A 112,576-nucleotide genomic window follows, 5' to 3' on the forward strand; every position below is an offset into this window, starting at 1 on the left:
GGTTCCGACCTCAGGTGGACACGATGACAAATCGGCAGATGGTGGGCCGCGGAAGTAAGCTGACGATCCGCGATGTCGCGACCGCGGCCGGCGTTTCGACGGGCACTGTTTCGCGTGTCCTGAATGCCAATGCCACGGTTCGTCCCGATGTCCGCCGAAAGGTCCAGCGCGCGATCGACGAACTCGGCTATGCGCCGAATGCGGTGGCGCGCAGCATGCGGATACGCTCGACGCACACGATCGGCTGCATCCTGCGTGAGATCAATATCCCGCAGCTCGCCGGCTTCGTGAAGGCCGCGCACGACGTGCTCGACGACGAGGGGTTCTCCTTGGTGATCTCCAACTCGGAAGGCCGGGAGGAGCGCGAGCGCGAACTGCTCAGCCGCCTGTCAAGCCGACAGGCCGACGGCGTCATGATGGGCCCTTACACGCCGATCGAAGGCGAGTTTGAAGCATTCCTGCGCGGGCTCGATATCCCCATCGTGCTGATCGATCGTGCCCAACAGCCGTGGGCCGACGCGGTCATGGCGGATCACGCAGGCGGCATGCGTGCCGCTGTCGGTCATTTGCTCGATCTGGGCCATCGCCGCGTGGCACTGATTACAGGTGAGCGCGGGCTGTATCCGGCAAGTGAACGCATCCGCGGTTATCAAGAGGCTTATTCGGCGCGCGGCCTGCAACCAGATCTGTCTCTGATCCAGGCAGGCAGCTTCTTGCCCGGTGCAGGATTCCGTATCACCTCGGCGCTGCTCGGCCAACGCAATCCGCCGACCGCGGTGATCTCCGGCGGCATCGACATGCTCTCGGGCGTGCTGCGCGCGGTGCGGGGAAGGGGCTTAAGGATTCCCGAGGATGTCTCGGTCATCGCGTCCGGCCATTCCGAACTCGCGGAGCTCGTCACGCCGCCGATTGCCGTCATCGGATGGGATCAAGGAGAAATCGGCCGGATTGCCGCCGGCATGCTTCTCGATCGAATCCGGAACCGCGACGTGCAGGAGGCCCATCAGGTGCTGGTGCCAAGCGAATTCATTCCCCGCGCATCGGTCGGTCCGCCGAGACGGGCGCCGTAGTGTCCTGAACCAGAAGTTCAAGGCATTTTGGCCTTGGCTGGCACATTGTAAGCGCAGAAGCGTTCGTCCTCCTCAAACAATAAGGACAGTCCGCCGTCTTCGCGTTGATTTGGAGGCCGTAGAACTTCAGATTCGGGACACTATAGCCCGGCCGTACGGCCGACCGAGCTTCATCGGCGGCGATCAAGTCACTGGGCTGGTGGCCCAACTCTTGCTTCTGACAGGTGACAACAAAGGCTATAGAGAGAGTTGGATTTGAAGAAAGTCCTGCTTCAGAATGTCAGCAATTGGTGCGCGAAGATCTGGCGCGGGATCAAGGATTCCGTCAAGCACGCCCCAATGCACTAGCCGAAAGCGAACCAAAGCTGGCAGCTCGAGGCTACGAGCGCCGTCAATTGGTCGTCTCGTGCTGCGCCGCGGCAGTATTGGTGTTTGGTGACGGCTTCGCCGTCAGCTGGTCGCTGCAAAGAAGATCAATCCTGGTGCCATACTGAAATCCGTCGAAGCGCATAGTTTCTTTTGATTTCTGCTGCGAGTAAAGGCTCTCTAAGCTTTTGCTCGCGCGCGGGGGCCGGCGTCATGTTTGTCCTGAGCGATACCGATTTCCCTGCGACAGATGAGAAAGCGCGGTTATGACCTCTGCCACCGTTTATTTCCTGAATGGTCCCAATGCGAATCTTTATGGGCTTGATAAGAATGGAACCTATGGCCGGGAGAGTTTCGTCTCCATCAAGAAGCGCTGTGAAGATCACGCGGCATCACTTGGCTTGACCGTCGATTTCCGTCAGTCAAATCACGAGGGCGTTTTGGTGGACTGGATCCAGGAGGCGAGGGAGAAGGCCGAGGGCATCGTCATCAATGCCGCCGGGCTGACTTATTCCTCCGTCCCGATCCTCGATGCCTTGCTCGCTTTCGAGGGCCCGATCATCGAGGCGCATATGAGCAATATCTGGAAGCGCGAGCCGTTTCGTCACCACTCCTACGTTTCGCGAGCGGCGACGGGCGTGATCGCGGGGCTCGGCGCGCTTGGCTATGAACTGGCATTGACGGCGGTGTCGCGCCTGATCGCCGAAAAGGCCGCCCAATGACATCGGAAGTCATGGCGTTCTACAGCGCCTTCGATGACTTCGAGACGTGGCGTGATGCGCTTGCCGCAGAGGGTATCGATCTGCGCCAGGCAGACGACATCGCAGATCCCCTCAAGGTCAGGCAGGCGCTGGTGTGGAAGCCGCCGCATGGCTTTTTCGCCCGCTACCCAAATCTCGGGCTCGTGGTCAATCTCGGCGCCGGCGTGGATGCGCTGGTCGGGCGCGATGATCTGCCGGATGTGCCGATCACCCGCCTGTCCGATCCGAAAATGGCGCGGATGATGGCCGGCTATGTGCTATTTGCCGTGACGCGTCATGCGCGCGATATCCCGGCCTTCGAGCGCGCTCAACGCGAGCATCGTTGGCGCTACATTCATCCACGCGATCCTGAGACCATCACGGTCGGCGTGCTTGGCCTCGGTGAGCTCGGGCTGACGGCGGCGTTGGAATGCGCGCGGCAGGGTTATCGGGTGCGCGGCTGGTCCAACACGCTGAAGTCGGTGGATGGCATCGAGACCTCTGCCGGCCTGCCCGCATTGCCGGACATTCTGGGCGACAGCGACATCCTGGTCTGCATGCTGCCCCAGACGCCGCAGACCCGCGGCCTTCTCGATGCCGAACGGCTGGCGCAGATGAAGCCGGGCGCCGTCTTCATCAATGTCTCGCGCGGCAGCATCGTCGATGAGCCGGCTTTGATCGAAGCGCTTCGTTCGGCTCATATCGCGGAAGCGACGCTGGACGTCTTTGCTTCCGAACCATTGTCACCGGAGAGTCCTTTGTGGGCAATGGACAATGTTCTGGTGACGCCGCATCTTGCATCGGTGGCGCTGCCGCGGTCGGCTGCACGGCAGATCGGCGAGAATGTGCGCCGGCTTCGGGCCGGGCAGGAACTGCTAAGCCGTGTCGATCCCCGACGGGGCTATTGAGCCCGGCGCGAACTGGCCGCCAACGGCAAAGGCCTCGCGCGCGTAGTCGGCAAATGTCTGCACCGCCGGCCGCAGCGCGTGACGCTTCAGGCGGAGTGCCATGACATGCGTCGGCGGCAGTTTCTCGGTGATGGGCACCACCGCGACGCGGCTGCCATCATAGCCGATAGTGGTGCGCGGAACGGCGTTATGGATCGAATATCCTTGGCCATGCCCGATCAGTCCGCGGATCAATTCGAATGACCGGGTCCGGAACGAGATCCGCGGTTCGATCCCCGATGCCGTGAACAGGCTGGAGAAGTAATCGCGGGAATGCGGCAGATCCAGCAGGATGAACGGTTCGTCGCACATCTCGGTCAGGCTGATCGAAGACCGGGTCGCCAGAGGATGACTGGCCGACAGGACGATATAAGGCGGCAATTCGCAGAACTTTTCGCCGACGATTTCATCGGGGACGGCAAACGAATAGGACAGCGCCAATTCCGTCCGCCCAGAGATCAGACCGTCGATGATCTCCTGCTGGTCGCCTTCCTCCAGTTTCACCGAGATGCCTGGCTGGCGCGTGCGAAAGCCGGCCAGCAGCCCAGGCATGAAGCGCGTCGCAAGCGTCAGGAAGCTGCCGACCACGATCTCGCCATGCAGCGTACTGCCAAGCGATTGGGCACTTTTGGCAAAATCGCGAGCATGGTTGAGCAGCAGCCTCGCGTCATTCACCAGCCGCTGGCCGGCCGGTGAGAGCGTCACACCCTTCGCGAGGTGACGGATGAATATCTGGATACCGAGTTCCGCCTCCATCTGGCTCAGTGCAGCGGAGATCGAGGGCTGAGAGACGTTCAGGCGCTTGGCCGCCTCCGTCACGCTGCCCGCGTCGGCTGTCTCAACAACGTAACTCAGCGCCCGGAGCGAGAACCTCATCGCATTTTCCTATGTATCTCCAAACATAAAAATATTTTTCTTATGATAGGGCCTCCGGCACCTTGTCGTCCAGTCGAACAGGAGCCGATTAATGATCCGCACGGGTGAAGAGTACAAACAGGGCATTCGCGATGGTCGCGAGGTCTGGGTCGATGGCGAGCGCGTCAACGATGTGACCACTCATCCCGCGCTGAAGCCGATCATCGATATCAAAGCCCGCATGTACGACATGGCGCGGGAAGAGCGCTACAGCGGCGATCTGACCTATGTCGAAGGCAATGAGAAGTATTCGATCTTCTACCGGCCGCCGACGGAACAGAAGGACTGGCACGACAAGATCAAGGCTGTCGACCATGTGATGAAGGATATCGGTGGCGTCGTCACCCGCGTGGGCGACGAGACGATCGGCGAGATGTGGTCGCTCACCGACGGGCGCGACGTGCTGGCCGAGATTGATTCGCGCTTCGCCCCCAATATCGACCGGCATATCCGCGCCGTGATCGAGAAGGACATCTTCCACGTCTCGGCCAATACCGACCCGAAGGGCGATCGCTCGCTGCCGCCGCAGCAGCAGGATCCCGACCTGATGGTTCACGTGACCCGCGAGACCGATGCGGGCATCATCATTCGCGGCGCGAAATATGAAACCGCGGCCCCCTATGCCGATCAGGCCTATCTGAAGCCGACCGTCGGCGCCTGGGCGAATGAAAAGTTGTCCGACTACGCGGTGGGCTGCATCGTCAAGATGGGCGCGCCGGGCGTCAAGCATATTTGCCGCTCTGGCTTCGCCAATCGCAGCAGCGCCAAGGATTATCCGCTCTCCAACCGCTTCGACGAAGTCGAGGCGCTGGTTGTGTTCGACGACGTTCTGATCCCGTGGGAGGACGTATTCTTCTATCGTCATACCCGTGCGGCGCAGTTCGTGCGCTCGACACTGCACCGTTATTCGGCATTCCCCTATGTGCTGCGGCTGCTCTACACGGCTGACATGATGATCGGCGCGGCGATGTGGAATGCCAAGCAGACCGGTCTGGACAAACTGCAATCGGTGCGTGAGAAGCTCGCCGATCTCGTTTGCTATCGCGAAGGCATCAACGCGCATCTCACCGCCTCGATCGCTATGGCGGAGAAGAGCCCCGGCGGTCTTCTGATGCCGCAGCAATCGATGCTCTATGCTGGCCGCGTGTTTGCCTGTTCGCAGCTTCCGGCGATGATGCACGTCGCCCGCGAGCTGTGCGGCGGGCAGATCTGCATCACGCCGAATGCCGATGCGTTTGAGGCCGAGGGTAGCGGTAAGTGGCTGAACAAGTTCTATTCACTCAATGAGCAGTGGCAGGCCGACGATCGCCGCAAGCTGCTCGCTTTCGCGCGCGATCTGCTGAACTCCGACTACGCCGGACACCGCCTGACCTTCGTGCAGTTCGCGCAGGCGCCGCACTTCAATCACCTGGCGGCCGTCTACAACAGCTTCGACTTCGCCGGACCGCTCGACTTCGTGAAGAAGTCGGCGGGTCTGTCGGACCGTATCGACGGGGGACAATCGTGAGCTGCGTGTCTCACGACATCGTCGCCGTCGATGAATTTCGCGACGCGATGCGGACGACCGCGTCGGGCGTCGCGGTGGTGACCACGGACGGTGAGGCCGGCCGGGCCGGTGTCACGGTCTCGTCGTTGTGCTCGCTATCGATGGAGCCGCCGTCGGTGGTGTTCAGCGTTCACCGCGACAATCGCGGCCTCGCTCTGCTGCTCGCCAACGGCGTGTTCGTCGCCAATGTTTTGTCCGATGCGCAGGAGCGTGTCGCCAACAGCTTCGCCGGGCTGATCCCCGAATTGCGTGACAACCGCTTTCTCGCCGGCGAATGGTCAGAACTGCTCACCGGAGCGCCAGCGCTTGATGGCGCGTTGTGCAATTTCGATTGCCGCGTGGCCAGCCTGTTCGATTTCGGCTCGCATCGCATCGTCACCGGCGAGGTGCTGAGTGTCCGCAAACAAGCTGCGCGTCCTTTGCTCTTCTGCGATCGCACATTCCGTCGTCTCGCTGCCGCCTGAGGATTTGGTTCATGACCCATCAGCGTTTCCGCAAGTTCAACACCAAAGATGCCTATCCCGAGCAGAGCCTCGATAACGATGTCTGCATGGTGGTGCGTGCCAACAACACCGTCTATGTGCGTGGCCAGACGGCGATGGATCTCGACGGCAAGATCGTCGGCATCGGCGATGCCGCTGCGCAGACTGAAAATGCCATGTTTTGCGCCAAGGTGCTGCTTGAAGAGGCAGGCTCGGGTCTGCAGAACGTGGTGAAGATCGTCATCTACATCACCGATCGCGCCTATCGCGAGCCGGTCTACCGGGTTGTCGGCAAGTGGTTGAAGGGCGTCTATCCGGTTTCGACCGGAATTATCGTTCAGGGGCTCGCCAAGCCCGAATACCTGATGGAAATCGACATCATTGCGGAAATTCCGACGTAGCACTGTGTCGATCTTCGACGCCGAAGTATAGCTACGATCATTCTGAAATCAGATCTTTCGAATGAAAGGTCAACGGAGTTTCTTGCGCTGGAAATACTTGAAAATATTGTCGAATTCGTTCGCTTGGCATGGTGTTTGCTTTTCTCTCGGGGTCATAATTCTTGTGAGGTTCCGAGATGAAGCGCGCCTTGAAGCTTACTGCATTGATGTTGCTGTCGACGCTCGCGATCGGCGCGCAGGCATCCGCCCAGGAGAAGCTGGTCGTCAGCACCTGGGGCGGAAGTTTCCGCGATTTGATCGATGAGGCGATCGCGCAGAAGTTTACCGCCGAGACCGGCGTCAAGGTCGAATACATCACCGGCGGCACGATCGACCGGCTGAATCAGGCCAAGCTCGCCGCGGCCAAGCCCGAGAGCGACGTCACCTTCACGACGGCCCATGTCGGCTGGCTCTATGCCAACGACAATCTGTTCGAGAAGCTCGACACGGCGAAGATTCCGAATGCCAGCCATCTGGTCGAGCAGGCCAGGATCAGTCCGTACCACATCGGCGCCTGGGCCTATGTCTACACCATCGGCTATTTGCCTGACCGGCTACCCAAGGGCGTCAGCTTCGATAGCTGGGAAGGCCTGTGGAATCCTGCACTCAAGGGCATGATCTCGTCGCCGGATTTCGACCCGAGTCATGTGATGGTCGTCGCGGCCAAGCTGTCGGGCGGTGATGCTGCGAATTGGGAAGTCGGCGAAGCCAAGATGAAGGCGCTGAAGCCGAACTACAAGGCATTCTACACCAATGACGCCAACAGCCAGCAGCTATTCGCCACCGGTGAGACGCCAGTCCAGGTCGTGCTGTCGATGAATGCCTATTACATGCAGAACCAGGGCGTACCGATCAAGCTCGTGATCCCGAAGGAAGGCGCGGTGCTCGGTGTCGACACCATGGCCATCACCAAAGGTTCGACCAAGGCGGAGCTGGCCTACAAGTTCATGAACATCGCCCTCGATCCGGAAGTGCAGGCCAAGATCGCCGAACTGAAAAAGGGCAGCCCGGTGGTCGACAATGCCAAGCTCAAGCCGGAGATAGCCTCTTTGACCGGCGTCTTCTCCACGCCGGATCAGTGGGCAAAACAGAGCCTTGTGATCGACGCCAAGCTGCGCGCCGAAAAGACCGGTACCTGGCGCAAGTGGTTCACCGAGAACATCATGGCTCCATAACATGGTCCTGGTCGCGATCCGGCTGATACTGCCGGATCGCGCTCCATCGCTTTGAGTTTGCCCACGTCGAGTTTGTCCATGAACACACGTCCGTTTCTGGGTTGGTTCGTTTCGCCGGCCGGCCTCGTCGCCGTGGGCCTGATCGCGGCGATGCTGGCCGTCTTTCAGTATAGCGTCCGGGCCTATATTCCCGGCTCGCTCGAAGTCGGTGGGTTCACGTTGCAGAATTTCGCGGCCATGCTGCGGCCGCTCTATGCTTTGGCATTCTGGAATACAGTGTTGTTGTGTTTCGAGACTGCGGTGTTCACGCTGATCCTGGCCTATCCGTTGGCTTATGCGCTGGTGCGCACCAATAGTCCGGCGCTGCGCTCCTTCATTCTGGTCGTATCGGTCACGCCGCTGTTTCTCGGCGAGGTGGTGCGGACCTATTCGTGGATGATCGTGCTCGGTAACAAGGGCTTTCTGAATACGCTGCTGCTCCAGCTTGGCCTGCTGGATCGTCCGCTGCAGATGATGTTCACCGCTGGCGGCGTGGTCGCTGCGCTGGTCCATGTGACCATGCCGATCATGGTGATCATGCTGGCCGCAGCGCTCTCGCACATCGACCGCAACTACGAGAAGGCCGCCGAAAGTCTCGGCGCCGGTCCGGTCCGCGTTTTCCTCACCATTACCCTGCCGCTGTCGATGCCCGGAATCGTCGCTGGTTTCTCCACGGCCTTCGCGTGGACGTTCAGTGCTTTCGCGACTCCGCAACTGATCGGCGGCGGGCGTGTCAGTACGGTGTCGACGCTGATCTATCAGCTCGGCTTCTCGTCCTTCAATTTTCCCTTTGCTGCCAGTCTCTCCATCATTGGCCTCGCATTATCGCTGGCCGTGATCGCCTTGCTGAAGAAGGCCGCGAGCCCACTCGAACGTATGGCAGGCACGACATGAAGCGCTCTCCCGGCACCCTGCTGCTTCGATGGTCGGGACGCATCCTCATCGCCGCCATTCTCCTGTTCGTGATGCTGCCAGGCATCGTAGTGGCGATTTCGGCCTTCAACGATCGTGCGATCTTGTTGTTTCCCCCGCAATCATGGTCGCTGCGTTGGTTCTGGCGCGCGTTCTCTTATCCCGATTTCGCTAAGGGCTTCTGGAATGGCTTGACGGTGACGGTGTGGGCGTCCAGCATCGCGCTGGTGGTCGGCTCGGCCTTCGCCTTCGCCATTCACCGCTACAAATTCAGACTCAGAAATCTTCTCGAAGGCATTTTGCTGTCGCCGCTGATCATCCCGCACTACACAATCGGCCTCGGCGTTCTCATCCTCGCCTCGCAGACCAATCTCGGGCGCGGCTTTCCACTCGTCATCTTCGCCCATGTGGTCATGGTGCTGCCGTTCGTGATGCGCAGCACTTACATCTCGCTGCAGAATCTCGACATCCGGCTTGAACTGGCGGCATCCAGCCTTGGCGCCACGCCGCTGCGGATCCTGTTCACCGTGACGATCCCGCTTTTGATTCCGGGCTTGCTCAGCGGCTGGCTATTCGCAGCAATTCTATCGTTCAACGAATTCACGGCGACTCTGTTCGTCAGCAGCCAGGCCACGCAGACGCTGCCGGTCGCCATGTACAATTACGTCCGCGAATTCGCGGATCCCACACTGGCCGCCCTGTCGGTCATCTACATCGTCGTGACCGCGACCTTGCTCACGATCGCCAATTCCTTTCTGGGCCTCGGAAGAATCCTGAATGTTGATGCGCACTAATCAGATGGCTGCCAATACGTCAGTCGCCGGAAACGACAAAATCCGTCCGGCCGTGCAGCTCGACGGCGTCACCAAGCGCTTCGGCGATTTCATCGCGTTGCATGAGGCCTGGCTGAAGATCGGGTCGAGCGAGTTCATGACCTTGCTGGGACCGTCGGGTTGCGGAAAGACCACGCTGCTCAATCTTGTTGCGGGCTTCCTCGAAGCGGACAGCGGCGAGATCTTTATTGAAGACGCCCTGGTCACCGAAACGCCGGCGCACATGCGCGAGATCGGCATCGTGTTTCAGAATTATGCGCTGTTTCCGCATATGAGCGTCGCGAAGAACGTCGCTTATGGACTGAAGACCCGCGGCGTCGACAAGAAGGAGATGGCGCGCCGTGTCGACGAAGCGCTGGCGCTGGTCAAGCTCTCCGGTTTCTCAGACCGCAAGCCCCGGCAATTGTCGGGTGGTCAGCAGCAGCGCGTTGCGCTCGCGCGTGCGCTCGTGATCAGGCCGAAGGTGTTGCTGCTGGATGAGCCGTTCTCGGCGCTCGACAAGAATCTGCGTGGTTCCATGCAGGTCGAGCTCAAGCAGATTCAGCGTGAGCTCGGCGTCACCACGATCTTTGTTACCCATGACCAGGGCGAGGCACTGTCGATGTCGGACCGCATCGCGGTGATGTCGGCCGGACGCATCCGCCAGATCGCCGCGCCTGACGATATCTATCGTCGTCCGGCCGACCGCTTCGTCGCGTCCTTCGTGGGTGATGCCAACGTACTCAACGGTCGGCTCGTCGAGCGGAACGGCGATGCCGCGGTGGTCTCGATTGGTGATGTGCGCGCGAGCGTTCCTGCAGCATCACTTGCGGAAGTATCGATTGGCGGTTCCGTAGATGTCTTCGTACGGCCGGAACATCTTTCCGTGACGTCGCGAGGGGCATCGGGATCGCTGCCTGGCACTGTGACGACGCAGGTGTTCCAGGGCGGCCATGTCGATCTCTATGTCGACGCGCCAGGTAGCGCGCGCGATCATATTTTGCTGCGGTCGCCGGGTATTGCGGCGCTGTCGTCCTGTCCGGTCGGAGCCGAGGTCGGATTGTCGATCGGCTCCGACGACATCGTGGCGTTTCCGCCGGGCGAGGCGCCGTGAGGCGCCTGCGTCTAGAACGACGGCGCCGCGCCCGGATTCTTCGCGCGTGCGACATAGTCTTTCTGCTGCGGCCGATAGCGCTCCCACAACGCACGCAACTCGCCGATCGGCGCGTCGTGCCAGTCGATACGCAGGTCGACGACCGGCCAGTCGAAGATGTGAGCGACATGCAGACCCGCCGCATGCTCGTCGTCAGTCTCACCGCCGGCGCCGAGGCCGGCTTCCAGCGCCGACATCAACCGCTCCGCCAGTGGCTGGCCAGCGGTCGCCTCGAACCGCGCAATCATCGTGCTGGGCACCTTGTCGTCGGCGAGCAGATTGCCGAGCGCGAGGCAGCCATCGCCTTCGGCAACTGCCGCCGTGGCCAATGCTTGAGCGCCGGAATGCCAGGCCACCTGACCGTAACGATCGATCACGCCGACCTGTCGCCATGCTGGCTGCGGTGTGCCGAGCGTGAGGCTGTTGAGGACGGCAGCGGCACCGAGGCCCTGACGCAGCAGCGCAAGACCGGTCGGGCCGAGCGCCGGGTCGGTCACATTCTGCGACACCACGAGGCCCAGAGGCCCGACCCACGCGCAGCGCGCCGGCACCGCGATACTGGACGACGTGATGGCGATGCCGAATGCGCCGGTCTCCGGACAACGCGCCGAGATAGAATAGGTCATCGTGATGCTCCCGTATTCGTAAAAGTAATGGTAGTATAGATGATCGAAAAGATAGCTCAAATACTTTGCGAGCTAATCAGTATTGAAAGTATAAGCTCGAATTCCAATCTCGATATCGTCAATTATATCGAGCGGATACTTACGTCATCGGACGTGCCGGCGTGTCGCGTGCCGTCGCCTGACGGACGCAAGGCGTCGCTGCTCGCGACCATTGGTCCGGCGGACCGAGCCGGTGTCGTTCTGTCGGCACATACGGACGTTGTGCCGGTGGAGGGGCAGGCCTGGACCGTGCCGCCATTTGCCGGGGTCATCCGTGATCAGCGCGTCTATGGTCGCGGCGCGACTGACATGAAGGGCTTTCTGGCTGTCGTTCTCTCCGCCGTGCCGCGTCTCAAGGCGGCGGCTCAGGCCGTTCCGGTGCATCTGGCGTTTTCCTATGACGAGGAAGTCGGATGCCGTGGCGCGCCGGATCTGGTACGTGCGCTGATGCAGTCCGTCGCGCCGCCGGTGCTCGCCATCGTCGGAGAGCCGACCGCGATGCGCGTCGTTCGCGCGCACAAGGGCAAGGTGGCGCGTCGCTTGACGGTGATCGGGCGCACCGGCCACTCGGCGATGCCGCATCGCGCGGCCAATGCCGTCGATTCCGCGGTGGCGATCGCTCATGCGTTGCGCGGTTTCGCCGATCAGGAGATCGCACGCGGCGGCGATGCGGCCTTCGACCCGCCATTCACCACCATTCATGTCGGATCGCTGCATGGCGGCAGCATGGTCAATCTCGTGCCGGAACGTGCCACGCTGGAATATGAGATCCGTACCATGCCGGGCAGTGACACTGGCGAAATCCTTGCACGGATCGATGAGTTGGTGGCGCGCGAGCGTGACCGACTTCGTGACAGCGCGCCAGAGGCCGACATTATCTCCGAAGAACTGTCGGCCTATCCCGGCCTGGATACCAGCGCCGATGCGCCTGCGGCACGTCTGGTTGCGCGACTTGCAAGCGATACGCGTCCCGCAACGACAGTGGCATTCGGCACCGAGGCTGGCCTCTACGCGGAAGCGGGCATCCCGACGCTGGTTTGCGGACCCGGCGATATGGCGCGCGGGCACAAGGCCGACGAATGGATCGGTTTTGATGAACTCGCAGCGGCGGGCGCGATGATCGACAGGCTGGCCGTTCTGCTAGGCCGGCCGCGTGCAGACTGGATGCGGGAATGAACAACGGAGTTTTGACAATGACGTCCACCATGCAGGCCATCATCGCAACGCAGGCCGGTGGTCCCGACGTGCTGATCCAGGTCGCGCGACCCGTGCCCGTGCCCGGTGCCGGCGAAATCCTGATCGAGGTTGCCGCAGCCGGCGTCAATCGCCCCGATCTGATGCAGCGAAGCGGCGCCGTCCCGTTGCCGGCAGGTGTCACCGATGTGCTCGGGCTCGAAGTTGCAGGGCGCGTTGTCGATGGCGATGCCGGCTTGCGCGGTCAGGCGGTTATGGCACTGGTCAAGGGCGGCGGTTATGCGCGCTATTGCCTTGCCAAGGCATCGCATTGTCTCGCTGTGCCCGAGGGCCTGACGATGGAAGAGGCGGCAGCCCTGCCCGAGGCGCTCTTCACCGTCTGGCACAATCTGTTCGAGCGCGGCCGGCTGTCGAAGGGGGAGGCCGTACTGGTGCACGGCGGCGCCAGCGGCGTCGGTACGATTGCGATACGCATGGCCATCGCGCGCGGCGCCACGGCCATCGCGACGGTCGGCAGCGACGCCAAGAAGAAGGCAGTCGAAGCGCTGGGCGCCACCGCGATCAATTATCGCACCGACGATTTCGTTGCCGCAGCGCGCGGTGTCACCGGCGAGCGCGGCGTCGATGTCGTGCTCGATATCGCGGGCGGTTCTTACGTTGCACGTAATCTCGACGTGCTGGCGCCGGGCGGACGCCATGTCAGCCTGTCCTTCATGCAGGGTGGCGTTGTTCCGATTGATCTTGGGCTGGTGATGCGGAAGGGGTTGTATCTGACATCGTCGACGCTGCGACCGAAGTCGGACGAGGAGAAGACGGCGATCGCCGCCGTGCTCCGCGCCGAGGTGCTGCCGATGGTCGCGTCTGGCTTGGTGAGGCCGCTGATCTGGCGGCAATTGCCGCTCAGTGAGGCCGCACAAGCCCATCGCATTCTCGAAGCCAACGAGAACATCGGCAAGGTGTTGCTTTTGCCGACGGGAGACGGTCATGAGTGATGCCATCGAACTGCTTTATGCGCCGACATCGCCCTATGTCCGCAAGGTCATGGCCTGCGCGATCGAACTCGGCATTGCTGATCGCATCGTGCGGTTGCCAAGCGCCGCGCATCCGTTGAAGCGCGATGAGCGGATCGCCATTTTCAATCCGCTCGCCAAGGTCCCGGCCGCAAAACTGGCGGACGGAACGCTGCTATTCGACAGCCGGGTGATCTGCGAGTATCTCGATGACCTCGGAAATGGCTCGTTGTTTCCGCGCGGGCCGCAACGTTGGCAGGTCCTCACCGAACAGGCCCTCGGTGACGGCCTCCTCGATGCCGCTCTGCTGACCCGCTACGAGAACACCTGCAGAAGTGATGAGCATCGATCGGCTGACTGGATAGACGGCCAGATGACCAAGATCGCCGCAGCACTCGACCAGATGGAAAACACGGTCGCTGAATTCGGCGCACGCATCAGCATCGGCAGCCTCACCATCGCCTGCGCGCTTGGCTATCTGGATTTCCGGTTCGCGTCATTCGACTGGCGCACAACGCGGCCGGCGCTGGCCGTTTGGTTCGAAACCATGTCGCTGCGTCCGTCTTTGCGAGACACGTTTCCAGCGGATGGATGATTGAGACCTTCGTCGGGAGCATGCCTCCGCATGCTTCATCGAGCCGTACAAGGCATGATACCGGAGCTATAGAAAATGGCGATGACCAAACCCTCTCTCAAATTGACACATGACGGCGCGCTCAAGGCGTTGGCTGGTGCCATAGCCAAAGCGGAAGAGCTTAACGCACCGCAGAACATTTCGATCGTCGATGACGGCGGCAACCTGCTGGCATTTGTCCGGATGGATGGCGCCAAACTGCTGTCCCGGGAGACCTCGATGTCCAAGGCCATCACCGCGGCTTCGCATCGTCAACCGACGTCGCGACTCGATCCGGCCAATGAGATCAAGCTTGCCATTGCAGGTAGGGGCCGACTCACCAACCTCGAAGGTGGACTGCCAATCATTATAGGAGGCCAATGTGTCGGTGCGGTCGGCGTGGGGTCTGGCACCGGTGCACAAGACGTCGAAGTAGCCCGCGCCGCATTGGCGGCGATCGGAGCGGAGGATCAAAAGCCATGAAACCGTGCGAGGCGAACCAGGTTCTGCCTCGCTCAAGGTAATAACAAAACCTAGTCACCTGAATGTTTTCGATACGGTCAGGCCGGACGCCTTGATCCTGTTGCTGCGCTGATCGGCAAAGGCAGCGACGGGATATCGACCATATTCGCTGATTATGGTCCGTTTTCATTCGCGCTCGTTGCGTTTTGGCGTCGTTGTTTCTTGTACGAAACTGGTGCGACCCGTGGACATTCGTCACAAAGGTCGTGGATGAGCGTTGAAGGGTTTCCGCCATTGCAGGAGAAGCGGAAGTGACCTGTTCAAGCTGTTTTTGCTCTATAGCGAATGACGAATCCTGCTAGAGCCCAAAGGGAGGTCACGCCGGCAGGCCTGCCAGCCGCAGGCCGGTTTCGAACTGGACGAGATGCTCCGGCCGCCGGATCGGAAGCCAGTCTGTGAGGCGGGTGGCACGAAACGTGGGATCCAGCTTCCGCAAATGTTCAACCGCGATGTGCGCCTGCTCGGTCCGACCAGCGAGCGCGTGACTTGCAGCGATGATGGCCGCGGCCATCAAAAAGCTGGGCAATTGCCTGAAGGATTGTTCGGCCCAGGATGCGGCCATGTCAAACCGCCCTGCAAATAAATGAGATAGGGCCATGCCTGCCTGCATGCGGAACATCTCCGGATCCAGCGGGCTGAAACGCATCGCGCGCGTAAAGAACTCGATTGCAGCATCGGGGTCACCGCGCTCCGCTCTGAGAAAGCCTCCCAGGAACCAGGCCGACGCTAGGTTCGGATTGAGCACCAGCGCCTTGTCGACCAGCGTGATCGCGCCCTCCACGTCGCCAGCGAGATGGGCAAGGGCATGTCCGCCCCTGGTGAGCGCGACAGCGTCGTCCTTGCCCAATTCCACCGCAAGGCGGGCCAGTCGAACGCCTTCCGCGATTTCCTGTGCCCGGTCGGTCATCCAGCCATTTACCTTTCGCCAGAAATGACACCAGGCCGCCATTGCGTGGGCAGAGGCAAACTCCGGATCGAGCTGCATGGCCTTGTAGAACAGCGGCAGCGCCTCGTTCATTGCCTCCCGCGTGCCCCGATGCAAATGAGGCATGGCACGCAAATAGTTGTCGTAGGCACTGAGGCTGCCGGTCGGCTTCCGCCTCGCACGATCGATCTCCGCCCGCTCGAGCTGCGAGGCGATCGCTCCGACGATGCTGGTTGCGATCTGATCCTGAAGTTCAAAGATGTCGTCAAGCGTCCCTTCGAATCTCTCGGCCCAAAGATGGGTGCCTGTCGCCGCATCCACGAGCTGGCCCGTGATACGAATCCGGTTTTCGGACTGGCGCACGCTGCCTTCGACGACGTAACGCACGCCAAGCTCGCGTCCCACCTGCTTCTCGTCTACCGTCTTGTCTTTGTAGGTGAAGCTCGAGTTACGGGCGATCACGAACAGCCAGCGAATGCGCGACAAGGCGGTGATGATGTCCTCGACGATGCCATCGGCAAAATAGTCCTGCTCGACGTCGCCACTGAGGTTCCGAAATGGCAGGACCGCGATCGATGGGGAATCCGGCAGGGTCAGAATGGGTCCGAGCCTTTCGCCTGCGTTACTTGAGTCCATGACCAAAGCGTTCGCGGGCAATTTTTCTTCGGCAATCTTGCCGACGAAGCGGATGCCCCTGCGTGCAACCGTCCGGATCAGGCGCTGCTCCTTGCCGGTGTCGCCGATCGCCTTGCGCACCGCATTGATGTGGCTCGTCAGCGTCGACTCGGAGACGATCCGTCCTTCCCACACGGCCTGCAGCAGATCGTCTCTTGTTACGACCTGATCCCGGTTCTGGACCAGAAAGAGCAGCAGATCGAACACCTTCGGTCCAATGGCTATGAGCTCGGAGCCTCGCTTGAGTTCGCGCCGGTCGGGGTCCAGGCAATAGTCTTCAAACGAGAACAGCACTTCCGCGCTCCCCTTGGACAAGAAGCCAAGCAAAATTCAACCGCAATTCAAGACGCCTACAAGGCCTTTCCGGCCGTAGGGGCGCATTCTCATCAGGAGCAGGGCCATTGGTGGCCACCAAATCGAGGAGCGTCATGAAGATTGTTGTTGTTGGCGGCACCGGCCTCATCGGAACGAAGCTTGCGAGCAAGCTGCGTCGGAAGGGCCACGAAGTGATTCCAGCAGCTCTCGGCAGGGGCGTCAACACGATAACGAGCGAGGGCCTCGATAATGCACTTTCCGGCGCTGAAATTGTCGTCGACGTCGCGAACTCTCCCTCGTTCGAGGACGACGCGGTTCTGAGTTTCTTCGAAACTTCGGGTCGCAATTTGCTCGCGGCTGAGGCTGCCGCCGGCGTGCGTCTCCATGTCGGGCTGTCCATTGTCGGGGCAGACCGGCTTCCGGAATGCGGTTACTTCCGTGCCAAGCTAGCGCAAGAAAATCTGATCAGAGCTTCGAAAATTCCCTACACGATCCTGCGCGCGACGCAGTTCTTCGAGTTGGTGGGCGCGGTCGTCGATTCCTCCACGGATGGACAAATCGTCAGGCTGTCGCCCGCTTTGTTTCAGCCCGTGGCATCGGACGACGTTGCCGATGCGCTGGCCGACGTCACGCTCGCAGCTCCAATTAACGGCATAGTCGAACTGGCCGGTCCGGAGCGATTCAGCCTCGATGAATTCGGCCGGCGTTACCTGACGGCGACGAAGGACCGCCGCAAGGTCGTCGCCGACATCCACGCCCGCTATTTCGGCGCGGAACTAAACGATCGGTCTCTTATGCCGGGCAACAACCCCTGGCTCGGCTCGGTGCGTTTCGAGGACTGGTTGAGAAGGCTTAGCCAGTGAGAAGAACGAGCGACGAACGCTCTTCACGTGCCTACATCATGCGAGCATGAAATCATGAGCAAGCCTATCTTGCGCGATCCCTCGCAGGAGGATCCGCCGGTCGAATCTGAGGCGCGCCAGGGCACCCAGCCCACCGCCGACCGGCATTCTGCCGATGCGGAAATGGCGCGTGTTCTCAACACGGCTCCGCTCCGTATGGCGTTGGACCCCTCCGGTGGCGGGATCGCCCACTGGAAACACGAACCACTGCACGACGTCGTCCAGCCCATGACCGATCACGTCATCATGGCTTACAACGGCTCGATTCAACGCATGGAGCGGCGGTCAGGAAGATCGGCTACGATTGGAACGTTTCGTCCTGGGGTTGTGATAATCATTCCGGCCGGATCAAGCTCCCGGTGGGATATTCCGAAACCTGTCGATGTCGTTCAGCTCTATCTTCCGCACACAACGCTCGATCGCGTTGCACGCGAAGCCGATACTGCCACATCGGTCGATCTTCTGGAGCGAACGGCGCATCCCGACCCGATTACATCCCGATTGCTCTTGAGCGCGGCCGACGTCCTGGAGGGCAATGGGGCTCTGGATAGGTTGTTCAGGCATCAACTGACAGACCTCCTGGCCACGCGCATCCTGGTCGCGCACACCGGCTCGCCAAACACGTTCCGGCCAACCTTGGGTGGGCTTTCGCCGAAGGTCCTGCTCCGTGCCATCGAACGCTTGCGCTCGGACAGCGATGCCGACGTCTCACTGGCTGCACTGGCTGCAGATGCCGGCCTGTCGCGCTTTCACTTCTGCCGTGCCTTCAAGGAAAGCACCGGACTTTCACCTCACGCCTGGCTGCGCCAACACCGGCTCGAGCAGGCAATGAACATGCTTCGCGACACCGACGCGTCGATCGTCTCGGTCGCAGCGGCACTTGGCTACGCCTCTCAAACAGCCTTCGCGGTGGCGTTCAGGCGTTTGACCGGCGAAACTCCGAGCAATTGGAGACGGCGCGCGCGTTAGCAGCAATTCCTCTGCAATTACCTCAATCGCTCGGGGGCGGCTGCACACCTCCTTCGGTAAATCGGCATGTGCACGACCCCTGCCGACCTCGTCAACGCTGAGTTGCTCTCGTTCATCGCGTCCTAGCGTCTCCGGTTTCTTGCGTCGGAAAAACTCAAACCACAGGAGTAGGTCACATGCGACTTGTCATCATAGGCGCCGGCTTCGCCGGCATGTACGCAGCGCTTTCCGCTGCCCGGCTGCGCGACATCAGGGGCGCTTCACCTGAAGAACTCGAGATCGCGCTGATCGCGCCGGACCCGAGGCTGGTCATTCGCCCGCGACTTTACGAGCCGAAGCCAGAGACGCTGACCGCGCCTCTGCTGGAGGTCCTCGAAGCCATCGATGTCGTTTACGTGCAAGGCAGCGCAGAGACGGTCGACACCAAGTCTCGCACGGTGGAAATCGCCACCGCAAAAGGTGCGAAGAAGAACCTCTCTTATGATCGGCTGGTCGTCGCCACCGGCAGCCGGCTGTTCCGTCCGAATATTCCGGGCCTTGCCGAACACGGCTTCAGCGTCGACCAACTCGACGATGCGATGGCCCTCGACCGGCATCTGCACAGTCTGGCCGATCGGCCGGCAAAGAACGGGCGCGACACTGTCGTCGTCGCCGGCGGCGGGTTCACCGGCATTGAGGCGGCAACGGAGATGCCTGCGCGGCTTCGCGCGATTCTCGGCAAAGATGCCAGGCCGCGCGTCATCATCGTCGATAGGAACAGCGCAATCGCTCCCGACATGGGCGAAGGCCCTCGGCCGCTCATAGAGGAGGCATTGCGCAAACTCGGCGTGGAGGGTCGGTTCGGCGTCGGCGTCGCCGAGTTGGACAAATCCGGGGTCACGCTTTCGAACGGCGAACGCATCGAATGCGGGACCGTGATCTGGGCTGCCGGCATGCGTGCGGCTCCATTGACCACGCAGATCCCCGCCGAGCGCGACAATTTCGGCCGGCTGCTGGTCGACCGCGATCTGCGCGTGCTGTCGGTGCCCGGTGTCTTCGCCACCGGCGATGCCGCTCGCGCAGCGTGCGACGATGTCGGCAACTATGCGCTGATGTCGTGCCAGCACGCTACGCGGATGGGCGCCTTTGCGGGCAACAATGCCGCCGCTGAACTCTTGGGAGTTCCGGCTATGCCGTACCACCAGAAGGCATACGTCACCTGTCTCGACCTCGGAGAAGCCGGCGCGCTCTTCACGCGCGGCTGGGACCGCAAGGTCGAGATGGTTGGCGACGAGGCAAAGAAGACCAAGCGGGAGATCAACACCGTCTGGATCTATCCGCCGCGCGCCGAGCGCGCCGCTGCTCTGGCGTCGGCTGACCCCGAGCGTGTCACCGATCTCTGAACACCCAACCAGCATTGAAGCGCTTCCCGCGCGGGAAGCGTGGCCCGCCCAGGATCGAGCACCAAGATCGAACGCAGGAGATGAATCAGATGATCCACAACACTCAGCAGGAGACAAACATGAGCCTAGATATTACCGCACACCCCGTTAGATCGAAGCCCGACGAATTGGTTCCGTCGCGCTACGCGCTGAAGGTCGGCGAGATTGACGTGCTGGTGGTCAGCGATGGGGTACTACCGCTGCCCACCAAAATGTTAGGACACAACGCCGACCCGGCCATCCGGGCGGCCTGGCTGAACAACATGTTCCTGCCGCCGGACGCTTTCGACTGGGCGCTGAACGCGGTCGTGGTGCGTAGCGGCGGTCGGACCATCCTCATCGATGCTGGACTAGGGGGCGACCCGGACTTGCACTTGCCGCGGGCCGGGCAGTTGGTCAAGCGACTGGACGCCGCCGGCATCGATCTCGCGTCCGTGACCGACGTGGTGCTGACCCACATGCATATGGATCACGTTGGCGGGCTGCTCGTCGAGGGCGTGAAGGAGAGGCTGCGTCCGGACCTGCAGATTCACGTGGCTGCCGCCGAGGTCAAATTCTGGGAGTCACCCGATTTCTCCCACACCGCCATGCCGCCGGGGTTCCCGGACGCGCTTCGGTCGGCGGCCAAGCGGTTCGTCAACCAGTACCACAACCATCTGCGTCAGTTCGATGAGGAGCACGAGGTGGCTCCGGGCGTGGTCGTCCGCCGCACCGGCGGCCACACCCCCGGGCACAGCGTGGTCCGCCTGGCGTCCGGCGGCGACGCCCTGACGTTCGCCGGCGACGCCGTGTTCGCGGTCGGTTTCGACCAGCCCGACTGGCACAACGGCTTCGAACACGACCCCGAGGAGGCGGCGCGCGTTCGGGTCCGTCTTTTGCGGGAGCTGGCTGCGACCGGCGAGATGCTGGTGGCCACTCACCTGCCATTCCCGTCTGTCGGTCGGGTCGCGGTGGACGGCGACGCGTTTCGTTGGGTACCGGTTTTCTGGGACTACTGACCGCTTGTTGGCTTAAATCCGAACTAGGGCGCGTGCTCATAACGTAAAGAGTTCACGCCCTAGTTTGCGCGCTGCTGATTGCGGTCCCCGACCTAATTTACTTCCCGTTCCGATCACGGGCCGATAGTTCAGTCGGAGTGGGGCGGAACGCAGTGAACCGCGCCTTGTGGGTGAGCCTCAGCGATCGCTTCAAAGTTGTCACGCCGGACGTCCCAGCGGACCTCACGGTGCGCGCTGCCCTTACCCGTGCAACAGAAACAGACGAGATTGCAGCGGGCATTTCGGTCGCAACCTCGATAGGGGCAAGTTTTGTGGATACGGGCACCTGATGGCGTTGCGACCAATCCAGCAAGATCTCGACATAAATCTGCATCCGCCGAGACAATCCGACACGAATTGTTCTACGCGAGCAAAGCTCTCGTTCTAACGGAGTATCTGCCAGCCGTCGCCGAAGCGGGAGTCCGGCTTACAAAAGAGCGCAGGGTGCAGAATGATAGCTATTACCGAACGCAGGCGCATGAGGATCGCTACCATCGCGGCATTGCCGCCACGGGAAACGTCGTTGTCAGGCGCGAGATACTAATCAGCTCGGAAGTCGGCGGTTTGGCCGTCACCGAAGTGAGGATCGGCTCAGGGGCAGTCGACAACGTTGAAGTCGTACAGGGATTGGATGCCGGCGATCGCATCGTGACCCAGGGCGCCGGCTTTCTGAACGACGGCGACGTAGTGAACGTCAAAACCGCGACCGTTAGAAATGGTGCCGTGCGATGAAAAAGCGCCTACGATGCCGCCATCGATGCTGCCGACGAAATTGGTCTGGCTGTCGTCGCGACGACATTCGCGATCATCGTGGTTTTCGCGCCCGTTGGACTGATGCCGGGCATTCCGGGCCAATTCTTCAAGGCCTTCTCGGTAGCAGCAAGCGTTCGAGGCCTCGATTGGCCGACACCTGTTGACGGTTCCCGGCGTTCCGATACGTCTCGGGGAGGATGGATCATCCGGCGCGAGGATCCAGCTATCGTTGTTGAGCGACGATCCCGTAGCGCTGGCAGACGCGGCGAGGCAATTGGCCCAGGACATGCGTGCTACGCCCGGATTTCATCGCGCGAGGGTGACAAGCAGCGTCCCGAGACCCGAGCTGCAGATCGTGCCCAAAGGGGATAAGGCGGCGGTTCTTGGGGTCTCCACGGCGACACTCGGCCAGACAAATACCCGTCCGTGTGTTGTTGAACGAAAATGCGCGCACCGATCGTTCTCGCCTGTCGCTTCTTCAGGTGCCGGCCTTCGAGAAGTCGGTGCCGTTATCGTCGGTTGCCGACATCATCTTCGGTTCGGGCCTGGTCCAGATCGAGCGGACGGATCGCACGCGAAGCGAGACGGTAGAGGCGGAATTGAGCGGGCTCACCGTTGGGGAAGCCGAACGTTTGGTAGCGAACTTGCCGTCGATCAGGGGACTGCCAACAGGGGTCGTTTACAGGCCGGCAGGGGACTCCGAGCGCATGCAGGAGTTGTTTAATGGCTTCAAGCTTGCGGTGAGTTCGGCAATCGTCCTGCTCTTCGTCGTTCTTGCCCTCCTTTTCAACGGCTTCGTTCAGCCTGTCACCATCCTGACAGCTCTCCCTCTGTCCATTGGTGGCGCGCTCGGCCTACTGCTTCTGACACGAACGTCGATATCGATGCCGGTGCTGATCGGCATCCTGATGCTGATGGGAATCGCGGCGAAGAATTCGATCCTCCTGGTCGAGTACGCGATCGTCGCCCGGCGCGACAGCGGTCTGGATCGTGTGCAGGCCCTCTTGGATGCAGCTCGCAAACGAGCCCGGCCGATCGTGATGACAACGATCGCGATGAGCGCTGGCATGGGGCCGATGCAGAACGGCGCGCACCTATGGCAATTGCTGTGATCGGAGGGCTATTCAGCTCAACAGTTCTCAGTCGGGTGTACGTCCCTGCCTTTTTTACGATCATGGACGATCTGCAACACTGGATCACGAAACGCGTCGGAGCAAGCAAAATGAAAATGGCTTGATGGTCGGATGATCTGATCTCGACGCAACGACGAAGGATAAAGATCATGTTTAGGCGTGGGATACTCATCTTGTGGATTATGGGATGGCCACTCTTGACCGCAGTCGTAGCCATGACGCCGGCTTCCGCGCAGCAGGGATTCGATAATCTGGCCGGCTCATGGATCACGGCATTGCTGGCCGTTCGCACAAAAACGCCAATCGTTTGCGATGGAATCGCCGGGGGCGTGGGTTTCACAAGTCTCGATTGATCTTCTTCGAGATACCCGATGAATCGCCTGAGGTCCGACAGGCACGCCCTGCTGCGTCGTGAGCGTCGGCACATCGCGCTCCGCAATCTGGTGTGTTTCGCCGCCCCGGCCGCGCCGGATACTGGCATCTGCCACGCGGGCGCTGGTGAGTTTGTTGGGTTCGGTGGGGCTAGCCATGACGCCTCGCAGTTCTGTCCAGGGGAAAGCGCGGAAACAGGGTTGTCTGCCGGTTCAAACGCCGCGCGCCGAAGAACGATCAGTTCGCGGCGGAAAAAAAGTTCCGCGAGGTCGGTGCGGCTATAACCCAGGTTAAGTGAGTGCGACCGCATCAGCGCGGATCGACCTGACATGAGCCATAAGAACTTCGCATCGCACGCTGCGTTGTCCAGTCCAATCATGGCACCGCGCAGCGGGGACGTTCCGTGGGCAAGATCGTGCTTGCGGTTGACTGAGTTTCTATTCCCTCGGTCGCAGCGAGCGCGATCGGCGCGGAAGAACCAATTGGCAACCGGAGGTTTTCGCCAATAGCCTGACGCGAAAGTCTGGGATGTTCGTCAGGTCGAACGAGGAAAGGAGGCACCAATGATCGCCAGCCATACCAGGAACAAGGAAAGCGAAGCGCACACCACCATCGATCACGAACTGATCCGCGATTGGGTGGAAGAACGCGGCGGCCATCCGGCAACGGTCAAGGTCACCGAACAGCACGGCGCTGCCGGAATCCTGCGCATCGACTTCGCGCCGAAGGATGAGGCACTTGACGAGATTGGTTGGGACGAGTTCTTCCGCAAGTTCGATGCGTCTGAACTGGCGTTCCTTTACCAGGATGTGACCAGGGAAGGTAGGCCGAGTCGGTTCCACAAGTTCGTGCGCCGATCGCCTGGCAGTAGCTAAGAACGGATCCGGTAGGCCTGGATGGGGACAAGGCGCAACTTCCCTGTTTGGCTTTGCGCCTGCGGAACTGGCGCCGAAGCGGCTAATGCTAATGACTGGCGGATTTCAGCAGCCGGCAATCCGGGATTATGGCATTATTGGAGATTGCCGGACGGCGGCGTTGATCTCGCGCGAGGGATCGCTCGACTGGCTATGTCTCCCTGATTTTTCCAGCGCCAGTGTGTTTGCTCGGCTGCTCGATCGACGCGGCGGGCATTTTTCGATCAAGCCGCGCTCAAGGTTCGCGACCAGCCGCCGCTATCTTCCCGCCACCGCAGTCCTGGAAACAACCTTTGAGACGGATAGTGGTGCGGCGCGGCTCACCGATCTCTGCCCCATTGCCGACAGCCTGAGTGCGCTTGAGCCTATGCGGGAAATCTTGCGCGTGATTGAAGGTATCGAGGGCCGAGTGGATCTGGAGATCGAATTTGTACCGCGCCCGAATTACAGCCGCGCGAAACCTGCGGTTGGTCGGATTGCCGACGGCGTCTGGACATTCGGCTGGTCGTACCAGTTGCTTCTTCTCAATGGCAGTCTCGGCTTTATCCACGATGAAGAAGCGTTGCGGGGAACGGTTAGTACGACCCCCGGCAAACGCGAATACTTGAGCCTTTCTTACACCGAAGGCGACATCGGCACGATTGCGCCGCTGGATTCAGAAGCTGACGCCCGTTGCGAGCGCACCATTGCGTGGTGGCGCGACTGGAGCAAGGCTTGCCAATTCGAGGGGCCGGAGCGGGATGCTGTCCTGCGAAGCGCGATAACGCTCAAGCTCTTGACGTTTTGCCTCTCCGGTGCGGTTGTGGCGGCGCCAACGACCTCGCTTCCGGAGGAGATAGGTGGTGAACGCAACTGGGACTATCGTTATTGTTGGTTGCGCGATGCCGGCCTGACCATGGGTGCCTTTGTCGAGCTGGGATTTCACCAGGAGGCGGCAGCGTATCTCGGCTGGCTCTTGCATGCCACTCGCCTTAGTAGGCCCAATCTCAGCATCCTCTATGACGTCTACGGACGAACAAACCTGCGCGAAAGGAAGCTCGATCAGTTCGCCGGCTTCCGCGATTCTTCTCCAGTTCGAGTTGGGAATAGCGCCGTCCGCCAATTTCAGCTCGATGTCCACGGCCAGGTTATCGCTGCCGCGCAGGCGTTTGCCGCGTCAGGTTGCAAACTCGACCGGACCGAAGCTCGGATGCTCGCAAGCCTCGGTCAAACGGTCTGCAAGCGATGGTCTGTTTGCCGAGGAGATGGAGCCGCGCTCGCGCGCCGCGCTGGGCAACTATCCTCAAGCTTTCTCGCATGTGGGCTTGATCCATTCTGCGCTATCGATCCGGCAGGCACGTCGGGAGGCAGCACGATGAATCCGTTCGGTGCCTCCTTTTTGTTCCCCGCGCTATGGGGGCTCATTGCCACACTAACCATGACCTCCATTCTGGAGGCGAGCCGGGGAGGTGGTTTTTCCCGGCTCAGCCTGCCATTCTTGCTTGGCACGTTTTTCACAGGCCACCGGCGGCGAGCGATGCTTCTCGGCTTTGTGGTCTACGCCATCGGCGGTTGGCTGTTTGCATTCGTCTATTTCTTGCTGTTTGCGAGCGTTCGCATCTACACATGGTGGTTTGGGGCACTGGCTGGCCTCGTCCATGGCCTGTTTCTGCTCACCTGCGCGCTGCCGCTTTTGCCCTTTGTGCATCCTCGAATGGCCTCGGAATATCATTCGGCAACTTCGATCCGGCAGCTTGAGCCGCCTGGATTCCTGGCGATGAATTATGGCTATCACACGCCGTTGAGCACGCTGATCGCCCAGATTGTCTACGGGGCAACGCTCGGTGGGTTCGTGCAGCTTGCACACGGCGCAGGCCTGTGAGTCCAGGTCCGAGAAAACCGCGACCGGAACGATCGGGGGTGTCCACTATTCGGGCAGGCTTACCGCCGCTGCCACTCGATGCGCCGGCGGGCATTTCCTCTTCCGCGGCTCAACGAGCTCAGCGCCAGCAGCGCCGCCGCGCATGCGGCAACCGCAGCCAGCCGGGCAAAGGGACCGGGAAGCACGAGCGCACTGTCCCGTGCCTCGCTTCCGAAACGGCCGCGCGTCCGATGCAGGTCATGGACCGGCTCGATCAGATTATCCTTGCGATCGAGCGCCACAGGCACTGGCGTCTCCTGCCCAGCGAATGTTGTTTTGGCAAGATAATGATCCAGCAAGCCCGGCAGCAACATATTTCCCAGGATAACTTTCAACGTGCTCAACCCGATCCAATACTCCCGCGCTGGATACGACGCTGCGCGGAAGATCGCATCCGCAATCACCTCGGGCTGAACGAGCGGCGCTACCGGCCGGGGCTGGTGGGCCATGTGGGTGCGCGCCCAATCGAATTGCGGCGTGTTGACGGCCGGCAACTCCACGGCGGTCACCCTGATCGGGCTCTTGGCATGCATGAGCTCGGCGCGCAGCGAGTTCGTGAAGCCGCGGATCGCATGCTTGGCCCCGCAATACGCGGCTTGGAGCGGAATGCCGCGAAAAGCCAGCGCCGAGCCAACCTGAATAATCGTGCCGCGATTCCGCCGACGCATATGACGCAAAGCCGCCATCGTACCGTGCACCACGCCGAGATAGGTCACCTCAGTGACACGCCGGAATTCGGCCGGCGTCATGTCCCACACGGGCGAAAAGACGGTGACCATCGCATCGTTGATCCACACGTCGATCGGCCCAAATTGCCGCACAATGGAGTCTGCCGCTGCGAACACCTCATCCGGATTTGAGACGTCAGCCGGCGCGACGAAACCGGCGCCCCCAAGCCCCTCGAGTTCGCCCTTCACGTCATTCAGTGCGTCGGCATCGCGCGCAATCAATCCGACGCGAGCGCCGGCTCGCGCAAAACGATGCGCGGCGGCCCGGCCCACACCAGCGGAGGCGCCCGTGATCACGACGTTGCAGTTTCGAAGCTCACCAGACATGTGCGAACCGTGTCTCACATATGGATCAGTCTCTCCGGGTGGCCGGGCTTATGCCGCATGCCGATCTCACATCAGACCAACCGCGCGTCCAGCGAAGAAGTTCCTGAAAATCGCGGGCTTATAGGAACGGTCCCGGAGTCAGCTTGTTCTTCGCAAAGGGACGACGTTACAACCTTATCGGACGCACCCATGGCATCCTCCACCGCATCAGATGTCCTGGTCGAGACGCTGCTCGACTGGGGTGTCGATACCGTCTTCGGGCTTCCGGGTGATGGCATCAATGGCATTATCGAGGCCCTGCGCACGCGCCAGGACCGGATCAAATTCGTCCAGGTCCGTCATGAAGAAGCCGCGGCCTTCAACGCCTGTGCCTACGCGAAGTGGACGGGCCGGCTCGGCGTATGCCTTGCAACATCAGGTCCCGGTGGCATCCATCTTCTTAACGGTCTCTACGACGCCAAGCTCGATGGGCAATCCGTGCTGGCCATCACCGGCCTGCAATTTCACGACTTGCTCCACACATTCACGCAGCAGGACGTGGAACTTGACAAGCTCTTTATGGACGTGTGCGTCTACAACAGCCGCGTGATGGGTCCACACCACGTCCAGAATATCGTGGAACTGGCCTGCCGGACCGCGCTTGCCTACCACGGTGTCGCCCATGTGACCATTCCGGTTGACATGCAATCGCAGCCTGTAAGCGCCGGCAAGAGATCGGCACGCAACGTGCCAAACCATGTTTCGGATCTGATGGCCCGCTCGGCGCAGACCGCAAGCGACGAGCAGCTCGCCAAAGCATCCGAGATCCTTAAGGTCGGCAAGAAGACAGCCATTCTTGCAGGCCGCGGAGCGCTCGATGCGCGCAACGAGGTTCTCGCTGTAGCGGAGCGCCTCGGCGCGCCGGTCATCAAGCCACTTCTTGGCAAGGGGGCGATCCCCGACGACAGTCCGTATTCGGCCGGCGGCATTGGCCTTCTCGGAACCAAACCCGCGCAGGAAGCACTGGAAAGCTGTGACACGCTTCTGATTGCCGGCAGCACGTTCCCCTACATCGAGTTTTATCCAAAGCCGGGTCAGGCGCGCGCCGTCCAGATCGATGTCGATCCGCAGCGGATCGGGCTGCGGTATCCAGTCGAGGCAGGCCTGGTGGGTGATACCGGCAAGGTACTTCAGGCTCTGCTGCGGCAGCTTGATTATCGTGACGATCGTTCGTTCCTGCAACAGACCCAGGAGGGGATGAAGGAATGGAACGCGTTGATGAGCCAGCGCGGCACCAATAGCCAAAAGCCGATGAAACCTGAGCGCGTAGCGTACGAGCTCAACAAGCTTCTTTCCGATGATGCGATCGTGGCAACCGATTCCGGAACAATCACCACCTGGATAGCCCGACACCTGGTCATGCGCGGCAATATGATGTTCTCGTGCTCCGGCAATCTCGCGACCATGGCGTGCGGCTTGCCCTATGCGATTGCGGCTGCGGTGGCTTTCCCGGGCAGGCAGGTTGTGGCGTTTGTTGGCGACGGCGGTCTCACCATGCTGATGGGCGAGCTTGCCACCTGCGTGAAATACGGCCTCGACGTAAAAATCGTGGTTATCAAGAACAACTCCCTCGGGCAGATCAAATGGGAGCAGATGGTGTTCCTGGGCAATCCGGAATACGTCTGCGATCTGCAGCCGATCGACTTTGCAGCGGTGGCGCGCGGCTTTGGTGTGAGCGCGTTCAGTGTCGACGATCCGGCGCAGTGCGGCGAGGTGCTGCGCGAGGCGCTGAGCACGCGCGGCCCGGCATTGATCGAAGCGGTGGTCGATCCGCACGAACCGCCGATGCCGCCGAAGGCGACTTTGACGCAGATCACGCATTTGGCCGAATCGCTCGTTCGCGGCACGCCGGCGAAGGGCAAGATCGCACTGACCATCGGCTCGGATGTGGTCCGCGAAATCATTTGAGTCGGAGCGATGGGCGAAGAGACAAGGATCAGGCGTCTGGCAGCACGGTCGTATCGCATTCCGACGGATGCGCCGGAAGCAGACGGTACGATCGCCTGGTCGGCTACGACGCTCGTGCTGGTCGAGGTCGACGCCGGAGGTGCAACCGGCGTTGGCTACAGCTATGGCAGCGCAGCTACCGCCGAGATCGTGAATAACGAACTCGCGTCGACCTTGCGCGAGCAGAATGCGCTGGCGATTCCGGCGCTCTGGCTTGCCATGGTGACGGCGGTGCGCAACATTGGTTGGCGCGGCGTGTGTGCGTGCGCAATTTCGGCCGTCGACGTGGCGCTGTGGGATTTGAAAGCGCGCCTGTTGAAAATGCCGCTGGCAGATCTCCTCGGACGTGAACGGGCCGAAGTGCCGATCTATGGCAGCGGTGGCTTCACCTCCTATTCCGAGGGGCGCCTGTGCGAGCAGTTGAGCGACTGGGTAGAAAGAGACGGTTGCCGATTCGTCAAGATGAAGGTCGGAACGGCGCCCGAGCATGATCTGGCTCGCGTCCGGGCGGCGAAAGCGGCGGTCGGCTCCGCGGAGCTTTACGTCGATGCCAACGGGGCCTACCGGCGTAAGCAGGCGCTCGAATTCGCCAGGCAGTTCGCCTCGCTCGGTGTGACCTGGTTCGAGGAGCCGGTGTCGAGCGACGATCTTGAGGGATTGCGACTGCTGCGTGACCGCGCTCCGAACGGAATGGAGATTGCAGCCGGTGAATACGGCTACGAGCCGGTCTACTTTCGGCGCATGCTTGAAGCCGGCAGCGTCGACGTGCTGCAGGCCGATGCCACCCGATGCGGCGGCTATACAGGCTTTCTGAAGGTCGCGGCGCTCGCGGATGCATGGAACCTGCCGCTGTCAGCGCACACCGCGCCAAGCTTGCATCTGCCGGTCTGCTCTGCCGCGCCACGGCTTCGTCATATCGAATGGTTTTACGACCATGTGCGTCTCGAGCAGATGGTGTTCGATGGCGTGCAGCAGCCAAGGAACGGCGTGATTTCGCCCGATTCATCACGCCGCGGCCATGGGCTGACCTTCAAGGAAAAGGATGCCCAACGTTTGGCCGCCTGAGGAGGGGGCAATTGCGGTCGCAGGAGATCCGCATGAGCCACGTCATTGAAATCGATCATCGCAAACGGCGGGACTTGCGGCGCCGCATCGAGTACGCTCCGGGCGGAAGGATCACAAGCGAGAGTGCTGCCGGCCCGCCAAGGCAATATGAAGAGCTTGGCCGCGAGCTCGCCAAAGCCGTGGACGGAGAGGTGCGCTTCGATTCCGGCGACCGAGCGCTGTATGCGACCGATGCTTCGAATTACCGCCAGGTGCCGATCGGGGTCATTATCCCGCGTACCGCGGCAGCGATCGCAAAGACGGCTGAGCTGTGCCGCAAATTCGATGCTCCCATTGTCATGCGCGGAGGCGGCACGAGCCTGGCCGGCCAGGGATGCAACGTCGCTGTTCTGATCGATTGCTCCAAATATTTGAACCGGGTGATCTCGATCGATGCCGTTTCGCGGCTTGCCGAGGTCGAGCCCGGCTGCATTCTCGACAATTTGCGCACTACCGCTCAGCGGCATCAGCTCACCTTTGGTCCTGATCCCGCGACCCACGATCACAATACGCTCGGTGGTATGATCGGCAACAATTCGTGCGGCGTGCATTCCGTGGTGGCCAGGCGCACCTCCGATAACGTCGAGGCGCTCGACATTCTCACCTATGATGGTCTGCGCTTCGAGGTCGGGCCCACCGGAGAAGAGGCGCATCGGCAGCATCTGGCGGCCGGAGGGCGCCGCGCGGAAATCTTCCGGCAACTCGACGAGTTTCGTCACCGCTATCGCGATCTTATCCTGGCGAAATACCCCAAAATCCCCCGTCGCGTATCCGGCTACGAGAATCTTGACGAATTGCTGCCAGAGCGTGGCTTCAACGTGGCGCGCGCCCTGGTCGGAACGGAAGGCACATGCGCCATCGTTCTTCGTGCCACGCTCAACCTGATGCCGTATCTCAGTCATCGCGTGCTTGTTATCATCGGCTTTGAGGACGTCTATGCGGCCGCCGATGCTGTGCCGGACGTGCTCGGCTTCGAGCCTATCGGGCTTGAAGGCATCGACGATCTGCTGGTCGAGTTCATCCGGAAAAAGCATCTTCACCCTGAGGAACTGAAGATGATGCCGGGGGGCGGAGGCTGGCTTGTGGCGGAATTTGGTGGCGACAGTGCCGATGCCGCGACTGCCAAGGCCAATCCGCTGGCCGAGGAATTCAAGCGGCGTGGACACGACGCCAAGCTGCTGGACAAGCCGGAGCAGCAGAAGGAGATCTGGGAAGTTCGCGAGGCGGCGCTGGCGGCCACCGCCCACGTGCCCGACTGGCCCGAAACATATCCCGGATGGGAAGACAGTGCTGTCCGCCGAGAGGACTTGGGGCGTTATCTGCGCGAGCTGAAGGCGCTCTATCGCCAGCATGGTTATGATGCATCCGTCTATGGCCATTTTGGCGACGGCCTTGTGCACTGCCGCGTGCCCTTCGATCTTCGTACAGAAGCCGGCCTGTCGAACTGGCAGCAGTTTTTGGACGAAGCCGCTGATCTGGTGGTGCGTTACGGGGGATCGCTATCGGGCGAGCACGGGGACGGCCAGGCTCGCGCCAGCCTGTTGGAGAAGATGTACGGCCCCGAATTGATGCAGGCATTCCGTGAGTTCAAGGCGATATGGGATCCCGATGGGAGGATGAATCCGGGCAAGGTGATTGACCCGTTTCCGCCGACTTCGAACTTGCGGCTTGGCCCGAGCTACCAGCCGCCGGATGTACCGACCTACTTCGCCTACAACGAGGACCACCAGAGCTTCGCCAGGGCGACCCGCCGCTGCGTCGGCGTCGGAGCTTGCCGCCGCCGCGACAGCACCAAGAGCGTGATGTGCCCAAGCTACATGGCCACCAACGAGGAGAAGCATTCGACGCGAGGTCGTGCGCGGCTCCTGTTCGAAATGTTGCACGGCGGGCCCATCGACGATCTCTGGCGAAGTACGGAAGTCGAGGAGGCGCTCGATCTCTGTCTGGGGTGCAAGGGCTGCAAGCACGACTGCCCCGTCCAGGTGGACATGGCGACCTACAAAGCCGAGTTCCGTGCACACCATTATGAGGGCCGCTTGCGGCCGCGCGCCGCCTATTCGATGGGCTTGATTCATGAATGGTCGCGTCTCGCCAGCTCGGCGCCGTGGCTTGCCAATGCGCTGTTCCAATGGCCGGGCTTGTCAGCGGCGACCAAATGGGTCGGCGGAATCGCCCCGCAGCGGACAATGCCGAGCTATGCGCGCCGATCCTTTGTGCAATGGTTCCGGTGGCGCGGCGAGCGGGCAGCCGGCTCGCGGGTCATGTTGTGGCCTGACACATTCAACAACTATTTTCGTCCGCAAACCGCTATTGCCGCGACACATGTGCTGGAGACGCTTGGCTACACCGTGCTGATTCCCGACCGTCCGCTTTGCTGCGGACGACCGCTCTATGACTGGGGCATGCTTGATCGTGCCAAAGCGCTTTGGCTGCGTGCCTTCGCTGCACTTGAGCCGGCGCTTAGGCTCGGCATACCCATTGTCGGGCTGGAGCCGGCCTGTGTCAGCGCATTCCGCGACGAACTGCCAAACCTGTTTCCGGGAAACGAGCACGCCCAGCGCCTGGCGCACCAGACGCTCTTCCTGACTGAGTTTCTCGACCGCGACGCTGCGAACGAGGCGCTTGGTCGGGTTTCGGGCGCGGCACTGGTTCAGCTGCATTGCCATCATCACGCAGTGCTCAAGCCGCAAAGCGAACAGAACGTCCTCGATCGCCTCGGCCTGGAGTATCAGGTCATGAAATCCGGCTGTTGCGGAATGGCCGGAGCTTTTGGATTTGAGAAGGAGAAATACGACATATCCATCTCGGCAGCCGAACGCGTCCTGTTGCCGACGATACGCGAGGCGGGCGCCGACACGATCATTCTCGCCAACGGTTTTAGTTGCCGCGAACAGATCGAGCAATGCACGGGCCGCCGAACGAAGCACGTCGCGGAAGTGATCGCTGACGCCATGCACTGAGCTCTGACGGGCACCGGCATTGCCGCCTTTTCAAGTGAAAGGCGCTATCGGAATGCCCCTATGGGCAATCCTGCAGAGCGAAACGGTTGCTCCTCATGCGCTGACCACCATTGGGCCACGGCTTGCGCGACGCGATCCCAAATTGATGTAGGCAAGTCGGGGATCGCGATTCTGACGAGGTAGCGATTGCGTGTCTTGTCTTGGAACCACTCCGCTGCACCGAAATCGAAACCAAAGCTTCCTGCGTGACGTAACGGCAACCCGGCCTTCCTCAGGTCGCCGCACAAGTCCGCTGCCATTTGCCTCGTTTGCCTCTCATCAAGCATCCGCTTTGGCGTGAGCGTCACATACAGCCCGTGGCCAAAATGAAGCTCTCCCGACGAGCCGGCGAGCGTGGATGCAAAATAGCGCGCAGTCCTTCTGCCGTTCCGCAAGATTGCTGAGACGCGCTTATTGGTGAGATCCCGATAGGCTCTCGTTCCGACATAGGGCGGGAAATGCGCCGGCAACGCTGCGCTGCCGAACAGTCGAACGGCCTTTCGCATCTCCCTCGCAAGCGCCTCCAGTTGTGCCTGATGCACACGGTGCGCTTCGCAAGCGACAAAGACAGCGGAGCCGAGCCGGCCGTATTCCAACCCAAGGGAGTCGAGCTTGGTGTGGCTGCGTACAAGCACGATCGGAATTTCCCAACGATGCGCCCAATTCAGGACGCGGCGGATGCGCCCCGAGCCGCTGGAGAAGCAGGTTGTGTCGAAAACGATGAGATCAAGGCGCGGGTTTGCGCCGCGAAGCGTCGTCTCGAATGCGGCCGCGGGTGCACATGAGTCCAAGAGAAGCACCCGCAATCGTCGCGCCCGAGACGCGACCTCGCCGGGTGAGCTTTTCAGCAGCATCGGCCGCAAATGGCGGGCATGACTTTCGATCAGCTCCAGCGTTTCACTATAAGAGCCAGGTAGTACCAAGATGTCCGCCTCTGGCATCATTTGTGCCGATGCCAGCAGCAGCGCCGATATCGCGGCCATCCCCGAGGAGGTATAGATCGTCTCATTGGCTGCCGCGTCGTCGAATTGATAAAACGACGGGCCCCGTACGTCCAGGTCGGCGCGCTGGTAGCCATAGCTGAATTCGAATGGTCCCGCGCGCAGTCGATCCGGATACGCCCATGCAGTCTCCGTGAGCGCCCAATCGTGCAGCGCATGCTCAGCCTTCAGGGCCGCGGCCAGTTGAAATTTCCGTTCAATGACCTCAGCGACCGAGGCGGGATGGCGCAACGACAGAGGAGTGCTGAGGAAGCGGTTCAGCAAGTTGAGCTCTTCGTGCTTTCTGTGGAGATATGCCTCGAGGGTTTCCATGCCCGGCCTTCATTTTTGTCCGCGCATTATGATTAACGTATCTACGAGGAATTGGGTCCTTGGCCGGTCCGGTCGGCTCACGAGCTATGGAATGCATTACGGCTGGGGCAGGCGACTTCCGCATTGCCGCCATGAAACCGGGCTGCAGCGAGCCTTAGGTCCGGGTCAGGAAGTCCATTAGTCCGAGCCACAGCAGGATTGCCAGCCAGAACAGTCCGGCAGCCGCAAAGATCAGGGCCCGTGGCCCGCGGTGCCAGAGTTCCATGAATACGGCAGCAACGACCGAAGCCTTCAGAGCGGCGATGCTGAGCGCGACCATCGCGTTGCCGTTCCCAAGCGGGATGTAAGACAGGCTGACCGTGAGTGCGAGCAAAGCAAGCAGCACAAGCCAGGCGGCGAGCAGCGGAATTGAAGGGCGCGAAGGCATCACGAGACCGATCTCCCGGGAAGATAGATGAGAGCAAACAAGAAGATCCAGACTACATCGACGAAGTGCCAATAGAGTGCCGCGCTATGCAAGGCCGCTCGATGGCGCAGGTCCGCTGATCTGCGGATCAGCACGACAAGCGTCGCGAGGATGGCGATGCCAACGATCATGTGCAGCGCATGGATCGCGGTTGCGATGAAATAGAACGCGAAGAACAGCTGGACGCCGTTGGCGAGCGGACCGTCGAATGTAAAGTCGATGCCGGGAACGAGATGTTCGTCATATTCGCTTCTATATTCGACGCCCTTGAGCACGATGAACACGAGACCGAGAATGATTGCGCCGGCAAGCAGAGCGGGGCAAGCTCTTCGAGCCTCCGCGCTATAAGACTCCACCGCCCAAGCGACCAGAAAGCTCGACGTGAGCAGGATCGCCGTATTGGCCGTGCCGATCAGAAGATCGGTGTGTCGGCCTGCCGCCAGGAAGCTTGCGGGATAGGCGTGCCGGTAGACGAAATAGGAAAGCACCAGGCCGCCGAACAGAAGCACCTCGGTCGCAATGAAGACCCACATGCCGAGTTCAGCGGTGTGATCACGATGCTCAACGGAAATGAACTGCGGCGCAAACGAGCGGGTCTCAGGCATTTTGTGGTTCTGCCTTGAAGTCGGAGGAATACTGGTACGGCGCACGCGTGACGACCGGCTGCACCTCAAAGTTAAATTCCGGTGGCGGCGAGGGTGTCTGCCATTCCAGTCCCGGCGCGTTCCACGGATTGGCCGGCGAGCGTCGCCCGAAGAAGGCGGAATAGGCGAGATAGAGTAATGGGAGGAGGTAGGCGACCGCGAGAATCACGGCGCCTCCGGAAGACAGCACATTCCATAATTGGAATTCGGGCGGATAGACATGGTAGCGCCGCGGCATCCCCTCCGCGCCGAGGATGAATTGCGGGAAGAAGGTCAGGTTGAAACCAACGAAAATCAGCACCGCCGCGGTCCGCGCCCAATATTCCGAGTAGAGCCGGCCACTGATCTTCGGCCACCAATAGTGCAGGCCGCCGAAATAGGCGGTTACCATGCCGCCGACCATGATGTAGTGGAAATGCGCGACGACGAAGTAGGTATCGGTCGCATGCACGTCAAAGGCCAGGCAGGCGAGGAACAATCCCGTGAGGCCGCCGATGGTGAACAGTCCGATGAAAGCTAGCGCATAGAGCATCGGCGCATCAAAGCGGATCGAACCCTTGTGCAGCGTCGCGGTCCAATTGAAGACCTTGATGGCCGAGGGCACCGCGACCATGAAGCTCATGAAGGAGAAGACGAGACTCGCCAGCACGGATTGGCCGCTGACGAACATGTGGTGTCCCCACACCAAGAAGCCGATCGCCGCGATGGCAAGGCTTGCCCAAGCCACGAAATGGTAACCGAAGACTTGTTTGCGCGCGAAGCAGGAAATCAGTTCGTTGACCACCCCCATGCCGGGCAGGATCATGATGTACACTGCGGGGTGTGAATAGAACCAGAACAGGTGCTGAAAGAGCAGGGGATCGCCACCGATCCGTGGATCGAAGATGCCGACACCGAAAACGCGCTCGACTGCGATCAACAGCAGCGCCATCGCCAGCACCGGCGTGGCCAGTACCAAGATCAGAGAGGTCGCATAGAGCGACCACAGAAACAGCGGCAGCCGGATCCAGGTCATTCCCGGCGCGCGCAACTGGTGGATGGTGACGATGAAGTTCAGCCCGGTCAGGATCGAGGAGAAGCCGGAGATGAAGATGCCGGTCACCGCCGCAATGACGTAGCTGTTGGAGTAAAGTGTTGAAAATGGCGCGTAGAAGGTCCAGCCAGTGTCGACGCCGCCGGCAACAATCGCAAACAGCGTCACGGTGCCGCCGAGCATGAAGAGATACCAGCTCATCAGGTTGAGCCGAGGAAAAGCGAGATCGCGCGCGCCGATCATCAGCGGCGCGATAAAGTTGCCAAGGGTGTTGGGAATGGATGGGATGAGGAAGAACCACACCATGATGATGCCATGCATGGTGAACAGGCGATTGTAGATGTCGTCGGCGACGAGATCCGCCTGCGGTGTCGCGAGCTCGATCCGCATCGCGGTCGCCGCTGCGCCGCCGACGAAGAAGAAGAACGTAATGCTGGCGAAATACAGGATCGCGATGCGCTTGTGGTCAGTGGTCAGGAACCATGAGCGCAGCGTGTAGTCGGCGGTGAGATAGTCCTTGGTGCTCATGGCTGGCTTCCGATCGATTTGATGTAGCTGGCCAGGCGCAGGAGCTGATCCTCGTTCACCTTGCCGGCGAAGGAAGGCATATCGGCCTGGTAACCCGCGACGATCTGGCTGTCCGGCAACAGGATCGAGTCCCGAATGTATTTTTCGTCGGCAATCACGATGCTGCCGTCAGCCAGCGGCACTGGGCTGCCATAGACGCCCTCGAGCGGTGGCGCGCGGATCTTGCTGCCGGCGCCGTGACAACCGCTGCAACCGAGCTGCCTGAAGAGGCTGGCGCCTTCCTGGGCGAGCGGGCTGGACGGGCCTTGCTGCGTGAGCCAGTTGGCGAAGTCGGCGGCTTGCATCGCGACGATCTCGCCGGTCATGCCGGAATGAGCGGTCCCGCAATATTCGGCGCAGAATAGATGATAGTGACCGGGCGTTGTGGCCTTGATCTCGAGATCCTGGTAACGGCCCGGAACGACATCGTGCTTCAGCCGCAGCGCCGGAATGAAGAAACTGTGAATGACGTCCTGCGACGCCATGACCAGACGGACCGGGCGCCCCACCGGGATGTGCAGTGCATTGATCTCGGACTGGCCGCCGGCGTGTTGGACTTTCCACATCCATTGCTTCGCTACGACGAAGATCGACACGTCGTCCCGATGAGCGTTGTAGCTGTCGAGAAAGAGCGTGGCGCCCCAGATGAAGAGAGCGAGAAAACCGATCAGCGTTGCAGCGGTCCAGGCGATCTCCAGACGCCAGGTCTTTCCGATGCGATCGCCGCGCTCGGCCGGATTGCCGGCGCGATAGCGCACGCAAAACAATAACAGAAGAAAGAACAATAGCCCGAGCACCAGCAGGCTGACGAAAATGAGACCCGCAAACAGAAGATCGACGTCGTCGCCGTGAGGCGATACGCCAGACCGCCAGAATGGAATCCACTGATGCCACATCGCCGGCGCTCGTTACCGGGGCTTTCGTGGGCTCGACTGCAAGCGAATAATCATGGCTTTGGCCAACCGGGAAGCCCACGTTTCGAGAGAACTTCCATGGCGCGGGAAACGGGAAGCCGAACGATCCCCCGATTGCGATCGACCCAGCCATACGTCTCGGCGATTTGATCATTGGCGCGCCGGACGATCTGAAGTTCCTCGCCGGGTGCGATTTCGAGCGGGGGCGCGTCCGAGCTGAGCGCGGGGCGGGCGTTCGAGGTGACGTGTCGCATCGACGCCGGAAAAGCGAGAGGCATCATCAGCGGTACCGCAACAACAAAGGCCGCGAGGCCAGCCGCAATGCATGCGATCGCTCTGCTGCTCATGTCGGATCGCTCGTAATCGAAGCTGGCTTGCGCATCCATTTTCCGGCCCTCGAGCGTGGCATGACAATTCCGGCGAGCGACCGCAGTTCCAATTTAGGAACGATTCCGACGCACATGGATTGATCGCGCGTGGAGCGTTCGTAAGCGGGTCAGGGCCGGATGACCCAGATCTTTTCTCCCGTTGCCGATACTTGGCTACGGCTGTTTTTGCTCGGATCTGTAGCGGTTCTTGCCGGCGGGACGGTGGGCATCATCGGCTTTGCGCGTTCCGCTTACATTACCTCGACTGAAGTCCGCCCCGCCCAGCCGGTACCGTTCAGCCATCGCCATCATGCGGGCGAGCTCGGTATCGATTGCCGCTACTGTCACAGCGGGGTTGAGACCGGTCCGCAAGCTGGATTGCCGCCCACTGAAACCTGCATGACCTGTCATTCGGAGATATGGACCAACTCGACCATGCTTGCGCCCGTGCGGCAGAGTCTTGCGAGCAACACGCCGATCCAATGGACGCGTGTTGCCAAGCTGCCGGACTACGTCTTCTTCCGTCATGACGTCCACATCGCCAAAGGTGTGGGCTGCGTGAGCTGCCATGGCCGCATCGACAAGATGGCGCTCACCTATCGCGAGAACTCCTTCACCATGGATTTTTGTCTCGATTGCCACCGTGATCCGGTACTGCAGCTGCGCCCGCAGGATCGCATCGCGGACATGACCTGGAAACCGTCCGCGGACGCGCGCGCAGCCGGCGCTGCGATCGCCGCGCGCGAAGGCGTTCGCCTCGGCGAGCTCACCCATTGCTATGTGTGCCACCGATGACCCGCAACCGACCACAACAGCCACCTGGCGCGGGCGCGAGCGGCGGGCGCCTTTGGTCCGGAATCGAAGAGCTGGCCGACGACCCCGCCTTTCAGGCGTTCCTTGACGCTGAATATCCGGCGGCAGCGGATTTCTCCCCAACGGCGCGGCGCGAGTTCCTCAAATTGATGGGGGCGTCCTTTGCGCTGGCGGGGCTTGCTGGCTGCGAGAAGAGCCCGTTCGTGGCGGCGCTGCCTTACGTCAATCAGCCGGACAATGAGACAATCGGCCTGCCACGCTACTATGCAACGGCGGTCATGCTTGATGGCTTCGCGCAGCCGGTCGTTGCGACGACCTTCGCGGGCCGTCCAACCAAGCTTGACGGCAATCCAGACCATCCGATGACGCAAGGCCGCAGTGATGTCTTCATGCAGGCGGCCGTGCTCGGTCTTTACGATCCGGACCGCGCTCAAGGGCCTTCGCGTCGGGGAGAGCCCGCGTCCTGGAAGGAGGTCGAGGCTGCGGTCGTCGCGCTCAGAAGCGGATGGGCGGCAGCGCAGGGCGACGGGTTGCGACTGCTGACGTCGCCGATCACGTCGCCGACCTTGCTCCGCCAGATCGACGCGCTGATAGGGCAGTTTCCGAAGGCGCGCGTGCATCTCCATGATGCGACGGGAATTGCATCGCGGCGCGATCTCACCATGGCCGCCTATGGACAACCACTCGATCTGCATTACCAGCTCGACGCGTGCGACATCGTCATCAGCTTCGACGATGACTTTCTCGGACCGGGACCAAACCAGGTGCGCAATGCCCATGGCTGGTCGACGGCGCGGCGACGCTTCGCCGATCGGCCGGGGCTAAAGCTGCACATGGCGGAAAGCGTGCCTTCGGCAACGGGAGCGATAGCCGGGGCGCGGCTGATTGCCGATTCGTCGCGCATGCCGCTACTTGCCCAGGCGCTCGCCAGGGAGCTCGGCATCGCCACTGCAGCCCTGCCCGACCTGACATCGGAGGAGCAGAGTTGGATCAAACGCGCGGCCGCTGCCTGTCTGGGCGCAAAGGACCGCGCGCTCGTGGTTTCCAGTCCTTTCGGCGAAGCGGTGACGGCTGGCTGGACGGCGCGCATCAACGACCATCTGAACAGCGCGGGCCGGGCGCTGCTGTTGACCGCCCCTGTTTCGGGGCCGGCGAATGCGGGCACGCTCAAGGAATTGGTCGCCGATATCAGTGCCGGTCGCGTGGATTCGCTTGTCATTGTCGATGCCAATCCAGTCTACAGCGCTCCCGCCGCGCTCGGCTTTGCGGATGGGTTGCGGCAGGTGCGGACATCGCTGCATCTCGGTCTGCAACGCGACGAGAGCGGCGCACTCTGCGAATGGCAATTGCCGCTGACGCATGCGCTGGAGAGCTGGAGCGATGGCCGCGCGGTCGACGGCACGGCAACCATCATCCAGCCGACGGTCACGCCATTCTACGACGTTCGCAGCGCGCACCAGATTTTTGGCATGATGCTCGGAGAGATGAATCCTGCCGCAGATAGTGCGGTGCGCGAGACGTGGCGGTCGATCTTGTCGGATAATTTCGATGTACGCTGGCGACGCGCGTTGCGCGACGGCTTCGTCGAAGGGGCGGCTAACCCGGTGGAGGCGAAGCCGACCGCCGCCGCCGATCTGCCCACAACAGCCACCGCGAAAGGGCTGGACGTGGTGTTCCGGCCAGATCCGACCGTGTGGGACGGCACGTTCGCCAATATCGGCTGGTTGCAGGAACTGCCAAAGCCGCTGACCACGCTAACGTGGGGCAATGTCGTTGCGATCAACGCAGCGCTCGCCAAACGGCTCGTCGCCTCAAACGGCGACCGGGTCGAGGTGACGATCGGAAATCGCCATGTCACAGGCCCGGTCTGGATCATGCCAGGCCAGGCGGAGAATACGATCGCTCTCTACCTCGGCCATGGCCGGACGGGAGCAGGGCGCGTCGGCAACGGAGTTGGGTATGACGCCTATCGCGCGAGGCCGCCCGACCAGCTTTGGTTGGCGAAAGCCAGCCTACGCAAAGTTGGGAGCGCCGAGACGCTGGCAGTGACTCAGATGCATCATCGCATGGAGGGCTTTGATTTTGTTCGCGAGGTCAGCGCGAGCCGTCCCGGGTCGAAACGCGCGGAGGCCGAACCAAGTATTTATCCGTCCTGGCCTTCTGCGAGAAATGCCTGGGGCATGGTGATCGACCTCGATGTCTGCATCGGCTGCAATGCCTGCGTCGCGGCCTGTACGGCGGAGAACAACATTCCGGTGGTCGGCAAGGAGCAAGTCGAGGCCGGGCGTGAAATGCATTGGATCAGGGTGGCACGCTACTACGAAGGCGAGATCGAGCGACCGAGAAGTTTTTTTCAGCCGGTGCCATGCATGCATTGCGAGCAGGCCCCCTGCGAAATGGGATGTCCTGTGCACGCCACGACGCACAGTCCCGAGGGCGTCAATCAGATGGTCTACAATCGCTGCATCGGCACGCGCACTTGTTCGAGCTTTTGTCCCTACAAGGTCCGCCGATTTAACTTCTATGATTATCGCGCGCCGCCGGATTCACCTGTTCACGCGGCCCACAATCCGGAGGTCACGGTCCGGTCCCGTGGGGTGATGGAGAAGTGCACCTATTGCACGCAGCGGATCGAGGCAGCCCATGCTGCGGCCGACAAGGAGAACCGCCCCTTGCGGGATGGTGACGTTGTCACCGCCTGCCAGCAAGCCTGCCCCACCAGGGCGATTGTCTTTGGCGACATCAACGATCCAGAATCCGAGGTGTCGCGGGCGCGGCGCGAGGGGCGCAACTACACGCTGCTTGAGGAATTGGGTACGCGGCCGCGCACCAGCTATCTGGCGCGCTTCCGTGACGGTGGAGACGACCAGGGATGACCGATAAATCGGCCGATATCCTGCCCATCCGCCAGAGCATGGGCGGCATCACCGAACAGCTCGCTGGGATCCCCCTGCATTTCCCGGTCGAGCGGCGCTGGCTGATTGCGATGATTTTCGCGAGCTTGCTGCTGCTTCTGCTGGTGGTCTCGGCAACAGAGCTGTTCACGGTTGGCGTCGGCATCTGGGGCATCAATATCCCCGTCAACTGGGCGTTTGCGATCCACAATTACGTCTGGTGGCTCGGCATCGGTCACGCCGGTACGCTGATCTCGGCCCTGCTGCTGCTCACCGGCAGCGAGTGGCGTAACTCGCTCAATCGGTTCGCTGAAACCATGACGCTGTTCGCGGTGGTCTGCGCTGGTATCTATCCCGTCCTGCATCTCGGGCGCCCCTGGTACGTCTATTGGATGTTCCCCTATCCGGCGACCATGCACATCTGGCCGCAATTCCGCAGTCCGCTGGAATGGGACATCTGGGCGGTGCTGACCTATCTCACGGTGTCGCTTGCGTTCTGGTACGCCGGCCTCATTCCCGACCTCGCCGCCGCGCGCGACCGCGCCACAAGGCGCGGCTGGCAGATCTTCTTCGGCATCACCTCGCTCGGCTGGCGCGGCTCGGCTTCACACTGGGCGCGCTGGCAGCAGGCCTATCGCATCACCGCGGCGCTCGCCGTTCCGCTCGTCGTCTCCGTGCATAGCGAGGTTTCGCTGCTGTTTGCCTCGGGTCAGATTCCCGGCTGGCATTCGACCCTGTTTCCACCGTACTTCGTGCTCGGCGCGGCATTCTCGGGCTTTGCCGTCGTCTCGATCATTGCGGTGTCACTGCGCACCTGGTTCGGTTTGGGTAACCTCGTGACCGAGGACCATCTCGACGTGCTCGGGAAGGTCCTGCTCGCAACCGGTCTCATGACCGGCTACGGTTACGTGTTCGAGGTGTTCGATGTGCTGTATTCCGGCAACGCCCACGACATGCAGACGTTGCTGGATCGGATAGGCGGCGCCTATGCCTGGACCTATTGGGGCGCGATTGTCTTCAACTTTATTCCTCTGCAATTGTTGTGGTGGAGAGGCGTGCGCCGGCGCGGCTGGTCGCTGCTCCTGATCTCTGTTTCGGTCGCGGTGGGAATGTGGTTGGAGCGCTACATGATTCTCGTGACCAGTCTCTATCGTGATTTTCTCGTCTCATCCTGGAGCCACTTCACTCCGACATTTTGGGATTGGTCGACCTATGTCGGCACCATCGGGTTGTTTCTGGTGCCGTTCCTCATCGCGATCCGGTTGATACCGGCGATCTCGATCTTCGAAACCAAGGAACTCCTGCACGAAGAGAAAGAGGAGCAAGCCCATGGCTGATCGCGCCTACGGACTGCTCGCGGAGTTCGAAAACCCGGAAGCGCTGGTCGCGGCAGCGAAAGAGGCGCGGGAGCGGGGCTACCGAAGCCTCGACGCATTCACCCCGTTTCCTGTCGAAGGGCTTGCACAGACCTTGCGCCTTCCTGCGCCAAACATCGGCCTTGTCGGGTTGATTGGCGCATTTTCCGGCGCGGCGGTAGCGCTGCTCATGCAGTGTTACGTCAACTATGATTTTCCCCTCAATGTCGGCGGCCGTCCGGTCTACGCGCTATCGGCGTTTGCGGTGGTGACCTTCGAGCTCACGATCCTGTTTTCCGCGCTCGCGACCATCATCGGCATGCTTGTGCAGAACCGATTGCCGCGGCTCAGCCATCCGGTGTTCGCTGCAAGTCGCATCCATCTCGCCAGCAATGATCGCTTTTTTCTCTGCGTCGGCGGCGACGATCCGAAATTTGACGAGAGCGGCACAAGATCCTTCCTGCGGACGACGGGGGCATTATCGGTGGAACTGGTCCCGTCATGAGGAGCATCGTTCTTGCTATGCTGGGGCTATGCCTCGCCGGCTGCGACCAAAATATGGAAGTGCAGCCGAGCTATCGGGAATATGCGCCGGCGCCGCTGTTTCGTGCGGGCACGCTGCGAAATCCGCCCGCCAACGTCGTAGCGCGCGACGATCTTGAGCGAGACAAGGAGGTCAGGGACAAGCCGGCGCTTACGGATGGGGTGCTCAAGCGTGGCCAGCAACGGTTCGGAATCTTCTGCTCTCCCTGCCACGGCACTGCCGGTGATGGCGATGGCATCATTGTCCGGCGCGGCATGCCGCATCCGACCAGCTATCACGACGAGCGCCTGCGCGCCGCCGACGATCAGTATCTGTTCGACGTGATCACGAATGGCCACGGCGCGATGTATTCCTACGCCGCGCGGGTTCCGCCGCGCGATCGGTGGGCGATCGTCGCCTATATCCGAGTCCTGCAGCTGGCTCGGCACGCCTCGGTCGACGAGGTGCCGCCGGACAGGCGCGACGGCCTGCAGGCGGCACAATGAGAGGCGGGCGCATCGCGTGGGCGGCTGCGATCGTCCTCAGCGCCATCATCCTGATCGCCGGCCTTGTGCTCGATCGCCGCGCCGCGCTCGCCGCCTATCTCGTGGCATGGATCGCGCTCGGCGCGATCGCGATCGGCGCCCTCGGCGTCCTGATGACAAGCTATCTGGTGCGCCGCGCCTGGACCGAGGCGCTGCATCCGGTGCTGGTAGCGGCGACTGCGACGCTTCCGGTCGTCGGAATCTGCCTTGTTCCAGTGCTGATCGGGATGAAGGAGATCTATCCCGCGGCCGCCGATACCAGCACTCTGCCGCCGTTCAAGGCCGCCTATCTTGCGCCGTTGTTCTTTACTTTGCGCAGCGTCATCTACTTCGTGATCTGGTCAGCTTTAGCCGTGTGGCTGCGCAATGCCTGGTCTCATAGCGAGCGCATGACCCGCGCGGCGTCCGCGGGCTTGATCGTGTACGCGCTGACCGTATCGCTCGCCGGCATCGACTGGATGGAATCGCTTGAACCGCACTTCCATTCGTCGGTCTACGGGCTTCTCTACCTCACTCTTGCATTGCTGAACGGCCTTGCCTTCGCGATCGGCTGGAGCATCCTGACAGGACGGCAGATCGGCGGGTGCGCGGGCTACAGCGCGCTGCTGCTCTCGACGATCCTCCTGTGGGGGTATCTGCATGCCATGCAGTACATCGTGATCTGGGCCGGCGACATTCCGGATGAGGTGATCTGGTATCTGAAGCGTTCGGAGAACGGCTGGCAGTTTGCACTGGCTATCCTGGTCGCCGGTCAGTTTGTGCTTCCGTTTTTCGCCCTTCTGAGTGGGCGTGTACGCGCCGATCGGCGCTGGCTTTTGGGATTATGCGGGCTGACGCTGCTGATGCGCGTGCTGGAGGCCGCCATTCTGATCCTGCCCGCGATCGACCACGTCGCGCCGCTAACCGCGGCGGTGATGCTGGCGGCCGCGCTGGTCTTTGTCGGGGCGCTTCTGCTTTGGATGTTTGATGCCATGCTGTGTGAGCGCGCGCGTTGGATCAACGCGACGGTGCAACATGTTCGCGCCGAAGGAGAACCAGGATCAGGGCGGCCAGCCCGATGATCGTCATGAGGGCCGTGCCGGCGAGCAGCCGCCCGACAGCGAGCGTATAGGTGCCACTCACAGGATCGAAGCCGTAATAGATCAGGCCAATGTGATCGGCAACCGACCCAACCTGTCCCCGACCGGCATCGACCAGAGCAAGGCGCAGGCTCGCGGCATCCAGCGCAAGTGCCCAAAGGCCGCGGACGACGCGGCCATCCGGGGTGACCACGAAAGCGGCGAGGGGATGCGCAAACTGATCGTGTTCACTGTCGTAGCGGAAATGCAACCCGAAGGCGTTGGTCAACTCGCGTACAGCAGCGGCGTTCGTGCGCAAGAAGTGACTGTTGCGGACCAACTCCCCGTCGCTACCGATTTGCTCGTGCTTCATTGTTAGCGCATCGGCCACCGAATCCTTCGGATCCAGGCCGACCACCAGGAATCGAAAGTCCGCGCCGGGTTTCAGGCCGCTATTTTTCAGCGCCTCCGCCACGATGGAGATCGTCGATCCGCAGAGGCTCTTGCAGGTGTAGTCGGCAAGCACCCAGACGGATGGCGTCGCGCCCAGCCACTCCCGCAACGGCTTGATGTCTTTTTCGCCTTGCAGGAGCAGCGATAGCGGAAGAGACCCATTCGGCGGTGGCACGGCTTCCACCCCCGCCATTTCACTCACGTTAACGCGCGCCTGCGCCGGGACTCCGGCGAGCAATATCGCAACAGTTGCGATTGCGGCAGCTCGCATCATGAGCACGTCGACCTTTCAGCCAGTGCCTAACGCTGGGTCTTGAACGGGGTTCCATTTGCGGCATTCAACCCGAGGCGGTCATCTCAAATAAAAAGATGCCGGCGGATCTACCGGCATCATTGAGTTTGTGCGTCTACTTGCTGGACTGACCGACGCTCGGTGCCTTGTCGAGCTCTTGGGCCATCTCGAGGTGGTGCTGCAGCGTGGGCAACGTTTTGCCGGCCCAGTCTTTCAGATCGGCATTGTCGCCACCCTTGGCATAGCGTTCGAAAAGCGACACCGCGTCCTTGTGAGCGCTGACCTGGTAGGAATCGTAGTCCGAGCTGAAATCCTTGCCGGATGCATCCTTCAGCTTGTTGAGCTTGCTCTGGTGCGAACTGTCGAGCGCCGCGGGCACCTCGGCCTTGACCTTGCCGCTGGTGACCAGTTGCTTCAGCTCGGCTGAGGTCTTTGAGTGGTCGGTTACCATCCGCTGGGCAAAGGATTGCTCCCGCGCATTGCCCTTTTGTTCGGCGAGCTTGCTCGATTCGATTTCGAACATGTCGCTGATTGCGACCTCCTTGACGAAGTCGGCCGTGGTCGGCGCAACACCCAGCATTGAATTGACGCCGGTCTTCTCGCCGGCGGATTGAGCAAGAGCTGAGCCTGCCAGCAGAACGCAGCCCAGCACGATGATTGCACGCGTCATGATTTTTGTCCTTCCGGATTTCAGTGGCGCCATGGTTGCAGACTGAAGGTGCCCATCAACCCGCGGAAGAGGCTGTTGTTCCTCAGGGCTGGCTGCGGCAGGGGCGTTTTGATGGTACGGGCTGGGCTGGTCGAGGAGCAGCCGCGCCTATCGCGCGGTGATTCTTGGCTCGAACCTGTCGGCAAAGGCCATCCATTCCGGAAGCGGCGCGCCGTCACGGTGTCGACCGCCAGCAACAGCTGCCGCCCAGGCGCTGACGGCTCCGAGCAGGGCGGCGACCGCCAGTGAAAAGGCCAGGATGATTGTGCTGCGACGCGCATGAGCAATTGCCGTCCTCGAACTCGCAATCGCCTGATCGGTTCGCCGCTCGGCGTCGCCGGCGGAAAGACCCGTAAGTGTCTGGACCTGCTGAATCAGATAGGTTCGGTCATCAGCATTTACCCCGCTGTGGCTCGACGAAGTCATGAGTATCCGGCCGGCTTCGGCACGTTCGACGCTCATATCGACGTTCGGGGGTCGACGTGGTTGGCGGAGAAGCCGATCGAGTTCGTAGCTCAGAAGTGGTTCGGCTGAGGTTCTGTTTCCCATTGCAAACGATGGAGATGAGCGATTGACCGCTGCTGCGCTCACGATCGCCGTCAATCCGGCCCCGATTAGAACCGCGAGTGCCCAAGCCGTCAGGCCATGAAGACCATCGCGCGTTTCCTCCGAATTGGCGGCAGCGCCAAGGTCATTGCGGACAGCGCCAACGTCGCCGCGCGTCCGGCCAGCAATGTAGCCGCCGAGACCGAAACTGACGATCGCCTGCAAAATCAGAAAAAGGCCTGATAATAGCGACAAGGCGGCCGATGCATCTCGCCAAGTTGGTGAAGTCGAGCTGATCCCGAGACCGATAGTGACGCCAAAGGTCAGTAGGGTGAAGGCAAACGCCCCGGCGACTAGCGCGCCTGCGATAATCGGCGTCCAGCGCAGATATCTGGAGTCATCAGGAAACGTCGGCACTCCGTCTTCGACGAGCGTGGCAGCCTCGATCGTCATGGTCGAATCCTTCAGCGCAGACCGAAAAACGAAAGGATGGCCAGGATGACGACGATCAGGCCAACCAGATAGATCAGCTGGTTCATTTCAATCCTCCTAGATCGCTTGATAAGCGCAGGCGGGTTCGGAAAGTTCCTTTCAGACCTGATGATGCGGCGCAAAACGTTCTGTGATGGTTTTTCGTTCGCGGTGATCGCGCTGGAACGTTGCGGGCCGGAAAAGCCGAAAGGCTGCACACCGCTACTGATGCAGCCTGCACCCAGCGGAGCATCAAAGACCATTGTCGATCACAATCCGCCCCGCTGATTTTCAGGCGTCTGGGGATCCTTCTCGTTCGGATGCAACCCGATCGTCATTTGGACTTGGGGAACAGGATGCTACGGCTTCTTCCACTTCCTTGACCAGCGCTCGGTGGTGTTCAGCGAGCTTGGCAAATAATGCTTTCTTCGTCGCATTGGTCGCCAGCTTGCTGATTAACTCGCACTCCTCGGCTTCATTCCGAAGCCTCTCCAGGTGCGCCTGCATGTCTTTCATTTTGGTGTGCCCAAACTTAGAGCTACGTCCAGCTCAGCAGCTTGTTCGATTTGCCGCGCTTGGCGGAGAAGCTTCTCCCGCTCGGCGCCCGGAGACAGATTTCTGGCGCGCGTCCGAGCCCGTTGCGCTGAGCTGATCAGTCGCTCATGCAATGAGCCGATCGGCTTGGACCGATTGCGCTTTCGTTTATTGCTCATATTGAGAGCTTAGCATCGGGCTGCCAGGGAAAATTCAACTATGTAAAGACCCTGCGCAAGGCTGCGATAAAATTGGATTGATTCTCCGACAATGGCGGCCATCCATCGCTGTCCGCTATGCCGCTGACAGCCGATCTGTTCGGGCCCGCAGCCGATCAGGGCTAGTGCCGCTGCAAAGGCTGACCTCACTTAACATGTATGATTGTGCCGCCAGGTCGCGCTGGCACAGGCTATTGCGAGGCGGTCGCTAATGCCGAAGGTAAGGGGAAGAAATGATGCTCAGCGAGGAATTTAGTCAGAAGACGATCGCCGCAATGGACCTTGCGCTGGAGAGGGCATGCAGATTCCTGCCTATCGGACTACCAGAGCATGAAACAAGGAAGTTCGTCGCAGAGAAGATCATTGAATGCGCCAAGAACGGCAACCAAACTCTTGCCGGCCTTACGGAGGTGGGACGCCGCGCGATACATGAGCTGATCGCAAGAAGGAACGAGACCGCTGATGAGATGACTTTGACCCACCCTGATGGCAAATAAGCCATGCATCTTGCTCATCGGGCTGAGGAGGTGTCGCTCAGAAGCCTCAAGCGCACCTGTTCTCGACAGGGGGGAGCGGGTTAGCGTGCCCCGCCCAAAGGGCGAGGCCGACTTTTTGCGCTGCAGCGCAGGTAATTGCCACCAGTTCAATGATGGTGCTGCCCTTGGCTTCGCCACCTCTCGCTGATCAAGCAACTCCTGCCGAGAGGAAGCGGGCTCTGGTGTCGACGCCACGATCGAGCGGGGTGCGGCGCGCCCAGAGCCCGGTTAACATAGGTTGCGACCGTAGTCGGGGACTCGCATAATCTCTGCTCAGTCACGGCCCGGTCGATCGGCGCGCACGCCGCCCCCTTTGGGCCGATGTTCCTCCCGCTGAACTCCCGTGCGCCTAAATTCCGGCGTTTACCCTCGGTCGCGACAGGACATGGCGCGCCTCGACGCTCGCTTTGCCCTTATGTGGACAGCCGCTTGATGGTCTTGACGGCCTGGTTGGGGCCGCGCCAGCCCAGGAACTCAAGCTCCTTTTCCTCAAGCGCATTCGTTGCGAGAAAGAACTGCTGGAGCTCCTGGTGCGCTCGAGAGGGAAGATCGCGGATGTCCTTCAGATCGGTCTCGAGCGGAGTGCGGTCGGGCACCGCGAACAGGCGATCGTTTCTCTCCGTCTTGCTCTTGCCTTTCTGTTCGACTTCGAGAATCCCTATCGGTCTGCACCGCAAGACCACGCCGGGATAGGATTGCGCATCGTGAATCACTAGGACGTCGAGCGGATCACCGTCCTGCGCCTTGGTCGATGGGACAAAGCCCCAATCGTACGGATAGCTGAGACCGGCCATCAGAGGCTTGGCGAGCGTAAAGACGCGCAGCTTCGGATCGAAGTCAAGCTTGCAGGTGCTTCCGCGAGGAGTCTCGATCACTGCAAAGATTTGGTCATCGCCGGCCCAGGTCGGAAGCTTAAAAAGGTTCGTCATCTCATCTTCCTGTTATCTCGCGCGGTCTGGTGCGTCAGGCCCCTGGCCGGGGGGCTGACAAAGCTTGTCGCGCCGACAAACTTATCTGTCTGCTCTTTGAGGACGCCATCAAACCATTCCTTAGCTATCGACCGCCCTCCGTTGGTTTCTCGGCCCTAGCACGGCTGCGCGCCATGCCAGCTCTCAAGAAGCGTCTCCATCGTGATCGTTTCGACCTGCTCTCCGAATCGGTTCATGTAGATATTCATCATCGCGTCGTGGGTCTCGTCAGCCGAACTGCAAAGCGCGTCCTGGACGAGAATGACGCGGAAGCCCCAGTCGACTGCGCCGAGCATGGTGCTCAGAACGCAGACGTCAGTCTCGCCGCCGGTTATGATGACCGTATCTATGTCGGCGCCGCGCAACTGCTCGTGCAGGTCGCTGCCGGTCCATGGCGAATAGACATGCTTATCGAAGACTTTGGCGGGAGGAACAAATGTCGCAAGGTCTGGGACGAGGCCAACCATGTCGGGGCCGATCTGATCGATGGTCATCGACGCCCAGCGCTCATAGTATTGCCGCCACATGCCGACGCCGTGCCCGGGCTTCCGGGCGGGAATGAAGCGGGTAAAGATGGTTCTCTCGGGGTGAGCGGACGTGATCGCGATGATGTTTGGCAAGACGCGTTCAAGCCAGGGCATCTTCCACTCGGTGCCCTCCGCAAACATTCTCTGCATGTCAACGCAGAGGTGAACCGCGCTATCGCCCGGCGCGCCATACCGAAGTGTGTCGCTCTTTGACATGGCAAATCCTGAAAACGGTCCAATCGGCGGGCTGGCTAGTTAGTTCCAATCGCCCGTGATCGCGTGCCAATGCCCCATCGCGCTTTAGGCCGCTTCCGAAACCTCCTCTTCCTCGGCTTCGAGATTGATCACCGAAGTGGCTAGTTCTGTCAGCGCTTGATCGGTCGCCTCTTCCTCGGCAAGGGTGGCCTGCAGCAGCTTCGCCGCATCCGCCATGCCAAGTTCTTCCGCCCAAGTCCGCAGGGTCCCGTAGCGGGAAATTTCGTAGTGCTCTACCGCCTGCGCTGCGGCCAAAAGCCCGGCATCGAGTGCTGGCATTCCCTTGAAGTCGCGCATGATCTCAGCGCCTTCATCGGTGATGCCATTGATGGCCTCGCATGTTTTGCCGCGGGCCGGCTTGCCAAGCATCCGGAAGATCTGATCGAGCCGCTTTACCTGTCCCTGGGTCTCGCGCAGATGTTTGTTGAAGGCGTTCGCAAGCTGCCTTGAGTGCGCTGCTTTCGCCATTTTCGGCAAGGTCTTGATGATCTTGTTTTCGGTAAAATAGATGTCCTTGAGGGTCTCGTGGAAAAGGTCGCTCAGCTTCTTCGGTTGTCGCGTCCGCCGGGATGTCGCTCGCTTGGCCATAACTCCTCCGGTGTAAGTATCTAGAATTTGACACGTCACTTGTCCTACTCGGCCGGTCAACCTGCCGTGTGCTTAAAGGTTCCTAGTACATGGGCTGTTCATCGCGAGCCAAGACAACCAGCGCAGCCCGGTTGAGCCGCGCAAGCCCTCGCGACGACCCGCCGGCGCCAACGCCGCCGACACAGATCCAGATCGAAAGATCCTGGTTCGTTCAGAACGTGATGCAGATTCAGCTCGATATCGAGATAGTTAAAGAGCCAGCTCGGCATGCCGTCGAGCCAAGTCGCGCCAATCTGCAGCGCCATTTCCAGCGGCGTGATTCCAGGCGGCCCACCACAGCAGCATCACACGATCCGAACCACGATCCTGGCCCGCCAGCTTGGCCTGCTCGGTGGCCGTGTCTCCCGATGGTCTAATCTGCCGCATCCAGGTGGCTAACGATGCAGCGGCCGCAGTTAGGTATACCCAAGGTTTATTGTTGTTTGTGACGCGTCATTCAAGTTGATCTTAATTCCGCCGTTCGGAGGCTCGATTCCTCCCGCCCCAGCCGGTCGTTGCTCAACGCAAGACGGTTTAACAATCCTTGTGTCGGCGATCTTCGGGGGGTATGCCCTGGAACGGGCCGACCGCGATCAATCTCGTATTCGGCCCGCCGCCGCTATAGGGAATTTGGTCGTATCCCCGCGCACCGGTGCACCCCGCTATTTGTCGATCAAAAAGAGCCGTTTGCTTGGAAGGAATCTCGCCGTGACAAAATCGAAAGCCGTCATCATCGACCGGCATCCAGGCCGCTCCACCCAAACCATCGGGATTGCGCGAGAGCTTGGCACCGATCCGGATCTGATCCACGAGCCGTCGGTTGGCGTGGTCGGCACCAAAGGCGACAGCCAGTGCTACATGGGCGTGACGGCGAAGGTCGATGCCATCCACGACAGTCTCAAGAGCCGCATTGGCAAGGGCGCGGGCCAGTTGAAGCTGCGCCTGGTCCAGCCGGAATACACGATCGCGACGTCGGACGGCATCCGCAATGGCACCCGCGAAATGCGCTATTCGCTGATCGGGCGTGAAGTCACTCACGATGCGCTCTGTGAGCATCTGAGCGCGACCGGTCTCGCCGGCACCATAGCCGTCGTAGCCTGTGACAAGCCGCCGGTCGGCACGCTGGCCGCTCTCCTCGAGCACAATCAGCCCGCGATCATCATGTCGGATGGGCCGATCCATCCCGGTACCGACCCGAACACCGGCGAGAAACTCGACATCGTCAGCGCCTATCAGGTCGCCGGCAACCCGGACGCCGAGTACCGCGATCACATCGCCTGTCATGCCTGCCCCGGATACGGTAGCTGCGGCGGCATGTTCACCTACAACACCATGCAGACATTCATCGGTGTCGTCGGCATGCAGCCGCTGCACATGGTGGCGCCACCGTCCGACGATCCCCGCCGTCTCAAGGAATTCCCGGACCAGCTGGTCGAGTACCTCGCGCAAATGATCGCGAAGGACCTGAAGCCACGCGACATCGTGGTTCGCGATTCCATCCGAAACGCCGTCATCGTCGCAATGGCGGTCGGCGGTTCGACCAACGTCACCCTGCATGCGCCGGAGATCGCGCGCGCCGCAGGCTTTGCGGACTTCTGGAATGAGGTGATGACGCCGGCCGAGTTCAATCATCTGTCGCAGTATGTCGTTCCGGTCCTCACCGATGCCCGCCCGTACGGCAAGTATTCGATGGTCGACATCGACCAGGTTGGCGGCGTGCAGGTGATCGTGCGCGAATTGCTGGAGGCCGGGCTTCTCAACGGCGACGTGATGACCTGCACGGGCGAAACGCTGGCGCAGCAGGTCAAGCGCCTCGGCACCAAGGCCGTCGATGGCAGCGTGATCTATCCCGTCGCCAAGCCTTATAAGCCGACTGGAGGCCTGCGGGTTCTCGGTGGCAATTTGTCGCCGGAATTCTCGGCGATCCTGAAGCTTGCCGGCGTCGAAGGCGGACTGGAAAACAATCTGTTCCGCGGCAAGGCACGTGTGTTCGAAGGCGAGCAGGACCTGCTTGACGCGCTCGACAAGACGCCCGAGCGATTCCAGAACAACGACATGATCATCGTGCGCTACGAGGGGCCGAGCGGCGCTCCGGGCATGCCGGAGATGCTTGACCCGACCTCGCGCATCACCACGCTGTGTCGCGAGCGGGGAATCGTGGTGGCGCTGATGACCGATGCGCGGTTCTCCGGCGGATCGGTCGGCCTTGTCATCGGCCATGTCGGCCCCGAAGCGGCCCTTGGCGGACCGATCGCCCTCGTTCAGGACGGCGACGAGATCGTCGCGGATTTGAACAAGAACGAGCTCAACTGCACGGAGCTGTCGGATCCTGCCGTTCTCAGGCAGCGCAAAGCCGCATGGGACAAGGTGGTGGCTGATAACGACGGCATCCACCCGAATTGCGGCGACGCGGACACCCGCCTGCTGCACCGCGCACGGCTCACCGCCGTTCCTGCCACCCGCGGCGGCGGCCTGCATCCGAATCGCGAGGTCTGGGTGCGCCAACCGCGCGAAGCAAAGCCGTCGGGTTTTGTGCCGACGAACAAGCACCGGCCGGAGACGAAAAAGGCGTTCTAGGAACGGCGACACGGCGCCCCAGGGCGTCGTGCCCGTGCGGATGCGCGCGGTCGCCAGTATGATGCGCTCGCCCGAAGCGCGTTTGCTGGCGCCGGCGTTCCAAATTCGCCATCAACTGCTCGACGGACGTCCTCGAGTACACCATCATTGATTTCACTGGTGGGCCCGGCGGGACTCGAACCTGCAACCAGACCGTTATAAGCGGCCTATTGGTCAGCTTTGTTGATTTTGCTGCATTTCGTCCGAGTTCGATCGCTATCGTTGCGTTATGTTCTCGCCATTACTGTGCGTAGACGACCCACTCGGTCTTGCGCAGCGGCGCGAGATAAGCCGCGAAAGATTGCGCATCGGCGAGATGGGCGTCATCGCCGAAGAAGCTCAGGGCGAGCGGCGTGGTGCGTGGCGACGAGCTTCTCCAGGAACAGTCGACGGAGCAGGCGGGAGAGCACGCCTACGGGGAGGAAGAACCTCGGCCGACACGACACCCAGCGCAGGCCATCGGGCGAGATGCCGCCACCTGGCACGATCAAGTGCACATGGGGGTGATGTGGGTGAGCGCCGAGCTCCAGGTTTGCAGCACGGAGGTGATGCCGATGCGGGCACCCGGATGCTTGGGATCGGCGGCGATCGTCGGCATGGTCTCGGCCGAGACCTTGAACAGCAGATCGTACGACAGTCTTGTTCTGGTAGACGATGTCGGCGATGGCCGGCAGCGTGAACACCACATGATAGTACGGCACCGGCAAGAAGTCGGCCTCGCGGTCAGCGAGCCAGTCCTTGGCGGCGGCGCCCTGGCGTTTCGGGCAATGCCGGTTGCGGCAGGAGTTGTAGGCGATGGTCGTATAGGCGCAATCCGCGCAGTGCGCGACACGCCTTAGGCTCAGCCGAGCGGCCGGACCTCCCTGAGCTTGGGTGCGACATACTCCAGCAGGCTCATGCCCTCGCTGATCGTCTTGGTGGCAACGCGGGTATAGGGGCTCTCGTACACCGACCAAGACAAGCGTGAAGGTCGCCCTGTCGCTGGCCGCTCCACAAAGCAAGGATCAACGCCACTTTGATCTCGTCGGATGCGACCGCGAGTATGGCGGCTATGTTTTGCTCGGTCCAAAGCTTGTCTTTGCGCCTGCCACGTAAGCCGGCCGCCTCGTTCGCATGCGTTCCTTTGCGAACGACCTGAGCCGCGCCAACGTCGTCCAGGCGTAGTCTGCCTTGCGTGGCGTTGCGGCGAAGGAATCGCGCCGGGTTTTGAATTCACCGCGGGCCCGACGATCCGCCAATGCTGCCAACGGCAGGTCTCCGAACTCGTCTTCGATCAGCTTCATATAGGCGAGGAGAGCTGGTCCCGGGTTGTCTGAACAGAATCTCCGTATCGATAAGTGGAGCCTCTGCCGGGGTTAGGCTGCCGCGCGGAGCGGCAGCGAGGTCAAAGTAGGCTTGATCGGGAGTGCTGCCGTCAAGGCTCGAATGTGGACCGCCTCCAGATCAACGTAGCTGAACAGCTTGCCCGTTCGATTGTCGCCGCCGCACACGCACCATCTCCGAATCTCGTGGAGCCAATGAATGATGATCACCGACCGGCGGCGAGTGTCATTTTTTCAACGGCCTGCTAAGTGTCTCTTAAGAGAAGCGGGTTTAGCTGCAACTCAGCCAGCCTGCGAGATAGGACTATCGACCATGACCAGAGATAGCGATAATTCGGTTGCTTTGACCGATGATGAACTGGACAACGTTGCGGGCGCCGGCGTAGCAAGCACGTTGGCCAAGAGCACTGCCTATAAGATCGGTGGAATCTTCGCGATGATCAGTGGAATCGTCGTGAAAGGCGTTGGGATGGCCGTTAGAAGCGAGAGTCTTACTCAAGATGGTCGCGAATTGATGGCCGAATCATCGCGAATGATGTCGGTGACGGACAAAAACGCGTAACTGAGGTCACCTCGGCTGGCGAAGCGGCTATCGCGTCTGGGAGGCGGGAAAAAATGAATAACGGAAAAGATGAATTTGGCAAAAATTGTAAAGAGATGAAACTTTCTGATGAAGTATTAGAAAATGTCAATGGAGCAGAGAGATTAAATCTATCAATTCTCCACCCAATTGATAGTTGGGGCAAAGTGTTCGGAAAATTATTCGAGCCGTATGCGAAAACATTGGATACGCTCGCGGAAAAATCAAAGAGGAATAAGTAGTACTCTGTGAAGAACGCGGGCGCGCGCTGATTTAAGCGATCTTTTGAGCCGGGACAGTTTCGGCGAGGGATCGGATGTTGGCGCCGGGCGCGTTTGAACTGGCGGGCGTGGGTATAGCGGCCGACCATGATGGTGGCGCGCTTCGGCAGGCGCAAGTAACTCTGGCGCAGCGGCGCGCGGTTGCGCTTAGCGAGTTCGACGAGCTTGGTGATGGCCGATGCATCAGCCGCGCATCGGCCGGATGCGCAACGGCCTTGGGCTGCACTGTGGTATCGACCACCACCCATTCCAGGTCCTTGGGACCGATCGCCAGTTTTGTGCGCCACCAACAGACTTTCCTGGATCGGCGCTACGAGTTGCTCCTCGCCGAGCCGCTGGCGCCAGCATCGATGATCGATCGAACGGCAGCCGGTGGCAAAAGCTCAACTCACCGCAGAAGTATTGGTAATAGGGGGGCCTCGATCCCGCGGGCGCACAGCACCTCATCCGAGAGATTGTGCATGTGCTTCAGAATGAACAGGCCGGCGACAAGCCGCGTCGGCAGGCCGGGCTGCCTTTACAGCAACACGCTGGTTTTTGATGTATTCGCCTTATGTGAACGGCGCCGCTATTTCCGCCCCTCCCGAGGGAGGCCACCCAAAACGACAACGCCCGCGGGCCTTTCGGTTGGGGGCCACGCGGGAAAGGTCAGCGACAGTTCACGCTTATTTAGGGCCTGCAATTCTACCTTCTGTCTATACCCGCGGCGCTTATCGGGGCTCATGCGTGCAGAGCGATACATGACAAGGAGGCTTCTTTGACCGATCACAGTTGCGGCTTCTCGGACGCAGCACGATTCAAAGCGTTCCGGGAAATGGCTCTCGCCGTCCAGAACGATCCGGACGATTCCGCCCGGTTCAATGCCAAGGTCGCCACGCCGCGAGAGCTGGTCGCCTATTCAGCTTCTCGGGGCGTGACGATCAGCGAAGCCGAGGCTCAGAACGTATTCGAGGCGGCACAGCGGCTCGTCGCGGCTCAGTCCGATGCCTCCCGCGGCGAGACGAAGCTCGACGACGCCATGCTGAACGAGGTTAACGGAGGGGTGAACTGGGCGGCAGTCGGCGGAACCATCACCAAAATTGCCAGTGTTGTCGCCGGAGGCTGGTTCGAGCGACTGATCCAAGCCGCGAGGCCGCCGGAGAAAGCTGTTCCGACGGACTTAGTGGCGGGGCCTAGCAGTTCATCCACGACAAGATAACCAGCTGTGGAGGGCCGTGTCCAGTTCAGCCAGAGCGGGCACGGTTCTCAAGCGCGATCTCTTTAGTGGACGCCGCTGCGACGAACCAAGGCATGCGTCAGCAGAGCGTAGGGGCGGCCGGAACTCGGTGTCGTGGCGTTCCGAGATGATTTGTTTTCAAGCCTTAGAGCTTTTCCCATGACGACCACTCTCTTTCGCAAGGAAGCGCTCGACGGGCTGGTGGGGCCGGAGCAGCTCGATGAGATGGTGCGCGTCACCTCACCGCTCGGCTGGGTGGCACTGAGTACGGCACTCGTCATCGTCGGCGGCTGCTTGGGCTGGTCGATCTTCGGCAGCTATCGCACGACAGTTAGCGGCCAGGGCTTGCTCGTGCCGGCTGGAGGGGCCTTCGTCAGCGTTTACGCGCCCAAGGCAGGCTGGCTCGACAGTTACCGCCAACGCGGCGACACCGTAAAGAAGGGCGAGTTGCTCGCCCGGCTCAGTGCACCTGAGGACGCCGCCCGCATCGCCGACGTGGATGACCGCGTCAATCAACTCACGACACAGCGCGCGGCGCTCGCCGCTCTGCTTAACGACCACATCGAGAAAGAGACAGTCGCCGCCCGGCGCAAACGGGATGCCCTGCAGGAGACGATTGATCTCGGCGAGGCGCGAGTACGCGAACTCAACGGATTGCTGGAGCAACGTGAATTCCTGCAGTCCAAAGGACTGACACCATCCGAGAGAGTGATCGAAGCCCGCGAGCGACTCTTCGCTGCCCGCGAATCGATTTCGCGGGCTCGCACTGAATTGCTCTCTCTTGACGCCTCACTGCTGTCTCTGCGTCGCCAGTCCGACCAGGAACTTGCCGCCATGGACCGACAGCTCCGCGACGCGGAAGGGCAACGTGCTCAGACGCGCCTAAGCGAGAATCTGGCGACCACCATCGTGGCGCGGGCCGACGGCATCATCACGACCAACGAAGCCGGCGACCATGCTCTGGTCAGCGCGGGCCAGAAACTGATGGTGATCGAACAGGGCGGCCCGCGGCTTGATGCGCTGCTCTATGTGCCGGCCGATAGCGGCAAGGAAGTCAAGCTGGGCATGGAGGTGCGCCTGTCGCCCTCGGTTGCCAAGAAAGAGGAGTATGGGACGCTGGTCGGCACTGTCGTGCAGGTCGACGAGAGCCCGGAAAACGAGGCGGCGCTGGCCCAACGCCTCGGCAATCCCGACCTCGCCCGTCTCTTCACCAAAGCCGGACCTCCGCTCCAGCTCGTCGTACGGATCAACCCCGGTGCTCATGGACCCGATAGTTATGCCTGGACCTCAAAGCGCGGCGAGCAGATAGCGCTCACCTCGACGACCCTCCTGGAAGGGCAGGTCACGGTGAAGTCTGGCAATCCGATCGAATTGTTCATCCCTGCACTACGGCGGTTCGTCGGCCTATGAGCAGGAATTTCCTGACGCGCTTTCCGCGCACCTCCCGCAGGCCGGTTCCGACCGTTCTGCAGATGGAGGCCGTCGAGTGCGGCGCTGCCTGCCTCGCGATGGTGCTCGCATATCACGGGAAGTGGGTGCCGCTCGAGGAGCTGCGCGTCGCCTGTGGCGTCTCGCGCGACGGCAGCAAGGCGAAGAATGTGGTGCGCGCCGCGCGCCGCTACGGTCTGGAGGCCGAGGGCTGGCGCACCGAGCCGGCCAACCTTGCCGGCAAGCCGCTGCCCGCAATCCTGTTCTGGGAATTCAATCATTTCGTCGTGCTGGAAGGGATCGGCCGCAAGGTCGTCTACCTCAACGACCCGGCGACCGGCCCGCGCACGGTCACCCATGAAGAGTTCAATCGCGCCTTCACCGGCGTGATGCTGCAGATGACGCCGGGTGCCGATTTCCAGCCGTCCGGCGCGCGGCCGAATGTCTGGCAGGCGGTGCGCGATCAGCTCGCCCCCTCGCGTGGCGCGGTCGCCTTCCTGGTGCTGGCCGGCGCAGCCGCGCTGATGCCCGGCGTGTTCGTGCCGGCCGCGACCAAGATCTTCGTCGACGACATACTGGTTCGTCACCTCACCGATTGGATCCGCCCCCTCCTGTTCGGCCTCGCTTGCGCGGCGCTCTTGGGGGGCCTGTTAAGTTGGCTACAGGGATACTTCCTGGCGCGCCTGCAATGGAAGCTCGGGGTTTCGCTGGGTCTGCGTCTGACTTGGCACCTGATGCGGCTGTCGCCGAGCTTCTTCGCCCAGCGCTACGCAGGCGACGTCGCGAGCAGGCTCGCGACGACGGAGCGGGCCTGCGACCTCATCGGCAGCCAGGTTTCGGCGCTGCTGGTGACTGGGCTCGCTGCCCTGTTCTATGGTGCCCTGATGGCGGTCTACGATCCGGTACTGGCCGGGATCGGACTGGCGCTCGCGCTCGTCAATGTCGTCTTCACGCGGCTGATCGCGCGGCGGCAGGAGAACGCCGCACGCACCGTGATGCGTGAGCAGGCCGTGCTCGGCAGCCTCTCGATCAGCGGCGTGCAGTCGATCGAGACGCTCAAGGCGACAGCATCCGAGGACGACTTCCTGAACCGCTGGGCCAACGCTCAGGCCCGGACCATGAATGCGGTCCATCGCGCACAAGTGCCGCTGCAACTGCTGGGACTGATCCCGCGTGCGCTCGGCGCACTCACCATGGCGGCGATCCTCGGCGTCGGTGGTCTGCGCGCCGTGGACGGGCTGATCACCGTCGGCACCCTCGCCGCGTTCCAGACGGTGCTGTCGAGCTTCCTCTCTCAGGTGAACGGCCTCGTCGGCGTTGCTTCCGGAATGCGCGAGCTGCGCGTCGCCATGGAGCGCGTCGATGACGTGCTGCGCTACCCGCTCGAGCGTTCCGATGCGGCTGAGGTGACGCTGGTGGACGACAACGCGTCGCTCCGCCTGTCCGGCGCAATCGAGATCCGTGATCTGGCCTACGGCTACAATCCGCTCGAACCGCCTCTGGTCGAGAGCTTTTCCCTCGCGGTCGCCCCGGGCGCGCGCATCGCCCTGGTCGGTGCCTCCGGTAGCGGCAAATCCACCATCGCGCGATTGCTGGTCGGCCTCGCCGATCCCTGGTCGGGCGGCATCGCCTTCGATGGGCGGGAATCCGGCCAGGTCCCACGGAGCGTGCGCACCGCTTCGATTGCTTATGTCGACCAGAACGTGGTCCTGATGGAGGGCAGCGTGCGCGAAAACCTGACCCTGTGGCAGCCGCAGGTGAGTGAGCGCAGCATGGTCGAGGCCGCCCGCGATGCCGAACTGCACGAGACCATTGCCGCGCGCCCCGGCGGCTACGAGGCCGAGGTCAGCGAGGGCGGCAGCAACTGGTCGGGCGGCCAGGCCCAACGGCTAGAGATCGCACGCGCGCTCGCGCTGGAGCCAAGCATCCTCGTGCTCGACGAAGCAACCTCTGCGCTCGACGCGCTGACCGAAGCCGCCATCCTCGACAATCTGCGTCGCCGCGGCTGCACCATCATCCTCGTCACCCACCGCCTCAGCGCGATCCGCGACTGCGACGAGATCCTGGTGCTCGACCGCGGCCGGATCGTTGAGCGCGGATCCCACGAAGCTCTTTACGGGCAGGCCGGCATCTACACGGAGCTGCTCCGTGCTGCATGAGCCTCCCCGCCGGATCGCCGTCTCGGACGCGGCGCCGATCGATCGCAGCGGAGCCGTGATCATCGAGACATGCGGCCTCCGAGTTGAGGCCGGAACGGCTGATCTCTACCTCGACTGGCCTGGCCGGGCGGGACGCCGGCGGCGCCTCGTTACACTTGGGCGCGGCGAGATCGCCTTGCCGATCACGGTGCCATCAGGCGCCGCCGAGATGCGGCTCATCGCCTTCCCGGCGCCGGCCGCCCACCTGTCGACCTTCGCAATCGACGCCTTCCTCGCGAGCCTCGATGACGGCGAAGCCAGCGCCGGCGGGGCTGCCGAGGCCTGGATCGAGCGGACGATCCGCACCGTTGGCGCGCCTCTCTCGGGCTCGCCTGCGGTTCTCGACCAGGGAGACACCTGGCTCGAACCTGGCCATGTCGTCAGGCCGGCGCAGGGACTGCTCTGGGTTACGATCGCCGAGGGCACGATCCTGACCGACCTCCGCGGGGCCGGGCCGGACGGCCCTGGCACTCCGCCGATCCCGGTCAGCGCGGCCAGCGGTGGCATCGCCACCGATCAAGGCGCCACGATCGACTGCCGGACCAGCGCCGCACTCGCCGCCGAGAGAAGCCTTGCGCGTGCGATCCTCGGCCACCAGGAGCGCTTCGCTCGCGCTTTGGCGGCGGCAGACGCGGACCGGAAATCGGAAGAAGCGGCGCTGATCATCGGCAAGGCCACCCGCGACCGCACTGTGGTGGCTGCGGTCATCGAGCCGCTTGTGACCCGGTCCATCGTCGGGGCGCCGCGCAACAACTCGCTCGCCGCGGCCTTCCGCGCTGTCGCTGAGGCGGCTGCCATCACCTTGCCCTCGACTCCGCCACCGGAAGCTGCGGAGATCAACACTCCGCCGAGCGGGCGCCAACTGGCGGCGCTCGCGGCCTGGGCGGGGATACGTCTGCGACGAATCCGGCTCAAGCCGGGCTGGTGGCGCCAGGGCGGCCACCCGGTGCTCGGCTTTCGCCGCGAGGACGGCGCACCCGTTGCGCTGATCGCCGGCACGGGCTGGCGCGGCGGCTACCACATCTGGGAGGACGGCCGACGCCGGCGCGTCGGTGCGCAGCCCGCAGCTGACCTCGCCGAATACGGCTATGTCCTGCAGCGCCGCCTGCCGGACGCGCCGATCAACGGCCGCGGCCTGCTAAGCTTTGCGTTTCCCCTTGCCCGGCCGATGCTCGCCGCCGTGCTCATGCTTGGACTCGCGGGCTGCCTGCTCGGCCTGGTGACGCCGGTGGCAACCGAGATCTTGCTCGAAAACGTGATCCCCGCGGCGTCGCGCTCCGAACTTCTCCAACTCGCGATCGGCATCGCGGCACTCGGCCTCGGTGGCGTCGTGTTCGAGCTCGTGCGCAGCTTCCTGCTGCTGCGGCTCGCGACACTCTTGAACACCGATCTCGAAGGCGCGGTGTGGGACCGCCTCCTGCGCCTCCCTGCCGGCTTCTTCCGCAACTACGCCTCGGGCGATCTCGCCCTGCGCGCCGCCGCGATCAACCAGATGCGCGACGCGGTCAGCGGAACGGTGATCGGCTCGCTGCTGTCGTCGGTTTTCTCGGTCTCCAGTCTCGCGTTGATCCTGTATTACAATTGGCGCCTGGCTCTGATTGCGATCGCCCTCGTCATCGTCCAGCTCGGCGTCATGATCGCGATCAACCTGCGGGCGCTGACCCTGAAGCGGCAGGCCCTCGATACGGAGGGACGGCTCCAGGCCCTGGCGCTGCAGCTGATCCAGGGCATCAACAAGTTGAAGGTCGCCGGCGCGGAGGCACGCGGCTTTGCCCGTTGGGCGCCGATCTTCATCAAGCGGCGCGAATTTGAATTCCGCCAGAGCAGCCTGTCGGCCGGCTTCTCCGCCTTCGGGACTGCGTTCGGCACCGCCGCCGTCGCGCTGCTGATCGGCATCGTCGGCCTCGGCGGCATCGAAATCGGGATTGGCCGGTTCGTTGCGTTCAACGCCGCCTACGGGCAATTCATGTCCGCCACCCTGGCGCTTGCAGGCGCCCTGCCTGCCCTGCTCTCGCTGCGCCTGCTCTACGGACGCGCCGCACCGCTGCTCGCCGCCACGCCTGAGAATCTCGGCTCCCGCGGCGCGACGCATGACCTGCGCGGCGGCATCGAAGTCAGCAATGTGGTCTTCCGCTATCGGGCGGACGGCCCCGCCGTCCTCGGCGGCGTCTCGATCTCGGCGCGTCCGGGCGAGTTCATAGGCATCGTCGGCGCTTCGGGTTCGGGCAAATCGACCTTGATGCGGGTCCTGCTCGGCTTCGAGACACCGGAGCGCGGATCGGTGTTCTTCGACGACCAGGAGCTGGCAAATCTCGACCTGCATGCCGTGCGCCGGCAGATGGGCGTGGTGCTGCAATCGAGCCGCACGACGAGCGGCAGCCTGTTGGACAACATCCTCAATGGCGCCGTCCTGACCGAGGCGGATGCCTGGGAGGCGGCACGTCTGGCCGGCCTGGACGACGACATCCGGGCGATGCCGATGCGCATGCACACCTTCGTTGGCGAGGACGCGTTGCTGCTGTCAGGCGGGCAGCGGCAGCGGCTGCTGATCGCGCGCGCGGTGGTGCGCCGCCCGCGAATCCTGTTGTTCGACGAAGCGACGAGCGCGCTCGACAACCGTACGCAGCAGATCGTCTCCGAGGGATTGAAGCGACTCGACGCCACGCGCATCGTCGTCGCGCATCGCCTCTCGACCGTGCAGAACGCCGACCGGATCTATGTGCTCGAGGCCGGCAAGGTCGTCGAGGAAGGCAGCTATCAGGAACTCCTCGATCGAGGCGGCCTATTCGCCGAGCTGGCGTTCCGTCAGACCGCGTGACCCGAAAATCGCATGACCAAGTTAAAATCTTCATCGCAAGCGATCTGCAAGACGGAAGACATTAAGCTGAACGACGCCGATCTTCCAAGCTGAAATGGGGCATGGCTCATATCGAACGGATGCGAGAGCTATGCCGCGAAGAAGCAAGGGGGCAAGACTTCAGCTCAAGGCCACCGCTGAAGCAAGAGCGGAAAGATCACTCACCAAGCAACCTGGATCATCAGAGACAACGGCCGGGATGTCGGCACAGGCTGCCTTGCAGATGAGATTGCGGCCGCGGAGGAAAAACTGAGGGATTACATAACCTCCAAGCACACCCCGGAGCGACGAATCCGCCACATCGACGATCGCAATCGCGGACGTCCTTTCGATTTACTTGGATGCGCAGCTTGACAAGCTTCGGGGCCGTTTCACGTGGAGACCGAGAGCGAAGATACCATCTCCGACATTCGCAAATTCAAGAAGCGGATACGAGGTCCGAGTTTTCGTCCTGCGGTTGAGCTCCAGTCCTCGAAGCCAAGTTCTACGTTCCTACCGTGGGGGCGGGAATGTTGAACGTGTGCCGGTGCGAGGTATCCCTGAAGCCGTCCGCAAGGGGTGGGCAACGCAGCCGCCGAAAACATCGCTTCACTCAAGAAGTCCGAGATGGCGAAAGCGGCGGAGAAACCGTTGCAAGGGAAGGGCTGGTTGTCGCCCGTCCTTCGCATGCCGCAGACCGCGCCGAGGCCATAGCCGCCGAGTAAAATGGCCGGGCCGCGCTCCAACCGGCGACCTCGGTCTCTTTGAGCATGAGAGCTCATGGCATGTTGATCTGCTAAGCTTAGTAAAGGCGCTCGAATTATCCCTGAAAATAGGAGATGTTTAGAATGAACTTCCTTTTTGCGGGCGGGAAGCGCCTCCTATCGCCAGGGGCAGATGGATTTGTTAGCTGTGGCGCTTCCCTTAGGTGGAAGTGAATTAGTGTCTTCCCGTCATATGAGTCTCGCCGGCTTTCTCATCGCCGGGCCCGTCGCGCACAGCCATGCGCTCTGGCGCAATCCCGCACACGCCGTTCCGTTTCTCTCCCTCGACTACTACACGGAGGTGGCGCGAACCCTGGAGCGCGGTAAGTTCGACTTGATCTTCTTCGCCGATCGCCTCGCGATTGCGGACCGCTTCGGCGGCGACAAGGAGATCGGTATCCGGTATGGCGATCAGGATTCGACGCGGATGGATCCTGTGCCCATCCTTGGCGCGCTGGCGGCGACAACCCGTCATATCGGCCTCGGTGCGACCCGCTCCACTACCTACGACCAACCCTATCATCTCGCACGTGAGTTCAGCACGCTTGATCACCTTTCAAATGGTCGCGTGGCCTGGAACGTCGTGACTTCGATGAACGACGGCGAGGCGCTCAATTTCGGTTTGGAAAGCCACCTCAGCCACGATCAGCGTTATGACCGGGCCGACGAATTCATGGAGCTGATCTCGAAACTCTGGGACAGCTGGGACGAAGGCGCCTTGCAGCTGGACCAGGCAAAAGGCCTCTACGCCGATCCGGCCAAGGTGCATTACGTGAACCATGTCGGCACCTACTTCAAATCGCGGGGGCCGCTCAATATCCCGCGCGGACCGCAGGGGCGGCCCGTCATCATCCAGGCGGGCGCATCCGACCGGGGGCGTGCCTTCGCGGTCAAATGGGCCGAGGTCATCTTCAACATTGCGCCGACGCGTGAGCACATGAGACGATCGACGCAGGCGATCCACGAGGAAGCGGCCCGGTCGGGCCGTGTCGAGGGCGGTTGCAAGTCGCTCATTGCCATTATGCCCTTCGTCGGCCGCAGCCGCGAAGAGGCCTTCGAAAAGCGGGATCAAGCTAATGCCCTTGTAAATCCGCTGGTCGGACTTTCGACGTTATCGGCCCATGCGAACATCGATCTGAAAGAACTTGACCTCGACGCGCCCGTCGAACAGTTGCACAGCACCGGCACCCAGAGCCTGATCGCCATGGCGTCCCGGATCGCGAAGGACAATGCGCTCAGCCTGCGCGAAATTGGCCGGAAATACGGGCAAAGCGTCCTCGTGCCGCAGATTTGCGGAACGCCGCGGCAAGTTGCCGATGAGCTTGCGGACATCTTCACCTCCGGCGATGCGGACGGTTTTGTGATCTCACCAGCCTTCCTGCCCGACTCCTTTGCTGCCTTTGTGGATGGCGTGGTCCCGGAACTGCAGCGTCTCGGCGTGTTCCGGCGGGATTATGCCGCCGCAACGCTTCGCGGCCATCTGCAGACTTAAGCGGCGAAGTCGTCGAGATGGCGTGAAACAAGCCCATCCCGCTCGGCAGCAATCGCGACAGGATTGACCTGCGGTGAGCAGGATAGGGAGGACAATCTTTTTATTTTTGCGGTCATGCGCTACGCGCTCCAAAGCCTCCTAATCTTCCGGCATGAGTGCTTCGGTCGAGACTTCGTCCGGTCGGTTTGCGTTTCGGACGATTCCTGAACCGGCCCCCACACCTTTCCGCGCATCCTCCGACGGCGTGGAGGGGGCGCATCCGCTGCTCGTGATCCGTGGCTTGACCAAATCCTATGGCGGGCTCGATGCCGTCGCGGGCGTCGATATGGATTTGCCGCATGGCCGTATTACCGGCCTGATCGGTCCCAACGGCGCGGGAAAGACGACGCTTCTCAACGTGATTTCGGGAGTCGAGCGCGCGACCAGCGGAGGCGTATGGTTGAATGGAGAGGCGGTTGCTACGCTTCCCCAGCATCGGCTTGCATCCCGTGGGCTTGTGCGGACGTTTCAGATTTCCCGGGAGCTTGGGCAACTGAGCGTGCTTGAGAATCTGCTGCTTGCCCGTCCCGATCAGACGGGCGAGACCCTTACGGGTATTTTTACGCGAGCTCGCCGGGTTCGCCGTGAGGAGGAAGCGGCCATCGAGGCGGCGCGTGGGGCGCTCCTGAAAGTGAATCTCTGGCGCCTCGCTGACGAGCCTGCATCGGCACTTTCCGGAGGCCAGAAAAAGCTCCTCGAGATTAGTCGCGCCTTGATGCTTTCGCCGCGGCTCGTGCTACTTGATGAGCCCGCCGCCGGCGTCGCACCCTCCATGGAAGCGATCCTGATCGACACCATTCGCGGCCTCGCGGACGAAGGCGTGGACTTCCTAATTATTGAGCACGATCTCGATGTGGTCGCGGCCCTTTGCCGCCATGTCTATGTCATGGCTGCAGGGAAAATCCTGACGCAGGGCTCATTCGCCGAGGTATCTAGCGATAGCCGCGTCGTCGAGGCCTATCTCGGGGTAAAGGCATGACCAGCGTATCGGGATCTTTGCGCTTGGAGTCTGTTTCCGCGGGCTACGGCGCAACCGACATCGTCCGCACGGTAAGCTTGCAGGCAAAGCCGGGGCGCATCACCACCATCGCCGGACCGAACGGTGCGGGCAAGTCGACCCTCATGAAAACGATGGCAGGGTTGCTGCGGCCGCGCCAGGGGACAATTCGTATAGGAACGCGCGACATTACAGCATTGTCGCCGCCCGCGCGCGCCGCAGCCGGGCTTGGTTATGTTCCACAGGAGCGGAATGTCTTCAAGAACCTTACCGTTGAGGAAAACCTCAGTATCGGTTTCGAGTTCATTCACCGGAAAGCCGCGCGCGGCGCGTTTGCTGCAGCTCGGCAGCGTGTGCTCGACCTCTTTCCGGACCTGGTCCCGCGCACCAAAGCGCAGGCCGGCACGCTCAGTGGCGGGCAGCGGCAGATGCTGGCGATGGGGTGCGCGCTGATTGCCGGACCCTCGACCCTGCTGCTGGATGAGCCCTCCGCCGGTCTCTCGCCGCGCTATGTCACCACGATGCTCGACGCTGTCGCCGCGGTGAACCGCACCGGCGTCACGGTGATCATGATCGAACAGAACCTGATTGAGGCGATGCGTATTTCGCATGACGCCTTGCTGCTGGCGGGTGGTGAAATCAAGGGCACGTGGTCCGCCGCGGCCTTCCTGTCGGATCCAAAGGTGAAATCACTGTTCCTCGGAGGAACAAAGGCAGGAGGCGAGCTCCTTCAGCAGGGTACCAGCGATGATGCAAGCGCTGCTTAACGGTCTGATCTCGGGTTTGCTGATTGCGCTTCCCGCGATCGCGCTCTCACTCACCTATGGCATTCTCAATTTTGCGAATTTTTCCATCGGCGCGATGATCACGATGGGCGCTTACCTCGCTTATGCCGTAAACGCCTCGCTCGGCGCGCCTATCCTGCTGGCTGCGCCGATTGCGGCGGCAGCCCTGGCCCTCATCGCGGTTGGTATCGACCGAGGAATCTACCGTCACATCCGGCATGCTGATCACATCACGCTCTTGGTCGCCTCGATGGGCGTTGCCTTCGTGCTCGAGAACATTATTCGATTTGCTTTCGGCGCCGATGTACGCACTCTCGATGTGCCTGTGGCCCGGCCACTCTTGTGGAACGGGTTACGGCTTAATCATGAGCAACTCGTGATCCTGATCGTGACGCTCACGTCAATGGCCCTGGTTGCTGTGCTCCTGAGACGCACCCGCCTCGGACGTGCCATGCGCGCGATCGCGGACGATCCGGACTTGGCGGAAGTTCGCGGCGTCGAGCGAGGACGCACGGTCGATTGGACCTGGGCTATCTCCGGGGGTTTGACCGCCTTTGCGGGCATGCTGATCGCCCTCGATGGCATTGTCGATCCGCTCATCGGAACAAATTACCTCGTTTCCGTATTCGCGGCGGCCGTGGTCGGCGGGATCGGTAATCCGTTTGGGGCAGTCGTCGGTGCCCTTATCATCGGCGTTGTCGAGGAGACCTCCGCTCTTGCGGTCTCCACGACCTACCGGCAGGGGATCAGCTTCGTCGTTCTTGCACTTGTCTTGCTGCTTCGTCCGCAGGGACTGTTCGGCGTTGCGAGGATTCGGCGATGATCGGATACCTTGTCGCAATCCTCACCTTCGTGTCCTTGGCCGTGCTGCTTGGCTTCGCGCTGAATATTCAGTGGGGGCAGGCAGGCATGATCAATTTCGGATTGGCGGGCTTTTATGGGGTAGGCGCCTACACGGCGGCCATACTCTCGAAACAAGGGGTCGATGGAGTAACAGCTACGGCGGCGGCTATTGCCGCGACAGCGGCCATTTCGGCCCTGGTGTCGCTCGCCACGATCAAGCTGCGCGAAGACTATCTCGCGATTACGACACTTGCTTTCTCGGAGTCGGTGCGGTTGGTGTTGAACAACGAGACATGGCTGACAGGGGGCGCCAATGGCATCCGCGACATCCCAAGGCCGTTCGTCGAACTGGTCGGCGGCGAGCGTTACGAAACCTTCTTCCTCGTGGTATGTCTCGCACTCATCGCCCTTGTCTACCTTTTGCTCGATCGCATCATTCGCTCACCCTTTGGGCGCGCCCTCCGCGCCGTGCGCGAAGACGATGTCGTGGCCGCCACATTGGGTAAGGACGTTTTATCGTTGCGCGTGAAGGCTTTCGCGATCGGCGGCGCAGTTATCGGCCTCGCGGGCGCCTTGCATGCGTTTTATTTCACCTACATCGATCCCGGCGAGTTCGCGGGATTTGTCACGGTCTACGCCTTCATGAGTGTCATTGTCGGTGGCAAAGGCTCCAACCGCGGTCTTCTGCTCGGGGCCTGCACCGTGATGGTGCTGCTCGAAGGAACGCGGTTTCTCAAGGACTTCGTGCCGTATTTCTCTGCACAGCAAGCGGCCTCGCTCCGGCTGGTCCTGATCGGGGCTGGGCTCATCGTCATGCTGATGTTCAGGCCAAATGGCCTGTCATCGGAATATCGCTTGTCTTCCCGCAAGCCCTCCAATCCAAACGTCACGCACTGATAGGAGACGCCATCATGTCGCGCATTTCGATAAAGACCAAAGAGGATATTCCCGCCAGCCTCCAGCCGCTTTGGGACAAGATGACCGGCTACGGTGCGTTTGAGAACCAGGCCGGGGTCATGGCGCACCGGCCGCCGATTTTTCAGCATATCTGGTCCATGCTGGTCGACTTGTCTGAGGAGGCCGTGCTGCCGAAACGGTATCTTGAATTGGCGCTCGTGACGGTCTCTCTCCTTAATCGCTGCACATACTGCGTATCCCACCATGCACCCAAACTTGCTATTCAGGGCGTATCGGAAGAGGGGGCAGAGCGGCTGCTCGACTATCATAACCACGCTGAACTTGATGATTTGGACAAGCTGGTGGTGGAATACGCCATCGCCGTCACCAATAACTGGAACAAGACTCGTGACGAGATCTTCGTCCGGCTGCGCCAACATTTCAGCGAAGCCCAGATCGTCGAGCTGACATGGCGCACGGCGCTCTGCGGCGCCTTCAACCGCTTCAACGACATCTTGCAATTTGACATCGAGGACGGCGTCGTCGTGCGCGAGGCGGCCGAGTAGCGACTTTTCAGTTTATAAAAGAGGAAAATGACATGCATCACCTGATTTCGCGCCGGGCGCTGATGGGCGGTATTGCGCTGGCCCCGTTTATATCGTCGCTTGCACGCGCCCAATCCGGCGAGACAATCCGGATCGGCGTTCTGGCACCGCTGACAGGTGGCGGAGGGCCTTACGGCGCCGATATCGTCAAGGCCTCCAAGCTTGCCGCGGATGAAATCAACAACGCGGGCGGTGTTCTCGGCGGACGCAAGATCGAGTTGTTCATCGAAGATGATGAAACCAGTGCGACCGCGGCGGTAAAAGCGGCGCGTAAGCTTTTGGATATCGACAAGGTCGTTGCCGTTACGGCCGTGTGGGGATCGGCGCCCATTTTGGCAGTCCGGCCGTTGACGCTCGAGAAAAACGTGGTCCTCACCGTACTGGGTTCAGCCGACGAAGTGACGGAGGGCGATACGAAGGGGCTGGTCTGGCGCTTCCAGGCCCGAGCTTCCAGCTGGGGAGCACCGGCCGCACGTGCGATCCTGAATGGAGGTTATAAGAAGATCGGCTTGCTTCACCTGCAAAATCCGTTCGTCGCCACGATGATCCCGTCCTTCCTGAAGACGATCCAGGATGGCGGCGGCGCCGTGATATCGAATGTGGAATTCAAGCCCGACCAGCCCTCCTATCGGGCCGAAATTGAAAAGGTGTTTGCCGCGAACCCGGATGCGGTGTTTGTCCCGGGTTACGTCAATCAGTTTACGTCGATCGCGAAGGAGATCTACCGAGGCGGTTACAAGGGCAAGGTCTTTTCGCTCACCATTGCAGCCGCAGCTGGCGTCGACGGCAGCAGCGCTTTCGTCAAGAACGTCGGCAAGGAAGTTGCGGAAGGCATCGAGCATGTGCAGCCGATCAGCCCACTCGATAGGCCCGAATACAAGGCCTTTGTAAAGGCATTGGGTGCACCCGATGGCACTGTATTTCCGTTCGCCGCGCTTCAGTACGATGCCATCAATGTTCTCGCGGTCGCCATAGAGAAGGCGAAATCCGCCAATCCTGTTGAGTTCGCCAAGCAGATCATCCCGGTTACGAACGGGCCTGGCACCAAGGTGGCGACGGGTGCCGAAGCTCTGGCGCTCATCCGAAGAAACGAGTCCATCGATTTCACTGGTGCCGGCCAGGACCTCAAGTTCGACGAACGCGGCGAGTTACTGGGCAGGCCGTTCCTTCACCAAGCCATCCGCGACGGCAAGGATGTCATTGTCGGCACGGTGGGAGGCGGAGCCTAGGGCGGCCCGGCGACCATGGTCTCGGCACGGCATCGAAACTCTGATGCCGAGCCCTGGGATTGTTGTTCGAGTTCATCGCTTGGTCGAAGGACAGCAGATCCCAGACTTGCGATGCAAGGTGCGCATCGCTTCTCAAGCGAATCGAGCCTCTAACGGAGAAGGATTGTTGCCAGCCGTCGCTTGAACAGATGATCGCCGATCAGGCGAGGTCCGCCGATCTTGCCGGGATGGACATGACGCCCGGATTGACCCTGATGTCAAAGACAACCTGCTGGCGAGGTGCGAACCATGAATCGGCCAACCGATGTGAATCCACAAAATGCGCGCTTCGCCATTTAAGACAGCCCTATCCGCCGGCTGTCTTCCCACCGTCAATCGGAATAACGGTGCCGGTGATGTAGCTGGAAGCGCCGGACGAAAGTAGCAGTGCCAGTCCTTTTATTTCGTGCGGCTCTCCGAGACGCCCAACAGGCACCGTCGCGGCTTCCTCGGCTTCGCTGCTCTTGTTGAAGAAACGACCATTTTTGATATTTATCTTGAATGGGCCAGGTGCCAAGCCGTTGACCTGGATTCCAAATGGCGCGACCGTGGCGGTGACCGGCGGCTGGCCGGCTAAACCTTGCGTCGTCAATTCTGATCCGCGGCGCGGCCGCGATCGTCGAGGCCTATCTGATCTATTGGGCGGTGGTCTATTTTGTCGCTCGGAAATGGTTCGGCTTCCGCCGCGAGTGGTCGGTGCCGCTCGCCTCCGGCATCTCGATCTGTGGCGTCGCCGCTGCGATCGCAACCGGCGGCGCGATCCGGGCGCGGCCGGCGGTGCCGGTCCTGGTGTCGTCGCTGGTCGTGGTGTTCGCGGTGGTCGAGGTCTTGATCCTGCCGTTCCTGGCGCAGACCTTCCTGTGGCAGGAGCCGCTGGTCGCAGGAGCCTGGATAGGCCTTGCGGTCAAGACTGACGGCGCGGCGGTGGCGGTGGTGGCATCACGGACGCATTGATCACGGCGAGGGCTGCCGCCGAGGGCATCAAGTATCAGCCTGGTTGGATCCTGGCGACGACGGCGACCGTTAAGGTCTTCATCGACATCTTCATCGGCGTCTGGGCCTTCATCCTCGGCTACATCTGGACGAACTATATCGACAAGGGGGCCGATAAGGCCAAACCGGGCGAGATCTGGCAGCGCTTCGCGAAATTCATCCTCGGCTTCGTCGTGGTGTTCGCGATCTCGCTCTATCTCGCGCTCGGCACGACACCCGAGATCGCGAAGGCGTTGCCGAACGCGGCCGGCGAAGCGAACGTGTCCCGGGTTATCTTCTTCATCCTGACGTTCTTCTCGATCGGCGTGCTGTCGGATTTCCGAAAGCTCTGGCAGCAGGGCTTTGGCAAGCTGGCCGCCGTCTATTTCGTGAGTCTGTTCGGCTTCGTGATCTGGGTTGGCCTGCTGATTTCGTGGCTTTTCTTCAGCGGCGTTAAGCCGCCGCTCGCAAGCTGAAAGCCGTGAAAGGAGAGAGACGTGTCACAGACAGAATTCGAGCGTGAATCGAACAAAGCCGGCGAACCGCTGCTCCCCGTCGAGAAGCAACTGATCGGGTGGAGCCTCGGCGTCGGTGTGGTCGCGCTGGTGATCCTGGTGCTCATCAACCACTTCGTGCCGATCGCGGTCTAAGCTCATAGACCTTCAGGACAGCCGCAATCCCTCACTGCCACGGCAGATGATGCCGAGTGTACTGTTAGCCCGTTCGCTCCGAGGCGTTTGGCAGATCTCGAGGGGGCATCTGACGGGAACTCAGCGCATCAAGGCGTCCACCGTTTCAATGATCCGCCGAGCTATTATCGAGTTCACTGGCCGTCATTGAGAGCGTAAAATGCTCCCGAGCCCGCAGAGCGGACTGAAGGTGCCGCTGCGTGCCACCAGACACACGAGATCATGATGACCGACTTCGCAAGCGCGGACGACCGAGTGTATTGGGACCCCAAGCTCGAGACCCAAAGCCGGGCAGCGTGGGACGAACTCAAGCTGTCGCTGCTGCAAGACCATCTCGCGCATGCCTACGCTGGCTCGCCGGCCTACCGTGCCGCATTCGACGCGGCGAAGGTCGGTCCCGACCAACTCCGCAGCCTCGATGATATCAGGCGCTTTCCATTCATCGACAAGCGTGTGCTGCGCGACCGACAGCTTGCCGTGCCCCCTTTCGGCGATCTCGTCGCAGTGCCCGAGCGCGATATCGTCTATATCTCCGCCTCGTCCGGTTCGACGGGCGTGCCGACGGCATCGCCGTTCACCGCGCAAGATTTCGACGAGTGGATCGACTATGAAGCGCGGCAGTTCTGGTCATCTGGCATGCGTCCAACCGACCGCTACGTTCATTCGCTCAACTTCTCGCTATTCATCGGTGGGCCCTGCGTGCTTGGCGCCCAGAAACTTGGCGCGCTCACGATCCATGCTGGCACGATCCCCTCCGAGCGCCTGCTGCAGATTCTGAAGCAGTTCCAGGCCACCGTGATCTGGACTACGCCGTCCTATGCTTGGTATCTCGGGGAAACCGCCGTAAAGGAAGGCTACGACCTGCGCAAGGATCTGGCCGTCAGGCGCATCTTCGTCGCCGGTGAACCGGGCGGATCGATCCCGGAGACGCGAGATCGCATCGAGCGATTGTGGGGGGCGTCAGTCTACGACTATTACGGACTCTCCGACATCTTCGGATCGTGCGCCGGTATGTGCGAGCACAAAAACGGTCTGCATTGGGCGGAGGATCACATCCTTGTCGAAGTGCTAGATCCCAAGAGTGACGAGCCGGTGAAGCCTGGTGATCGCGGCGAAATGGTGCTCACCACGCTGAAGAAGCGGGCACGACCGATGGTGCGCTTTCGCACCGGCGACATCGTCAGCTTCAATCCGGACCCGTGCGCCTGCGGACGCACGGCAATCCGCCTCAACGGAGTGCACGGCCGCCTTGACGACATGCTGATCATCAAGGGCGTCAACCTGTTTCCGAGCGACGTTGAGGCCGTGGCGCGTCAAGACCATGAACTCACGGGGGAATACCGTCTCATCGTCGAGCGCGTCGATCATCTCGATCGACTCACGGTCGAGATCGAGTGTCGTCACGGCTACAACGGCCATGTCGAGGAGCTGTCCGATCAGTTCGCGCGTAAGTTTCGCGCAGTGACCGGCGTTTCCGCCATTGTCAGGGTGCTGCCGCCGGACTCGCTACCGCGCGCCACCCACAAGGCCAAGCGGGTGGAAGATCGCCGCTCCGGTGTCTGGACGTGAGCGACGATGTGGGGCGTCCGGGCCGCGAGCGACGTTCGTCGTGGCGGGACTTATTCAGGCCACGCCACCGACGAAGGTGTCGCCTGGAGGTGTCGCAGCCCGCGATCGCCGAATCGTCGATCGCTGCTCAACTCCAGGGAAGCAGAGGATTCTTGGGCTCGGCAGTGCGTGCGTGAGCCCGCACAAATTTTCTCTCGCCAGCGGCCACTGGGAAAGCTTTACCCAAGTCTTCGTCAATATCTGAAATTGCCAGCAGCGTTCGATCGCGTAACCTTCCTGTCCGCATGCTGCGCGCCGCCGCGGGCAATTGCGTACGGAGAAATGATCCATGACCTATCGACACTATCGCACCGAACGCGCGTCAACGCCGGTCGGATCGGTTGAGTTCGACGCGGATGTCCTGGTGATCGGCGGCGGACCGGCAGGGACTTGGGCGGCAGTCAGCGCGGCCGAGTGCGGGGCGCGCGTCGTGCTCGCCGACAAGGGATTCTGTGGCACCTCGGGTGCGACGGCGGCAGCCGGCACCGGCGTTTGGTACATCGATCCGGATCCTGCGCTGCGCGAAGCCGCGATGGCTGGTCGCGAGAAGATGGGCGGTTATCTGCAGGACCGGCGCTGGATGACGCGAGTGCTCGATTGCACCTATGAGCAGAGCAACCGGTTGGCCGATTGGGGCTATCCTTACCCGGTCGATGACAACGGCAGGCCGCAGCGCAATTCCCTGCAGGGTCCCGAATATATGCGGCTGATGCGCAAGCGCACCAAACAGGCTCGCGTCACTATTCTCGACCATTGCCCAGCGCTTGAACTGCTCGTGGACGATGATGGTGCGGTCGCGGGTGCGAGCGGACTTCGCCGCCAGAAGGGCGACCGCTGGACCGTACGTGCCAAAGCGGTAGTGATCGCTACCGGCGGCTGCGCGTTCCTCAGTAAGACACTTGGCTCCAACGTGCTGACCGGGGACGGCTATCTGATGGCTGCGGAAGCGGGCGCCGATCTAACCAGCATGGAGTTCTCCAATCCATACGCGATATCACCCGCCTTTGGCTCGGTGACCAAGACGCTGTTCTATGGCTGGGCGACGTTTACATATGAGGATGGCGGCGTAGTCCCTGGTGCAGCCTCGAAGGGCGGGCGCTCGGCCATCGCTCGCGCGTTGTTGCAGGGGCCAGTCTACGCCCGGCTCGACAAGGCAGACGAGACTGTGAGGCGGGACATGCGGGCCTCGCAGCCGAACTTCTTCCTGCCGTTCGACCGCACCGGAATCGATCCCTTCACCGATCGGTTTCCCGTCACCTTGCGACTCGAGGGCACGGTGCGCGGCACCGGCGGGCTTCGGATCGTCGACGACACCTGCGCCACAAGCGTGCCGGGGCTCTACGCCGCAGGTGATGCAGCAACCCGCGAATTGATCTGCGGTGGATTTACCGGCGGCGGAAGCCACAATGCCGCCTGGGCAATATCCTCAGGCACGTTCGCCGGGCAGGGCGCCGCCGACTATGCGCGACAAGTGGGGGTTGCCACCAGGCGCACTGTCTCTTCGGCCGGGACTGTTGCGCTACGCCCGCGCTCCGAACGGGCGTATAAGCCGGCAGCGCTCGCAAAGTCGGTTCAGGACGAAGTCTTTCCCTATGAGCTGAATTACTTCCGCGAGGCGGGGCGTTTGACTGCGTCGCTGGAGCGCCTCGATGCGCTTTGGGTCGAAGCGTCGCAGGCGGACGCGGCGGCCGAAGATGACCTGCTTCGGGCGCGCGAAGGCGCGGCCATGCTGGCGACGGCACGCTGGATGTATCGATCCGGGTTGGCACGACAGGAAAGCCGTGGCATGCACCGGCGGGACGATTTTCCGGATCAGGACGATCGTCAACGCCAATACATCACGGCCGGTGGGCTCGACGAGATTTGGACCTCGGTGCGCGCACATGCTGACACGGCCTATGCGGAGGCTGCGGAATGATCGAGGTTATCGACGCCGAGCGCTGCACGGCCTGCGATATTTGCGTCAATGTGTGCCCGACCAACGTCTTCGACAAGACCGACGGGATTCCGGTGATCGCCCGCCAGGGCGATTGCCAGACCTGCTTCCTCTGCGAGCTCTATTGTCCCGAGGATGCGCTGTTCGTCTCGCCCTTTGCGGACGTGCCGCAGCAGGTCGATCTCGCCCTTCTGAAACAGAATGCGACGCTTGGCAGCTACCGAAGGGCGGTCGGCTGGACTGATGAGACGAGGGATCAGCGCGGCATTGATCGCAGCTATCTGCTGTTTGGCCACTGAAACGATGCGGCGTCGACCGCCCGAAGTGGCGACAAGCCCTGGATCAAGCAGCCTGGCGACCCCTATCACTCTGCCCCAGTGAAGGCGTCTTTCGAGAAACGATTCAAAGGCATCTATATCGGCTGTTGGTAAGAGCCAGCGCGCATCGTGGTCGAGATGGCTACGGCCTAACCGCCGTGGCCCGGATTGCAGCCGTAAGGGTTTTCAGCGCGTTTCTTGTCTCATGGTCTCTGCGGCTCGCATGGAGCACCACGTCGCGAGATGGCAATGGCGGGAGGCCGAGCTGTGCTCCGATGTCGATGGTTCCGGTCGGCGCAACCCTGCGGCCGAGCGCCGCGACCGCAAGACCGGCCGCGACGGCCGCGCCGATGGTCGCGACCCCGCCGCCGACGAATATCTCGTTCCAAGCGATGCCTGCCTTGTTGAGCGCGTCCACCGCCATGCAGCGCACGCTGCAAGGGTCGGCCTGGGCAGCAAGACGGAGCGGTTCGCCGCGATGATGCTCGAAATCGGTCGAGGCCATCCAGCCGAAGCTCTCTTCGAGGATGACCTCGCCGCCGCGACGTCGGCTGGCGTGACGCAAGACCACGGCCGCATCGATGTCGCCGCGATCAAACTGGTCGAGAACATCGGCCGAGCTCGAGACGCGGATCTCGAGCACAAGTCGCGGTTCGGCGTTGCGCATCCGCCGCAACAGGAGCGGCAGTTCCGCGCCGACGATGTGATGACTGATGCCGACCACGAGCCGACGCGGCTCGATGCCGAAGCAGCCGATCGCACCATGATGCGCATCGATCAGCACCCGCGCGGCTTGCAGGAACGCGCTTCCATCCGCCGAAAGCCGAACCAGGCGCGGCGTACGCTCGAGGAGCCTGCGTCCGAGCACATCCTCCAGCCGTTTGATCTTCAGGCTTACAGCAGACTGGGTGCTATCCATCGCTTCTGCCGCGCGGGTAAAGCTTTTCAGATCAGCAGTGAGGACGAACGCCTGCACAGCTTCTATGTCTAGCGTCTTCATGAACTATCATTCGATTTCATAATCATTGAAACATTATTTCATGACGTTTTCCAATGATCAACAATTGGCTAAGCTGCATTGTGTTCGGATCCACGCGATGGGAAATGCACCGATGATCACTGCCTATTGTTCTCACCGATTGCCGGCCGACTACGACGTCGCGCTCATCCGCGATCGCGCGAGGCAGCGCGGTCCTCTGTGGGACGCCGTGCCCGAGCTTTGCTTCAAGGCGTTCCTGCTGCGCGAGAGTGGGCATTTCGGTGCCGCGGCCAGCAGCTATTCGTCGCTTTATCTCTGGCGACAGGACGAAGCCTTCCGCGATTTCCTGGTGAGCGGCCGCTACAAAATCGTTACGGACAGCTTCGGGCGCGCAGAGATCGAGCCCGGTTTTGCTCTTGACGCTCGCCGAGGCAACGGACGGTTTGCGCGTTTCGCCTACAGGGAGGAGCGCAGCATTGCGATCGACGCCGATCTCACAGCGGCCTTCGCCGCCGAGATCGAGCACAATCGCGCGACTGCCGAACAGCCCGGTTCGGTCGCTGCCGTCGTCAGCGTCGATGCGCAGAACTGGACCGTCACGCGGATCTTGCTATCAGAAAATGAGCTGGACAGAGAGAGCGCCGGTGCCGCTTACCAGATCCTGCATCTGGCCCGACCCTTGCTCGATACCCTGCCGCGGGCGGGCGATCGATGAGCTATCGCTTTGAAGCCGGGCGCATCTATCGAATGCCGTCTCATTTCGGGCCGGCGCCCGGACCACGGCAATTGCCGTTTGACGTGGCCGCTGATCCCAAGCGCAGCCCACGTCGTCTTTCGGTTGCGGCGAGTTTTTTGATCGATGGCGCGCGGCTCGAACGACACCTGCCGGAGGGCTTCTCGCTCTGGGGGCGAGTCTGTCGTCACTGTCGAATTCCACTACATGACGGAAATCGATTGGCTGGCCGGACGCGGCTACACCATGATTCAGGTCGGTTGGCCGGTGCATTTCACGGGTATCAGGGACGAAGCCGTAGGCCGGTTCCTCGCCGTCGTCTGGGAAAACCATCCGACCCCATCATCACCGGGCGAGACGAGGTCGGTCATCCGAAGCTCTATGCCGAGATCGCCGAGCCGCGGCGTTGGGATGGCGTGCAGCTTTGTGCGGCCGGCTGGATGGGCTTTCGCTTCCTGGATCTTGCGGCCTCGGACCTGCACGATGCGCCCTATGGCAGAGCGAAAGATCCTTCCGACGGGACGCTGATGCTCAAATACATGCCACGAACTGGCGCTTGGGGTGAAGGGGAGCTGCGGCAGGTGACGCTTACGCCGGCTGCCGACCCTGACCGAACGGTCGAACGGCACCTGAGCGGCGAGGGCGCGGTTCGTTTTCACCGTGCGGCTTGGTCGGACCTTCCAACCGTGTACCATGTTGTGAATGCACTCGCGGAGCTACCCGTCGTCGAACCGCGCGGCGGCTCCGTGCTGCATTCACGGGGGCGGCAAAACTATCGCGATCAGCGAATTTTGGAATGAGTCCGCGCGCCGCCAGCGCCTCGTGCTATTCGCTCGACGTCCTCACCACGAATGCGAACGACCGTTTTGGCTGGTCAGTCGTGCACTGCGCGGCTCGGCGGAGCGAGTGGCGAAGGTCTACGCAAAACAAACAAGCTGCGATTGCCGCGCGGGCCGAACGAATGACGCACCAGAGCAAGGCGGCAGCACGCACATCGAGACGAGACCGATAGGGCCGCGTATTAGGTTTGAATCTGTCCCCAGCGCTGCACCGTGATCCGTGTCAGGCTCCGAAAGATCGCGCCCTCCACGAGGAGGCCGATCAGAATCACCGTGAGCAATCCGGCGAAGACGCTGGCGGTCTCCAATTGCGCGCGGCTGGTGTAGATGAACCAGCCAATTCCGCCGGAGCGAGCGCTGACGCCGAAAACCAGTTCGGCCGCAATCAGCGTGCGCCAGGCGAAAGCCCACCCGATCCGCAAGCCCGACAAGATCTGGGGAAAGGCCGCGGGTACCAGAATCTCCACGACGAAACGGCCGCCTGATAAGCCGAGGTTACGACCGGCCATTCTCAGAGTTGGCGGGACGGCGAGAAAACCGCCGTGGCAGGCAAGGGCGACCGGCCACAGAACCGAGTGAACGATGACGAAGATGAGACTCGGCGTTCCCACACCGAACCATAGCAATGCGATGGGAAGCAGCGCGATGGCGGGAAGCGGATTGAACATCGACGTCAAGAGACCAAGGGCCTCGTTGCCCCAGCGCGTCAAGGCAGCAAGCGTTGTAAACACAGCGGCGACGGCAACGCCTAGTGCGTAGCCGGTGATCAGAACCCGTAATGAGGTCAATGCGCGATTGGGCAGTTCGCCCGACAGTATAGCCGACCACAGTGCCGACAGCGTCGCGCCCAGGGTTGGCAGCAGAAGCGCGTTGTCGAGCCAGCGGGCATAGAGCTCCCAGGCGAGAGCAAAGCCGGCGAGGATGACGAAGCGCCGCCAGGGCGTTCCCTCGAGTGCACGCCGCAGCGCTGGTGCGCGAACCAGATTTGGCGCCGCGATGTCAGACATGATCGATCTCCGGGCCGGCAAAGACGGTCTCCTGGATCCGCCGTTCTAACTCGGCGAAACCTGCTGCGCCGCGGGTACGGGTTTCCGGTGGAACATCGAACGCTGCGGCCAACCGCCCTGGATGCGGCGTCAGGGCGAGGATACGGGTTCCGACGCGGATCGCCTCGTCGATGCCATGCGTCACGAACAGGGCGGTATCGAACTCCTGAAACACGGTCATGCGGTCGGGACCCGGGGCCCCGATCCGCCGGCCGCTCATGCGAATCTCGCCGGCACTTGGCTTGAGGAAGCCGCCGACGGCACGCAGCAATGTGGACTTGCCGCAGCCCGACGGGCCCAGCAGAACCAGTCGTTCGCCGGCCGACATCCTGAAGCTGACGTCTTCGACCGCTGTTAGGATGCCGTCAGGTGTCGGATAGCTGATGCTGATGTGATCTAGCTCGAGCAGGGTAGGCGATGCGGTCTCGCCGACGAGACCGGTCAGCCGCGGAGCCACGTTCATGTCAGCTTCCAGGCTTCTCTCCGAGGCCTGACCAGAACAAGTCCCGCCACGATGCTGGGGCCTGTTTGATCAAACCGACCTTGGCCTCGAAATCTGCGAACTTCTGGGCTCCCTCCGGTGCCGTCGTGAAATTGACGTCCTTGTCGCGAATGATGCCCTCGACGAAGTCTGGCGCGAGCTTCGAACCCTCCGCTTTGATGTAGAGCGCGGCGGCCTCCTTCGGATTAGCCTTGATCCATTCGTTGGCGCGGTCGAGACCGCGGACGAACGCCTGGATCGTCTTCGGATTGTCGTTGACGAACTTCGTGGTGGAATAAACCACGTTAAAAGTGTGGGGACCGCCGAGCACGTCGTAGCTGTTGAGGACCTGATGCACCTTGCCGCTCGCCAATTGCTGTTGCGAGAACGGCGGCGAGGTGAAATGCGCCGTGATCTCGGAGTGTCCCGAGAGGATTTGGGCCGTCGCGTCCGGGTGGGGCATGCTGACGGTTAGCTCGTCGAGCTTGTCGTATTTGCCGAATGCCTTGTCCGCCGCCATCTGAAGGACGATTGGCTGGAAGCCGACCTTGACCGAGGGGAGTGCGATTCGGTCTTTTTCGGTGAAATCCGCCAGCGTCTTGATGTTCGGATTGTTGGTGGTGAGGATATTGGCCATCGAGCCCAAAGAAGCCACACCGATGATCTTGGCGGTGGTCCGCGTTTTGTCCCAGGTCAGGATCATCGGCGTGATGCCTGCCGTCGCGAAGTCGAGGCCACCCGAAATCAGCGCTTCGTTCATGGCGGCTGCGCCGGAAAGCCGAAGCCATTCGATCTTAGGCGGTGCGATGCCGAGCGCCTTGGCTTCCTGCTCGATCAGTCCCTTTTCGCTGGCGACGATGAGCGGGAGATAGGCGATGCCGAATTGCTGGGCGATGCGAAGCTGGTCCGTCTCGGCGCGGACGGCATCTGCGCCAATTGCCGCCATGATCAGGGCGAGCGCGGCTGCGTAGAAAGGCTTCGATGCAATCATTCTGTGTCTCTCAGTTTTTCGTTCGATCGGCCGGTACATGCCGTTTTCCGGCCCGCTTAAAGCCACACTTTCAGGAAATCAGGCGGCCGGTCCAGTGAACTGATGTCACGGCGCGATCTTCGAAAGAATCGCGCTGACCGGACCGCGTTCGGCAGACATTTTCTTCTCCAATCGTCTTTCGGTGAAGAAGTGTGTTCTCAGTGCTGCGAGGTGTACATCCATTATCTACAGCGCGTGTCGAACCTGTGCAGGCAAAGCCGCGACCGTTGAACTCCGGAAAACGCTGTATCGTTCACGGTGACGTCCAGGGAAGTCTGTTCTACGTCGAAACAGTCGTCTCCCTGATCGGCAATGGCAGCACGAGTCGTTCGCGACGAGCGTCGAAAAGAGTTCTGCCTTTCATTGAGCGCGTGTGCCGCCCGGCCGACTGGATCAGCGTGAGGTCGAAGGCAGCACGTCCGCCGGATGCTTGTCGTTGTGTTCGACATATTCGACGAGTGTCTGGTCCGGGTGGCGCACGAGCATGTTTCGACCTGTGGGGACCGGCTTCGGTGCTTCCAGGACCGTCGCACCGACTGTCGGCAGATGGGCTGCGAAAGCCTCGATGTCCTCCACCATGAACGTCATGTGCGTTGCGGTGAACCGTTTCAGGCTCTGTTCGGTTCCGGCGACGAACAGGATCGATGCGACCTGCGCCAGTCTCAGATCATATTCAGGATAATCAAAGCGAAGACGCGCCTTCTGACCGATCAGAGTCTCGTAGAAGGCGACGGCCGCATCTAGTTCCTCCAGCGGCAGGTAACGCCGCGTCAGGATGTTGAGGACTTTCATGAGCGATCTCCTTGATTACGGCTCAACATCTCTTCGCTCGCGCGAATGTCAAGCCGCATGCGCTGTCGCACTTGCGGCCTGCGAGCCACGCGCAGAGACGAATTGTTATGCCTCGCCGAGGCGGCTCGTCCTGTTGTTGCAGGATGCCGGTCATCTTTGAAAAGACTATCTTGCGCCGAGCACCTAGCATGTATGCTTCATTGCTATCATGAACGCGTGACATGAACACTCCCCGAATCGAAACCAGGCGCGCATCCACCAGCGTTCGATCGCCAATCATCGTCAATCAGTTCGGTGCGGAAGTAGGTGCCGCCCTCGTTGATCATTGGTCGCGTCCGCTGATCATCGACCACCCCGCTGATCGCGCGCCCTGGGAGATTGCTCCGGAGGCCGACGTGCTGCTGACGCGGCCCCTGGCGGGCTGGCACAAGGCACCTGCGAGCAAGCCGGCGGGCTGGCCGTTCGGCCTGCGCTGGATTCAAACTGCATCGACGGGATTCGATTTCTTTCCGGGGTGGCTGCTCGACGGTCCCGTGGTCACCGTTGGCCGCGGCATCTCGGCCGATCCGATCGCAGAATATGTCCTTGCCGCGATCCTCGCCTTCGAAAAACGCATCCACGACATTCGGCCTCGCAGCCGCGAGCAATGGAAGATCACCCCGCTGGGCTCGCTCAGCGGCAAGACGATCGGAATCGCAGGGTTCGGCGCGATCGGCCGCGCCGTGGTCGCGCGGGTCAAGCCGTTCGGCGTCAGCATCAAGGTTCTCCGACGGTCGGCCTGGCAATATCTACTCCCGGGCATCCAGCCCGTGGACAGCATCGAGCAACTGGTCGAGGTCTCCGATCATCTCGTCCTCGCGCTGCCGGCGACAACGAAGACGACACGTCTGATCAATGCCGACGTATTGGCACGGGCCAGGAAATCGTTGCATCTGATTAACGTCGCGCGCGGCCGCATCGTCGATCAGACCGCCCTGTTGCGGGCGCTCGACGAGGGGCGGATTGCCGGCGCGACGCTCGATGTTACCGACCCCGAGCCGCCGCCCGAGGGCCATCCGATCTATAGCCATCCCAAGGTCGTCCTGACCCCGCACGTTTCATGGACGGGTGGCGAGGATGCCAAGCGGCTGGCCGACAAGACGCTGGTCAACCTCGACGCCTATGCGCATGGCGTGGCGCTGGCCGACGTCTTCGACAAGAACCTCGAATACTAGAAAAGGACCCCAACAATGAACAAGGTTGTCGAGAAGCCGAAGAAATACTCCCTGGTCGAGCGCACGCCGTCAGCGTCGTTCGAGGAGGAGCGGCTGCACCGCAAGCAACGGCTCGCCGCAACGTTCCGCCTATTCTCGCGCTACGGCTTCGATCAGGGTCTCGCGGGCCACGTCACTGTGCGCGACCCGGAATATCCCCAGCGCTTCTGGATCAACCCACTCTCGAAGCATTTCAGCCAGATCAAGGTGTCCGATCTTCAGCTCGTCGATCACGACGGCAACATCCTCATTGGCGACAAGCCTATCAACCAGGCCGGCTTCGTTATCCATTCGGCGATCCATGCCGCGCATCCGGAGGTGATCGCAGCGGCCCACACCCATTCGACTTATGGCAAGGCCTGGTCGGCACTCGGCCGCCTGCTCGATCCGCTGACGCAGGATTCCTGCGCATTCTACGAGGATCACGTGCTGTTCGATCCGTTCTCCGGCGTCGTGCTGGAGGCGGAAGAGGGCCGCAAGATTGCGCAGGCGCTGGGATCGAAGAAGGCCGCCATCTTGCAGAACCATGGCCTGCTCACGGTGGGGCCGACCATCGAGGCGGCCGCGTGGTGGTACATCGCGATGGATAATGCCGCGCGCGCGCAGTTGCTAGCCGAGGCCGCCGGCACGCCAAAACCGATCCCCCATGAGATCGCCAGCCTGACCTCGCGGCAGGTCGGTACGCACAAGGGCGGCTATTTCAGCTTCCAGCCGCTGTGGGACTGGATCACCGAGGCGGAGCCGGATCTGTTCAACTAGAGCATCATCCGGACCCGAAGGGCCGCGCCAGCGAAAAGTGTGGAGCGGTTTTCCGACAAGGTCATGCTCAAACAAGAGGAATCTCGGACGCGCGGAGCCGCCCAGCCAACTCCGCGCATTGCTGTCGGATGTCGGGAACGGCAATGATCTCCCAGAATGCGGCCCGCGTTAGCGGGCCGACGGCGTAGAGACGGCGAGAGGGAGATTCGTCGCGATTGATGATCGCGCAGTCGCGTGTGACGTCGATGCCGATCCGCAATGGATCGATGCGAGCAAGGCCTTCGTCGAGCAGGCTGCGCACGGCCGGGTTGGTGCTGGCTCCGGGATCCCGAACGATGCCGGTGCAGTCGACGATGACTCCGACTTGCAGCTCGGATGTCTCGCTTTGGCCTCGCCTGCGATAGAGAACGAGCGCGCCGCCGGGGTTCGGCGCGATGTTGGCGAGCTTGCCGGCGATGATCGTCAGACGCTTCGTCCCGAGGGCCTCCGCAATGCGCGCCTCGACCTCCGGCGCAGTGCGGTGGCGATGGACATCCCACCAGGCGCGGGCGTGTTCTAGGAAACGGCGCCTGGAGCTCAAGGACAGCTCTTGCCAAAGCTGCTGGGTGAAAGGCCTGATCGCGTCGATGGCACCGCGCCAGTCGCCGCCCTCGGCGACGTGCAGTTCGACCCGTCGACGCAACCAGCGCAACAGCGGCCCGATCTCGGCGCCGAACGGAATCTCGTTTTCGGCAAAGCGCATCGGATCGACGCGTCGGTGAGCTCTTGGCAACAGGCCGCGCCGCGACATGGCGACGATCGGCCCCTGGTGGCCGTGGCGCAGCAACGACAGGACATAGTCCACCATTGAAAGACCGGTCCCCAGGATCAGCACGGTGGCGTCCGTGTCGATGCCGGCGTCGGCGGGAGGGGCCCAAGGGTCGGCATGGCCCGCCAGCAGCGGGGCTGCGGCATCATGGCCGGTCGCGAGAATGGCCGTGCTCCCGGTGATGCATGTTCCGTCTGCAAGGGTGACAGCGACGTCGGACGGATTTTCTCGGATCGCCGCACACTCGCCGCGCACGATGGTCAGACCTCGCGTCCCGTCGCGCGATCTCAGCGGCGCGATCAGATCGGCGAGGTAGTCCCCGTAGGTTTGCCTTGGAACGAAGCAATAGGGATCGGGACAAAGCGGTCCGCCCGGCCGTGCACACAGCCAGTTCCAGAAATGTTCGGGATCGTCGGGCAGCGCGCTCATATTCGTCACGCGCACATTGAGGAGATGTTCGGGATTGCCTGCATGATAGGCAAGCCCGCGTCCGATCTCCGCCCCCTTCTCGATCAGGGTCACGCGGAGACCAGATGGATTGGTCTTCAGGAGCTGAAAGGCGAGGAGGACGCCGCTGGCGCCTCCGCCGATGACGATCGCGTGCCGCCCCTCCGGACCCATCGTGCCGCCCCCGTGTCTGGTCGTTCGGTCAACGTCGCAGAACTGCGTTTGGTTCTACGGCTCAAATGCGTTGATTGTCAGACAGGTGCGATATTCTCTTACTCGGCGAATAAGGGAGGCGACGCTCTGTCGAAGCACAATTTTCTGGGACGATCTTGTCAGAATTCCTTGCAAACACGACTGACCAATTCGATGAACCAGCGCAGCGCCGGGTCGGCCATGGCGCGGCGGGAGTGGAGCAGGTCGATAGTGAATGGCTCCACATCATAGGGAACAGCAACGACGGATACGCAGGCGGCGGCCGCGAAGCGGCGCGCGATGCGCTCGGCCATGGTCGCCACGAGATCGGTTCCGGCGACTGCAAATGGCACCGCGACGACGTGGGCGAGCGTGATCGCAGTCCGGCGCTTGCGTCCGTGCCGGCTCAGCATCGTGTCGATCGCGCTAGGAAGTCCGTCGCCGCCGGCGGATGAGAACAGCACATGCGGAAGACGCGCATACTCATCCCTGGTGAGCGGCGCCTTGCGCCTCGCGCGCTTGGCGTCGCGAATGCAGACGAATGTCTCCTTGAAGAGCGTGCATCTTGTGATACGCGGGGAAGCGGGAAGGTGGCCGCCAATCAGCACGTCGACGTCGCCGCGCTCGAGGCTCGCGACACTCGCGGCCGGATCGATGATGGGACGCACCACGAGATCGATCCCCGGAGCTTCCCGTCGCAGCGCCTCAACCAGTGCCGGCACCACGATGAGGTCGCCATAATCGGTCGCGGCAATCGACAGGCGGCGGCTGACTGTTGCCGGATCAAATGCTGATGTGGGCGCGAGCACACCTCTGATCTGTGCCAGTGCGTCGCTGATCGGCTGGGTCAGCGCCAGTGCCTTGGCCGTCGGTTGCATGCCGCAGGCCGAGCGCACAAAAAGCTCGTCAGCGAACAGCGCGCGCAGCCGCGTCAACACGCTGCTCATCGATGGTTGCGCGAGGCCAATGCGTCGGCCGGCGCGGGTCACGTGGCGCTCCTCCATCAGCGCCTCGAAGGCGACCAGGAGGTTGAGGTCGACGGAAGCTAAATTCATCTGAGCAATGATAGATATAGCAATAATCGATTTCAAGAATGTCGTGAGATGTGGTCCTTTGGCGGAGACGACATGACTGGACGAGGCGTGTGCGACCCTCACTGCTGCGCCTCATCCCGCGCGGACCGACATTGCTGGCGCTCGGCGTGCTGCTTGGGCTCGCCTTTCCGGCGCTCGCGGATTTGGCGCGCCCACTGATGCCGATCACGATCTTCCTGATCGTGCTCGGAACGCTATTGCGGATCGACAGCAAGGCTGTCATCGCCGCGCTGCGGCGGCCGTCACTCTCCGTGCTGCTTCCCGCGATCGTCATGGTTGCCTGCCCGCTGTTGGTCGGTATTGCCGGCCGCGTCTTGAACCTCGGTCCGGAACTCGCGCTTGCAATCGTGCTCGCCGTGTCGGCGCCGCCATCGAGCGGAACGGCGGCGGTGGCACGTATGCTCGGGCTCGATGGCGCGGTGCCGCTCGTGGTGACGGTGTTGTCTATGGTGCTGGCTCCGGTCACCGTGCCGCTTCTGGCGGGCTGGTTCGGGGGACTAGAGATCAGCGCGCTCGAGCTTGCGCTGCGTCTGGCGCTGCTGATCGGCAGCGCTGAAGGCGTGGCGTTCCTGGTCCGACGGCATGCGGCCTCGATGCTGGCGGCCCATGGCGAGGTCGTCGACGGGATCATTGTCACGGCGCTCCTCGTCTTTGCCGTTGCGACCATGGCCGGCATTCGCGCGCAGATCGCCGCCGATGTGCAAGCCGCCACGCTGTGCCTCGGGCTTGCCTTTGCCTGTAATATTGCCCTTCAAGCGGCGGGCGCCGTGCTGCTGCCGGGCAATCTGGGCCAGCGTCTGACTGTGGGCCTCATCCTCGGCAATCGCAATGTCGGCCTGGTCTGGTCGGCGCTGGGTGCTGCCGCCTCGCCGCGCATGGCCCTATACTTCGCCGCTGCGCAATTTCCGATCTACCTCCTGCCGCGCCTGATCGAGATATTGATCGGGCGGAACACTGGGAAGGCCAAACCGTGACCACGCCCCGTCTCACCCTCGATCACGCCCAGCATTTCGCCCGCATCGCGCTCGGCCATGTCAGGCGGGAATATCCCAACAATGTGGACCACGCGCTGGCCGAACCGGCGGACGCCCGCACGCCGAGCCAGCTGCACCCGATCTTCTACGGCAGCTATGACTGGCACTCCTGCGTCCACAGCTACTGGATGCTGGCGCGACTGCTGCGCCGCTATCCTGATTTTGCGCCGGCGTCTGACATTCGCGCGCTGTTCGACACGCAGTTCATTGCCCACAAGGTCGCCGCCGAGCGTGCTTACTTCGCTCGCCCGACTGCCCGCGGCTTCAAGCGGCCTTATGGCTGGGCCTGGCTGTTGAAGCTGGCAACCGAGTTAGCGTTGCAATCCGATGACCGCTGGGGTCGCAATCTCGCGCCGCTGACCGAGGTCATCGTGCAACGCTTTCGCGACTTCTTGCCGCGAGCGACATATCCAGTGCGCGTCGGCACACATTTCAACACCGCGTTCGGCCTGCGCATGGCCGCCGACTACGCCGATATCAGCAAGGACGACGGTCTGACGAAGCTGCTGCGCGACACCGGCCAGCGCTGGTATGGCGAGGATCGCGATTGCCCGGCCTGGGGTGAGCCGAATGGCGATGATTTCCAGTCGTCGGCCCTGATCGAGGCCGAGTGCATGCGGCGCCTGTTGCCGCCGAACGAGTTCTTGCCCTGGTTCGGTCAGTTCCTGCCGCGATTGTCCGAGCGGCAGCCCGCCACGCTGTTCCGGCCTGCGTCGGTCAGCGATCGCACGGACGGCAAGATCGCCCATCTCGACGGACTTAATCTCAGTCGGGCCTGGTGCTGGCGTTCGCTCGGCAATGCGTTGCCCGCAACCGACCCCTGTCGCGCCATTGCTCAGGAAGCCGCGCAGGAACATCTCGCCGCAGGCCTTCCTCATATCGCCGAGCATTACATGGGCGAACACTGGCTCGCGAGCTTCGCCGTTCTCGCGCTCGATGACGAATGAGCGACACTGTTTCGATCATTCGGCAGCGATGATCAACCGAGGCCGCAACTGCGGCGCATCTGCGGTGTCGGTGACGCCTGAAGGGATGGAGGCCAGCAGGGACTTTGTATAGGGCTGCCGCGGATCGTCGAAGATGTCGGTGACGGTCCCATGCTCGACGATGCGTCCACGGTGCATCACCGAGACGGTGTGGGCGAGTTGGCGCACCAGCGCCAGGTCGTGGGAGACGAACACATAGGTAAGGCCGAGATTGGCCTGTAGCGAGAGCAGGACTTCGACGATGTCGGCCTGGACGCTGACGTCGAGCGCGGAGGTGGGCTCGTCGAGCACGATCACATCGGGTTTGAGCGCGAGTGCGCGAGCGATGGCCACGCGCTGGCGCTGGCCGCCCGACAGGGCCGCGGGCTTGCGGGATAGGAGGTGCTCGCTAAGCCCGACGTCGGCCAGGGCCTCGCGAACCCGCTCGTCGCGCTCCTTGCGCGTTCCGATCCTGAAACGGTCGAGCGGTTCGCGCACCAGCTGCTCGATCGTCCAGGTCGGGTCGAGCGAGGTGAACGGATTCTGATAGACCAGCTGAAGGTGGCGCCACACCGAGCGCAATGCCTCCGGCGAGCGACCGGTAATTGGTTCGCCGGCGACCGCGATGGTCCCGCTGTCGGGTTGCTCGAGGCCTAGCAGCAGCCGGACCGCTGTGGTCTTGCCTGAGCCGGACTCGCCGACCAGCGCGTGCGTGGTGCCGGCGGGAACGGTGAATGACAAATCGCTGGCGGCCGTCAGCGTCTTGCCGTCGACGGTGAAGGTCTTCGTGACGGCGCTGACCTCGATCTTCGGCGTCGCACCGGCACCGGTCTTGAGAGCTGATAAGCCAGTGTCGCGCAGCGCGGCGTAACGGTCGGGGTTAAGCGCCGGGACATCGGCGCGCAGCTTCCTTGCGTAGGCCGACGCCGGCGAGGAGAAGACGGCAGCAGTTCGGCCGGCTTCCTGGATGATACCGTCCTTGAGCACCACCAGCGAGTTCGCGCGTTCGGCGGCGATCGCAAGATCGTGCGTAATGAGCAGCAGACTGATCTTGAGATCGTGCTGCAGCCGCGCGAGCAGGTCGAGGATGCGCTTCTGGATCGTGACGTCGAGCGCGGAGGTCGGCTCGTCCGCAACCAGCAGTGCCGGCCGCGGCAGGATCGCCAGGCCAATCAGCACACGCTGGAGCATGCCCCCGGACAGCTGGTGCGGATATGAGTCGTAGACGCGTTGCGGATTGTCGAGTCCGACCTCGGCGAACGTCTCCAGGATGAGCTGCTTGCGGATGGCCTTGTCCGACTCGTCGAGTAGCGCTGCTGCCTCGTGTGCCTGGGCACCGATCGTCCGCACCGGGTTGAGTGAGTTGGCGGGATCCTGCGGCACGAAACCGATGGCTCGTCCTCGCAGAGGCCGGAAGCCGCGTTCGGAAATCCCCAGTACCTCCTGGCCGTCGAAAGCAACGCGGCCGGTGGCGCGCCCGCCGCTCGGGAGCAGCCGCAGCACCGCGCGGGCGATGGTCGATTTACCGGAGCCGGACTCCCCGATGAGAGCGAGGCTTTCGCCGCGGCCGAGTTCGAACCCCACATTGGTCACGACCTCGTGCGGCCCGTAGGAGACCGAGAGGTCATCGACCCGGAGCAGCGGAAGCGAGCGTAGCGGCACTGGCGCGGGGAGCTCTGCGCGTGTGAATACGTCGGCGGTCAGTCTGTCTTGCGCAGCCATCGGCTGATCCTGTTCACAGAGAGGACGGTCGCGATCGTGACGAAGGCGGGCGCGTACACCAACCACGGCCATTTGAGGTAGTCCTTGCCGATCGAGATCAACAGACCCCAATCGGAGGCGGGAGGCGGATCGCCGTAGCCCAGGAAGGCAAGACTCGCGATCACCAGGATCGACAGGCCGAATTGCAAGACCGCGAGCGGGAGCACCGAGCGCGATGCGTTCGGCAGCACGTGGCGCAGCAGAATATGCCAGCGCGAGCCGCCCATCAGGAACGCCGCCTCGACGAAAGTAGCTTGCCGGGTCTTGATGACCTCCGAGCGCATTACCCGCGCGAACACGGCCACCGCGGAGACGCCGGTCGCAATCGCGGCGTTCGTCGTGTCGAAACCGATCGCGGTAACGACGATCACTGCCAGCAGGAAGTTCGGGATCGCCAGCAGCACGTCGACGAGGCGAGCGAGCACGATATCCACCCAGCCGCCCAGGAAGCCTGCGAGCAGGCCGATGAGGCCGCCGGTGACGGCGGCGATAGCGACCGCGATGAGAGCGCTCGTCACCGAGGACGCCGTGCCGTAGACGACGCGGGTATAGAGGTCGCGACCAAGGTGATCGGTGCCGAACCAGTGTGCGGCACTCGGGCTGAGCAACTTCTCCGCGGGAACACCGGCGATCGGGCTATGACTCGTGAACAAGCCTGGCGCCAGCGACCAGGCAATCACGATCGCGACGACCGCGAAGGAAAGCGCGACGGTCGGCGGCACGCGAAGAGCTGCCAGCCGGCCGATCGCCGTGACGCGCGAGGTGGAGGAGAAGGAGGCGAGGGTCATGGCGTCACCGCCGGGGATATCGCTGCGGCGCTGTCGTCCGCAGTGGTCGGGCGGACCCTGTGAACACCGATCAGCTTCACGCGCGGGTCGAGCAGCGGGTAGACGAGATCTGCGGTCAAATTAACCAGCACGAACACGACCGCCGCGAGCGAGACAACCGCCTGCAGGACCGGCAAATCCTGCGTGCTCACCGCACGCTGTACCAGGCTGCCAATGCCGGTGCGGCCGAACACCGTCTCGGTGATCAGCGAGCCGCCGAGCAGCTCGCCGATGGCAAGCGCGATGACGGTGACGACCGGGAGCGAAGACGGCTTGAGCAGATGTTTTGCAAATAGGCGCATCTGCGTCAGACCACGGCCGCGCGCGACCGCCGCGTATTCCTGCTCGGACTCCTTGTCGAGGTTCGCGATCAGCACCTCGGCGATCCGCGCGGAGACGGGGATGCCCAGCGCGACCGCGGCGAAGAAGGTCGCCCAGAAGCTGTCGGGCGCGATCACGCGGAACAGGCCGAGCTGGAAGCCGAACACGTGGATCAGCACCAGGCCGATAACGAAATTGGGCACCGACAGGAACAACGACGGGAAGCCGCGCAGCAAACCCTGGCCGAATCGTTTCGGAAGAAATTGCGTACCATAGGCGATCGTCACCGCCAGCAGCAGCGCGATCGCGAACGCAGCGGTGGCGAGGATCAGCGTTGAGGGAAGAACCTCGGCGATCAGAGTTGCGACGGGTCGGCTGGACCGCATCGACAGGCCGAGGTCGCCGATGACGAAATGGGACAGCGACGTCCAGAGCTGAACCGGAATCGGCTGGTCCAGGCCCTGGGCGGCGATGATCGCCTTGATCTCGTCCTCGCTGAACCCGTTTTGGGGGTCACGCAGGACGTTCGTGATGGGGTCGCCCGGCAAAATGCTGACGACGACGAACGTAAAGACGTAAGCGAGCAGGATCACGACGAGCGCCTGCAAGAGGCGCTTTGCGGCATAGGCAAGGTAAGCATTGATCATGCCGGCGCCCTCGTCGCGCTATTCGCTCGCATGGCGCCTTACTCGCCCTTCGTGGCCGTGTAATAGCTGGCGTAGGCGATGCCGTTGTAGACTTCGCCCTTGAGCCTCGGGGACTGCACGTAGATCCGCTGGACGATCTGCGTGCGCGGAATGAAGTAGCCCTGCTCGAGGACGTAGGTCTGCAGCTCATCGAGCAGCGGATTGCGAACCTCGAGAGAGGCGGCGGCGGCAATCTTGTCGCGCAGCTCGTTGAGCTTCTTGTCGCTGTCGCCGAGATTGAACCAGTTCTCGCCATTGTTGGCATCGGTGAGGATGCTGGCGACCGTGCCGGCATCGATGAAGCTGCGGGTCACCTCATAGGCCGGCACGGCCGGACCGCCGAAGCGGACCTTCTCGCCGAACGTCACGACGTCATAGGCGCGAATGGTGACCTTCCAGCCGATCTTGGCGAGCTGCTGGGCAATGAGTTCGTCGATCGACTTCGCCGTCGCGAGGTAGGGGTTGGAGTGAAGCGTGAGCGACAGCTGCTTGCCGTCCTTGGTGCGGATGCCATTGGCCCCTTTGACCCAGCCAGCTTCGTCGAGCAGCTTCTCGGCCTTACCGGGGTTGTAGGCCAGGAGGTCGCTGTGATCGGTCGCACCGGGGACGTTGCTCTGGATGAAGGACGTCGCCAGCTTCCAGTCGGGCGTATAGATGGTGTCGATGATCTCCTTGCGGTTGATAGCGGCCTGGAGCGCCTGGCGTACCTTCACATCGTTATACGGCTCCAGCTTGGTGTTGACCGCCAGGCCATTGACGAAGCCGAGATAGCGCGGGGTTGCGGTAGTAAAGCCGGCGTCCTTGAGAGATTTCAGCTCCTGCGGCGAGGGGCTGTAGGCGACATCGGCCTGTCCGGATTGAACCGCCGCGACCCGCAGCGATGGCTCGGACACGATCTTGTAGGTGATTGAGTCGAGATAGGCCGGGCCGGTGTGGCCGACGGCGGCGGGACCCCAATTGTAGTCCTTGCGCTTGACCAGCTTGACGAAGTCGCCCTCCTTCCAGGCGGCGACCACGTACGGCCCGCTGCCGGACGTCTTGCCAAGGTCGGCCTGCTGGGCTGGGGGCTGCGCGAGTGTCTTTGGGGAGATGAGAATCGAGCCGTGATAGCCGAGCGTCGGAATGAAGCCGAGTGTCGGCGCCTTGAAGAAGACCTTCACGGTGGTTGCGTCGACGGCCTCGGCGCGGTCATAGGTCTTCGGGAAGAGGCCAACCGGGTTGATGCCCTCGCTCTTCCGGCCAGCGTACCAGATGTCCAGATTGGCGATGACGGCCGATGCGTCGAGTCCGGTGCCATCGGAGAACGTCACACCCTTCTTGAGGTGTAGGGTGAACTGGGTGGCGTCGTTGCTCTGTTCCCAGCCTTCAGCGATCCAGGGACTAACCTTGCCATCAGCATCGACATAGACGAGCTTGTCGGCCACGTGGCCCCAGATGTGGCCTTGGAAGCTGGAGATGGAGCTGTTGTTTGGAATCCAGGTGCCGCCGAGCGAATCGATAAGGAAGGTGATGTCACCGCCATTTGGCGGAGCGCCGGCACTTCGAGCTGGGGATAGGCCCGTCATCGCCGTCAAGGTAACCGCTGCAACAACGGAGGTTGCGATCAACAGCCGACGTCGGGAGAGCAAGAGCGAAAAGAAGCGCGCGGTCATAGATAACCCCTGATGATTCGTGGCGTCGGTCGGCCCACGGTCCTATGGAGATACTTCGGCACGGTCGACGTTTCTGCCTAGGAGAAGTGAAACGAAGAGACATAGCCATTCCAAATTTCGCTGGAGACGGGCAACAAATGCCTCGGGATCGGAGCAATGAGCGCGACGGCCATTTCGTCTCGGCGCGAATGTGCTCGATCGAGGTTGTCTTATGACAAGAATTAGTCGACTGTCGTTCCTGGCCGAGCGTCAAATCGAGTTCACTTTCGAAGCGCTCCTCTCAGGCTCGTCAAATCGCTTGGTGCATCGCCGTCTTGAAAAGACATTCTGCTAAACGCTGCGCGCGGTAGAACGGCATTCGTGCTGGCGACCGAAATACGAATTTTGCTACCATCGAATTGCGCGTCGGAGTTTGCGAAGGTGACGCCGTCTCAGCTGAGACGGAGCAAGTTCGATTTATGACGGATGCGTCGCTACTTTCCAGGCCTGCCGATACGAAGGTGGCGCCCGCAGCCAATCGCACGGAGCCGTTCCACCGTGCCGGCGAAACCGTTGTAACGGTGGTCGCCGATGTTGCGCGTCCATCGGAAGTATCGAGATTGCGCGCGCGTGCTCCGATCTGGCGCTCCGTCGCTTTACCCTGGCTTCTCCCGGTCGGCCTGCTGCTCATCTGGCAGTTCCTCTCTGCAACGGGGATCGTGTCCACGGCAATCGTGCCGGCGCCATCCGACATCTGGGACGCCGCGCGGCAGCTTGCCGAACGCGGGGAATTGCAGCACGACATCCTTGTCAGTCTCCGCCGGGTTGCGATCGGCTTCAGCATCGGTGCCTTCGGCGGACTGTTGATCGGCCTGGCCGTGGGGCTGTTCGAGCCGGTGCATGAACTCTTCGATCGATCCTTGCAGATGATCCGGACCATTCCGCACCTGGCGCTGGTGCCGCTGATGATCCTCTGGTTCGGCATCGGAGAGGAGCCGCGGCTTATTCTCGTCGCGATGGGGTCGCTCTTCCCGGTCTACATCAATACGGTCGGCGGCATCCGCAATGTTGATCCCAAGCTGATCGAACTTGGAAAATCCTACGGCCTCGGGCGCGCCGAGCTGGTCTGGTCCATTATTCTCCCCGCAGCGCTCCAGCCCATCCTGGTCGGCATGCGCTATGCGCTTGGCGTGGCCTGGCTCACGCTTGTGGTGGGTGAAACGATCGCGTCGCGGGACGGCGTTGGCTACCTCGTGCAGAATGCCCGTGAACTCCTGCGCATCGACATCATCGTGCTGGCCATCATTCTCTATGCCATGGCAGGCTGGCTGTCGGATTTCATCACGCGCTTGATCGAACGACGGCTGCTGCGCTGGCATCCGAACTATGCCGACAGGGTCAAGGCATGAGCGGAGCCAGCGTCAGCCTGCGTTCGGTCGGCAAATCATTCGCCGGCCGCAAGGTCCTTGACAACGTCGATCTCGATATCGCGGCCGGCCAGTTTGTCTCGATCATCGGGCCGAGCGGCGCCGGCAAGTCGACGCTCCTGCGTCTTGTGGCAGGGCTGGACGCGCCTTCGCTTGGCCGCATCGAGCTCCGGACGACCGGCCACAAGGCGGACGTGCGACTGATGTTCCAGGAGGACCGGCTGCTGCCGTGGCGGACGGTCCTCGGCAATGTCTTGTTGGGCATCAAGGGCAGGAAGGACGAGGCTGGTCGCATCCTCGAAGCCGTTGGGCTGCAGGGACGTGAGAGTGAATTTCCGGTCGGGCTGTCGGGCGGCCAGCGCCAGCGTGTGGCGCTGGCACGGGCGCTGATTCACGAGCCTGACTTGTTGCTGCTGGACGAGCCGTTCGGGGCGCTCGACGCCATCACCAGGGCTGCGATGCAGTTGCTGCTGGGGCAACTGCTCGCCGTGCGACCCCGCACCGTCGTGCTGGTGACGCACGACGTCGAGGAGGCGTTGCTGCTCTCCGATCGCGTGCTCCTCGTCAAGGATGGCGGCATCGCGCGCGATCTGATCTTCGACCAGCCGCGTCCGCGGCACCGCGGCGATCGGGTGCTGTCGGCTCTGAAAGAGGAACTGCTCGACGGCCTGCTGACGGCCGAGCGCGATTTGGTTGCCGTTGCATAACAAGACGGAGGGATGAAGTTATGACTTTTGGTGGTTGGACGCGCGGTGGCGCGGGTATCTCGCGGCGCTCGGTGCTGTCGATCGGTGCTGGATTTGCCGCGGCTGCGACGGGGGTGGGCAGGGCTCCGCGCGCGAATGCCGCCGATACCGTGCCCCGGCAGCTGACTGTCGCGGTGATCGGAGACGGCCGCACCGGCGTCTGGGCATCGCTGCGGGCCGGCGTGGGCGGCCGCAATCTCGAGCAGGAGCTCGGCACCAAGATCGTCTGGCAACCCGGCTTCACGGCATCGCTGCCGGTGATGGAGGCGATCAAGGCCGGCTCCGTCGATTTCACCTTTGCTACCGCAACGGCGGTCGTAAACGCCGTTCCGGCGCGTGTTCCGATCGTGCCGCTTGCGGCCTATCCCTTGCCGGTCGATGAGGTCGATTTCCTGGTGCAGGCCAGTTCGTCGATCAAGACGGCGGCCGATCTGAAGGGCAAGAAGATCGCCCACCAGAACGGTACGACCGGCACCTACAGCCTGATCAAACATCTGGAGACCGCCGGCCTCAGGTTGTCTGATGTGCAGGCCGTCAGCCTGAGCGGGGCGGATGCGTTCACGGCTTTCGCGCAAGGAAGCATCGACGGCTGGATCCACTGGCAGCCGGCCACGGCGTTGGCGCTGACAAAGCTTGGCGGCAAGGCCCGCCTGCTGCCCGACGTGAAAACCTACGATTACGCCTTCTACGTCGCGCGCAGTGATGTCGCGGCGAAGTATCCGCAGCTCTTCGCCAAGTTCGTGAAGATCATCCGGGAGACCCAGGCCTATATCTTCGCGCATCCGGCCGAGTCCGTTGCGCTCTGGGCGTCGCAGGGCGGCTTTCCGCCGAACGGGACTGAGCAGGCCGTCTACGAAAAGCTTGTCCGCGATGCCAGATTGTCCGAATCGACCGCCGTCGCGCTGAGGCCGATCGATGAAGCAGCCGCGGCGTCGACCCAGGATCTTGCCGACAATTTCCACGCACTTGGCGTTCTGCCCAACAAGGTCGACGTTCGATCGTTCCTGCTGGGCGCTCAATTCGACACAGCAAAGAAGGCGGTCACGCTGGAGCTCGGTGCATAAGCAGCGGCGGGCGGCCCGACAACACAGAGAAGCATCATGAACGCTCAAGCCGGCGAGACGGTGTCGATCACCTCTGCCACCATCGGCCATTTCGGCCGCTATCTGCTCAGTGCAGGAACGAACCATTTCATTTCCGATCAGCGTGTGGCGATCGGCGGCCCCGGCGAGGCAATTACCGCCGGCGAACTGCTGCTGTCGTCTCTTGGCAGTTGCTCGCTAGGCCTCATCCAGAAGACGGCGAAAGAGCTAGGCATCGTTCTGCGCGAGGCCGGATCCGAAGTCTCGTTCCGGCGTCACGCCACCGATCCGACCCAGTACGAGTGGATTCGTATCGGAGTGCACCTGTCTGGCGTGACGGCGCGCGAGGCTGAAACGCTAGTCGACGGCTTCACGGCCAACTGCCCAATCTACAACACGCTGAAGCGTGGCGGCCCCGTCGAGATATCATGGACGGTGAGCTGACCTATGCCTGACAAGAAACTTCACCTTGCCGCCTTTGTCTCCGCGGGTCCGGTCTCCGGCAGCCATGCCGGATGGCGGCATCCGGAAGCGGACGGCGATCTGCTGTCCGCCGCTTACTACCAGAATATCGGCCGGCTGTTGGAGCAGGGGCGTTTCGATCTTCTTTTCATTGCGGACATCCTCGCGATCCCGGACACGCTGGGCGGCAGCCTGGACAGCCAGCTTCGCTACGGCGCGCTTGGGGCGCTGCGGCTCGATCCGCTGGTGGTGCTCTCGATCATCGCGGGTGCGACGAAGAATCTCGGTCTCGGCGCCACCATTTCGACAACCTACGCCCAGCCCTATGCACTGGCGCGGACGCTCGCGACGCTCGATCATCTCAGCGGTGGTCGCGCCGCTTGGAACATCGTCACCTCCTTCCAGGAGGCGGAGGCGCGCAATTTCGGCTTGACCGAGCAGCTCTCGCGCGAGGAGCGCTACGAGCGCGCCGACGAGTTTCTTGAGGTCGTGACCAAGCTGTGGAATTCGTGGGAGGACGGTGCGCTGGTCCGAGATCGCAAGACGCCGCTATTTGCCGATCCTGCGCGGGTGCACCGGATCGACCATTCCGCCAAATGGTTCAACGTGCGGGGCCCGCTCAATGTCAGTCGGCCGCCGCAAGGGCGCCCGGTCTTCATCCAGGCCGGCGCTTCCGATCGCGGCCGTGATTTCGCCGCCCGATGGGCGGAAGTCGTCTTCGTGACGCCAGGCCTGATCGACGTCGCGGTCGAATTCCGCAACGATCTGCGCGCCCGCGCTGTGCGGTTCGGTCGCGATCCGGACACGGTCAAGGTGTTGCCCGGCATCGTCCCGGTGATCGCAGACACGGACATGCAGGCGAAGGCGCTGCACGACCAGCTTCACGAACTTTCGCATCCCGAGTCTGGTCTCTCGACATTGTCCTATCATCTTGGCGTCGACCTCTCGCGCTTTCCGCAGGATCAGGTCCTGCCTGAGAACCTCGATGTTCCCGGTGTCGAAGGGCACTACCGCGAAGTCTCCGAACTGACGCGACGCTCGGGCTTGAGCCTGGCCGAACTGGGGCAGCGCTACGGTGCGGGGAGAACCACCAGCGGATTTGCCGGCACGCCTGGTTCGGTGGCCAATCGTATGCAGGAGTGGTTCGAGGCTGGTGCCTGCGACGGCTTCATGTTGCAGGTCCCATATCTTCCAGGAGGCTTGGAGGAGCTGGTCCACGGCCTCGTGCCGGAGCTGCAACGTCGCGGCCTGTTCCGCACCGAGTACGACGGTTCGACCCTGCGCGATTCGCTTGGCCTGCCCCGCCCAGCAGGCTGACGGCCGCCCTTGACGTACCCGACGTTATGCTCTTGAGCTCCGCAATTCGGACCCAATCCGCTTCGCGATGTCCTCCTCAACTCACAATCGGATTCCAAGATGTACCGAGACGTTGCGGGGGGAGGGACCCATGTGCGCCAACCGGCGGCGTATGCCCACTTTGCCCGGATAAGCCCTGGGATGGGACCAGAAACTCGAGCGGTTTAGTCCTCTGACGCAAGGCGGACGCCGAGTAAACGCAGCAATCGCTTCGCTGATATGTGCCAATGTGCCTTGGTTAACCTCGGACGCGCGCCGCAGCTTCCGATTTGAGCAAACACCGATCGATCTTCTGTGTGCTTGCAAGCGGCATGCTATCGACAAACCAGATGCGGCGCGGATGCTGGAAAGCTGCAGCGTGTTCGAGGGCGAACTTCTTGATTTCGTCCTCGGTCGCGGAAGCGTGCGCGCGAAGAACGACAAAAGCGACGGGCTTCTGACCTTTAATGTCATCGTCGACCGGGACAACGCAGGCCTGCGCCACGGCAGGGTGCCGCTCGAGCATGGCTTCGACTTCGCCAGGATAGATGTTCTCGCCTCCACAGACGAACATGTCGTCGCGTCGTCCGACAAAAGCGTAGAAGCCGTCGTCGTCAAGGCGGAACACGTCGCCGGTGACGTAATAGCCGTCCGGGGTGAAGACCGTGCCGAGTTCGGGGCGGTTGTGATATCGATTCATCAAGGCTGGGCTTTTGATCTCCAAAACACCTTCCTTGCTCTCCTGTCCGGTCTCGTCGCGCAAACGCAATTGCACTTTCGGATGGGCGTAGCCCAGTGTGAAAGGAGGCGTGGGTCTGCCGTCCGGGTGGCCGGCGAAGACGATCGGTCCGGCCTCGGTTGTGCCATAGGCATTCATGACTCGCGCGTTTGGCAGCATGCGGTGAATCTGCTCGAGCAGACTCTTGCTCACCGGCGCGGAGCCCATTCTGATCACCCGTACCGACGACAGATCCGCCGATGCCAGCGCGTCCCGCTCGCGCAGCATCATCGCGATCATTGGCGGTACGGCGGTGAGCCAGGTGCAACGATAGCGATCGATCGCCCGGATATAGGGGACAGCTGAAAATTGCCACAGCAGCACGGTCGTGGCGTGCGATGCCAGCGCCAGGAAGGACAGCGCCAGCGCATTCATGTGGTAAAGCGGCGCGGCGATCAGTACACGTTCGTCTGCCAGCGGTTCTGTTTCCCGCCGCGTTCGTGCTACCCAGAGGTGCGCCGCATGACTGAGGACGACGCCTTTGGGCCGGCCGGTCGATCCGGATGTGTAGAGGATGAGCGCTGGTTCGTCGGCGCTTGGTGCGAATGCTTCGAAAGCACTGGGATCGGCGAGCTCCGCGAAACTGTTCAACCCGTCCCGTGAAAGCAAAGTGTGCGCAATGCCTTGTGGAGCTAACGCAAGCCGCTCTTCGTCGCAGAATAGCAGGCGAGCGTTGCTGTCGGTGACAACATAGTCAATCAACTCTTTCGGAAAGCGATAGTTGATGGGAACGGCGACCAGCCCGGCGCGCATGATACCGAGCACCACAGCGATGAACTCGACGGAGTTCGCGGCAAGAATTGCGATACGATCGCCCTGGCTGTAGCCGCGCTTGTGCAGGCTCCTCGCCACGGCATCGGCGAGGTCATCCAATTCGCCGAAGGTGCAACGTGTTTCGGCGAGCTCAGCATCGAGGCCAATGAAGGCGAGCCGGCTACGGTCACCCGCAGGATCGATTATCTTGCCGAGATTACTTGCCGCAGTCATGCGACGACCTCGATCAGCGCCCCGAAAGCCGGCAGCGCGACGATAGTGCGTTGGCTCGTCGAATCGTGTGGCAATCCGAGGGATGCCGCGCGGGCGGCAACGATCTGCGGATCGGAGCTTCGCAATGTCACGGCGGCGAAGCGCTCGATCCGCTCTGCGCCGACTTGGGAAAGCTCTCCGAATCTGGCGGCGAGGGTGGCGGTATCGGCTACCGTGAGTGCAAAATCTCCGTCGATGGCGCCGAGACGATCGAACCGCTCCCGCGTGGCTCCCGGATCGGTGCTGGCGACGGTCAACTCGACGATCCCGGTGACAGCATTGGGATGATCGAGCCAGTTCTTTCGCCAGATCAGTTCGGGCGTGTGATGCTGGCAAAAATAGACGCGCCCGGCCGCGAACGAATCCAGCGCCAGCCGTACCGCGGAAAACCGCGCCTCGTACTCGTGTCCCTCAATGGTCAGCGGGCGCGCAAAGTTCTGCACTGGTTGCGCGTCGAAGCCCGCCTTTACGACAGCATCGCGTGTTGCGCCGGCATCCTTGCTAGCAAAGACGAGCCCATTGAGGCCGATCGGGCTGTCGATCAGTTCCTGGCGCACCTTGTCGCCGCCGCGGGGAAGTCCGATCAATTCGAGATAGGCATGCTCGAAGACCATGAGGTGATTGATAGAGCCGAGCGTCGGATGGAAGCCGCGAGGCGTAAGCTGAAAGCCGAGGCCTTCGAACAGCCGCGCGGCTGTGTCCGTTTCGAACTGCGTGTTGATCACTATGTGATCGAGCTGGATGCTCATCTAACGATCCTGCTGTGGCGTCAGATAGACACCCCGGCCGCTCGCGACGAGCTTGCCGGCGGCATCGTAGATCTTGGCTTCGGCGACCGAGAACTGCTTGCCGAGCTTGATCGCCTTGCCGACGGCACGCAGGTCGCCTCTGGCCGGGCTGTGATAGTCCACGCGCAGGTCGATGGTCGGCACACCGCGCCCGTTGCTTGACACCAGTGCCCAATCGGCGGTGAGATCGACGAGCGTTGCAAGAATGCCGCCATGCGTGTAGCCGCCTTCGACGTTGACGACCCATTCTTCGCGCCATTTGGCGGTAAGTTCGATTTCGCCGTCGCCGACCGACGTCACGTCGAGCCCGAGCCATTGGTGATAGGGCGCCTTGAGCAAGCGCGCCCGGATGTCATCGATCGAAGGGGAATTGTTGTTGGCCATCGGATATGAATCTTTCGAGGGGGGAGACAAAGCCGGTTACGGCGTGACGACGACCTTGCCGAGCACCGTGCGGTCTCGGATTTGGGCGAGGCCTTCGACGGCCTGATCCAGAGGCACGGCGCGATCGATCAACGGATCGATTTTGCCCGCTGCGATCAGATCGAGCAGCGCCGTGAGGTCTTCCTCGTAAAAGCTGTTGGAGCCGCGGATGTTAAGCTCGAAGCTCCAGACGTAGCGGAGATCCTCCTTGGGGTCGTATCCAGCAGTGGCGCCGCAAACCAGCAAGGTGCCGCCGCGCTTGAGACAACGCAGCGACGGCAGCCAGGTATCGCCGCCGGTGAAGTTGATCACGACATCGACACCGCCTTCATGCGTCCGCCGCTCCGGCTTACCGTATCGCGCGATCGCCCATTTCGAGAAATCCGTGGTCTGGTAGTTGACGACGTGATCGGCGCCGAGCGCCTTCAGTCGCGCGCATTTCTCGTCGCTGCCGGCGCAGGCGATGACCTCAGCTCCGAGCAGCTTGGCCAGGATGATGCTGGCGGTGCCGACACCGCCGCTCGCGCCGAGGATCAGGACTTTGTCGCCGGCCTTTATCGTGCGATGTGTGATCAGCATGCGATGCGCCGTGCCATAGGCGACGGGAAGCGAGGCCGCCTGCTCGAAGGTTACGGCATCGGGCAGGCGGATCAGTTGGCGCGCGTCCGCAGCGACATATTCAGCCATGCCGCCGTCGGTCATCTCGCCCATCAACCCGACCCCGGGCTTGAGCGGATTGACCAGCACGCGGTCGCCGACTTTCCAGCCGGTGACGTCGTCACCGATCGCGCTGATCGTGCCGGCGAGATCGAGGCCGATCACCACGGGAAGCGGAACTTTGATGCCGGGCATGCCGCGCACCGTGAATACGTCGTGATAGTTGAACGAGGACGCGCCAACGCGAATGACGACATGACCTGCAGTCGCTTGCGGAATTGGCTTGTCCGTGACGATCTGCAACTGATCGAGGTCGCCGTGGGCGCGGAGCACTAGGGCTTTCATTGTGCTGGTCATGAGATGCGATATCCTTACTTGAGGGCCTTGGAGCGTTCGTAAGGCCCGGTAACGAATAGGTCGTCGTTGAGTTCACCTTTGATGAAACCGCCAGCGGCGAGCACCTCGTGCTGGCGCTTCAGGCTGGCGATGTCCGAGGGCTCGAAGGCAACGCGATTCATCGCGTCCCAGTTCTCGACATAGACGCGCGCATCCTTGGTGGGCAGGTTGGCGCTCTTCTCAAGAATGGTGACAACCTCGTCTTTGTGCGCCGCGCCCCACGCCAGCGTATCGCGCAGGGCGGCAATGACATTGGCGACCGTGTCTGGCTGGCTGGTGATCAGGGCTGTGCTCACTGCGCCGACACCGTTGTAGGGCAGGGCGTCAGATTTTGTAAGTTTGCGCCATTCATCGACGAAGCCGCCGAGCTTCCTCACCTTCAATTCGCCGTCGATCTGCGCGACCGTCACCGAACGAAGCGCCGCGGCGTCGACCTGCTTCTGGGCGAGGAATTGGACAAGGCGGGACTCGTTGCCGCCGACCAAAGTGAAGTCCTCGCTCTTGATGCCGTAATTGCCCGACAGAACCGCGCCGGCGATGACGGCAACTGACGAGCCCGCGGGCGACATGCCGATCTTCTTACCTTTCAATTCAGAGATCGACTTGATCGGCGAGTCGCTCGGCACCACGACCTGAACGTCAGCGGGCTGCGTCGCGGTGAAGATCTTGATGGGCACGCCTTCCGCGGCGGTGCTGAAGACACCAGCGAGCGGTGCCCCGAAGGCCAGGTCGATCGAGCCGGATGCCAGCGCGCGCAGCGGCGCGTTCACGTCCGGAAAGTGGACGAATTCCGCATCGATACCGCGCTGATGGAGGAAATCCTTGGACTGCAGCACTGAACCGTAGCCGAGGCTTACACCACTGGTCCAATAACCGATGCGGACCTTTTGGCCGGCCTCGGCCGGCATCGTGGCGGCGACCGCCACGACAGCCGCAGCGGCAAGCAGGAATTTTCGGAGCTTCATGGAGAGGGCCTCATGCCTAGGAGATCAAGATTTCCAACGGAACAGTGTGCGTTCCAGCGGTTTGAGCAAGCCAGCTTCGAGCGCCAGCATCAATGCCACCAGCAACAGCGTCCAGGCGAACACCTTGTCGCTCTGCACGAGGTCGGCAGCCTGGCGCAGGCGATAGCCGATGCCGTCGGATGATCCCAAGGTCTCGGCGACCAGCGACACCCGCCATCTGAAACCGAAGGCGAGGCGCGCGCCCGAGAAGAAGTGAGGGAGAATGCTCGGCAGGTAGACCTTGAAAAGAATTTGCGACCGCGACATTCGGAACGATCGTGCCAGGTCGACATATTGCCGGTCGACCACCAGCGTTCCCTGCCAGACATTGGTGAGGATCAGTGGAAACGCCGTCATGAACACGACGAAGACGGTCGTGGCGTCCGATATACCGAACCAGATGATCGCGAAGATCGCCCAGATGGCCGACGAGACGGTATTGAGGATGGCGAGGATCGGCTCGAAGAAAGTCGCGAGAGTACGATTGGAGCCGAGGATGAGCCCTGCCAGTGTGCCGGTGACCGCCGCGAGCGCGAAGCCGCTGAAGACACGGCTCATGGTAGCGCCGACATCGTGGCGAAACGTCGTGCTTTGCAGGAGATCGCCGATGGCACCGAGGACCTTGGCCGGTCCCGGCAAGACAAACGACGGCACTTTGCTTGCGGCATACCACCACAGCAAAGCGATAGCGCCGAACAACAGGCAGCGCTGCAGAAATACGCCGGTGAAGCGGGTCAACGAAGGCATATCTATGCCTCGATCCGCAACTGGCGGATCTGCTCGCTCACGACGGGGTCGGTTGGGATACGTGGACGCGGCAGGTCCAACGTCTTGATGCTGCGGATGCGGCCGGGCCGCGGACTCATCATGACGATTCGATCCGCCAGCACCACGGCTTCTTCAATGTCGTGGGTGACGAACAGAATCGTAATGCCGTGCATTTTTTGCAGGCGGATGACCTCGCAGTGCATTTGGCTGCGCGTCTGCGGATCGAGCTTGGAGAATGGCTCGTCCATCAGCAGGATGCGCGGCTCAACGACGAGGCTGCGCGCAAGCGCAACCCTGCTGCGCATTCCGCCGGAGAGCTGGTGCGGCCACGATTTTGCAAAATCGGACAGACCGACATGTGCCAGCATGGCGTCGGCCTTCGCGCGCCGAGTCGATCTGTCCATGTGCTGCGCCTCGAGGCCGAATGCGACGTTGGCGCGGATGCTTCGCCACGGCAGCAGGCGATCTTCTTGGAACATATAGGCGATACGATCGCGGTCGCTTCGCAGATTATTGACAGCGCCATTCACGCTGATCTCGCCGCGATCAGGCTGCAGGAGGTCCGCGATGATGTTCAGCAATGTGCTCTTGCCGCAGCCGGACGTTCCGATCAGTGCCACAACTTCGCCAGGCGAGACCACGAGCGAAATGTTCTCGAGAACCTTGAGCGCGTCGAAGCTTTTCTCGATGCCATTCAACGCAATAGCGGGCGTTTTAACGTCGTGCGCAGGCAAGTGGAAGTTCATCAAATGGCTCGATGGATGGTGACGCAACCCTGAGAGTGGAGGGCGCGGTCAGCCACACTTAGTCAAAAGATGCAGTTGCGAAAAGTAATCTCGGCGATCCGCATGGAATAAGAACGATACTTTCGGTTCTTGGACCTATCGAGTGATTTCGTTCTCAATCTGAGGCGCGTGAGAAAAGAATATTCTGGGCAAGGATTTTCGGCCGATGCGGAGCACCGTGGATGAAAGGGAAGCTCGGCGGAACACGAGTGTTCGGCTCGCGCAATGACCGGCTTTCATGCAGGTGGTCGTAAAACAATGTCGTGCACGTTAAGCGATGCGTTGACGCGATACTTTTGTCATGCGAAATACCCTTTGTAAATCAAGGATTTGGCATGTTTTTCTCTAAGGTGGCGTCGACGGTGGCAAATTGTTTCAAGTGCGAGCGGTTGCCGGGCACATTTTCCTTTCGGCGTTTTTTCACGATCACTTGGCTCGCCGCAGCAGCAGTTCTGGTTCAGGTGTCGCAGGCGCCGACACAGGCGGCCGACCGCGTGAAAGTTGGTCTCGGCATCCCGCCAACGGTGACAGAAGGCGGCGTGCAATCCATTGCGGATGAACTCGGACTGTTTCGCGACGAAAATCTCGACGTTGAATATGTGGTGCTCGCCGGTGCTGGCGCATTGCTGCCGCAACTCTTGCAAAAGAACATTACGATCGCACTGCCGCTTCCCGAGACGCTGCTCTCTGCTCACAAACCAGGGAGCGAGCCGTTGCCGGTCTCGTATTTCTACAATGCTGGTCCGAGGAATACGCTCGAACTCGCTGTCAAGGCCGACTCTGATATTCGCACGATCGCCGACCTGCGTGGCAAGAGCATCGGTGTTGGTGCGCTGACGTGGGGGACGATACCGCAGACTCGTGCTTTGCTCCGTGCGGCAGGCTTGACGCCGGGCAAGGACGTGCAGATCGTTGCAGTCGGTGTTCTTGGCGCCGGCTTTCACGCGCTGCGCGAAGACCGCGTGCAGGCGTTGAACTTCAACAGCACATGGATCGACTTGCTGGAGCAGGAAGGCGTGGCCGCGCGCAGGCTCGCTTATCCGCCTGCGTTCCGCCAAACGGTAGTGAACGGATATATCGCGCATCGCTCGACGCTCGACGACAATCCGGATCTACTCGAGCGCTTCGGGCGCGCCTGGACCAAGGCGCTCGTGGTTTGCGATACCAACCCACGCGGCTGTGTCGAGGCATTCTGGCGAAAGAATCCATCGGCGCGGCCGCAGGGTGACGCCGCCGCGGCTCTGGCAGCCAATGTCCGCCTGCTGCAGCGATGGATCGAGCCATTGCTACGCGATTCGGACGGTAAGGCGCGCGTGCCGGGTGCCTACGATCTCAACGTCATCCGCACCTATGTCGGCGAGATGTATCGCTATGGCGAATTCGCGTCCGAAGACATTCCTCTCGATGCCTATTTCAGCAACAAACTGGTCCCAGGCTTCGTCAAATTTGATCGTGACGCTCTCGTCGCCCGCGCTCGCGCGCTGCCATGAGCGCTGTTGGACTTGAGGCGACGTCCCGGCCGGCGCTGGTTGCGCTGTCCGGCGTCCGCTTCTCATATCCGGGGCGCGCGAACGCTCCGGTGCTCGACGACTTGTCGCTTTCGGCGGAGGCGGGGGAGTTCCTTGCCGTGCTGGGCCCCTCCGGTGGCGGCAAGTCGACGCTCCTGAAGCTTCTCGCTGGACTTGCAATCGCGCAGGTGGGACGGGTGATGGTGGGCAACACGGAGGTCCGTCGTCCGCATCGCGATGTCGGCATGGTGTTTCAGCGGCCGACATTACTTCCGTGGCGTAATGTGCGCGATAACGTCTTGTTGCCCGTCGGCTTTGCCCGCGGCGCCAGTAGCGAGGAAGCGGCGCGGGCCGATCGCCTGCTTGAGATGACGGGGTTGCTCGAAAGCGCACATCTTTATCCCGATCAACTCTCCGGCGGCATGGCGCAGCGCGTGGGATTAGCGCGTATGCTTCTGCATGATCCCCGTCTTTTGCTGCTCGACGAGCCTTTCTCTGCTCTCGATGCGATGACGCGCGAGCGGCTGTCGCTTGAACTTCAGCGCATCTGGATGACGGAGCGGCGGACCGCGATCTTTGTCACACATTCGATACCGGAGGCGCTGTTCCTGGCCGACCGCGTCGTGGTGCTCGCCGGCCGCCCGGCGCGCATTTTGGCGGACATCAAGGTCGATCTGCCGCGCCCGCGCACGCTTGAGACGATGGGAGGCGGGACATTCAACACATTGGCGCTCGAACTGCGTCGTCTGTTCGACGCCGTCGCCAGCAATAGTGGAACGGCACGATGAAGTGGTTGAGGTGGCTGGTGCCGCCACTGGTGACGCTATCGGTCATTCTCGCAGCATGGAGCTACGCGACAGGTCCCGGCGGCCTCCCGCCTTATTTGTTACCTGCGCCCTCGGCCGTGGCTCAAGCCCTGTGGTCAGGACTGGCCTCGGGAGAGTTTTGGCCGCATGTTGTGTTCACTATGTCGTCTACGCTCATTGGCTACGCGATTGGCTCGATCCTCGCGATCGTAGCGGGTGTGCTGGTGGCGGAAAGCCAACTCTTCGAGCGCTTTGTCTTTCCCTATATTGTGGCAATACAGGCCACGCCCAAGGTCGCGCTCGCGCCGCTGATCCTCGTCTGGTTCGGTTTTGGTCTCGCGTCGAAGGTCGTTCTGGTCGCTCTGATCTGCTTTTTTCCGCTGCTCGTGAACACGATCGGCGGCATCCGTCGGACTGATCCGGAGCTGGTGGCGATGGCGCGATCCTTCTCACGTCCGTCCTGGTGGATATTTCTTCATATCAAGCTGCCGGCGGCTGCGGGCGCGATCTTCGCGGGCCTCGAGATCGGTATCGTGCTGGCACTGATCGGCGCTGTTGTCGGCGAGTTCGTCGCGGCCGAGCGCGGCGTTGGTTACCTGATCGGCGCGGCGACGGTGAACATGAACGTAGCTGCGATGTTCGCGGGCGTTCTCATCCTTGCCGTTTTCGGCGTCTTCAGCAGCTTCGCCGTTCGGGCGGTGCAAAGGCGCGTCGTATTCTGGGAACACGTGCCCAGTGATCTGCCAACCGGGGAGCGTCCATGACGTCACAGTCCAGCAAGATCGATCAACGCCTCGCTTTTGCATCGGCGACCGAACTCCTCGCTCGCCTGAGAAACAAGGAATTCTCGGCCAGAGCGCTGCTCGAATTTCATATCGAGCGGCTCGACAAGGTTAACAGCTCGATAAATGCGGTCATCTTCACAGACCTCGCCGCTGCACGTGCACGCGCCGACGAGGCGGACGCCGTGGCGGCGAAAGGGCAGACCTGGGGGCCTCTCCATGGGCTGCCTGTCACCGTGAAAGAGAGCAACAATGTCGCCGGTTGGCCGACGACCTATGGCGATCCCGCGCTGAAGGATTTCATCGCACCGCGCAGCGCCGTGATTATCGATCGGTTGCGATCCGCAGGCGCAATTATCTTCGGCAAGACGAATGTTCCGCTGAATCTGATCGATTGGCAGAGTTATAATGCAATCCATGGCACCACGCGCAATCCGTGGGATCTCAATCGAACCCCCGGCGGGTCGTCCGGAGGCGCCAGTGCTGCACTTGCTGCCGGACTGACGCCGCTCGAGCTTGGTAGCGACGCAGGCGGGTCCATCCGCATGCCGGCTCACTTCTGCGGCGTGTTCGGTCATAAGCCGACGCCTGGAATCGTTCCCGATCTCGGCAACGAGCGCGCAGGCAGTCTGATCGGCAACGATCTCGTCACGAGTGGGCCACTTGCGCGTTCGGTTGCCGACCTCTCGCTCGCTCTGAATGTTCTGGCAGGACCGGCAGGCGATGCAGCCAGCGGATGGCGCCTCGAACTGCCAGAGCCGCGGGCGACCCGACTGAGAGATTTCCGCATTTCGATCGTCACCAATTCGCCGGTTGCGGAGGTTGACGAGCCCTATCGCGCGGCGATACGCGCTCTGGCTGCTCGATTGAGGGAGGAGGGCGCGAGCGTCGTCGAGGAGGCCCTCCCGTTCACCGATCATGCATCATACCATGCGACTTACGTGCAGCTGTTGCGCGGCTCTGCAACGGCCCGGCTGCCCGTTGCGGTATTTGACAATGCGGTACGCCGCAGCGAGGAGCAGGGAGCAAACGTCACTCCTTATGTCCTGCAGACGGCTCGGGCCTATGCGCAACGCCATCGCGATTGGCTCCTGGCCGAAGAGAGACGCGCGCACTTGAAGAGAGATTGGGCTGACTTCTTCGAACGGTTCGATGTGGTGATTGCGCCGGCGACGGTCAGCGCAGCATTTCCGATTGACGAAGCGAAACCGCGCGAGGAACGCACGCTGCGGATTAATGGTCACGACGTGGATTACAACGACCAGCTCTTCTGGGCCGGCCTCGCAACGCTCCCGTCTTTGCCAGCAACAGCAGTGCCGATTGGTTTGGTCGATGGGTTGCCGATCGGCGTGCAGATCATCGGTCCGCATCTGCATGATCGCACGACGCTTGCCTTTGCCGCAGAATTGGAGCGGTTTTATCCATTTGTCGCTCCCGCGGCTTTCAGCTAGTCGCTAGATGAGTCGATCTTCTTGACGTTCCTGGCGCATGGCAGACATCGGTTTACTCAAGCGGTCGTTTGCCATGGACTTTCGGGAGAACTATTTTATCTGCTGGCCAGGTTGCTATCGCGCCGGCGCCCGAAAAACAGCTCGGCAGAGCGCGGCGCTGGTGCCAAGACGTGTCCTGAAATGATGCCTTATCGGGTAGGCCAAGGGCCGGACCGTCATTTCCGCTCTACTCCTAACAGCAGAAGTTGGCGCTTGCCGCCGGCAGGTCTCCGAAGGGCCCAATAAGAGAAATACCTGCTATCATTAGACGCATAACGATAACACGTACCTGGACAGCAACAACCGGCGGTCCTCACCTGCTGATTGCTGATGAACAACTCCGGTACTGGCGGGGTATCGAGGGATGGCGCGATCATAGAGATCCGGCTGACCAAAGTGGCTATGCCCGTGCGTGCAGAGTAACGACTTGGCTGGGATTAATCGCCTGCCACCATGGCAGCGCTGTCGTGGTATCTGGGCCCATATCTGACGATCCCTTCGTCCATCCCGGATGCCGGCTCGTCGAGGTAAAGCGGACATAGGTCCGATTGATCGACGTTCGTCCTCGACCCACGACATCCGCAATGAAAAGCCTCCGCCATCTGGCGGGGCTTTATGTGTTTCAGCCTAGGGGACCAACTTTGCCCCGATTAGAGGACCAACTTATAGGGGACCAACTTTGCCCGCGGCTGCAATCCCACACTCAAGTCGAAATATCAACTGCAGCCGGTTGTACTTCCACACCTGATGCACTCTATGAAGGTGCCGTTCCGCACCAGTCGAGGCGAGTAGTCCAGGTTGGACGGCGCGAGTTTAAATTTGTTCCGCGTCCTGCAGTGTTGGTGCCTCTTACATGAGGTCTGACGACACCTAGGAGCGGGCGCAGAGTCAGATCATGCGAATCCGAGTCAGGTCTGCTGCGAACCGATAGACGCTGATTTCACTGGTGGGCCCGGCAGGACTCGAACCTGCAACCAGACCGTTATGAGCGCCGGAAAGGTGCTTCGGAGCGCGCAAAACCCCTTATTTTGCAGGCATCTTTATCACGTTCGTTTTCGTTTGTTCGCTCCGTTTCTGTGGCGAAGCTGTGGCGGTAGATCGTCGCTTCGGTTTAGCCGTCATCTTCTCAACGGCGTCGGATAGATAGTCCGGGTGATGGTGACCATATACCTTCAGCAGCGTCTCAACGGACATTCCTAAATACCCGGCGCCCTGCCAGGGATCGGTGCCGTTTTGCATCAACCAGGTTGCGGCGG

At 61.8% G+C, this 112,576-nt stretch carries 106 protein-coding genes and 1 pseudogene (1 of these 107 running past the window's edge); 68 read left to right on the top strand and 39 right to left on the bottom strand.

Translation table 11 applies throughout. From position 1 onward, the window contains the following. The first annotated feature begins 23 nt into the window (after positions 1-23). The 3 genes from AC5ZG1_RS06015 (at position 24) to AC5ZG1_RS06025 (ending at position 3,084) form a co-directional block, all read left to right on the top strand. Positions 24-1,070: a LacI family DNA-binding transcriptional regulator gene (locus AC5ZG1_RS06015; protein ID WP_496132261.1), complete on the top strand. Its 1,047-nt coding sequence runs from the start codon at positions 24-26 to the stop codon at positions 1,068-1,070. Positions 1,071-1,702: 632 nt separating this feature from the next. Further along, a complete protein-coding gene (locus tag AC5ZG1_RS06020) occupies positions 1,703-2,158 on the top strand; it encodes a type II 3-dehydroquinate dehydratase (protein WP_130224074.1) in 456 nt (151 codons plus the stop codon). Next, positions 2,155-3,084: a 2-hydroxyacid dehydrogenase gene (locus AC5ZG1_RS06025; RefSeq protein ID WP_496132262.1), complete on the top strand. Its 930-nt coding sequence runs from the start codon at positions 2,155-2,157 to the stop codon at positions 3,082-3,084. Before AC5ZG1_RS06020 ends, AC5ZG1_RS06025 begins: the two co-directional genes overlap by 4 nt. Here AC5ZG1_RS06025 and AC5ZG1_RS06030 read toward each other — a convergent pair. Further along, entirely contained in the window at positions 3,052-3,999 is a 948-nt protein-coding gene (locus tag AC5ZG1_RS06030) for a LysR family transcriptional regulator (RefSeq protein ID WP_496132263.1), read from the bottom strand. The genes AC5ZG1_RS06025 and AC5ZG1_RS06030 overlap by 33 nt on opposite strands. 91 nt (positions 4,000-4,090) lie before the next feature. Here AC5ZG1_RS06030 and AC5ZG1_RS06035 point away from each other — a divergent pair, with 91 nt between their 5' ends. The 7 genes from AC5ZG1_RS06035 to AC5ZG1_RS06065 all read left to right on the top strand — a co-directional run bounded on the left by AC5ZG1_RS06035 (position 4,091) and on the right by AC5ZG1_RS06065 (position 10,558). After that, entirely contained in the window at positions 4,091-5,545 is a 1,455-nt protein-coding gene (locus AC5ZG1_RS06035) for a 4-hydroxyphenylacetate 3-hydroxylase family protein (protein ID WP_496132264.1), read from the top strand. Further along, positions 5,542-6,048, top strand: a complete 507-nt coding sequence (locus AC5ZG1_RS06040) for a flavin reductase family protein (RefSeq protein WP_496132265.1) — start codon at positions 5,542-5,544, stop codon at positions 6,046-6,048. The genes AC5ZG1_RS06035 and AC5ZG1_RS06040 overlap by 4 nt, the downstream gene beginning before the upstream one ends. Positions 6,049-6,059: 11 nt before the next feature. Then, entirely contained in the window at positions 6,060-6,467 is a 408-nt protein-coding gene (locus AC5ZG1_RS06045; RefSeq protein ID WP_496132266.1) for a RidA family protein, read from the top strand. A gap of 176 nt (positions 6,468-6,643) precedes the next feature. Then, positions 6,644-7,681 (top strand): ABC transporter substrate-binding protein, encoded by a 1,038-nt coding sequence (locus AC5ZG1_RS06050; RefSeq protein WP_496132267.1) that lies wholly within the window; start codon positions 6,644-6,646, stop codon positions 7,679-7,681. A 78-nt stretch (positions 7,682-7,759) separates the two neighbouring features. Further along, the gene (locus AC5ZG1_RS06055; RefSeq protein ID WP_496132268.1) at positions 7,760-8,614 is read left to right on the top strand and encodes an ABC transporter permease; all 855 of its coding nucleotides are present in this window, start codon (positions 7,760-7,762) and stop codon (positions 8,612-8,614) included. Beyond that, positions 8,611-9,426: an ABC transporter permease gene (locus tag AC5ZG1_RS06060; protein ID WP_496132269.1), complete on the top strand. Its 816-nt coding sequence runs from the start codon at positions 8,611-8,613 to the stop codon at positions 9,424-9,426. The genes AC5ZG1_RS06055 and AC5ZG1_RS06060 overlap by 4 nt, the downstream gene beginning before the upstream one ends. Further along, entirely contained in the window at positions 9,410-10,558 is a 1,149-nt protein-coding gene (locus AC5ZG1_RS06065) for an ABC transporter ATP-binding protein (protein ID WP_496132270.1), read from the top strand. The genes AC5ZG1_RS06060 and AC5ZG1_RS06065 overlap by 17 nt, the downstream gene beginning before the upstream one ends. An 11-nt stretch (positions 10,559-10,569) precedes the next feature. On the opposite strand, the gene AC5ZG1_RS06070 is transcribed toward AC5ZG1_RS06065, so the two are convergent. Then, on the bottom strand, positions 10,570-11,223 hold the full coding sequence (locus AC5ZG1_RS06070; protein ID WP_496132271.1) for a DUF1028 domain-containing protein: 654 nt from the start codon (positions 11,221-11,223) through the stop codon (positions 10,570-10,572). 39 nt (positions 11,224-11,262) lie between these two features. Between AC5ZG1_RS06070 and argE the strand changes: the two genes are divergently transcribed. The 4 genes from argE (at position 11,263) to AC5ZG1_RS06090 (ending at position 14,562) form a co-directional block, all read left to right on the top strand. Next, the gene (argE, locus tag AC5ZG1_RS06075) at positions 11,263-12,438 is read left to right on the top strand and encodes an acetylornithine deacetylase (RefSeq protein ID WP_496132272.1); all 1,176 of its coding nucleotides are present in this window, start codon (positions 11,263-11,265) and stop codon (positions 12,436-12,438) included. Between the two features lie 17 nt (positions 12,439-12,455). Further along, a complete protein-coding gene (locus AC5ZG1_RS06080) occupies positions 12,456-13,448 on the top strand; it encodes an NAD(P)H-quinone oxidoreductase (protein WP_496132273.1) in 993 nt (330 codons plus the stop codon). A 4-nt stretch (positions 13,449-13,452) separates the two neighbouring features. Continuing rightward, positions 13,453-14,061: a glutathione S-transferase family protein gene (locus AC5ZG1_RS06085; protein WP_456642199.1), complete on the top strand. Its 609-nt coding sequence runs from the start codon at positions 13,453-13,455 to the stop codon at positions 14,059-14,061. A 75-nt stretch (positions 14,062-14,136) separates the two neighbouring features. Further along, positions 14,137-14,562 carry a GlcG/HbpS family heme-binding protein gene (locus AC5ZG1_RS06090; RefSeq protein ID WP_456642160.1) on the top strand — a complete coding sequence of 142 codons (426 nt, stop codon included), beginning with the start codon at positions 14,137-14,139 and terminating at the stop codon, positions 14,560-14,562. A gap of 355 nt (positions 14,563-14,917) precedes the next feature. Here the strand turns inward: AC5ZG1_RS06090 and AC5ZG1_RS06095 are convergent, their stop codons facing one another. Continuing rightward, positions 14,918-16,495, bottom strand: a complete 1,578-nt coding sequence (locus tag AC5ZG1_RS06095; protein WP_463328270.1) for a winged helix-turn-helix domain-containing tetratricopeptide repeat protein — start codon at positions 16,493-16,495, stop codon at positions 14,918-14,920. 134 nt (positions 16,496-16,629) lie between these two features. Here AC5ZG1_RS06095 and AC5ZG1_RS06100 point away from each other — a divergent pair, with 134 nt between their 5' ends. The 9 genes from AC5ZG1_RS06100 to AC5ZG1_RS06140 all read left to right on the top strand — a co-directional run bounded on the left by AC5ZG1_RS06100 (position 16,630) and on the right by AC5ZG1_RS06140 (position 25,878). After that, entirely contained in the window at positions 16,630-17,379 is a 750-nt protein-coding gene (locus AC5ZG1_RS06100) for an SDR family oxidoreductase (protein WP_456642158.1), read from the top strand. Between the two features lie 54 nt (positions 17,380-17,433). Continuing rightward, complete coding sequence (locus AC5ZG1_RS06105) at positions 17,434-18,387, top strand: helix-turn-helix transcriptional regulator (protein ID WP_456642157.1); 954 nt, start codon at positions 17,434-17,436, stop codon at positions 18,385-18,387. Between the two features lie 176 nt (positions 18,388-18,563). After that, the gene (locus AC5ZG1_RS06110) at positions 18,564-19,769 is read left to right on the top strand and encodes an NAD(P)/FAD-dependent oxidoreductase (RefSeq protein ID WP_456642156.1); all 1,206 of its coding nucleotides are present in this window, start codon (positions 18,564-18,566) and stop codon (positions 19,767-19,769) included. Between the two features lie 80 nt (positions 19,770-19,849). Further along, positions 19,850-20,806, top strand: coding sequence for an MBL fold metallo-hydrolase (locus tag AC5ZG1_RS06115; protein ID WP_130225734.1), 957 nt, complete (start codon positions 19,850-19,852; stop codon positions 20,804-20,806). A gap of 152 nt (positions 20,807-20,958) precedes the next feature. Then, positions 20,959-21,135 (top strand): DUF3313 family protein, encoded by a 177-nt coding sequence (locus tag AC5ZG1_RS06120; protein WP_456671170.1) that lies wholly within the window; start codon positions 20,959-20,961, stop codon positions 21,133-21,135. Between the two features lie 514 nt (positions 21,136-21,649). Next, positions 21,650-21,970, top strand: coding sequence for a hypothetical protein (locus AC5ZG1_RS06125; RefSeq protein ID WP_496132330.1), 321 nt, complete (start codon positions 21,650-21,652; stop codon positions 21,968-21,970). A 62-nt stretch (positions 21,971-22,032) separates the two neighbouring features. Continuing rightward, on the top strand, positions 22,033-22,710 hold the full coding sequence (locus AC5ZG1_RS06130) for an efflux RND transporter permease subunit (RefSeq protein ID WP_496132274.1): 678 nt from the start codon (positions 22,033-22,035) through the stop codon (positions 22,708-22,710). A 956-nt stretch (positions 22,711-23,666) separates the two neighbouring features. Further along, the gene (locus AC5ZG1_RS06135) at positions 23,667-23,978 is read left to right on the top strand and encodes a hypothetical protein (RefSeq protein ID WP_456642153.1); all 312 of its coding nucleotides are present in this window, start codon (positions 23,667-23,669) and stop codon (positions 23,976-23,978) included. Positions 23,979-24,069: 91 nt separating this feature from the next. Continuing rightward, positions 24,070-25,878, top strand: coding sequence for a glycoside hydrolase family 15 protein (locus AC5ZG1_RS06140; protein ID WP_496132275.1), 1,809 nt, complete (start codon positions 24,070-24,072; stop codon positions 25,876-25,878). Positions 25,879-25,937: 59 nt separating this feature from the next. Here the strand turns inward: AC5ZG1_RS06140 and AC5ZG1_RS06145 are convergent, their stop codons facing one another. Then, positions 25,938-26,972 carry an SDR family oxidoreductase gene (locus AC5ZG1_RS06145; protein WP_456642150.1) on the bottom strand — a complete coding sequence of 345 codons (1,035 nt, stop codon included), beginning with the start codon at positions 26,970-26,972 and terminating at the stop codon, positions 25,938-25,940. 189 nt (positions 26,973-27,161) lie between these two features. On the opposite strand from AC5ZG1_RS06145, the gene AC5ZG1_RS06150 reads away from it, so the two are divergent. From AC5ZG1_RS06150 to AC5ZG1_RS06160, 3 genes are read left to right on the top strand one after another with little or no spacing between them, the layout of a single operon-like run. Next, positions 27,162-28,919 (top strand): thiamine pyrophosphate-dependent enzyme, encoded by a 1,758-nt coding sequence (locus AC5ZG1_RS06150; RefSeq protein ID WP_456642149.1) that lies wholly within the window; start codon positions 27,162-27,164, stop codon positions 28,917-28,919. Positions 28,920-28,928: 9 nt separating this feature from the next. Next, positions 28,929-30,023 (top strand): enolase C-terminal domain-like protein, encoded by a 1,095-nt coding sequence (locus AC5ZG1_RS06155; protein ID WP_456642148.1) that lies wholly within the window; start codon positions 28,929-28,931, stop codon positions 30,021-30,023. A 32-nt stretch (positions 30,024-30,055) separates the two neighbouring features. After that, positions 30,056-33,022, top strand: a complete 2,967-nt coding sequence (locus tag AC5ZG1_RS06160; protein ID WP_496132276.1) for an FAD-binding and (Fe-S)-binding domain-containing protein — start codon at positions 30,056-30,058, stop codon at positions 33,020-33,022. A 44-nt stretch (positions 33,023-33,066) separates the two neighbouring features. Here the strand turns inward: AC5ZG1_RS06160 and AC5ZG1_RS06165 are convergent, their stop codons facing one another. The 5 genes from AC5ZG1_RS06165 to coxB form a co-directional block, all read right to left on the bottom strand. Then, on the bottom strand, positions 33,067-34,374 hold the full coding sequence (locus tag AC5ZG1_RS06165; RefSeq protein ID WP_456642146.1) for a hypothetical protein: 1,308 nt from the start codon (positions 34,372-34,374) through the stop codon (positions 33,067-33,069). A 154-nt stretch (positions 34,375-34,528) separates the two neighbouring features. Beyond that, a complete protein-coding gene (locus AC5ZG1_RS06170; protein ID WP_456642198.1) occupies positions 34,529-34,801 on the bottom strand; it encodes a cytochrome C oxidase subunit IV family protein in 273 nt (90 codons plus the stop codon). Then, a complete protein-coding gene (locus tag AC5ZG1_RS06175) occupies positions 34,801-35,445 on the bottom strand; it encodes a cytochrome c oxidase subunit 3 (RefSeq protein WP_456642145.1) in 645 nt (214 codons plus the stop codon). Before AC5ZG1_RS06175 ends, AC5ZG1_RS06170 begins: the two co-directional genes overlap by 1 nt. Further along, positions 35,438-37,045: a cytochrome c oxidase subunit I gene (gene ctaD / locus AC5ZG1_RS06180; RefSeq protein WP_496132277.1), complete on the bottom strand. Its 1,608-nt coding sequence runs from the start codon at positions 37,043-37,045 to the stop codon at positions 35,438-35,440. Before ctaD ends, AC5ZG1_RS06175 begins: the two co-directional genes overlap by 8 nt. Next, positions 37,042-37,980 (bottom strand): cytochrome c oxidase subunit II, encoded by a 939-nt coding sequence (gene coxB, locus AC5ZG1_RS06185; protein ID WP_496132278.1) that lies wholly within the window; start codon positions 37,978-37,980, stop codon positions 37,042-37,044. The genes ctaD and coxB overlap by 4 nt, the downstream gene beginning before the upstream one ends. Positions 37,981-38,504: 524 nt before the next feature. On the opposite strand from coxB, the gene AC5ZG1_RS06190 reads away from it, so the two are divergent. Genes AC5ZG1_RS06190 through AC5ZG1_RS06215 form a run of 6 tightly spaced genes read left to right on the top strand, consistent with a single transcriptional unit; the run spans position 38,505 to position 45,557 of the window. Then, positions 38,505-39,161, top strand: a complete 657-nt coding sequence (locus AC5ZG1_RS06190; RefSeq protein WP_496132279.1) for a cytochrome c3 family protein — start codon at positions 38,505-38,507, stop codon at positions 39,159-39,161. After that, positions 39,158-42,055 (top strand): TAT-variant-translocated molybdopterin oxidoreductase, encoded by a 2,898-nt coding sequence (locus AC5ZG1_RS06195; protein ID WP_496132280.1) that lies wholly within the window; start codon positions 39,158-39,160, stop codon positions 42,053-42,055. Before AC5ZG1_RS06190 ends, AC5ZG1_RS06195 begins: the two co-directional genes overlap by 4 nt. Next, positions 42,052-43,410 carry an NrfD/PsrC family molybdoenzyme membrane anchor subunit gene (gene nrfD / locus AC5ZG1_RS06200; protein ID WP_474419403.1) on the top strand — a complete coding sequence of 453 codons (1,359 nt, stop codon included), beginning with the start codon at positions 42,052-42,054 and terminating at the stop codon, positions 43,408-43,410. Before AC5ZG1_RS06195 ends, nrfD begins: the two co-directional genes overlap by 4 nt. Continuing rightward, positions 43,403-43,933 (top strand): DUF3341 domain-containing protein, encoded by a 531-nt coding sequence (locus AC5ZG1_RS06205; RefSeq protein WP_474419404.1) that lies wholly within the window; start codon positions 43,403-43,405, stop codon positions 43,931-43,933. Before nrfD ends, AC5ZG1_RS06205 begins: the two co-directional genes overlap by 8 nt. Next, positions 43,930-44,457 (top strand): c-type cytochrome, encoded by a 528-nt coding sequence (locus AC5ZG1_RS06210; protein ID WP_474419405.1) that lies wholly within the window; start codon positions 43,930-43,932, stop codon positions 44,455-44,457. The genes AC5ZG1_RS06205 and AC5ZG1_RS06210 overlap by 4 nt, the downstream gene beginning before the upstream one ends. Further along, complete coding sequence (locus AC5ZG1_RS06215; RefSeq protein ID WP_474419406.1) at positions 44,454-45,557, top strand: hypothetical protein; 1,104 nt, start codon at positions 44,454-44,456, stop codon at positions 45,555-45,557. The genes AC5ZG1_RS06210 and AC5ZG1_RS06215 overlap by 4 nt, the downstream gene beginning before the upstream one ends. Here AC5ZG1_RS06215 and AC5ZG1_RS06220 read toward each other — a convergent pair. The 5 genes from AC5ZG1_RS06220 to AC5ZG1_RS06240 all read right to left on the bottom strand — a co-directional run bounded on the left by AC5ZG1_RS06220 (position 45,493) and on the right by AC5ZG1_RS06240 (position 48,541). Continuing rightward, complete coding sequence (locus tag AC5ZG1_RS06220; RefSeq protein ID WP_496132281.1) at positions 45,493-46,281, bottom strand: SCO family protein; 789 nt, start codon at positions 46,279-46,281, stop codon at positions 45,493-45,495. The genes AC5ZG1_RS06215 and AC5ZG1_RS06220 overlap by 65 nt on opposite strands. Positions 46,282-46,414: 133 nt before the next feature. Continuing rightward, positions 46,415-46,969, bottom strand: a complete 555-nt coding sequence (locus tag AC5ZG1_RS06225; RefSeq protein WP_130225747.1) for a DUF4142 domain-containing protein — start codon at positions 46,967-46,969, stop codon at positions 46,415-46,417. Positions 46,970-47,116: 147 nt separating this feature from the next. After that, positions 47,117-48,007, bottom strand: coding sequence for a hypothetical protein (locus AC5ZG1_RS06230; protein WP_496132282.1), 891 nt, complete (start codon positions 48,005-48,007; stop codon positions 47,117-47,119). 11 nt (positions 48,008-48,018) lie between these two features. Then, complete coding sequence (locus AC5ZG1_RS06235) at positions 48,019-48,288, bottom strand: hypothetical protein (RefSeq protein WP_456642133.1); 270 nt, start codon at positions 48,286-48,288, stop codon at positions 48,019-48,021. Between the two features lie 28 nt (positions 48,289-48,316). Further along, on the bottom strand, positions 48,317-48,541 hold the full coding sequence (locus AC5ZG1_RS06240) for a hypothetical protein (RefSeq protein ID WP_456642132.1): 225 nt from the start codon (positions 48,539-48,541) through the stop codon (positions 48,317-48,319). Between the two features lie 469 nt (positions 48,542-49,010). Here AC5ZG1_RS06240 and AC5ZG1_RS06245 point away from each other — a divergent pair, with 469 nt between their 5' ends. Then, positions 49,011-49,274 (top strand): hypothetical protein, encoded by a 264-nt coding sequence (locus AC5ZG1_RS06245; RefSeq protein ID WP_051396543.1) that lies wholly within the window; start codon positions 49,011-49,013, stop codon positions 49,272-49,274. Between the two features lie 452 nt (positions 49,275-49,726). On the opposite strand, the gene AC5ZG1_RS06250 is transcribed toward AC5ZG1_RS06245, so the two are convergent. From AC5ZG1_RS06250 to AC5ZG1_RS06260, 3 genes are all read right to left on the bottom strand, one after another. Beyond that, complete coding sequence (locus AC5ZG1_RS06250; RefSeq protein ID WP_028162302.1) at positions 49,727-50,242, bottom strand: inorganic diphosphatase; 516 nt, start codon at positions 50,240-50,242, stop codon at positions 49,727-49,729. 155 nt (positions 50,243-50,397) lie between these two features. Continuing rightward, a complete protein-coding gene (locus AC5ZG1_RS06255) occupies positions 50,398-51,024 on the bottom strand; it encodes a cysteine hydrolase family protein (protein WP_496132283.1) in 627 nt (208 codons plus the stop codon). Between the two features lie 84 nt (positions 51,025-51,108). Then, positions 51,109-51,651, bottom strand: a complete 543-nt coding sequence (locus AC5ZG1_RS06260) for a YciE/YciF ferroxidase family protein (protein ID WP_028162304.1) — start codon at positions 51,649-51,651, stop codon at positions 51,109-51,111. Positions 51,652-52,398: 747 nt separating this feature from the next. On the opposite strand from AC5ZG1_RS06260, the gene AC5ZG1_RS06265 reads away from it, so the two are divergent. Continuing rightward, on the top strand, positions 52,399-54,267 hold the full coding sequence (locus AC5ZG1_RS06265; RefSeq protein ID WP_496132284.1) for a dihydroxy-acid dehydratase domain-containing protein: 1,869 nt from the start codon (positions 52,399-52,401) through the stop codon (positions 54,265-54,267). A gap of 362 nt (positions 54,268-54,629) precedes the next feature. On the opposite strand, the gene AC5ZG1_RS06270 is transcribed toward AC5ZG1_RS06265, so the two are convergent. Then, complete coding sequence (locus AC5ZG1_RS06270; RefSeq protein ID WP_456642197.1) at positions 54,630-55,151, bottom strand: IS91 family transposase; 522 nt, start codon at positions 55,149-55,151, stop codon at positions 54,630-54,632. Positions 55,152-55,827: 676 nt separating this feature from the next. Here AC5ZG1_RS06270 and AC5ZG1_RS06275 point away from each other — a divergent pair. Beyond that, on the top strand, positions 55,828-56,190 hold the full coding sequence (locus AC5ZG1_RS06275; protein WP_496132285.1) for a hypothetical protein: 363 nt from the start codon (positions 55,828-55,830) through the stop codon (positions 56,188-56,190). Between the two features lie 53 nt (positions 56,191-56,243). Further along, positions 56,244-56,450 (top strand): hypothetical protein, encoded by a 207-nt coding sequence (locus AC5ZG1_RS06280; protein ID WP_496132332.1) that lies wholly within the window; start codon positions 56,244-56,246, stop codon positions 56,448-56,450. An 80-nt stretch (positions 56,451-56,530) separates the two neighbouring features. Here the strand turns inward: AC5ZG1_RS06280 and AC5ZG1_RS06285 are convergent. After that, positions 56,531-57,003 (bottom strand): annotated as a pseudogene (locus AC5ZG1_RS06285) (transposase); the annotation flags it as partial. A gap of 243 nt (positions 57,004-57,246) precedes the next feature. On the opposite strand from AC5ZG1_RS06285, the gene AC5ZG1_RS06290 reads away from it, so the two are divergent. The 11 genes from AC5ZG1_RS06290 (at position 57,247) to AC5ZG1_RS06340 (ending at position 71,818) form a co-directional block, all read left to right on the top strand. Further along, positions 57,247-57,687 carry a hypothetical protein gene (locus tag AC5ZG1_RS06290; protein WP_456642128.1) on the top strand — a complete coding sequence of 147 codons (441 nt, stop codon included), beginning with the start codon at positions 57,247-57,249 and terminating at the stop codon, positions 57,685-57,687. Between the two features lie 177 nt (positions 57,688-57,864). After that, on the top strand, positions 57,865-59,115 hold the full coding sequence (locus AC5ZG1_RS06295) for an NHLP bacteriocin system secretion protein (protein ID WP_496132286.1): 1,251 nt from the start codon (positions 57,865-57,867) through the stop codon (positions 59,113-59,115). After that, a complete protein-coding gene (locus tag AC5ZG1_RS06300) occupies positions 59,112-61,292 on the top strand; it encodes an NHLP family bacteriocin export ABC transporter peptidase/permease/ATPase subunit (protein ID WP_456642126.1) in 2,181 nt (726 codons plus the stop codon). The genes AC5ZG1_RS06295 and AC5ZG1_RS06300 overlap by 4 nt, the downstream gene beginning before the upstream one ends. Further along, on the top strand, positions 61,282-64,149 hold the full coding sequence (locus AC5ZG1_RS06305) for an NHLP bacteriocin export ABC transporter permease/ATPase subunit (protein WP_496132287.1): 2,868 nt from the start codon (positions 61,282-61,284) through the stop codon (positions 64,147-64,149). Before AC5ZG1_RS06300 ends, AC5ZG1_RS06305 begins: the two co-directional genes overlap by 11 nt. 960 nt (positions 64,150-65,109) lie before the next feature. Then, positions 65,110-66,423: an LLM class flavin-dependent oxidoreductase gene (locus AC5ZG1_RS06310; protein ID WP_496132288.1), complete on the top strand. Its 1,314-nt coding sequence runs from the start codon at positions 65,110-65,112 to the stop codon at positions 66,421-66,423. A 151-nt stretch (positions 66,424-66,574) separates the two neighbouring features. Further along, entirely contained in the window at positions 66,575-67,441 is an 867-nt protein-coding gene (locus AC5ZG1_RS06315; protein ID WP_496132289.1) for an ABC transporter ATP-binding protein, read from the top strand. Continuing rightward, positions 67,438-68,226: an ABC transporter ATP-binding protein gene (locus tag AC5ZG1_RS06320; protein WP_456642122.1), complete on the top strand. Its 789-nt coding sequence runs from the start codon at positions 67,438-67,440 to the stop codon at positions 68,224-68,226. Before AC5ZG1_RS06315 ends, AC5ZG1_RS06320 begins: the two co-directional genes overlap by 4 nt. Beyond that, a complete protein-coding gene (locus AC5ZG1_RS06325; RefSeq protein WP_456642121.1) occupies positions 68,207-69,067 on the top strand; it encodes a branched-chain amino acid ABC transporter permease in 861 nt (286 codons plus the stop codon). Before AC5ZG1_RS06320 ends, AC5ZG1_RS06325 begins: the two co-directional genes overlap by 20 nt. Next, a complete protein-coding gene (locus tag AC5ZG1_RS06330) occupies positions 69,064-69,984 on the top strand; it encodes a branched-chain amino acid ABC transporter permease (protein ID WP_496132290.1) in 921 nt (306 codons plus the stop codon). The genes AC5ZG1_RS06325 and AC5ZG1_RS06330 overlap by 4 nt, the downstream gene beginning before the upstream one ends. Positions 69,985-69,998: 14 nt before the next feature. Further along, positions 69,999-70,550 carry a carboxymuconolactone decarboxylase family protein gene (locus AC5ZG1_RS06335; protein ID WP_496132291.1) on the top strand — a complete coding sequence of 184 codons (552 nt, stop codon included), beginning with the start codon at positions 69,999-70,001 and terminating at the stop codon, positions 70,548-70,550. Between the two features lie 32 nt (positions 70,551-70,582). Continuing rightward, positions 70,583-71,818 carry an ABC transporter substrate-binding protein gene (locus tag AC5ZG1_RS06340; protein ID WP_496132292.1) on the top strand — a complete coding sequence of 412 codons (1,236 nt, stop codon included), beginning with the start codon at positions 70,583-70,585 and terminating at the stop codon, positions 71,816-71,818. Positions 71,819-72,164: 346 nt separating this feature from the next. Here the strand turns inward: AC5ZG1_RS06340 and AC5ZG1_RS06345 are convergent, their stop codons facing one another. After that, positions 72,165-72,449: an SDR family oxidoreductase gene (locus AC5ZG1_RS06345; RefSeq protein ID WP_496132293.1), complete on the bottom strand. Its 285-nt coding sequence runs from the start codon at positions 72,447-72,449 to the stop codon at positions 72,165-72,167. Between the two features lie 53 nt (positions 72,450-72,502). Here AC5ZG1_RS06345 and AC5ZG1_RS06350 point away from each other — a divergent pair, with 53 nt between their 5' ends. The 6 genes from AC5ZG1_RS06350 (at position 72,503) to AC5ZG1_RS06375 (ending at position 77,361) form a co-directional block, all read left to right on the top strand. Continuing rightward, on the top strand, positions 72,503-72,811 hold the full coding sequence (locus AC5ZG1_RS06350) for a putative sulfate exporter family transporter (RefSeq protein ID WP_496132294.1): 309 nt from the start codon (positions 72,503-72,505) through the stop codon (positions 72,809-72,811). Next, positions 72,808-73,305 carry a YeiH family protein gene (locus tag AC5ZG1_RS06355; protein ID WP_496132295.1) on the top strand — a complete coding sequence of 166 codons (498 nt, stop codon included), beginning with the start codon at positions 72,808-72,810 and terminating at the stop codon, positions 73,303-73,305. The genes AC5ZG1_RS06350 and AC5ZG1_RS06355 overlap by 4 nt, the downstream gene beginning before the upstream one ends. A 21-nt stretch (positions 73,306-73,326) precedes the next feature. After that, a complete protein-coding gene (locus AC5ZG1_RS06360) occupies positions 73,327-73,479 on the top strand; it encodes a hypothetical protein (RefSeq protein WP_496132296.1) in 153 nt (50 codons plus the stop codon). Between the two features lie 264 nt (positions 73,480-73,743). Further along, entirely contained in the window at positions 73,744-75,087 is a 1,344-nt protein-coding gene (locus AC5ZG1_RS06365; protein ID WP_496132297.1) for a phenylacetate--CoA ligase family protein, read from the top strand. 328 nt (positions 75,088-75,415) lie between these two features. Then, positions 75,416-77,044 (top strand): FAD-dependent oxidoreductase, encoded by a 1,629-nt coding sequence (locus AC5ZG1_RS06370; RefSeq protein WP_496132298.1) that lies wholly within the window; start codon positions 75,416-75,418, stop codon positions 77,042-77,044. Continuing rightward, complete coding sequence (locus tag AC5ZG1_RS06375; protein ID WP_496132299.1) at positions 77,041-77,361, top strand: 4Fe-4S binding protein; 321 nt, start codon at positions 77,041-77,043, stop codon at positions 77,359-77,361. The genes AC5ZG1_RS06370 and AC5ZG1_RS06375 overlap by 4 nt, the downstream gene beginning before the upstream one ends. Before the next feature lie 160 nt (positions 77,362-77,521). Here the strand turns inward: AC5ZG1_RS06375 and AC5ZG1_RS06380 are convergent, their stop codons facing one another. Continuing rightward, positions 77,522-78,379 (bottom strand): LysR family transcriptional regulator, encoded by an 858-nt coding sequence (locus AC5ZG1_RS06380; RefSeq protein ID WP_496132300.1) that lies wholly within the window; start codon positions 78,377-78,379, stop codon positions 77,522-77,524. 139 nt (positions 78,380-78,518) lie between these two features. On the opposite strand from AC5ZG1_RS06380, the gene AC5ZG1_RS06385 reads away from it, so the two are divergent. Next, entirely contained in the window at positions 78,519-79,073 is a 555-nt protein-coding gene (locus AC5ZG1_RS06385) for a DUF4865 family protein (protein WP_496132301.1), read from the top strand. Beyond that, positions 79,070-79,891, top strand: coding sequence for an acetoacetate decarboxylase family protein (locus AC5ZG1_RS06390; RefSeq protein ID WP_496132302.1), 822 nt, complete (start codon positions 79,070-79,072; stop codon positions 79,889-79,891). The genes AC5ZG1_RS06385 and AC5ZG1_RS06390 overlap by 4 nt, the downstream gene beginning before the upstream one ends. A 221-nt stretch (positions 79,892-80,112) precedes the next feature. Here AC5ZG1_RS06390 and AC5ZG1_RS06395 read toward each other — a convergent pair whose 3' ends face one another. The 4 genes from AC5ZG1_RS06395 to AC5ZG1_RS06410 form a co-directional block, all read right to left on the bottom strand. Then, on the bottom strand, positions 80,113-80,937 hold the full coding sequence (locus AC5ZG1_RS06395; RefSeq protein ID WP_496132303.1) for an ABC transporter permease: 825 nt from the start codon (positions 80,935-80,937) through the stop codon (positions 80,113-80,115). Then, entirely contained in the window at positions 80,930-81,439 is a 510-nt protein-coding gene (locus AC5ZG1_RS06400) for an ATP-binding cassette domain-containing protein (RefSeq protein ID WP_496132304.1), read from the bottom strand. The genes AC5ZG1_RS06395 and AC5ZG1_RS06400 overlap by 8 nt, the downstream gene beginning before the upstream one ends. Before the next feature lies 1 nt (position 81,440). Next, positions 81,441-82,448: an ABC transporter substrate-binding protein gene (locus tag AC5ZG1_RS06405; protein WP_496132305.1), complete on the bottom strand. Its 1,008-nt coding sequence runs from the start codon at positions 82,446-82,448 to the stop codon at positions 81,441-81,443. 432 nt (positions 82,449-82,880) lie between these two features. Then, positions 82,881-83,279 (bottom strand): VOC family protein, encoded by a 399-nt coding sequence (locus tag AC5ZG1_RS06410; RefSeq protein ID WP_496132306.1) that lies wholly within the window; start codon positions 83,277-83,279, stop codon positions 82,881-82,883. 221 nt (positions 83,280-83,500) lie between these two features. On the opposite strand from AC5ZG1_RS06410, the gene AC5ZG1_RS06415 reads away from it, so the two are divergent. Then, positions 83,501-84,493 (top strand): NAD(P)-dependent oxidoreductase, encoded by a 993-nt coding sequence (locus AC5ZG1_RS06415; protein ID WP_496132307.1) that lies wholly within the window; start codon positions 83,501-83,503, stop codon positions 84,491-84,493. A gap of 15 nt (positions 84,494-84,508) precedes the next feature. Next, positions 84,509-85,291, top strand: a complete 783-nt coding sequence (locus tag AC5ZG1_RS06420) for a class II aldolase/adducin family protein (RefSeq protein ID WP_496132308.1) — start codon at positions 84,509-84,511, stop codon at positions 85,289-85,291. A gap of 67 nt (positions 85,292-85,358) precedes the next feature. Here AC5ZG1_RS06420 and AC5ZG1_RS06425 read toward each other — a convergent pair whose 3' ends face one another. Further along, entirely contained in the window at positions 85,359-86,720 is a 1,362-nt protein-coding gene (locus AC5ZG1_RS06425) for an FAD/NAD(P)-binding protein (protein WP_496132309.1), read from the bottom strand. A gap of 158 nt (positions 86,721-86,878) precedes the next feature. After that, positions 86,879-87,793: a LysR family transcriptional regulator gene (locus tag AC5ZG1_RS06430; protein ID WP_496132310.1), complete on the bottom strand. Its 915-nt coding sequence runs from the start codon at positions 87,791-87,793 to the stop codon at positions 86,879-86,881. A gap of 89 nt (positions 87,794-87,882) precedes the next feature. Between AC5ZG1_RS06430 and AC5ZG1_RS06435 the strand changes: the two genes are divergently transcribed. Both AC5ZG1_RS06435 and AC5ZG1_RS06440 read left to right on the top strand, forming a co-directional pair. Further along, the gene (locus tag AC5ZG1_RS06435) at positions 87,883-88,806 is read left to right on the top strand and encodes a hypothetical protein (protein ID WP_496132311.1); all 924 of its coding nucleotides are present in this window, start codon (positions 87,883-87,885) and stop codon (positions 88,804-88,806) included. Continuing rightward, a complete protein-coding gene (locus tag AC5ZG1_RS06440) occupies positions 88,803-89,813 on the top strand; it encodes a DUF2891 domain-containing protein (protein ID WP_496132312.1) in 1,011 nt (336 codons plus the stop codon). Before AC5ZG1_RS06435 ends, AC5ZG1_RS06440 begins: the two co-directional genes overlap by 4 nt. A gap of 15 nt (positions 89,814-89,828) precedes the next feature. On the opposite strand, the gene AC5ZG1_RS06445 is transcribed toward AC5ZG1_RS06440, so the two are convergent. From AC5ZG1_RS06445 to AC5ZG1_RS06460, 4 genes are read right to left on the bottom strand one after another with little or no spacing between them, the layout of a single operon-like run. Then, complete coding sequence (locus AC5ZG1_RS06445) at positions 89,829-91,553, bottom strand: dipeptide ABC transporter ATP-binding protein (RefSeq protein WP_496132313.1); 1,725 nt, start codon at positions 91,551-91,553, stop codon at positions 89,829-89,831. Next, positions 91,532-92,380: an ABC transporter permease gene (locus AC5ZG1_RS06450; protein WP_496132314.1), complete on the bottom strand. Its 849-nt coding sequence runs from the start codon at positions 92,378-92,380 to the stop codon at positions 91,532-91,534. Before AC5ZG1_RS06450 ends, AC5ZG1_RS06445 begins: the two co-directional genes overlap by 22 nt. Then, a complete protein-coding gene (locus AC5ZG1_RS06455) occupies positions 92,377-93,387 on the bottom strand; it encodes an ABC transporter permease (RefSeq protein ID WP_496132315.1) in 1,011 nt (336 codons plus the stop codon). Before AC5ZG1_RS06455 ends, AC5ZG1_RS06450 begins: the two co-directional genes overlap by 4 nt. 38 nt (positions 93,388-93,425) lie before the next feature. Next, positions 93,426-95,078 (bottom strand): ABC transporter substrate-binding protein, encoded by a 1,653-nt coding sequence (locus AC5ZG1_RS06460; RefSeq protein ID WP_496132316.1) that lies wholly within the window; start codon positions 95,076-95,078, stop codon positions 93,426-93,428. A 770-nt stretch (positions 95,079-95,848) separates the two neighbouring features. On the opposite strand from AC5ZG1_RS06460, the gene AC5ZG1_RS06465 reads away from it, so the two are divergent. The 5 genes from AC5ZG1_RS06465 to AC5ZG1_RS06485 are packed head-to-tail and all read left to right on the top strand — an operon-like array spanning position 95,849 to position 100,091. Beyond that, positions 95,849-96,466, top strand: coding sequence for an ABC transporter permease subunit (locus AC5ZG1_RS06465; RefSeq protein WP_245474698.1), 618 nt, complete (start codon positions 95,849-95,851; stop codon positions 96,464-96,466). Beyond that, positions 96,463-97,191: an ABC transporter ATP-binding protein gene (locus AC5ZG1_RS06470; protein WP_130225756.1), complete on the top strand. Its 729-nt coding sequence runs from the start codon at positions 96,463-96,465 to the stop codon at positions 97,189-97,191. Before AC5ZG1_RS06465 ends, AC5ZG1_RS06470 begins: the two co-directional genes overlap by 4 nt. A gap of 20 nt (positions 97,192-97,211) precedes the next feature. After that, positions 97,212-98,294 carry an ABC transporter substrate-binding protein gene (locus AC5ZG1_RS06475; RefSeq protein ID WP_496132317.1) on the top strand — a complete coding sequence of 361 codons (1,083 nt, stop codon included), beginning with the start codon at positions 97,212-97,214 and terminating at the stop codon, positions 98,292-98,294. A gap of 36 nt (positions 98,295-98,330) precedes the next feature. After that, complete coding sequence (locus tag AC5ZG1_RS06480) at positions 98,331-98,756, top strand: OsmC family protein (RefSeq protein ID WP_130225758.1); 426 nt, start codon at positions 98,331-98,333, stop codon at positions 98,754-98,756. A 3-nt stretch (positions 98,757-98,759) separates the two neighbouring features. After that, entirely contained in the window at positions 98,760-100,091 is a 1,332-nt protein-coding gene (locus tag AC5ZG1_RS06485; protein WP_496132318.1) for an LLM class flavin-dependent oxidoreductase, read from the top strand. Positions 100,092-100,368: 277 nt separating this feature from the next. Here the strand turns inward: AC5ZG1_RS06485 and AC5ZG1_RS06490 are convergent, their stop codons facing one another. The 7 genes from AC5ZG1_RS06490 to AC5ZG1_RS06520 are packed head-to-tail and all read right to left on the bottom strand — an operon-like array spanning position 100,369 to position 106,695. Beyond that, complete coding sequence (locus AC5ZG1_RS06490) at positions 100,369-101,874, bottom strand: class I adenylate-forming enzyme family protein (RefSeq protein ID WP_496132319.1); 1,506 nt, start codon at positions 101,872-101,874, stop codon at positions 100,369-100,371. Next, positions 101,871-102,662 (bottom strand): VOC family protein, encoded by a 792-nt coding sequence (locus AC5ZG1_RS06495; RefSeq protein WP_496132320.1) that lies wholly within the window; start codon positions 102,660-102,662, stop codon positions 101,871-101,873. Before AC5ZG1_RS06495 ends, AC5ZG1_RS06490 begins: the two co-directional genes overlap by 4 nt. Next, complete coding sequence (locus AC5ZG1_RS06500; protein ID WP_130225762.1) at positions 102,663-103,085, bottom strand: PaaI family thioesterase; 423 nt, start codon at positions 103,083-103,085, stop codon at positions 102,663-102,665. A gap of 36 nt (positions 103,086-103,121) precedes the next feature. Beyond that, positions 103,122-104,126 carry a zinc-binding dehydrogenase gene (locus AC5ZG1_RS06505; protein ID WP_496132331.1) on the bottom strand — a complete coding sequence of 335 codons (1,005 nt, stop codon included), beginning with the start codon at positions 104,124-104,126 and terminating at the stop codon, positions 103,122-103,124. Between the two features lie 26 nt (positions 104,127-104,152). Further along, positions 104,153-105,142, bottom strand: a complete 990-nt coding sequence (locus AC5ZG1_RS06510; RefSeq protein ID WP_496132321.1) for an ABC transporter substrate-binding protein — start codon at positions 105,140-105,142, stop codon at positions 104,153-104,155. Positions 105,143-105,166: 24 nt separating this feature from the next. Continuing rightward, positions 105,167-105,928 carry an ABC transporter permease gene (locus AC5ZG1_RS06515; RefSeq protein ID WP_496132322.1) on the bottom strand — a complete coding sequence of 254 codons (762 nt, stop codon included), beginning with the start codon at positions 105,926-105,928 and terminating at the stop codon, positions 105,167-105,169. A 2-nt stretch (positions 105,929-105,930) separates the two neighbouring features. After that, the gene (locus tag AC5ZG1_RS06520; RefSeq protein WP_496132323.1) at positions 105,931-106,695 is read right to left on the bottom strand and encodes an ABC transporter ATP-binding protein; all 765 of its coding nucleotides are present in this window, start codon (positions 106,693-106,695) and stop codon (positions 105,931-105,933) included. Between the two features lie 374 nt (positions 106,696-107,069). Here AC5ZG1_RS06520 and AC5ZG1_RS06525 point away from each other — a divergent pair, with 374 nt between their 5' ends. The 4 genes from AC5ZG1_RS06525 to AC5ZG1_RS06540 are packed head-to-tail and all read left to right on the top strand — an operon-like array spanning position 107,070 to position 111,281. After that, positions 107,070-108,224, top strand: coding sequence for an ABC transporter substrate-binding protein (locus tag AC5ZG1_RS06525; RefSeq protein WP_496132324.1), 1,155 nt, complete (start codon positions 107,070-107,072; stop codon positions 108,222-108,224). Continuing rightward, entirely contained in the window at positions 108,221-109,030 is an 810-nt protein-coding gene (locus tag AC5ZG1_RS06530; RefSeq protein ID WP_496132325.1) for an ABC transporter ATP-binding protein, read from the top strand. The genes AC5ZG1_RS06525 and AC5ZG1_RS06530 overlap by 4 nt, the downstream gene beginning before the upstream one ends. Before the next feature lie 17 nt (positions 109,031-109,047). Continuing rightward, on the top strand, positions 109,048-109,812 hold the full coding sequence (locus tag AC5ZG1_RS06535; protein WP_496132326.1) for an ABC transporter permease: 765 nt from the start codon (positions 109,048-109,050) through the stop codon (positions 109,810-109,812). Next, complete coding sequence (locus AC5ZG1_RS06540) at positions 109,809-111,281, top strand: amidase (protein WP_496132327.1); 1,473 nt, start codon at positions 109,809-109,811, stop codon at positions 111,279-111,281. Before AC5ZG1_RS06535 ends, AC5ZG1_RS06540 begins: the two co-directional genes overlap by 4 nt. A gap of 1,062 nt (positions 111,282-112,343) precedes the next feature. On the opposite strand, the gene AC5ZG1_RS06545 is transcribed toward AC5ZG1_RS06540, so the two are convergent. Further along, positions 112,344-112,576, bottom strand: partial view of a tyrosine-type recombinase/integrase gene (locus AC5ZG1_RS06545; protein WP_455996757.1) — the 3' end only. It continues 988 nt past the right edge of the window; only the last 233 of its 1,221 coding nucleotides appear in the window; its start codon lies off the right edge, out of view — the gene reads right to left on this strand; the stop codon is at positions 112,344-112,346.

The sequence above is a fragment of the Bradyrhizobium sp. Leo78 genome (genome assembly GCF_059512425.1).

What these genes read in the sequence shown, in the direction of transcription:
- AC5ZG1_RS06015 (WP_496132261.1), top strand. Translation starts at nt 24, where the DNA reads ATGACAAATCGGCAGATGGTGGGCCGCGGAAGTAAGCTGACGATCCGC.
- AC5ZG1_RS06020 (WP_130224074.1), top strand. Translation starts at nt 1,703, where the DNA reads ATGACCTCTGCCACCGTTTATTTCCTGAATGGTCCCAATGCGAATCTT.
- AC5ZG1_RS06025 (WP_496132262.1), top strand. Translation starts at nt 2,155, where the DNA reads ATGACATCGGAAGTCATGGCGTTCTACAGCGCCTTCGATGACTTCGAG.
- AC5ZG1_RS06030 (WP_496132263.1), bottom strand. Translation starts at nt 3,999, where the DNA reads ATGAGGTTCTCGCTCCGGGCGCTGAGTTACGTTGTTGAGACAGCCGAC.
- AC5ZG1_RS06035 (WP_496132264.1), top strand. Translation starts at nt 4,091, where the DNA reads ATGATCCGCACGGGTGAAGAGTACAAACAGGGCATTCGCGATGGTCGC.
- AC5ZG1_RS06045 (WP_496132266.1), top strand. Translation starts at nt 6,060, where the DNA reads ATGACCCATCAGCGTTTCCGCAAGTTCAACACCAAAGATGCCTATCCC.
- AC5ZG1_RS06050 (WP_496132267.1), top strand. Translation starts at nt 6,644, where the DNA reads ATGAAGCGCGCCTTGAAGCTTACTGCATTGATGTTGCTGTCGACGCTC.
- AC5ZG1_RS06055 (WP_496132268.1), top strand. Translation starts at nt 7,760, where the DNA reads ATGAACACACGTCCGTTTCTGGGTTGGTTCGTTTCGCCGGCCGGCCTC.
- AC5ZG1_RS06060 (WP_496132269.1), top strand. Translation starts at nt 8,611, where the DNA reads ATGAAGCGCTCTCCCGGCACCCTGCTGCTTCGATGGTCGGGACGCATC.
- AC5ZG1_RS06065 (WP_496132270.1), top strand. Translation starts at nt 9,410, where the DNA reads ATGTTGATGCGCACTAATCAGATGGCTGCCAATACGTCAGTCGCCGGA.
- AC5ZG1_RS06070 (WP_496132271.1), bottom strand. Translation starts at nt 11,223, where the DNA reads ATGACCTATTCTATCTCGGCGCGTTGTCCGGAGACCGGCGCATTCGGC.
- argE (WP_496132272.1), top strand. Translation starts at nt 11,263, where the DNA reads ATGATCGAAAAGATAGCTCAAATACTTTGCGAGCTAATCAGTATTGAA.
- AC5ZG1_RS06080 (WP_496132273.1), top strand. Translation starts at nt 12,456, where the DNA reads ATGACGTCCACCATGCAGGCCATCATCGCAACGCAGGCCGGTGGTCCC.
- AC5ZG1_RS06090 (WP_456642160.1), top strand. Translation starts at nt 14,137, where the DNA reads ATGGCGATGACCAAACCCTCTCTCAAATTGACACATGACGGCGCGCTC.
- AC5ZG1_RS06100 (WP_456642158.1), top strand. Translation starts at nt 16,630, where the DNA reads ATGAAGATTGTTGTTGTTGGCGGCACCGGCCTCATCGGAACGAAGCTT.
- AC5ZG1_RS06105 (WP_456642157.1), top strand. Translation starts at nt 17,434, where the DNA reads ATGAGCAAGCCTATCTTGCGCGATCCCTCGCAGGAGGATCCGCCGGTC.
- AC5ZG1_RS06110 (WP_456642156.1), top strand. Translation starts at nt 18,564, where the DNA reads ATGCGACTTGTCATCATAGGCGCCGGCTTCGCCGGCATGTACGCAGCG.
- AC5ZG1_RS06115 (WP_130225734.1), top strand. Translation starts at nt 19,850, where the DNA reads ATGAATCAGATGATCCACAACACTCAGCAGGAGACAAACATGAGCCTA.
- AC5ZG1_RS06135 (WP_456642153.1), top strand. Translation starts at nt 23,667, where the DNA reads ATGATCGCCAGCCATACCAGGAACAAGGAAAGCGAAGCGCACACCACC.
- AC5ZG1_RS06140 (WP_496132275.1), top strand. Translation starts at nt 24,070, where the DNA reads ATGACTGGCGGATTTCAGCAGCCGGCAATCCGGGATTATGGCATTATT.
- AC5ZG1_RS06145 (WP_456642150.1), bottom strand. Translation starts at nt 26,972, where the DNA reads ATGTCTGGTGAGCTTCGAAACTGCAACGTCGTGATCACGGGCGCCTCC.
- AC5ZG1_RS06150 (WP_456642149.1), top strand. Translation starts at nt 27,162, where the DNA reads ATGGCATCCTCCACCGCATCAGATGTCCTGGTCGAGACGCTGCTCGAC.
- AC5ZG1_RS06155 (WP_456642148.1), top strand. Translation starts at nt 28,929, where the DNA reads ATGGGCGAAGAGACAAGGATCAGGCGTCTGGCAGCACGGTCGTATCGC.
- AC5ZG1_RS06160 (WP_496132276.1), top strand. Translation starts at nt 30,056, where the DNA reads ATGAGCCACGTCATTGAAATCGATCATCGCAAACGGCGGGACTTGCGG.
- AC5ZG1_RS06165 (WP_456642146.1), bottom strand. Translation starts at nt 34,374, where the DNA reads ATGGAAACCCTCGAGGCATATCTCCACAGAAAGCACGAAGAGCTCAAC.
- AC5ZG1_RS06170 (WP_456642198.1), bottom strand. Translation starts at nt 34,801, where the DNA reads ATGCCTTCGCGCCCTTCAATTCCGCTGCTCGCCGCCTGGCTTGTGCTG.
- AC5ZG1_RS06175 (WP_456642145.1), bottom strand. Translation starts at nt 35,445, where the DNA reads ATGCCTGAGACCCGCTCGTTTGCGCCGCAGTTCATTTCCGTTGAGCAT.
- ctaD (WP_496132277.1), bottom strand. Translation starts at nt 37,045, where the DNA reads ATGAGCACCAAGGACTATCTCACCGCCGACTACACGCTGCGCTCATGG.
- coxB (WP_496132278.1), bottom strand. Translation starts at nt 37,980, where the DNA reads ATGTGGCATCAGTGGATTCCATTCTGGCGGTCTGGCGTATCGCCTCAC.
- AC5ZG1_RS06190 (WP_496132279.1), top strand. Translation starts at nt 38,505, where the DNA reads ATGACCCAGATCTTTTCTCCCGTTGCCGATACTTGGCTACGGCTGTTT.
- AC5ZG1_RS06195 (WP_496132280.1), top strand. Translation starts at nt 39,158, where the DNA reads ATGACCCGCAACCGACCACAACAGCCACCTGGCGCGGGCGCGAGCGGC.
- nrfD (WP_474419403.1), top strand. Translation starts at nt 42,052, where the DNA reads ATGACCGATAAATCGGCCGATATCCTGCCCATCCGCCAGAGCATGGGC.
- AC5ZG1_RS06205 (WP_474419404.1), top strand. Translation starts at nt 43,403, where the DNA reads ATGGCTGATCGCGCCTACGGACTGCTCGCGGAGTTCGAAAACCCGGAA.
- AC5ZG1_RS06210 (WP_474419405.1), top strand. Translation starts at nt 43,930, where the DNA reads ATGAGGAGCATCGTTCTTGCTATGCTGGGGCTATGCCTCGCCGGCTGC.
- AC5ZG1_RS06215 (WP_474419406.1), top strand. Translation starts at nt 44,454, where the DNA reads ATGAGAGGCGGGCGCATCGCGTGGGCGGCTGCGATCGTCCTCAGCGCC.
- AC5ZG1_RS06220 (WP_496132281.1), bottom strand. Translation starts at nt 46,281, where the DNA reads ATGATGCGAGCTGCCGCAATCGCAACTGTTGCGATATTGCTCGCCGGA.
- AC5ZG1_RS06225 (WP_130225747.1), bottom strand. Translation starts at nt 46,969, where the DNA reads ATGACGCGTGCAATCATCGTGCTGGGCTGCGTTCTGCTGGCAGGCTCA.
- AC5ZG1_RS06230 (WP_496132282.1), bottom strand. Translation starts at nt 48,007, where the DNA reads ATGACGATCGAGGCTGCCACGCTCGTCGAAGACGGAGTGCCGACGTTT.
- AC5ZG1_RS06235 (WP_456642133.1), bottom strand. Translation starts at nt 48,288, where the DNA reads ATGGTCTTTGATGCTCCGCTGGGTGCAGGCTGCATCAGTAGCGGTGTG.
- AC5ZG1_RS06240 (WP_456642132.1), bottom strand. Translation starts at nt 48,541, where the DNA reads ATGAAAGACATGCAGGCGCACCTGGAGAGGCTTCGGAATGAAGCCGAG.
- AC5ZG1_RS06245 (WP_051396543.1), top strand. Translation starts at nt 49,011, where the DNA reads ATGATGCTCAGCGAGGAATTTAGTCAGAAGACGATCGCCGCAATGGAC.
- AC5ZG1_RS06250 (WP_028162302.1), bottom strand. Translation starts at nt 50,242, where the DNA reads ATGACGAACCTTTTTAAGCTTCCGACCTGGGCCGGCGATGACCAAATC.
- AC5ZG1_RS06255 (WP_496132283.1), bottom strand. Translation starts at nt 51,024, where the DNA reads ATGTCAAAGAGCGACACACTTCGGTATGGCGCGCCGGGCGATAGCGCG.
- AC5ZG1_RS06260 (WP_028162304.1), bottom strand. Translation starts at nt 51,651, where the DNA reads ATGGCCAAGCGAGCGACATCCCGGCGGACGCGACAACCGAAGAAGCTG.
- AC5ZG1_RS06275 (WP_496132285.1), top strand. Translation starts at nt 55,828, where the DNA reads ATGATGATCACCGACCGGCGGCGAGTGTCATTTTTTCAACGGCCTGCT.
- AC5ZG1_RS06280 (WP_496132332.1), top strand. Translation starts at nt 56,244, where the DNA reads ATGAATAACGGAAAAGATGAATTTGGCAAAAATTGTAAAGAGATGAAA.
- AC5ZG1_RS06295 (WP_496132286.1), top strand. Translation starts at nt 57,865, where the DNA reads ATGACGACCACTCTCTTTCGCAAGGAAGCGCTCGACGGGCTGGTGGGG.
- AC5ZG1_RS06300 (WP_456642126.1), top strand. Translation starts at nt 59,112, where the DNA reads ATGAGCAGGAATTTCCTGACGCGCTTTCCGCGCACCTCCCGCAGGCCG.
- AC5ZG1_RS06315 (WP_496132289.1), top strand. Translation starts at nt 66,575, where the DNA reads ATGAGTGCTTCGGTCGAGACTTCGTCCGGTCGGTTTGCGTTTCGGACG.
- AC5ZG1_RS06320 (WP_456642122.1), top strand. Translation starts at nt 67,438, where the DNA reads ATGACCAGCGTATCGGGATCTTTGCGCTTGGAGTCTGTTTCCGCGGGC.
- AC5ZG1_RS06325 (WP_456642121.1), top strand. Translation starts at nt 68,207, where the DNA reads ATGATGCAAGCGCTGCTTAACGGTCTGATCTCGGGTTTGCTGATTGCG.
- AC5ZG1_RS06330 (WP_496132290.1), top strand. Translation starts at nt 69,064, where the DNA reads ATGATCGGATACCTTGTCGCAATCCTCACCTTCGTGTCCTTGGCCGTG.
- AC5ZG1_RS06335 (WP_496132291.1), top strand. Translation starts at nt 69,999, where the DNA reads ATGTCGCGCATTTCGATAAAGACCAAAGAGGATATTCCCGCCAGCCTC.
- AC5ZG1_RS06340 (WP_496132292.1), top strand. Translation starts at nt 70,583, where the DNA reads ATGCATCACCTGATTTCGCGCCGGGCGCTGATGGGCGGTATTGCGCTG.
- AC5ZG1_RS06365 (WP_496132297.1), top strand. Translation starts at nt 73,744, where the DNA reads ATGACCGACTTCGCAAGCGCGGACGACCGAGTGTATTGGGACCCCAAG.
- AC5ZG1_RS06370 (WP_496132298.1), top strand. Translation starts at nt 75,416, where the DNA reads ATGACCTATCGACACTATCGCACCGAACGCGCGTCAACGCCGGTCGGA.
- AC5ZG1_RS06375 (WP_496132299.1), top strand. Translation starts at nt 77,041, where the DNA reads ATGATCGAGGTTATCGACGCCGAGCGCTGCACGGCCTGCGATATTTGC.
- AC5ZG1_RS06380 (WP_496132300.1), bottom strand. Translation starts at nt 78,379, where the DNA reads ATGAAGACGCTAGACATAGAAGCTGTGCAGGCGTTCGTCCTCACTGCT.
- AC5ZG1_RS06390 (WP_496132302.1), top strand. Translation starts at nt 79,070, where the DNA reads ATGAGCTATCGCTTTGAAGCCGGGCGCATCTATCGAATGCCGTCTCAT.
- AC5ZG1_RS06395 (WP_496132303.1), bottom strand. Translation starts at nt 80,937, where the DNA reads ATGTCTGACATCGCGGCGCCAAATCTGGTTCGCGCACCAGCGCTGCGG.
- AC5ZG1_RS06400 (WP_496132304.1), bottom strand. Translation starts at nt 81,439, where the DNA reads ATGAACGTGGCTCCGCGGCTGACCGGTCTCGTCGGCGAGACCGCATCG.
- AC5ZG1_RS06405 (WP_496132305.1), bottom strand. Translation starts at nt 82,448, where the DNA reads ATGATTGCATCGAAGCCTTTCTACGCAGCCGCGCTCGCCCTGATCATG.
- AC5ZG1_RS06410 (WP_496132306.1), bottom strand. Translation starts at nt 83,279, where the DNA reads ATGAAAGTCCTCAACATCCTGACGCGGCGTTACCTGCCGCTGGAGGAA.
- AC5ZG1_RS06415 (WP_496132307.1), top strand. Translation starts at nt 83,501, where the DNA reads ATGAACACTCCCCGAATCGAAACCAGGCGCGCATCCACCAGCGTTCGA.
- AC5ZG1_RS06420 (WP_496132308.1), top strand. Translation starts at nt 84,509, where the DNA reads ATGAACAAGGTTGTCGAGAAGCCGAAGAAATACTCCCTGGTCGAGCGC.
- AC5ZG1_RS06425 (WP_496132309.1), bottom strand. Translation starts at nt 86,720, where the DNA reads ATGGGTCCGGAGGGGCGGCACGCGATCGTCATCGGCGGAGGCGCCAGC.
- AC5ZG1_RS06430 (WP_496132310.1), bottom strand. Translation starts at nt 87,793, where the DNA reads ATGAATTTAGCTTCCGTCGACCTCAACCTCCTGGTCGCCTTCGAGGCG.
- AC5ZG1_RS06445 (WP_496132313.1), bottom strand. Translation starts at nt 91,553, where the DNA reads ATGGCTGCGCAAGACAGACTGACCGCCGACGTATTCACACGCGCAGAG.
- AC5ZG1_RS06450 (WP_496132314.1), bottom strand. Translation starts at nt 92,380, where the DNA reads ATGACCCTCGCCTCCTTCTCCTCCACCTCGCGCGTCACGGCGATCGGC.
- AC5ZG1_RS06455 (WP_496132315.1), bottom strand. Translation starts at nt 93,387, where the DNA reads ATGATCAATGCTTACCTTGCCTATGCCGCAAAGCGCCTCTTGCAGGCG.
- AC5ZG1_RS06460 (WP_496132316.1), bottom strand. Translation starts at nt 95,078, where the DNA reads ATGACCGCGCGCTTCTTTTCGCTCTTGCTCTCCCGACGTCGGCTGTTG.
- AC5ZG1_RS06470 (WP_130225756.1), top strand. Translation starts at nt 96,463, where the DNA reads ATGAGCGGAGCCAGCGTCAGCCTGCGTTCGGTCGGCAAATCATTCGCC.
- AC5ZG1_RS06475 (WP_496132317.1), top strand. Translation starts at nt 97,212, where the DNA reads ATGACTTTTGGTGGTTGGACGCGCGGTGGCGCGGGTATCTCGCGGCGC.
- AC5ZG1_RS06480 (WP_130225758.1), top strand. Translation starts at nt 98,331, where the DNA reads ATGAACGCTCAAGCCGGCGAGACGGTGTCGATCACCTCTGCCACCATC.
- AC5ZG1_RS06485 (WP_496132318.1), top strand. Translation starts at nt 98,760, where the DNA reads ATGCCTGACAAGAAACTTCACCTTGCCGCCTTTGTCTCCGCGGGTCCG.
- AC5ZG1_RS06490 (WP_496132319.1), bottom strand. Translation starts at nt 101,874, where the DNA reads ATGACTGCGGCAAGTAATCTCGGCAAGATAATCGATCCTGCGGGTGAC.
- AC5ZG1_RS06495 (WP_496132320.1), bottom strand. Translation starts at nt 102,662, where the DNA reads ATGAGCATCCAGCTCGATCACATAGTGATCAACACGCAGTTCGAAACG.
- AC5ZG1_RS06500 (WP_130225762.1), bottom strand. Translation starts at nt 103,085, where the DNA reads ATGGCCAACAACAATTCCCCTTCGATCGATGACATCCGGGCGCGCTTG.
- AC5ZG1_RS06505 (WP_496132331.1), bottom strand. Translation starts at nt 104,126, where the DNA reads ATGAAAGCCCTAGTGCTCCGCGCCCACGGCGACCTCGATCAGTTGCAG.
- AC5ZG1_RS06510 (WP_496132321.1), bottom strand. Translation starts at nt 105,142, where the DNA reads ATGAAGCTCCGAAAATTCCTGCTTGCCGCTGCGGCTGTCGTGGCGGTC.
- AC5ZG1_RS06515 (WP_496132322.1), bottom strand. Translation starts at nt 105,928, where the DNA reads ATGCCTTCGTTGACCCGCTTCACCGGCGTATTTCTGCAGCGCTGCCTG.
- AC5ZG1_RS06520 (WP_496132323.1), bottom strand. Translation starts at nt 106,695, where the DNA reads ATGAACTTCCACTTGCCTGCGCACGACGTTAAAACGCCCGCTATTGCG.
- AC5ZG1_RS06525 (WP_496132324.1), top strand. Translation starts at nt 107,070, where the DNA reads ATGTTTTTCTCTAAGGTGGCGTCGACGGTGGCAAATTGTTTCAAGTGC.
- AC5ZG1_RS06530 (WP_496132325.1), top strand. Translation starts at nt 108,221, where the DNA reads ATGAGCGCTGTTGGACTTGAGGCGACGTCCCGGCCGGCGCTGGTTGCG.
- AC5ZG1_RS06540 (WP_496132327.1), top strand. Translation starts at nt 109,809, where the DNA reads ATGACGTCACAGTCCAGCAAGATCGATCAACGCCTCGCTTTTGCATCG.